The following is a 113,871-nucleotide window of genomic DNA, read 5'->3' as shown; positions in this document are numbered from 1 at the left end:
GTGGCGTCTGCTTACCAAGCCTGGCTGGTAAGCAGAACAGGCATCATGGTTTGGCTGTGCTTACTTTAGCAGGTTCTTGCGACTTCTGAACCGGCAAGCCTTTTAACAAGTTCATGGCTTGCGTGAACTGGAAGTCATCTTTGCTGGCTGGTTCAATCGGGCCGCGTGTTTCAGCATGCTTCTCTTCTTTCAGCTTTTCAGCGGCTGCACGAGATTTTGCTTCATCTGCTGCTTTGCTGTCCACATTGCCTTTGGCATCGGTCGGGTTAGACAGGTGACGTTTCAGGTCGGCTTCATGCAAGCTCAGGCTTGGATCAGAACCGTCATCTACCGTGATATCCGGCACAATGCCCTTGGCCTGAATCGAACGGCCGTTAGGGGTAAAGTAACGTGCTGTCGTCAGTTTGATGGCGCTGCCGTTATTCATCGGCAGAATGGTTTGTACTGAACCCTTACCAAAGCTCTGGATACCCATGATGGTGGCGCGCTTATGGTCTTGCAAGGCACCGGCCACAATTTCAGATGCAGAAGCAGAACCAGCGTTAATCAGCACCACGATAGGCACAGACTTGAACTCTTCAGGCAAGTCTTTCAGGTAATCTGATTTGCCGCGACGTGCGTAATCCATCGGCGTTGCATTCAGGCGCATTTTGGAATCGACTACACGTCCTTCTGTGTAAACGACCAGGTCATCTTTAGGTAAAAATGCGGCCGATACACCAACGGCTGCATCCAGCAAACCACCAGGGTTGTTACGCAGGTCGAGTACCAGGCCTTTCAGTGGCGTTTTGTTTTCAGTCTGCAAGCTTTTCAGCGCTTTGGCCAGGTCTTCACCGGTGCGTTCCTGAAACTGTGTGATGCGGACATAGCCATAGCCTTGTTCAATCCATTTGTTTTTCACGCTTTGTGATTTGATAATGGCGCGGGTCAAGGTGAAAGTGAGTGGTTTGTCCTCGCCTTTGCGAATCACCGTCAACACGATTTTAGTGTCTGGCGTACCGCGCATGCGTTTTACAGCATCGTTCAGCGTCAAGCCACGCACCTGGGTGTCATCCAGTTTCATGATCAGGTCACCAGACTTCAGGCCTGCTTTGTAAGCAGGGCTATCTTCAATCGGTGTCACTACTTTGACCAGGCCGTCTTCCATGGCGACTTCAATGCCCAGGCCACCAAACTCACCTTGTGTGCCTGCCTGCAGTTCTTTGTAAGCATCGGCATCCATAAACGTAGAGTGCGGGTCCAGGCCTTGCAGCATGCCGGACAATGCCTCGTTGATCAGTTTTTTGTCTTCTACCGGTTCAACGTAGTCAGATTTAACTTTAGCGAACACTTCGGCAAATACACGCAACTCATCGATAGGCAGTTGCGACACGGAGGTTCTGTCTGCCCAGGCGGAAATGTTGATACTCACCAGGATACCTACAAACACGCCTGCACCCAGCAAGCTGAATTTTTCTAATTTGGAACGCATACCATGCCTTGTGTGATCAATTAAGCGAAGAATATTACTTTAATAAGAGTCAAGTTGCATCTGTTGATGACAGCCTGTTTGCAGAGAGTGGACAGAACGCTGTTAAGTTCATTTTCCGCTATTTCAATAAAATTGACTATACTCTTCACGCAAATAAATGTTTAGAGTGAAATATGCAAAAGCCTATCGTAGAAATTGAGTTTTGTACACAGTGCCGTTGGTTGTTACGCGCCGCCTGGCTGGCGCAGGAGTTGTTGACGACGTTTGATACCGATTTAAAGTCAGTGAGCCTGGTGCCGGGGACCGGCGGTATTCTTGAAGTGCGCTGTGATGGCGCTGTGATTTTTTCCCGCAAAGAAGTCGGGCGTTTTCCCGAGGCTAAAGAATTGAAGCAATTAATCCGCGACCTCATCGATCCGGAGCGCTCGCTGGGGCATAGTGATACGCCAGTGAAGGGCGCAGGCGAGTAAAAACAGGGGATAAACGCGTGCTGTGCAAAGAAGCGTTATTTTGACGCTTCTACTTCCATGCGCTTGGCGCCGTTATAGCGTGTGCTCCAGTAGCGTTCGTCCATGTTTTCGATACGCACCTTGGCACCTGCTCTCGGGGCGTGAATAAACTGATTATTGCCGACGTAGATGCCGACATGCGAAAACGCCGATTTCAAAGTGTTGAAAAATACCAGGTCGCCGGGCTGTAACTCTTCGCGTTTGACGGTATTGCCCATTTCGCTAATGGTGCGTGCCGAGGGTGGCAGGGAAATCTGGGCAGCATGTTTAAATACATATTGTACAAAACCACTGCAATCAAAGCCGGTTTCCGGGCTGCGGCCGCCATATTTATAGTCAACGCCCGTCAGGCTCAGCGCGCGAATCATGATTTCTTCCACTTTTTCTGACCAGGAGCCAGCAATGCCGGACTGGCTTTCCATCACTTGCTCTTGCGAGTAGCTGTAAGCGTTTTGCCAGCGCTTATCATCGCCGGGCGCGGCGACACTTTTGCATTGGCATAACAGCACGCTGACCAGTAAAGCAGCCAGCCGAATAAATGATTTATTCATCACAATCAAGGGCTTGGAATAAGAGGGTTTTTGGCGACACAGAAGTGACTACGGCCTAAACCTTGCCATACTTTAACAGCATGCGCAAGTTTTTTAGCCTTTTTACTGTTGTTGTGACTGCTTTTAACCGATGTATTTCTTGAAAAATGCTTGTCTGATTTATTCTGGCTCGTGGGATAATTAGCGTATGTCTTTACAGCAACAGGTCAGTTCCGCGTTTTTAGAGAATGGGTGTTTGGCGCAAGCCATGCCTGATTTCCGCAGCCGTCCGCAACAGCAGGAAATGGCACAAGCAATTGCTGAAGCCATTGAACAACAACAGCAATTAGTGGCCGAAGCGGGTACAGGTACCGGTAAAACGTATGCTTACCTGGTACCTGCCTTATTGTCTGGTGGTAAGGTGATTATTTCTACCGGCACCAAAACCTTGCAAGACCAGTTGTATCAACGCGACCTGCCCGCAGTGCGCGAAGCACTGAAAGTGCCAGTGACGGTGGCCATGCTTAAAGGCCGCGCCAACTATATCTGCCATTATCACTTGCAACGCGCCAGCCAGGAAGGCCGCTTTCAATCGCGCGAAGATGCGCAATACATTCCCATCCTGCAAAGCTTTGCCGAGAACAGTACAAGTGGCGATAAAGCCGAACTGGTTGAAGTGCCCGAGCAAGCCACGGTGTGGCAACAAGTCACCTCGACACGTGATAACTGCGTCGGCCAGGATTGCCAGTTTTACAAACAATGTTTTGTGATGGAGGCGCGCAAGCAAGCCCTCGCTGCCGATGTGGTGGTAGTCAATCACCACCTGTTTTTTGCTGATGTCATGCTGCGTGATGAAGGTGTCGCCGAGTTGCTGCCCAGCGCCAATACTGTGGTGTTTGACGAAGCGCACCAATTGCCAGAAGTCGCCGGCCTGTTTTTTGGCGAAGATATTTCCACCTCACAATTGATGGACCTGGCGCGTGATAGCCAGATGGCTTACCTGACGCTGGCCAAAGACTGCGTGCCGCTGAGTGAGGCGGTGCCGCCACTGGAAAAAGCCTGCCGTGATTTCAGGTTGGTATTCCAGTTTGAAGGTGCGCGCATGCCGGTGCAGAAAGCGCAATCATTAAAGAACTTTGACGCCGCCTACCAGCGCTTACTGGAGACGTTGAGTGCCTTGACTGCTGTGCTTGAAACGCAGGCAGGCCGCGATCCTTTGCTCGAGAAATGCTGGCAGCGTGGTGAAGCCTTGCTGGCCTTGCTTGAGGCTTGGTTAAAAGGTAATCATGCTAACCTGGTGCGCTGGGTCGAGGTATTTAGCCAAAGTGTGCAATTACACGCGACGCCATTGAGTGTGGCCGATGGTTTTGGCAAACAACTCAACGCGCAGCCGCGCGCCTGGATTTTTACTTCTGCGACGCTGGCGGTGAAAAGTGATTTTACCCACTACCAAGGCCAGATGGGCTTGCTGGCGGCACAGACCAAACATTGGCAAAGCCCGTTTGATTATGGCCAGCAGGCCTTGCTCTACGTGCCCTCCGGCATGCCTGAGCCCAACAGCAGCGCGTACACGGCGGCAGTAGCGGCCATGAGTTTGCCAGTATTGCAAGCCAGCCGCGGTCGTGCCTTTGTGTTATGCACCTCGCTCAAAGCCATGCGCGAAGTGCATGCGCTGCTTAAACAGGCATTTGAAGAGCATGGCCTGGATTATCCTTTGCTCATGCAAGGCGAGAGTAACCGTACCGAGTTGCTGGATAGGTTCCGTGCCCACGGCAACGCCGTGCTGGTCGGCTCGCAAAGCTTCTGGGAAGGCGTCGATGTGCGCGGTGAAGCGCTGTCATGCGTCATCATCGACAAATTGCCGTTTGCACCACCGGATGACCCGGTACTCTCGGCGCGTATCGAAAAAATGAACGCCGAAGGCAAAAATGCCTTTATGGAGTATCAGCTACCTTATGCCGTGATCACGCTCAAGCAAGGTGCCGGGCGCCTGATTCGCGATGAGCAGGATTTCGGTGTGCTGATGATTTGCGATCCGCGCCTGGTCGATAAACCTTACGGGCGCCGTATCTGGCAAAGCCTGCCACCCTTCAGGCGCACACGCGTGCAGCAAGAAGTGGATGACTTTTTTACTTACATCAACAACGCCCTGCAAGCATGATCACGATCGCCGCCCACGAGTACACACTCAGCGCCATACGTGCACAAGGGGCGGGTGGTCAAAACGTCAATAAAGTCTCTTCAGCCATCCATCTGCGCTTTGATATTCACAGCTCTAGCCTGAGTGAAGTGATTAAAGCACGGTTGTTGCATAGCACAGACCAACGCATCACGGCGGAAGGTGTGCTGGTGATCAAAGCCCAGCAATACCGTACGCAAGAGGCCAATAAACGGGATGCGATTGCACGGTTGCATGAGGTTGTACGTGCGGCTAGCCATGTGCATGCGGTGCGCTATGCGACACGGCCGACGCTGGCATCTAAAAAACGGCGGGTAGCGGGCAAGATCCAACGTGGGGTGGTGAAGCAGGGGCGGGGTAGGGTTGTTGGGGATGATTGATAATAAGGTCATTCTTTCTACGCTTATTGGTAAGGCTGCTTTTCGCCTTCTCGGCGAGTTACTTTTCTTTGCTTGCACAAAGAACAAGTAACCAAAAGAAAGTGCACCCCAGCTTCCGCTGTTTCCTTGCGCTACTCGGATTGCCGGGCGTCCATCGAAGCTCGCCCTGACAAGCCACACAGAACGTGGCTTGTTGCGGAGCTCGGGCAGCCGATGGCCGAAGACTCCCGCCAACCCTGCGTTGCTCGGCGCGGCAGATGGGGACCCCGAACACCAAATGAGCGCCATCGTTTAGAAGGTTTAACAAAAGAATCTGGTTTTTGAATCGTCCGAACTAAACCAATGCAAGTTAGATGAGACAAATCCCATCCCATCACGCTGAGTAGCGGAGACAAAATAAGAGTAGAGGGAGCGACTGTTTGAGCACCGCGGCAGCTTGCGTCGTGTGCAAGCTGCTAGGGCGAGTTTCGTTACCGCTTGTTTTGTCGAGCAACGCAAGGAAGCCGGAGGCCGTGATGGCTGGGTGCCCTCTTTTTGGTTACTTTTTTGGGGCAAGCAAAAAAAGTAACTCGCCATCAAGGCGAAATAAAAAAGCCACCAAAACTGGCTAAGCGTTAAGGTGGCTTCTTCGTACATTTGATGAACTCAAAACATGTTCATCCCTGCGTATTACGATCTGTAATCCGCATTAATCTTCACATAATCATAAGAAAAGTCGCAGGTCCACACCGTGGCATCTGCATCGCCACGATTCAACACCACGCGTACCAGAATATCACTTTCCTTCATCACGGCTGCGCCTTGTTCTTCAGCATAGCTCGCTGCACGACCGCCTTTTTCGGCGACCAATACATCACCCAGATATAGCTGCATGGTGTTCACGTCCAGGTCATCAATGCCCGCGTAGCCAATTGCGGCCAAGATGCGGCCCAGATTTGGATCTGAGGCGAAAAAGGCGGTTTTAATCAGCGGCGAGTGGGCGATGGCGTAAGCGACTTTGCGGCATTCTTCTTCATTTTTACCCGCTTCAACCTGGATAGTCATAAACTTGGTGGCGCCTTCACCGTCGCGCACAATGGCTTGTGCCAGTTCTGTTGCGACTTCGGTCAGCGCATCACGCAAGGCTACAAAATCAGCGCTTTGCTCGCTGATGACTGCGTTGCCTGCCTGGCCGGTGGCCATCAGGATCAGGCTGTCGTTGGTGCTGGTGTCGCCATCCACTGTGATGCAGTTAAATGATTTATTCACAGCGTGCTGGATGATGCTGTCGAGTGCGGGCTGGCTAATGGCGGCATCGGTGGCGATATACCCCAGCATGGTGGCCATATTGGGGTGGATCATGCCGGAACCTTTGCTGATGCCGGTAATTGTGACTGCTTTGCCGTCAATGACTAATTGACGTGAAGTACCTTTGGCCACAATGTCGGTGGTCATAATCGCTTCTGCGGCATTTAACCAGTTGTTTTCTTGCAAGTTGTCGACAGCCGGGGCGATGCCTGCCAGCAGTCTTTCCATTGGCAGGGTTTCCAGAATCACGCCGGTGGAGAAGGGCAATACTTGTTCTGGGCTGATGTTGAGTGCCTGTGCGACGCCGATACAGCTGGCGCGTGCGTCATCCAGGCCTTGCTGGCCGGTGCCCGCGTTTGCGCAGCCGGTGTTCACCAGCAGGGCGCGGATGCCTTTGTTATGCTGCAAATGCTGTTTGCAGACCGTCACGGGTGCCGCACAAAAGCGGTTAAGCGTAAACACGCCAGAGACACTACTGCCCTCAGGCACGGTGATGATCAGCACATCTTTGCGGTTGGGTTTGCGAATATGCGCCTGGGCAAAACCCAGTTGTACGCCTTTGACAGGCAGTAATGTTCCGGCAGCAGGGGCAGATAGTTTGACGGGCATCCGTGTTCCTTCAATGTTTCAAAAGAATAATGTTTTTACGCAATTAGGCGCGACGCCAGGTCGTGCCTTGTGGGGTATCTTCCAGAATAATACCGGCATCGGCCAGCTCTTTGCGGATACGGTCAGCTTCAGCGTAGTTTTTTGCTGTTTTGGCAGCAATGCGCGCTGCGATCAGGCTTTCGACGTCGAGCGTGCCGTCGCTTTCGCCTTGCATAAAGCTTTCCGGGTCACGTTGCAACAGGCCGATAATCGCAGCTAATTGTTTCAATAATGCGGCAGTGGCGGCGGATTTGTCTTTGTTTAAGTCGTTGGCGAGTTCAAATAAGACTGCGATGGCTTCTGGTGTATTGAAGTCGTCGTCCATGGCGGCTTTGAATTTGGCGGCCTGTGGCTGATCCCAGTCTATGGCGCTGTCAGCAGCGTCTATGCCACGCAATGCGGTATACAGGCGGGTCAAAGAGGCTTTGGCGTCGTCCAGGTGTTTGTCGGAGTAGTTGAGCGGGCTGCGGTAATGTGCGCGCAGAATGAAGAAGCGCACGACTTCCGGGTCGTATTTTTCCAGTACTTCACGGATGGTGAAGAAGTTGCCCAGTGACTTGGACATTTTTTCGTCATCGACGCGGATAAAACCGTTGTGCATCCAGTAGTTGGCCATGGTGCAGTCATGGGTGGCTTCGGATTGGGCGATTTCGTTTTCGTGGTGCGGGAACTGCAAGTCCTGGCCGCCGCCATGGATATCAAAGTGTGCGCCAAGGTGCGCCGCGCTCATGACTGAGCATTCAATATGCCAGCCTGGGCGGCCATTGCCCCATGGCGATTCCCAGTAAGGTTCGCCCGGTTTCACCGATTTCCATAGTACAAAGTCCAGCGGGTCTTGCTTGAAGGTGTCGACATCGACACGCTCACCTGCACGCAGGTCTTCGAGTGACTTGCCAGAGAGTTTGCCGTAGTCGTTAAAGCTACGCACTTTATAAAACACATCGCCATTGCTGGCCTGGTAGGCAAAGCCTTTTTCTATGAGCTGGCTGATCATGTCCAGCATGCCTTGCACGTGCTCGGTGGCGCGTGGCTCAATGTCGGGGCGGATAATGCCGAGTTTGGCCGAGTCTTCATCCATTGCGGTAATAAAACGCTGCGTCAGGCTTTGGATGCTTTCGTTGTTTTCATTGGCACGTTTGATGATTTTGTCGTCAATATCGGTGATGTTGCGCACGTAAGTCACTTTATAGCCGCTGGTGCGAAACCAGCGTGCCACCATGTCAAACACCACCATGACGCGTGCGTGGCCCAGATGGCAAAAGTCATATACGGTCATGCCGCAAACGTACATGCTGACGGTTTTTTCTGTGATGGGCTGGAAGACTTGTTTGCTGCGGGAGAGGGTGTTGTGTAGTTTTAACATGCTAACGAAATGTAAAAAGGATGAAGGCGTGATAAAATTAGCAGAAATATTGTAGTGTTTAATTTATGTTAACACGTGTGGTGCTTGTTGTTTTTGCGTCGGCGAGGGTTGCCATTGCTTGATTGTTTGTTGTCAGGTAAACCACGCAGGACACAAATTGGTGCTGAATCATCGTGTAATAATCACCTAAATACGCACTGTCTCTTGTACAATCCAAGTATAACATACTGCTAAAAATCAACGATTGCTCAGGTAATAAACTCATGAACGCAACATTAAAAAAATCTTTGCTGGTATTGGCTGTCCTTTTAAGTCAGGTCGCCTTGTCTCATTCTGTTTTGGCGGGCCAAACCAATGTGGAACTGCGTGAAATTAACCAGCTGTCCGAGCAGGGCAACCAGGCGGCCGCTTTGGAGCGTGTGAATAATTATCTGTCTGCCAACCCTAAAAACGCTGAAGCCATGTTTATGCGTGGCGTGATTCTGGTAGAACTGGGTAAGCGCGATGAGGCGATCAAGTCATTTACCGAACTCACTGAAAAATACCCTAACTTGCCTGAGCCTTATAACAATCTGGCCGTGCTGTATGCGGATCAAGGTCAGTATGATAAAGCCAGAAAAGCGCTGGAATCTGCGATCAAAACGCATCCTAGCTACGCCACTGCGCATGAGAATCTGGGCGATATTTATGCGCGCCTGGCCTCAGAAGCTTACGACAAGGCGTTGAAGCTAGATACCTCCAATAGTCGTGCGCAAAGCAAGCTGGCCATGATTACCGATTTGTTTGGTGGCAAGCGTACTGTGGCGCGTACTACAGCGACTGTACCGCCAGCAGCAGCACCTGTAGTCACGCCGCCCGCCAATACAGCGTCAGTGAATCCGCCTGCTGCGCCACCTTCAGCAGCGCAGCCATCGACACCGCCAACGGTTACGCCACCTGTGGTCGCTGAGGCCAAAAAACCAGCGGTGGTTGAATCCAAGCCTGTGGAAGCAAAGCCAGCCACTGATCACCAGGAGCGTGTTGTGCTGGATGCTGTGAATGCCTGGGCAGATGCGTGGGCAGCACAAAATGTAGACAAGTATCTGGATAGCTACGCCAAAGACTTTAAAACACCAGCAGGTGAATCACGCAAGCAGTGGGAGTCTACCCGTCGTGATCGCGTCAGCCGCCCAAGCAAGATTTCAGTCAAGCTGAGTAATCTGGCAGTCAAAATCGAGAGTGATAGTGCAGCCAAAGTGACCTTCCGTCAGGCCTATAAAGCCACTGGTCTGGATGCAAACTCGAACAAAACACTGAATCTAGTGAAAGAGGGCGGTCGCTGGTTAATTCAGCAAGAGCGCGTCGGTAAGTTCTAAAGTTGTTCTAAGCTAAATAAGCATGCGCTGTTCGACGGCGCGCCTTTAAAATCGCTAAATAAGGGGCGAATTTGGCTGGTTAAGCGCGCAAGATTTTAATTAAACAAATGTATAATATCGGTATGAGGAGTTTAAGAAAGTACTGCTATATTGCGTTTGTCAGTGCTGCGTTATTGCCTTGGAATGCAACCGCGGTTAACCATGAAGCGTTAACTGCGCGTTTGTTCGTCCAAAATAAAAACACCAATGCGGTTGAGCGCATGTTGGTGCAAACTCTGCAATCGATTAAAGAAGGCCGTTTGCAACAGGCGCTGGATTATGTTGACCAGTTGCTGACGATCTCTCCCAACTTTGCCCTTGCCCATCTGATTCATGGCGATTTGCTTTCTGCCAAAGCCAGGATTTTAAATAATTTTGGTGATGCTAATACGGCAGATGTCACCCGCATTCAGGATTTCAAAGAAGAAGCTGAAATCCGTATCCGCAATTATTTTGACCGTAACCGTGGCTTGACCCAGCCCAATATGCTGGTGGAGTTGTCAGAAAAGCAAAGCCACGTCCTGTTTGTCGATACCGCGCGCTCACGCCTGTATGTCTATGAAAAGGGGCAGGGCGATGTGTTGCGCTATGTCGCTGATTATTATGTCACTATCGGTAAAAACGGTATCGGCAAAAAAGACCAGGGTGACAAGCGTACGCCAATAGGCGTTTATTTTGCCTCGCGTAAACTTAATCGCCCCTTGCCGGACTTGTATGGCGATGCAGCGTATCCGCTCAATTATCCAAACGAGATTGACAGTTACGAGCGCAAAACCGGTTCCGGTATCTGGATACATGGCACGCCCAGGGATACTTACAGCCGTCCGCCACGCGCCAGTGATGGTTGTGTGGTGTTGTCTAACCCGGACATGAAAGCGTTGCAAGAAGTGTTGCAGGCAGGCAATACGCCGGTCGTGATTGGTGTCAATTTTCAGTGGGTGAATCCAGATTCTGTGCGTCATCAGGACCGTCACAAAGCAGATCTTAAATCTGCGATCGAACAGTGGCGTAAAGACTGGGCTTCGCAAAATACCGATGCTTACCTGTCTCATTACACCAGCGACTTCTTCTATTCTGAAGGTGATTTGTCCAGATGGACGAGTTACAAGCGCCAGATTCAGGCGGCTAAGCCCAAGGTGAGCGTCAACTTGTCTGAGGTGAGCATGTTCACTTATCCGAACTCCAAGCGCAACATGGTGGTCGTAGATTTTGAGCAGGAATATGTGAGCGCTGCATTACGTAATGTCATGAAAAAACGACAATACTGGGTGCAGGAGAATGGTGAATGGAAAATTTTGTACGAAGGATCAGCGTGATGCGTGTGTTGTCTTGGATATTAGGGTGTTGCTTGTTGGCCGCAGTGGGTGTGGCAAATGCGGCAACGCAAGTACTGTTTGAAACCAATCAGGGTAATTTTGCGGTTGAGGTGTATGCGGACAAAGCGCCTAAAACGGTGGAAAACTTTTTGCAATATGTGAAAGACGGTTTTTATACCAATACCATTTTTCACCGTGTGATTGGCCGTTTCATGATCCAGGGCGGTGGCTTTGATCGCGAGCTGACAGAAAAACCAACCCGCGCACCGGTTATCAATGAAGCCGGTAATGGCCTGGTCAATCAGACCGGCACCATCGCCATGGCGCGTACGCAAGATCCTAACTCAGCCACTGCGCAATTTTTTGTCAATGTCGCTGACAACCAGTTTCTGGATTACAGCAGTCCAGAACCAGACAGAATCGGTTACTGTGTGTTTGGTAAAGTGGTGTCTGGTATGGACGTGGTGTTTAAAATCAGCAATTTGCCTACTGGCAACCAACGCGGCTTTTCCGATGTGCCGATTCGGTCGGTCATCATTAAACGTGCAACGATAGTGACTAGCAAGTAACGGTTAGTAAATAACTATCATCATCCTCAATAAACGGAGAATATTTTGGTCAAACTGACTACCAATTTTGGCGATATTACGATTGAACTCAACGCAGAAAAAGCCCCGATTACCGTGGCTAACTTTTTGAGCTACGTTGAAAAAGGGTTTTATGATGGCGTGATTTTTCATCGCGTGATTAACGACTTCATGATCCAGGGTGGCGGTTTTGACACCAACATGAAGCAAAAAGCGACCGACGCAACCATCAAAAACGAGGCTGACAATGGCTTGTCTAACGACAAATACACCTTGGCCATGGCGCGTACCATGGTGCCGGACTCAGCGTCTGCACAATTCTTTATCAACGTGAAAGATAACGACTTCCTCAACTTTACTGCACCGACCAGCCAGGGTTGGGGTTACTGTGTCTTCGGTAAAGTGGTTGAAGGCATGGACGTGATCGACAAGATCAAAGCCGTACCAACGACCAATCGCGCTGGCCACCAGGATGTGCCAGTGGAACCAGTGATCATTGAAAAAGCCGTTGTGGTTGCCTAAGGCATGACCACATGGATCATTTCTGATCTGCACTTATGTGCGCAAAGGCCTGCGGTAACGCAGGCTTTTTTGCATTGGCTGCGGACGGAAGTTACGACGGCTGAAGCGCTGTATATCCTCGGTGATTTTGTTGAAGTGTGGGTGGGCGATGATATTCTCGCTGACCCGCAGCACGGCGCGGAGTTTGCGCCAATTGTGCAAGCGTTACGTGCGATCTCGGACCAGGGCGTGAAGTTATACTTTATGCATGGCAACCGTGATTTCTTAATTGGCCAAGGTTTTGCGCAAGCCAGTGGCTTGCAATTGTTGCCTGATCCAACCTTGCTGACATTAGGCGAAACACGCATTCTTTTGAGCCATGGTGATGCCTTGTGTACCGACGATGTGGCTTACCAGCAGTTCCGCAGCCAGGTACGCACACCGCAATGGCAGCAGGCTTTTCTCGCACAGCCGCTCCCCGCCCGACTGGCCTTTGCCGAACAGGCACGTCAGCAAAGTACACAAAATAAAAGCAAGTATGGCATGGATATCATGGATGTGAATCCAGAAGCGGTGGCCGCCTTGCTGCGTGAATATGATTACCCGGACGTGTTATTACATGGTCATACGCATAGACCTGGCCGCCATCGGCTGGAGATTGATGGCCATGCCTGCGAACGTATGGTGCTGGGTGACTGGCATGATCACGCCGTGTGCGCATGTTGGGATCAGCATGGCTTACAGTCATATACCTTGCTGCTGACTTAGTTTTTGCCATTGATTTAGCCGAGCTCAAATGGCTTGTGTGGCAATAGGGCAGAAAAAGCGCAATTTAGGGATTTAATTCCTGTTATGACGGGTCGAACCGGGGTGTTAAGCTTGTCACTGGATGGCAGATATTGCTTTTCAATGATCAATTTATGCCACTGGTTTTGTACTGTAAGTGTTAGCCGTTTTTAGATTCTGCCTCATGTTTGAAAATCGTTTTTGGTTTGGAAATTGTTTTTAATGCTGCCAGGACTTTCCACTCACCGCGAACGCATTCTTTTTAGTCTGGCCTTGGTGTTGATCTACATCATCACCGGCAAGCTGGGCTTGATGCTGGCCGTCCCCCCAGGGTATGCCTCCGCCATGTTTCCGCCCGCTGGTATCGCGATTGCGGTGACCTTTATTGTTGGGCAGCGCGTACTGCCTGCGATTTTTTGCGGATCGTTGATACTCAACTTGTGGGTCGGTTACAGCGCCAGCCATCATTTCAGCCGGATCGGGCTGACAGTCGCACTGTTGATTGCAGTCGCTTCCACACTACAAGCATTATGCGGCGGCACATGGCTGCGGCGTAAGATTTCCTATCCCACCACACTGGATGCGCCCAGAGAAGTCATTTACTTTTTGCTCTATGCGCCACTGATTTGCCTGGTTAGTGCCAGCCTGTCAGTTGCCGGTTTATTCACGCTAGGCTTGGTCGATCAGCATAGCGTTTTAACCAGTTGGCTGTCGTGGTGGGTGGGCGATTTTCTGGGGCTGATGGTGATGTTGCCATTGACGCTGGTGGCTCTTGGTCAACCGCGGCGATTGTGGCGAAAACGCCTGCACACGGTAGCAGTACCCATGCTGATATTGTTTGCCTTGCTGGTGTTGGCTTTTATTACGGCCAGTAAATGGGAACGCAAGGAGTCGCTGATCGAGTTTGAGAGCCTCGCCAGCCAATTATCCGAGCAACTGCGTGTGCGGCTGGAGTCGCAAGAGGCCGTGTTGGCGCAAATTAGTGCCTTGTTTACCTATCAGCAGTCCGATGTGAGTCAGCAGGATTTTCACAATTTTGTCAAAGTGACGCTGGACAAATACCCGATGATTTATGCGCTAGAGTGGGTGCCTAGGGTGAGTCACGCCAAGCGTGATAGTTTTATCGCTGAGATGCAATTAGAGTTCCCTGGGTTTGAGATCAAGCAACCAGACGCAGGCAACCGATGGCAGAGTGCCAAGGCACGCTCCTATTATTTTCCATTGACCTACATTGAGCCAGCCACTGTGCAGTCGCAGCGCGTGATCGGTTTTGATTTGGCTTCGCTGGATAATCGTAAAATCACCATCTTGCAAGCATTTAAACAAAACCGGGCAGTGGTGACTTCGCCAATCAAACTCTACCTCAGCTCTGGCCGCGAGGATGGTCTGCTGTTGATGTATCCCGTGCACGGACACCGCTATGATGGTGTCGTGCAAACGGTACTGGTTTCCAAAGACTTTTTTGGCGCATTATTCTCCCAGTCGCAATCACTGCTGAATGTACGTTTGGTTGAAAAAGAAAGCCAGGCGGTGGTCTATGGCACGACAACAGGTCAATCGTCTGATATTGTCTTTAGTCGTGACTTCAGGTTTGGCGACAAGCATTACCGGCTAGACCTCTCACCCTCTGCCCGTTATTACGCCGAGCATCGAGGCTGGCAAAGCTGGAGCATGCTGGCGGTGGGTATCTTCTGTACCGGGTTGGTCGGGGCCATTTTGTTGATGGGTACTGGCTATACGGCCAGGGTGGTCGCGCAGGTGAATGAAAAAACCCTGGCGCTTAAGGAGAGTGCCGCCAGGTTCCAGGAGATCACCGATACTTTGGGTGAGGGTATCTATGTGACGGATATGTCTGGCTTGATCACGTTTATCAATCCAGAGGCATTACGCCTGTTGAATTGGCGCAAGCGCGATTTGATGGGGAAAAGCGCGCATGCCCTGTTCCATTATAAAAAGGCAGATCACTCGCATTATGCCGAGCACGAGTGCTTGCTATGTAATGTCATGAGTAGTGTGCAATCGGTGAAAACTTCGGACGAAGTGCTCTGGCGACGGGACGGTCAGCCTATTCATATTGATGTGACCTCGGTGCCGATTATTCGCGATCAACAAGTCTGCGGTGCTGTGGTTGTGTTTGATGATATCAGTAGCCGCAAAAAGACAGAGTCAGCGTTACGCGCCAGTGAAAAAAGCTTCCGCGAGATTATGGAGTTTGCGCCGATTGGTATGGCAATTGTGTCGCTGAACGGCCGCTTCACCAAGGTCAATCAGGCCTTGTGCAATATTGTAGGTTATACCAACGAGGCCCTCGTGGCGACGACATTCCAGGAAATCACCCATGCCGATGATCTGGCTAAGGATCTGGAATATGTGCAGCAACTGCTAGATGGCAAAATAAACGCCTATCAGATGGAAAAACGTTATATCCGTCGCGATCAAGCCGTGGTGTGGGTGCAATTGTCGGTGTCTATTTTTCGCGATGATGAGGATGCGCCGCAATATTTTATTGCCCAGATCGAAGATATTACGGCACGTAAGCATCAGTATGACGAAGTTACACAAGAAGCTTATTTTGATGCACTGACTGGCCTGCCCAATCGTCGGATGTTACTCAGCAGGTTGCATCAGGTGCATGCACGCTTGCCGCATGCGAAACAGGCTGCGGCCTTGCTGTTCCTGGATATTGACCATTTCAAGCAGATTAACGATACGCTCGGCCATGATGTAGGCGATGTGATTTTAAAAGAGGTCTCCACGCGACTGCAGGGCTGTTTGCGGCAAAGTGATACGGTGTCCAGGCTGGGCGGGGACGAGTTCGTGATGCTGCTGCCAGAACTCACGCAGCGTGACGATGCAGAGCATGTAGCGCAAAAGATCCTGAATAGCTTTGTATTGCCGGTGCAAGTGAATGAACGCAGTATTCATATTGGCGTGAGTGTTGGGGTGGCTGTTTGTGCCGCAGGGGCGCAGGTCACGGTGACTGAGTGGATGAAGCAGGCCGATATCGCCATGTATGAAGCCAAAGGCGCCGGGCGCAATGGCTACCACGTCTATTCTGAATAACAGCCCGTGCTCATACGCTGCGCAATAAAAAAGCCCTGTATGCAGGGCTTTTTTATTGCTGGTTAAATAGGGTTAGGCGTTTAGCGCTTAAACTCGTGCGGTCTGACTTGCGCAGCAATTTTATCCAGTACACCATTGATGTACTTATGGCCATCAATGCCGCCGTAGGCTTTGGCCAACTCCACACCTTCGTTAATGGCAACGCGGTAGGGGATGCTGATATCAAACATCAACTCATAGCCGGAGATGCGCAAAATGGCATGCTCGATCGGGCTCAGTTCTTCCAGCTGGCGGTCAATAAACTGGCTGATCATGGCATCAATGTCGGTCGTGTGATCGAGCACGCCAGTGAGCAATTGCTTGAAATACGTTTCGTCGGCTTTGAAGTAATCAGGGTCATCCAGGCTGTCCAGGCGCAGTTGCTTCACATCACCGGCATTCATGCGGTTGCGGTAGAGCGCTTTCAGTGCCAGTTCGCGTGATTTGCGGCGGTTTTTGCTGCCTTTGCTTTTGGCTGGCGCAGCTTTTTCCTGGCTCACCGCTGCTTTATCTTCACTCATAGTGCGCTCACTAAGTTCGCCATTTCAATGGCAGCTTGGGCGGCTTCGGCGCCTTTTACCACTACGCGCACTTCAGCTTGCTCATCGTTCTCTGTGGTGAGGATTGCATTGGCAACTGGCACGCCTGTATCGCGTTGTACTTCTGAAATACCACGTGCAGACTCATTGGAAACCACTTCGAAGTGGTAAGTCTCACCACGGATAATGGCACCCAGCGCGATCAAGGCATCATATTTTTCAGTCATGGCCATGTGCAATAGCACCAGAGGGGTTTCCAGCGCACCTGGTACGGTGGCGAGGGTGATGTCTTCAGCGTTGACGCCCAGTTTGAGCAGTTCCTGTTCGCAGGCTTGCAACAAGCCTGCGCCAATGTTTTCATTAAAACGGGAGAGAACGATACCGATTTTCTTACCGTTACCGTCCAGGTTTTGAGCAATTTTGTTCACTTGTGCGTCCGTGGGTTAAAACATAAAGCGCTATTTTAACCCAAACGGCTACGTTACGGATTATGCGAATAGTGACCAGGCTTTTTGTACCGTCATCCAGATGCCATAACTGATGGGAATCAGGACAGCCAGCCACGCCAGTTTGACCAGAATGGCAGGTGTTTTCTGGTCGTCCTGCTTGATGTTCACAGCCTGCTGGGTGGTGTTTTTGCCACCACTTTGCTCTGCTGCCAATTCGCTGTCTGACATGAAGTATTTGTCAGCCACTGGTCTGACCAGCAAGTTGGCAATAAAGCCCACACCGAGCAAGGCCGCCAGCGTCATAAATATCGGCGCATAAATATCGGCATAGGGGACGTTGGCCTCCAGTCGCACGTCGTGCAGGTAGTTGACAATGACCGGACCCAGAATACCTGCCGTTGACCAGGCGGTGAGCAGGCGGCCGTGAATGGCGCCTACAAACTGCGTACCGAACAAATCAGCCAGATAGGCCGGAATGGTGGCAAAGCCGCCGCCATACATGGAGGCGATGATGCAGAATACCAGCAGGAACAAGGCCAGTTGATGATGATTGGCTGCGTAAGTGCCGCAGACATACATCATGATGCCGAGTACAAAAAAGATGAAATAGGTCGTTTGGCGACCCAGTTTGTCTGACGAGGTGGCCCAGCCGATACGGCCGAAAATGTTAAACAGTGAAATCAGTCCGACAAAACCTGCGCCTACCGCTGCCGCTGCGGCAGTCAGCGCTTCATCTGCCTTGATCTCGGCAAACCCAAGTGCAGGCTGGCCGATCAGCACCCCGCCAAACGTTTCCTGCAACATGGGCGCTGCGGCACCGATAATGCCGATGGCAGCAGACACATTCATGCACAGGATCAGCCACAGCAACCAGAATTGCGGCGTTTTGTGCGCATTTTTCAGGTGCACATGGCGCGTGGCGACCAGACGGTTGTGCTGGGTGTCTGGCGGTGTCCAACCAGCAGGCTTCCAATTGGCGGCCGGTACGCGGTAACCCAGTGAGCCACAGGTCATAAAGACGGCGTAAATCAGGGCCAGCACGACGAAGGTTTGCCACACACCGGGTGCCGTGGGTGTTGCAAATATACTCATCAGTTTGGTGGCTAGCGGTGAGCCTATCATGGCGCCGCCGCCAAAGCCCATGATCGCCAGGCCTGTGGCCATGCCGCGGCGATCAGGAAACCATTTGATCAGGGTGGATACGGGGGAAATATAGCCCAGTCCGAGGCCTATGCCACCAATGACACCGCTGCCCAGCCACATCATCCATAGCTGGTGTTGATAAACACCGAGGGCGGAAATGAGCAAGCCACCACACCAGCAAAGCATGGCAACCAGGCCTGCCTTGCGCGGACCTGCCCGCTCTAGCCAGCCACCCCAGACGGCAGCAGAGCAGCCCAGCAGGACGAAAAACAAGGTATACATCCAGCCTAGGTCAAACTGGGTCCAGTTGCAGTCAGTAGCGGTCAGCGCTTTGGCGGTGCCTGCCAGTTTATCGGCAAAGGTGCTTGCCCCTGCGGCGCAGGCGGCCACTGGTTTGCCATCTGGCCCAGTGAGCGCGTTGCCCAGCGGTTTCCAGAATACGCTAAAGCCATAAGCCATGCCGATTGAGAGATGTACTGCCAGTGCTGCCGGTGGTACCAGCCAGCGATTGAAATGGCTGCCAGCGGTGATGTGTTCTTTGGAAAGATTAAGCAAGATTAAAAACCCCTTTATTTTTTGCCGTTACATCTTGTTACAATTTGTCCTAAAAGGCAATAACAGCAAAATTAAATTTATGTGATGTTGTCATTAAAATGTCATAATTCATTCATAAACTGGCGAGCATTCAATCAATACTTTGATCTCATATTGCTTAAAGGGAGTGTCATGGCAGCAGCGAATATTTTGGTGGTAGAAGACGAACCGGCGATTCAGGAATTGCTGGCGTTAAATATCAAACAGGCGGGGCATCACGCTATCCGTGCCACCAGCGTCGAACATGCACAAATGTTGTTGCGTGAAACCATGCCAGACCTGATTTTGCTGGACTGGATGCTGCCTGGCATGAGCGGCATTGAGTTTGCCCGCCGCCTGAAATCTGACAGCCTGACTAAAGAAGTACCGATTATCATGCTGACTGCACGTGGCGATGAGTTTGATAAAGTACGCGGCCTGGAAGTAGGCGCAGATGATTATGTGACCAAGCCATTCAGCCCGCGTGAGTTGAATGCGCGTATCAAAGCCGTGTTGCGCAGACGCGCACCGCAAATGACTGATGATCCGATTGAAATCGCCGGTTTGCACCTGGACCCGACCACACACCGCGTGACTGGCCATAATGTGCATATCCCGCTGGGCCCGACCGAGTTTAAATTGTTGCACTTCTTTATGACCAATCCTGAGCGCGTACATAGTCGCACACAGCTGTTGGATAAGGTATGGGGTGATCGCGTGTTTGTCGAAGACCGTACGGTCGATGTGCATATTCGCCGCCTGCGCAATGCACTGGTAGCTTCCAAGCATGAGGAAATGATCCAGACCGTGCGTGGTTCCGGTTATCGCTTCTCAGTGCATACTGATCCTGGCAATTAAGCCGCTTTCGCCTGGCCAAGATTTATTTGAGCGTGACAGGGGTCGCGCTCTATCCTCAGACAGGGTGTCGTGATACGCTTGCGCGTGTTGATTTTTCACGATTAAATAGCCCATGAAACACCTTTTTACCCAAGCTTGCTCAGCTGCTACGTATCGCTGCTTGATACGTTTCTTTTGGCTGGCATTAATTATTTGGGTAGCCCTCACTTTCCGCCAGCACGGCATCAGCAACGACGAGTATGTACAACATACTTACGGTCAAATGCTACTCGACTGGTATCAGTCCGGTTTTAAAGACCAGGACGCTTTTCACTACCGAAATCTATACCTGTATGGCGGCTTGTTTGACATTATTGCCGCTGCGCTGGACCCGTATATCCCGATCATGATCTGGGATATACGTCACTTGCTCTCGGCCTTGTTTGGTTTGCTGGGCTTTTACGGCGTGTCCAGATTCGCGCATTTGCTGGGCGGCGAGCGCCTGGCATTGCTAGCCATGACCCTGCTGTTCCTCACGGTATCGTGGTCTGGCACCATGTTTACCCATACCAAAGATGTGCCGTTCGCCACGTGCATGTTGTGGGCGCTCTATGCCACAGCACTGGTTATACGTGATATGGAAAATGTCAGTGGCAAAGCGATTGTATTGCTTGGGTTCGCAGTCGGCGGCGCATTAGGCTTGCGCGTTGGCGGCGCTTTTGCCGTGATCTATCTGGTGTTGCTGGTGCTTGTGCGTGTATTGCTCGACCACAAATATGAACGCACGCCGATATGGTCGCGCCTGCTGCGCATGGTGGTTGTTTTGCTGCCGGCTGCCGTGCTGGCATTTGTATTCATGGCCATGTGCTGGCCGTGGAGTGTGATTGAGCCGGACAATTTGCTGGAAGCCGCCAAGTCCTTCTCGCACTTTGACTTTAATATGCAGACCATTGCCAATGGCGTGGTCTACAACATCAGCGAAGTGCCGCGCAGCTACCTGTTTCAGTATCTGGCGGTTAAATTACCTGAGGCGGCTTTGTTAGGCATCTTCAGCCTGCCTTTGCTGTGGTTCGCTGGCCGCCAGGCCTTGCGGCTGGCTGACCAGCGCACGCGTATGGTCATGTATACCCTGTTGGTGGGTATCTTGTTTCCACTCGTCTTTGTGATGGATGACCGGCCTGCTTTGTATAACGGCGTGCGTCACTTTACCTTTTTATTGCCTTTGTTAGCGATCTTCTCCGCCTGGGCGATCGTGGCTGTCTGGCAGGCATTGGCGCACAGTCATCTGAACGCAAGAGTCGCGTACCAGGCCATTTGGGCTGGCGTGATTGGCGGCCTGATGCTGGTGACCTTGGTCGATATTGTGCAATTGCATCCATACCAATACGCCAGACTTAACCGACTGGCAGGCGATCAAACCCAGGCCCAATTTAAGTGGGAGGGCGATTACTGGTCCAGTGCTTTACGTGTGGCGACTGATCAGCTCACCGAGATGCATTTGCCTGCGCGCAACAAACCTTACTGGGTGGCGGCCTGTGTCGATACGCCACAAATAGAACCCTACCTCGATGGCCGCTTTAGTGTGACCCGTCGTTGGGAAGAGGCCGACTTTTTCTTGTCTACCACCAATATGCATTGCCACGAAGTCATGAAGGGCAAGCTGATTGGCGGCGTACAGCGGCAGGGCATGTGGCTGGCGGTGATTAAAGACCGTCGCCATTTACAAGGCGCTGACCGCCTGGCTACTCCGGCCAAAAACTAGTAGCAATCCGCTACAATAACCGTATCGAACCTGCTAATCTGATTGCCATGACGACAGTTGACTCTCACCGCCTCACCGCCCAACCGCATATCACGGTGATGGTGCCTGCTTACAATGAAGAAAAAAACATTGCGCATACACTGCAAAATATCCGCGGCGTGCTACAGCAGATGTCACCGCATTGGGATATGGTGGTGGTCGATGATGGCAGCCGTGACCAAACCGCACAGGTGGTGCAGTCTCTGGTCGAGGATTGCCATGTGACCCTGGTCAGGTTTTCGCGAAACTTTGGCAAAGAAAATGCCATTAGCGCCGGCCTGAGTTATGCCAAAGGCGATGCGGTGATTTGCATGGATGCCGATGGCCAGCATGCCTCTGAGCTTATGTTGACCATGCTGGAAAAGTGGCGTGAAGGCTACGACATGGTGTATGCCGTGCGCCAGGACCGTGCGCAGGAGTCCTCCTTCAAGCTATGGGGTTCTCGCCTGTTTTACCGCATGATGAGCGCCAGTACTCATGTAGAAATCCCGCGTGATGCCGGGGATTTCCGCCTCATGAACCGTAAAGTGGTTGATGCCTTGTGCGCCTTGCCCGAGCGTAACCGCTTTATGAAAGGGATTTACGCCTGGGTGGGTTATAAGTCTATCGGTATTCCTTACACACCCTTGCCGCGCTTGCACGGGGAGAGTGCTTATTCAAAACTCAAATTGATTGCGCTGGCCTGGACAGGTATTACCAGTTTCTCCGTCCTGCCATTGCGCCTGGCCAGTTTAACCGGTGCGACATTGGCTTTGCTGGCATTTGCCTATGGTGCCGTGGTGGTGATTGATGCCCTGTTTTTCCATGAGTCTGTGCCTGGTTGGCCGACCGTGGTGGCCAGCATGATGTTTTTCGCTGGGGTGCAGTTGTTATTTATTGGCGTGCTGGGCGAATACCTTGCCCGTGTCTATGACGAAGTCAAAGGTCGTCCGCCATACATTGTGGCTGAAGTCGTTGCACCGGCTGCGTCCGGTCACCAGCCCTGAGGTTAAGATGCGTGCCTCGGTATTAGGGTTTGTCAGTGTGGGTGCGTTGGCTGCAGGCGTGCATTACATCGTGGCATTGCTGACGCACGCCTGGGGCTGGCAGCCTGCTGAGGCCAACTGGCTAGGTTTTCTATGCGCCTTCCCTGTGAGTTATATCGGGCATCGCCGCTGGTCGTTTCGTGGCACACAGGCAAGTCATCTTGCCGCATTTTTCAAGTTTCTGGCAGTGGCTTTGCTCGGTTTTTTTGGCAACCAGGCCTTGTTGTGGCTGGCATTGACTTACACGCCGCTGCCTTTCTGGTTTGCGCTTGGCGTGGTGATGGTGTTGATCGCAATCAGCACCTGGCTGCTGAGCCGCTTCTGGGCTTTTCAGCATGATTAAGGTGTTACATGGCTAAGGTTATTATTTGTGCCGATGACTATGCACAATCGGCCGCGATTGATGCTGCCATTTTGACGCTGATTGAGCGTGGCATATTGACTGCCACCTCTTGCATGACGCTCAGCCCGCGCTGGCCGGAGAGTGCCCGGCAGCTCACCCCGCAACTGCGCACCAAGGCGGACCTTGGCCTGCACCTCGACTTTACCCAGTTTTCGCGCAGCATGCGAGTCTCTCACCCAGTGCTGGTGTTACGTAGCTTGACTGGCTTGCTTAGCACGCAAAAGGTGATGGCCAATATCAAGCAACAGCTGGATGCTTTTGAGGATGCGTTGCATACGCCGCCGGATTATATTGATGGCCATTTACACGTCCATCAGCTGCCCATCATCCGCGAGGCACTGCTCACCATTTTGCAACATCGATACAGCCACTTGCCGCTTAGCGAGCGGCCGTGGTTGCGTATTTCCAGCCCTCCCGTGGGCAGTGGCCTCAAAGCCCGTATTATCCATTGGCTAGGCGCAGAAAAATTAAAACAGCTTGCCAAGGCCGCCGGGTTCCGCGTTTCGCCTGTATTGCTGGGCGTCTACGATTTTCAGGGCGATGCGGCGGCCTATCAGGCACGTTGGCTATATTGGGCCAGGCAGCTCAAACAACTGCTCATCTCTGAAAAAGACCTGCCACCCGTGCTCATGTGTCATCCGGCGCGTCCCACGCAAGTCATTGATCCGCATGACCCGATTGCCATCGCCAGAATGATTGAATGGCAAGTCATGCAGTCGGCTGACTTCTCTGCCTGGCTGTCCATGGCGGATATCCAGCCAGTGAAAGGCCTGCATTGAGTTCTGTTCAAGCCTGGGTAAGCCATGCCCCGTTGTGGCAACGTGCCTCGCTGGCGCTTTTGATCGGTGCACTCACGGTGCTGGGTTTTGCACCTTATGGCCTGTTCTGGTTGCCCTGGTTAACCCTGGCCGCTTTGCTGTGCTTATGGCAGCAAGCCGCAACGCCTGCACACGTATTTAAACTGGGCCTGGCTTTTGGTCTTGGCCTGTATGGTGTTGGTATCTACTGGATTTATATCAGCCTGCATACCTTTGGCGGCATGCCCTGGTGGTTTGCCGGGTTCTGCACTTTCTGCCTGTGTGCGTTTATGGCCCTGTTCCCGGCAGTTGCGGGTTATCTGGCCAAGCGGCTGGGCCATTTGTTATGGGCTGCGCCGTTATTATGGGCCTTGTCAGACTGGGTGCGCAGCTGGATTTTTACCGGTTTCCCCTGGTTAACGCTGGGCTATAGTCAAGCACCAGACAGTCCATTGGCAGGTTTTCTACCTGTGCTGGGTGTCTATGGACTCTCGGCATTGGTGATGCTGTTGGCCGCATGTGTACTTGCCTTGGCCACCACTCAGCAGCGTCTACGCTCAGCGGGTATCCTTGTTGCGTTGCTCGTAGGCGGCAGCGCACTCACGCAAGTGCCGTGGAGCCAAGCTGTGGGTCAGCCGGTCAGCGTCGCTTTATTGCAAGGCAATATCAGCCAAACCATCAAATGGTCGCCCGAGCATGCTGAGCAGACCTTGCGCCAATATTTCGACATGGTGCAGCAAGCCAAAGCGCAATTGATTGTCTTGCCGGAAACCGCTTTACCGGTGTTGCTCGAACAGCTGGCGCCAGTGTATCTGGATGCACTTAAACAACATGCGCTCGACCAGCAAGGCGACTTACTGGTAGGCGTCGTTGAGTCTAGACAAGGTGAATATTTTAATAGCGCAATCAGCCTCGGTACGTCACCAACGCAAGCCTATTCCAAAAGCCATCTGGTGCCCTTCGGCGAATTTATTCCGCTCAAAAGCGTCTTCGGCTGGATTTACCGTGACTGGTTGCATATGCCGCTGAGTGATTTATCACGCGGCACTTCAAAGCAGCCATTGCTGATTGCCGGGCAAAAAGTTGGCGTCAATATTTGCTACGAAGACGTGTTTGGTGAAGAGATTGCCCAGCAACTGCCGCAAGCCGAGTTACTGGTGAATATCAGCAACGATGCCTGGTACGGACAATCGTTTGCGGCGGACCAGCATATGCAATTTAGCCAGGTGCGTGCACTGGAAACCGGGCGTATGGTATTGCGTAGCACCAATACTGGGGCGACGGCGATTATCGATAAAAATGGCCAGGTACTGCAGCATGCCGCACATGATCAGGCGGTGATTTTGACCGGTGAAGCGCAGAGCTATCGGGGGCAGACGCCTTATGTTTTTTGGGGGAACTGGGCGTTTCTGGTGTTGAGTATTGGTGGCTTGTTGTTGATTGAGTTTAGAAGGTAATTCTTAGGTTTGTGCGTTTAAGTGGCATTTTGTTTCGCCTCTAGGCGAGTTACTTTTCTTTGCTTGCACAAAGAACAAGTAACCAAAAGAAAGTGCACCCCAACTTCCGCTTGTTTCCTGTGCTACTCGGATTGTCGGGCGGCAATCAAAAACTCGCTCCTACGGAGCTCAGACAGTTGCTTGCCGACTACCCCCGCCAATCCTGCGTTGCTCGGCGCGGCAGATGGGGGCCCCCAACACCAGGTGAGCGCCATCGTTTAGAGGGCTTAATAAAAGAATCCGGTTTTTGAGTCGTTCAGATTTCGACAATGTCAGTTTGGTGAGATAAATCCCATTCCATCACGCTGAGTAGCGGAGACAAAGTGGGGGATGTCGGCCATCGGCTGTTCGAGTTCCGCGGTGGCTTGCGGGGTGTGCAAGCCGCTAGGGCGAGTTTCGATGGACGCCCACTTTGTTGAGCAACGCAAGGAAGCCGTAAGGCCGTGATGGTTGGGTGCCCTCTTCTTTGGTTACTTTCTGAGGGGCAAGCATCAGAAAGTGACTCGCCTAGAGGCGAAATAAGCTGTTACTTAAACGCACAATACCCAAAAAGAAGAATTACCTTCAGCAATCAATCCATACTTTTTGAACCAAAAAAGTGCTGATACAAAATCGGCAATACAAACAACGTCAAGAACGTTGCTGTAATCAATCCCCCAATCACCACAATCGCCAATGGCCGTTGAATCTCCGCCCCCGGCCCCGTGGCAAACAGTAACGGAATCAGACCAAACGCGGTAATGCTGGCGGTCATGAGTACTGGCCGCAATCGGCGTTTGGCGCCTTCATAGGCAATCTTGCTGGCATCCATGCCTTGTTCGGCTAATTGCTGAAAATGGCTGACCATCACTACACCATTGAGCACAGCAATGCCTAGCAAAGCAATAAAGCCAACGGAGGCGGGCACTGAGAGGTATTCACCCGATAACCACAGCGCAAACACGCCACCTATCATGGCGAACGGGATATTCGCGAGTACCAGCAGCGCTTTGGGGAATGAGCCAAAGGTCATGAATAGCAGCAGGGCAATCAGCACAATCGCGATCGGGATAACGATGCTGAGGCGCGCCGCAGCCCGTTGCTGGTTCTCGAACTGGCCGCCCCACACCAGCCAGTAGCCTTCGGGGAGTTTGACTTGTTGTGTGACTTTCTGTTTGGCTTCTTCGACAAAGCTCACCAGGTCGCGGTCTTTGACGTTGGCGGTGACGACGACCATGCGGTTGCCACGTTCACGGTCGATTTTGACAGGGCCTTCTTCGCGCACAACATTCGCGACGCTGGAAAGTGGCACGGTGCCGCCTTGTGGCAGTGCGAGCATGAGTTGGCTGAAGTCTGAAGCGGATTCACGCACGACCTGGCTGCCACGCAGCAGTATCGGCGTGCGGCGGTTGCCTTCGAGCACGATGCCCAGCAGTTTGCCTTCGAGCTGGCTTTGCAGCAGGGTGTTGATGTCGGCGATACTGAGTCCCAGCCTGCCAGCCGCGACGCGGTCTATCTTGATTTGCAAATACTGCACGCCACTGTTCTGTGGCGTATACACATCCTGGTTGCCGGGGATGGATTCCAGCACCTTGATGATTGCCTGCGCCTTTTGGTCAAGCACTTTGAGGTCGGTGCCAAAAATCTTCAGGGCTAAATCTCCGCGTACGCCGAGGATCATTTCATTGACGCGCATTTCAATCGGTTGCGTGAAGTTGTAATCCAGACCGGGGATGCCGTGCATGACACGACGCAGTTTTTCGATCAGTGCTGCTTTATCGGCAACTTGCCATTGCGCGCGCGGTTTAAGTAGCAGGAAGTTGTCGGTCTGGTTAATGCCCATGGGGTCTAGGCCGAGTTCATCCGAGCCGGCTCTGGAATAAACGCCCTGGATTTCCGGCACTTGTTGCAGCAGAGTTTGTTGCAGGTGGCTATCGGTGGCAACACTTTGTGCTAATGAAATCGAAGGCAGTTTTTCGGTGCCGATAATCACATCGCCTTCGTCCATGGTCGGCATAAAGGTTTTGCCTATTAATGGATATACCACCGCTGTCAGTACCAGTAGGATGACCGCCACCAGCAACACAGGGCGTTTATGCTGCATGGCGGTAGCCAGGGTGCGGGCGTACCAGCGGTTGAGATGGCGGATCAGCCATGGCTCTGTAGTGGCCTGATTCTTAATCAGAAACGACGCCAGCACCGGGATGATGGTGAGTGAGAGCAGCAGTGATGAGCCCAGGGCGAACATGATGCTGAGGGCGACAGGGGCAAATAGTTTGCCCTCCAGCCCTTGCAAGGTGAGCAGAGGGACAAACACCGTGATGATAATCACAATGCCGGCACTGACCGGGATGCTGACTTCACGCATGGCGGCGAGGATGGTGTCGAGTTTGCTATGCTTTTTTGTGGCTGGCGTGTGTGCCAAATGTTCGACGATATTTTCGACCACGACCACGGCAGAATCGACCAGCATGCCGATGGCAATCGCCAGCCCGCCCAGGGACATCAGGTTGGCCGACAGGCCATAGCGCTGCATGAGCCCGAAGGTGGCCAATATGGCCAGTGGCAGCGCGCAGGCGACCGTCAGCGCGGCACGGAGATTACCCAGGAACAAGACCAGTAGTACGAACACCAGTATCACGGCTTCCAGCAGCGCTTTGTTGACTGTATGCACCGCCCGGTCGACCAGGTTGCCGCGGTCGTAAAACACTTCTATCTTCACGTCTTTGGGTAAGCTGGGCGAGATTTCTGCCAGCTTGGTGCGTACGCCTTCTACCACCTGCCGCGCATTGGCACCACGTAAGCCCAGCACCAGGCCTTCCACCGCTTCGCCTTTGCCGTTACGGCTCACAGCACCATATCGTGTCAATTCGCCGATACGTACGTCGGCGACATCGGCAATGCGTATCGGGCTGCCCTGATGACCTTTGATCACGGTGTTGCGCACATCGTCCAGTGTTTTAAATGCGCCTTCGGCGCGCACCAGTAATGACTCTTCGCCATCTTTGAGGCGACCGGCGCCATCGTTGTGATTGTTGTCGCTAATGGCGGTTTGTACATCGTTCAAGGCAATGCCGCGTGCCTGCAATTGGGCGTTGTCGGGTACGATTTCAAAACTGCGTACCAGCCCGCCCAGCGCATTCACGTCGGCGACGCCGGGCACCGTGCGCAGGCGTGGGCGAATAACCCAGTCCAGTAGTGTGCGTTTTTCCTGCAGGCTGAGCGTGTTTGACTCAATGGTGAACATGAACATCTCGCCCAATGGCGTGGTCATTGGCGCGATGCCGCCGGAAATCTCTGCTGGCAGGTTCGCCCAGGCGTTATTCAGCCGCTCGGTGACTTGTTGGCGCGCCCAGTAAATATCCGTGCCATCCTCAAAATCGATCGTGATGTCGGTCAGTGCGTATTTGGCCACTGCGCGTAAACCGATCTGCTTGGGGATGCCCAGCATTTCCACTTCAATCGGTGCCGTGATACGGGCTTCGACTTCTTCCGGGGTCATGCCTGGCGACTTGATGATGATTTTCACTTGCGTGGCAGACACATCCGGGAAGGCATCAATCGGGATGGTTTGATAAGCAGTCCAGCCAGCAAACAGCAGGCCAATGGCAAACACGCAAATGAGCAAGCGTTGCTTGAGTGAGGTTTCGATGAGCCAATCCAGCATGGTTTACTCCCCACCCAATCCAAGCCAGTGGCCTTTTAAGGCGGCCACGCCTTGCACGGCAATGGTTTCATTACCACGCAAGCTGGCGCGTACGGTTAATTGCTGATCCTGCTCCAGGATGACTTTGACCGGGATCACAGCGATGCCTTTGGGCTGCTGTACAAAAATGACTGCCTGCTCGCCTTGCCTGGCCACCGCACTTCTCGGCACGGCAAAGCTGCCTTGCGTGGTTTGTTCAACCAGCGCCACATCGACGATCTGCCCGACGGAGAGCCGTTCAGCGCCCTGGCTAATTGACGCCCGTACTTGCGTGGTTTGGTTATTTTTATTGAGTTGACGTAACACCGTGTCGACCTTGGCAGTCAGGTTTTGCTTGGGTAAGCGTACCGTTGTCCCTGCACTCAATTGCTGCGCTTGCGCAATCGGCACCTGTATCATCAGCCACAAAGGTTTTGGGTTGCTGATGGTGAAGATCGGCATCGCCATATCCACGCGCGCGCCCACCTGCTGTTGCTGCTCCATGATCTGTCCGCTGATCGGCGCGACGATGGCCATGCCGTTTTGCATGCTGCGCTTTTGCGCCAGTTGCTGGACTTGGCTCTCGCTCATGCCTGCCAGTTTTAAGGTCTGTTTGCGTTCGTGCATCAATGCCTGGCTGGTTTCATAGGCGCTTTGTGTTTCCTGCATACGGCGCTGGGCAATAATGCCATCCTTGAACAATTCCTGGTCGCGTTTGAGGGCTTGTTCGTGCAACCTGGCCTGGGTGTCGCTCTGCAAATAGTTGCTTTGCAAGGCCACCAGGTCCGGGCTACTGAGTTGGCCGATGACCTGGCCTTGTTTGACCGTATCACCCACGCTGACATCCAGCCTGGTAATCAAGCCACCTTGCGGGGCAGTGACCACGCGTGTTTGCGTTGGTGGCAACATCACTTCGGCCGGGTAGCTGGCGGATAATCCACTTTGTTGGGTTTGCAAATGTCCCCATTGCACTTGCATCTGCGTCAATTGTGCTGGTGAGAGCGGTAACAGCGTTTCTGCTAATGTGTGAAACGACAGGCAGGCTGAGAGTGTTAAAAAAAACATTTTTTTCATGGCAGGACTCCTACGGCCTGGTTGTATTTGGCAATGTTCCATTGCACTTGTAGCTGCTGGCTGCTCAAGCTGCGTTCAGCTTCAAAGGCCAGTAATTGCAGGCGTAATAATTGGTTGAGATCGAGTTCGCCTAAACGGTAGGCTTTGCGTGCCAGGGCTGCGTTTTCGCTGGCGATGGCTTGTTGCTGTTGAATCAGGGTAAGTTCCTGGCGGCTGACATGCAGGTTATGCTCGGCTTCGTGCAGGTTGTTTTCCAGCTGGCGGCGCAAGGTCTCCAGTTGGCTGCGGGCATCGCCTATGTTTTGCTCGGCGTTAGCCAGCAAGGGTGCACGGTGCACTTCGCTTTGCAGCGGAATATTAATGGCCACACCCATGCTGGAGTTATAGGCATAATCAAAGCCGCCCTGGATGGTACGTGTGCTGAGCGTGAGTTGCGGGTTTTGCCGTTGTTCAATTGCTGTTAAGTCACGCTGGCCTTCAGCCAGTTTGAGCCTGGCTTGTGCGGCTTGCCAGTAAGGCGAGTCTGCGTAGTCTTCACGCGTAGACAACGGTTCTTCCAGTCTGGCAGGCATTTCACTCAGTTCGGTGAGTTGCTGGTAGCGGAACTGCGCATGCATGAGCTCAGCGTGCGCTGTCACGCGCTGGCGTTCGGCTTGCAGGGTTTCCTGTTCCGCCTGCATCACGTCCAGCCTGGCTACTTCACCGGCCTTAAAGCGTTTTTGTACATCTTCGGCAATACTACGCATGGTGTCGCGGCGGTTTTCCACCAGGCTGACGTCATTGCGGCGCAAAGCGATATCCCACACAGCATTGCGTAGCAGATCTGCGGCTAGTTGCTGTAAGCCAGCCCGGTCTTGTGACAGGCTGTCGTCAGCCAGGCTGGCGACCTGGCTGCGCGCCTGACGCTGGCCAGGTAACCAGATTGGGATCTGCATTTGCGCCTGCCACTCACGCTCGTCGCGATTGCTCATTAAAGCGTCGTTTTGATGTGAAAAGCCGACAGAAGGGGCTTGTGGCAGCCAGCTATTGGCCATGGTTCTGCGTGCCTGCACCATTTGCTGGTGGGCGGCCAGCAAGGACTGTTGCGGATGGATAGCGACGACCTGCTGCAATACTTCATGCAGGCTTAAACGCGGGTTGGTTGAAACGGTGTCCTCGTGATCGCTGGCCAGGTTGGCCATGCTTTCGGCCATGGCAGGCATGGCATGGCTCATCATCAGCCATATGCCGCATGCGATTAACCGGGAGTGAAGCACTCCCCGAGATAGATGAAACATAGATTCTCCTGAACAAAACAGGCAAATGGATGGCGATTGCCAACCGATGCGTTAGGTGTTTGTTCAGGCGTGAGGCGGCGCGCGAGGGTTATGGCGGCTAAGCGGGGACGGATGAAGGGCACTGTCGTGTTGCTGTCGCTGGTATTGATGACGTGGTACCAGCAGGCATAACGATAGCAAAAATAGGGCAGGCAGCAGGGCGGCTAGCCAGAGGCTGGCGTAAGCATCGATCAAGGATAACAGTGTATTGCTTTCACTGATGGCTTGGCCCAGGCCTATGATTTGCCCATGCGATTTGCTGGAATGCATATGCCAGTGAAACGGATGCTTGGCATCCTGTGCTTCGGCATGCAGTGCCGGAATATCCACCATATGCATATGCGGACCATCATCGGCCGCGGTGTCGCCTGCGGCATGGGCGTGCAACAGCGGCGCAATGGTTTGCAGCAAGGCAAACCATAACGTCAGCAACAATACCCATGTGCGGTAGGATTTCATGTACATAATCTATCAAACTTTGCGTGATGCCACAATCGCAAAAAACCGTAAAAAAACCATTCAACTCTTTCAACGGCGCTGCAATGCGATTTCTTAACCCTGTCTGAATCAGGTAAAATATTCGTTTTACAATCAACCGGATCAGGCGCGATGGTGCTGACCTTTCAACAAATTATTTTAAAGCTTCAGGAATACTGGGACAAACAAGGCTGCACTTTGTTGCAACCTTACGATATGGAAGTGGGCGCAGGCACCAGCCACACCGCAACTTTCTTACGCGCATTGGGCCCTGAGCCCTGGAAAGCTGCCTATGTGCAGCCCAGCCGCCGCCCGAAAGATGGCCGTTATGGTGAGAACCCTAACCGTCTGCAACATTACTACCAATACCAGGTGGTGTTGAAACCTGCGCCGGCGAATATCCTCGAACTCTATCTGGGTTCACTGGAAGCACTGGGTTTTAACCTGCAGGAAAACGATATTCGCTTTGTCGAAGATGACTGGGAAAACCCGACGTTGGGCGCCTGGGGCCTGGGCTGGGAAGTCTGGCTCAATGGCATGGAAGTGACGCAGTTTACCTACTTCCAGCAAGTCGGCGGCATTAACTGTAAGCCGATTACCGGCGAGATTACTTATGGCCTGGAGCGTTTGGCCATGTATCTGCAAGGCGTAGAAAATGTTTATGACCTTGAGTATTCGCCTGGCGTCAAATACGGTGACGTGTTCCACCAAAATGAGGTTGAGCAATCGACCTATAACTTTGAGCACTCGGATGCTGACTTCCTGTTTACGGCATTTAATGCTTATGAAAAACAGGCCAAGCACCTGATGGAAGTAAAGCTCGCTTTGCCTGCTTACGAGCAAGTGTTGAAAGCGGCGCATACCTTTAACCTGCTGGATGCGCGTGGTGCCATTTCCGTTACCGAACGTGCGGCTTATATTGGCCGTATCCGTAACCTGGCCCGCGCTGTGGCCGCCAGTTACCTCGATAGCCGCGCCCGACTGGGCTTCCCGATGGCGCCTAAAGCCTGGGCTGATGAAGTCATCGCCAAGATTGAGAGCGAACAAGCAGAACAAAACAAGAAAGCCGCCGCATGAGTACCCGCAACCTGTTAGTTGAATTATTTGTAGAAGAGCTGCCACCAAAAGTATTGAAAAAACTGGGCGAGTCTTTCAGTGGCGTGTTGGCTGAAAGCTTAACGGCCTCTGGTTTGCTGGTGGATGGTACGGTTACAACGTTTGCCTCTCCGCGTCGTTTAGCGGCGCATATCACCCATGTGTCTGCCAAAGCAGCAGACAAGCAAGTCGCGCAAAAACTGATGCCCGCCACCGTGGGCCTGGGTGCCAATGGCAACGCGACGCCTGCTTTGCTGAAGAAATTGCAGGCATTGGGTGAGGATGAAAGCGCAGTTGCCAAGCTGCGCAAAGAGCACGACGGCAAGGCCGATATCCTGTTCCTGGATGCTACGCAAGCTGGGGCAACATTGTCCGAGGGTTTGCAAAAGGCCATTGATGAGGCGTTGGCAAAATTGCCTATTCCTAAAGTCATGACCTATCAAATCAACGATGGCTGGCAGAGCGTGAATTTTGTGCGTCCGGCACATGGCCTGGTGGCCTTGCATGGCAACGAGGTCGTGCCGATCTCAGTATTAGGCTTATCTGCGGGCAACACCACACAAGGGCATCGCTTCGAGGCGAAGCAGCCTGTGGTCACGCTCACCTCTGCCGATACCTATGCCCAGCAATTGGCGGACGAAGGGGCGGTGATTGCCAGTTTTGATGCGCGTCGTGCCGAAATTGTAAAGCAGCTGCAAGCTGCGGCTGATAAACAGGGCCTGAAGCCGATTGAAGACGATGCCTTATTGGATGAAGTCACTGCGCTGGTGGAACGTCCTAACGTATTGCTCGGCCAGTTTGAAGAAGAGTTCCTGGCAGTGCCGCAAGAGTGCCTGATCCTGACCATGAAGGCCAACCAGAAATACTTTCCGTTGCTGGATGCGAGCGGCAAGCTGACGAATAAGTTTTTAATCGTCTCTAACATCAATCCCGCTGATGCCAGCAAGGTCATCGGCGGTAATGAGCGTGTGGTGCGTCCACGCTTGGCCGATGCTAAATTCTTCTTCGACCAGGACCGTAAGAAGACGCTGGAAAGCCGTTTGCCAGGCCTGGGTAAGGTGGTTTACCACAACAAGCTGGGTTCACAAGGTGAGCGCAATGAGCGCGTGGTGGCGATTGCGTCTGCCATTGCCCAGCAGATTGGCGGTGACGGTTTTGTCGCCAAAGTGGCGCAAGCCGCACGTTTGTCCAAGATTGACCTGCTGACCGATATGGTCGGTGAGTTCCCCGAGTTGCAGGGCATTATGGGCCGTTACTACGCCCAGCATGAAGGTTTGGCCGATGATGTGGCCTATGCGATTGAAGACCATTACCGTCCACGCTTTGCCGGTGACGAATTGCCGCGTAGCCAGGTCGGTGTGGTGGTGGCTTTGGCAGATAAACTGGAAACGCTGGTTGGCCTGTTCAGCATCGGTGAAAAACCGACGGGTGACAAGGATCCGTTTGCCTTGCGTAGGCAGGCACTGGGCATTTTGCGCATGCTGATGGAAACCGATTTGCCATTGGCGTTTGACCAGTTGATTGCACAAACCCTGAGTGTGTTCAATGGCGGCCAAGAAGTGGCTGAAGCCATCAAGGCATTCTGTTTTGACCGTTTGGCGGTGAATCTGCGTGACCAGGGCGCGAGTGCGCAAGAAGTCGATGCGGTATTGTCATTGTCACCGAATCAGTTGGCTGAAGTGCCTCGTCGTTTGAGTGCGGTACAGGTGTTTGCCAACCTGGCCGAAGCACCAGCATTGGCGGCTGCCAACAAGCGCGTGTCTAATATCCTGAAAAAGGTGGAAGGCGACGTGAAAGCTGAAGTGAAGGCAGAATTGTTGCAAGAGCCAGCTGAACAAGCCTTGCATCAGGCGCTGGCTGCCACCAAGCCTAAAGCGGATCAGCTGTTTGAAACCGGCGATTACACGGGTTCTTTGCAAGCGCTGGCGGTGTTGAAGGCCCCTGTTGATACGTTTTTTGATGCTGTGATGGTGAATGCAGATGATCCGGCATTAAAAGCCAATCGTCTGGGCTTGCTAGCGACCTTGCATCAGGCCATGAATCGTGTCGCTGACTTGTCCAAGTTGGCCAGTTAATCTCTTGCCGTCAGGAGTTTATGCATGAAATTAGTCATTCTTGACCGTGACGGCGTGATTAACCGCGACAGCGCGACCTTTATCAAGAATCCCAACGAGTGGATTCCGATTCCTGGCAGCCTGGAAGCGATTGCGCGGCTCAACCAGCATGGTTATCGCGTAGCCGTGGCGACCAATCAATCCGGCATTGCGCGTGGCTATTTCGATATGGCCACGCTGAATGCCATTCACGACAAAATGCATAAAGCGCTGGCGCAGGTGGGCGGCCGCATTGATGCCGTGTTTTACTGCCCGCATGCCGCCGACGATCATTGCGATTGCCGCAAGCCCAATACCGGTATGCTGGAGGAGATCAGCCGCCGTTTTAATGTCGAGCTGACCAAGGTGCCTGGCGTGGGCGATGCGTTGCGTGATTTGCAGGCGTTTGCCAAAGCCGGTTGCCAGCCCTATCTGGTGCGCACGGGTAAAGGCGAAGAAACCTATAACCTGGCTGACGTCCCCGAAAGCACCATCGTCGTTGCCGATCTGGCCGCTGCTGTTCAAGACATTATTGCAGGTGACAAATAATGCAAAAAGCCGTGTTGTATGTGCGCGCCTTGCTGTTTTATGCGGGGTTGTTTGCACTGACGATTCCATTTTCATTACTGGCGATTTTGCTGATTCCGCTACCGGCAGTGACGCGTTCGCGTTGGGTCAGTGGCTGGGCGTATAGCGTGTTGTGGTGGCTCAAGGTGACCTGCAATTTGCATTATGCAGTGACCGGGCATGAGCATATTCCTGCCAGCGCGCATATTATTCTGGCTAAACATCAGTCCGCCTGGGAGACCATAGGCTTGCAGTGTATTTTTCCGCCGCAAATCTGGGTGATGAAAAAAGAGTTGCTGATGATCCCTTTTCTGGGCTGGGCATTCTGGGCGCTGGATGCGATCCCCATTGACCGCAGTGCTGGCCGCGAGGCATTGAAAAAACTGGTCAACAATGGCAAAGACCGTTTGCGGCAAGGGTTAAGCGTGGTGATTTTTCCGGAAGGTACGCGTACAGCACCTGGTCATCGTGGTAAATATCATATCGGTGGCGCCTGGCTGGCATCGCATAGCGAAACCACCGTGGTGCCGGTCGCACATAATGCCGGGCGCTTCTGGCGCAAAAACTCCATCCTTAAATATCCAGGTGTGATCCAGGTGGTCATTGGCCAACCCATTGATACCAAAGGCCTCAAGCCAGATGCGGTCAATAAACAGGTTGAAGACTGGATTGAAGCCGAGATGCTGAACCTGTGATTGAGCAACGCTTGCAATTGCCTAATGGGCAAAGCATCCAATACCTGCTCGACCTGCGCGCACGCAGAACCATCGGCCTTAAAATTACCGCCAATGGCCTAGTGGTACACGCCCCAAAACGTATTTCAGCCACGCAGCTGCAGCAAGTTCTATTAGAAAAATCCGGCTGGATACAGCAAAAACTGGCTTTGCGTGAAGCCAATCAGGTCGCGCCCATGCAATGGCAGGATGGCGAGCCGCTGTTGTTTATGGGACAGGATATTGTGTTGACGCTACAACATCATGCCACCAATAAAGCGGTGACACTGCAAGGCAATCAATTGCTGGTCAGATCGCCGCAGATCAACCAGCCAGCCTTTGTCGCACGCAAAGTATTGCAATGGTACGCGCAACAAGCGCTACCGGATTTTACGCGTAGGGTGGAACTTATCGCCGCGCAAATGGGCGAGAAAGTCAGCGCTGTCGGGCTTTCCAATGCCAGGTCGCGCTGGGGCAGTTGTAATAGCCGCAAGCAAATCCGCTTGAACTGGCGCTTGATTCAAGCGCCGCCCCATGTCATTCAATATGTCGTTTGCCACGAAATGGCACATTTGAAAGAAATGAACCATTCGGCCAGGTTTTATGCCGTACAGGCCAGCCTGTTCCCACGCTATGTGCAGGCCGAGAAGGATTTAAAAGCGCTGTCGCCAATATTGCATCGCATGGCCTGAGTGTATTGCCGTTTACCTGGCTTTTTTGATTTCGGCCACTAGCTGGTCGAGTACGATTCCCCAACCCTCCTGAAATCCCATGGCTTCGTGACGTTGTTTAGACGTGGCATCTGCATGCAAGGCGTATGCTGTATATAACGTCCCGCGAGCTGTAGGCGTCAATACAATGCTGGCCGTCATCATCAGTTCAGCACACTCATGTCCAGGCGTTTGCTCGGGAATTTTTACCGGCCTGAAGTCGGCTTCAAGGGCATTGGTCCAAGTCAGTTTCTGGTTGGGGATGACCTCCAGATAGCAGCCGCTGTTAGGGAAACTCTGCCCTTCCGGAGATTGCATCGTGGTGCGGAAGACTCCGCCTGGCCGCAGGTCGATTTCGCAGTCTACCGTTTTCCAGGGGCGTGGACAGAACCAGGTTTTAAGATGCTCAGGCGTTGTCCATGCCTGCCAGATTTCCGCTGGGGATACATCGACTTCTCTTTCCAAAGCCAGGTCGAGTGCCGGATTAAGCGTGATCGACATTTCATTTCTCCTCATGGGTAAATAGGCTGTCAAAGCTGGTCTATAAAAACAGACCTTTTTAAATGTTTAAAGTTTGGTGGGGGATGTGTTTGCCTGTCTGTTTGCTAGCCAGATACCGCAAAAGATGGTCAGCATGCCCAGCAGTTGATAGCCATGAAAGGGTTCTTTTAACAGCAGGCTGGAAAGCAGCGAGCCAAAAATCGGCATGGCATGAATAAAGACACTGGCACGTACCGAGCCCACCAGACTGACCGCCTTTGCATAGGCCAGAAAGGCAATCACCGACGGGAAAATACCGATATATAGCAGCGTCCATATTGTCTGCGCGTGCTCGATATGGGTAGTGGTGGTTTGGCTTTCCCAAGCATAGAGCGGTAGCAGCAATGCTAAAGCGATGAGCACCTGGCAGAGCATCAGTCCGCTGCGGTCTATCGTGGCAGGAATCTGTTTCAGCCACACAGTGAATAGTGCCCAGCAAATCATGGCTAAAAAGATAATTATGTCGCCGGGTGCAAAGGCCAGTGTGAGTAGTACCTGCAAATCGCCGTGAGAGACAACGGTGAGTACACCAGCGAGTGAGACCAGTAGCCCGAGTAATTGATTGCCCGGCAAATGTTGCCGATAAAGCAGAAAGCCAAAAATTGCCACCAGGAATGGAATAAATGAATTGAGGATAATGCCGTTGGTGGCGCTGGTCGTATGCAAGCCCCAATATACCAGCAAATTAAAGGTGGCAACGCCAGTAACAGCTGTGCCCAGCACATGCCAGCGATAAGCCAGGTAGTGGGCGCGATCGCGTAAAAAAGGCTTGAGTGCAAACGGTAGCAGGCAGAGTGTGGCAAGCCCCCAGCGAATCAGTGATAAAGCGACGGGCGGCACATCGGCGCTGACAGCGCGTCCAGCGATAAAGTTACCGGCCCAGAACAGCGGCGGTAGCAATAATAAAACTAATGTGCGCCAGTCTAATTTGGTGCTTGAGGGGTTTGCCATGCCTATGAGGAAATGATGGACAAGCGCAGATTGTAGTAGGCAATGCGGCTAGCAGCAAAGCATGTTTGGTGAAATAAAAAGGGGCCGAAGCCCCTTTTTTTGAAACTGGATGAATCAGGCAGCGCCCAATTGTACGGGTGTTAACTGAATCAGTTTTTTAACCAGGCCAGGATGCTGTTCTGCGTGCGCTTCTTTCAGGCAGGCCTTCGCGCAGCTGGCACATTTGCCGCATTCCGCTCCAACGCCTAATTGTTCTTTCAAATGCTTCACGGTTTTTGCACCATTTCTCACCGCCTGGTGAACTTGACGCTCAGTGACTGCATTACACACGCAAACGTACATATTGCCTCTCTAGGATTACTAATGATAATTATTATCATTTATTGAGAGTTTGTCAAGGTCAAATTGGTTCCTGACAGCCAAGAAAAAAGCCGCTTTCGCGGCTTAATTCAAAGGCTTAGCAACGCAGCGGGCGTTACTCGGATTCAATCTGTGATTGCAGATAGTTTGGTAAGGTCACGTCTGTGATCAGGCGTTGCTGGGTTTCCAGCCAGTCGACGGCTTCTTCGCAGGCTTCCAGCAACTCGGTCAGCAAGTCGCGCGTCACGTAGTCTTGCAGTTTTTCTGCTTCAGCAATGGCTTCTACCAGTTGCGGGTGTTGCACTTCTTTTTCGAAGCTGAGGTCGCCTTGCAGGCATTCCACCACGTCTTCACCAATCAGCAACTTGCCCAAATTTTGCAGGTTGGGCAGACCATCCAGAAACAAAATGCGCTCAATCACTTCATCAGCTTCTTTCATCACGCGGATGGATTGCTTGTATTGGTAATCGTTGAGTTTTTCAAGACCCCATTTTTTAAACATGCGTGCATGTAAAAAATACTGGTTAATTGAGGTCAGTTGATTTTTAAGCACCTTATTTAAGGTGACGATGATTTGTTTATCGCCTTTCATGCGAACTCCTTATCCTGCCGCCGGGCTGTTATTCATTTGGCTTTGGCAATAGTTTTCCATGCCGACCAGTTTGATCAGGCTCAGTTGTTTTTCCAGCCAGTAAGCATGATCCATTTCGGTGTCATCCAGCTGAACCAGCAGCATTTCGCGGCTGACGAAGTCTTGTGCCTGTTCACAAGCCTCAATGGCTTTTTTCAAATGTTTGACCACGGTATATTCCAGCGCCAGGTCAGACTCCAGCATGGACTTCACATCTTTGCCGATAGTGAGTGCATCACGTTTGGCCAGGTTGGGTTTGCCTTCGAGGAATAAAATGCGCTGAATCAGTGCACGGGCATGTTCGCGCTCATGCAGGGACTCATGCAAAATGCGCTCCGAGATCACGCTGAGCCCCATGTCAGCATACATTTCACCGTGAGTGAGGTATTGGTCGGTGGCGGATAATTCGCCCGCCAGCAAGTCATTCAAAATGTCTATAATTTTTTTATCGCCTTTCATTGTCGGCTCCTGTTTGCATTTTTGATGCAGCCATCATACAGGAAAGCAGAAATGATGCAATTAAAATATTAACGTAACTGTTTGATTTTAAATATTATTTTAAATAAAAATCTAAATGAAAATCGTTCTTGATGTGGTTGGCGGGAGAGATTCCTGACAGCATTCAAGACTTACAGCAACAACTGTAAATCATGCGCAATATTTTCCGGTTTTTCTCCGTAGCCAAGGTAAATGCGCGGCGCGCCGGTTTTATCAAAGACATACAGGCCTGCGCTGTGGTCCATGGTGTAGCCGGATTTGCCCGGCTCGCTGACTTTGGCGGCATACACTTTGTATTCACTTAGGTTGGCGGCGACTTCGGCTTCTGTGCCGCGCAAGCCGATAAATCGCGGGTCAAAGCCCGGCACAAACTGCGCCAGCACTTCCTGTGTGTCACGTGCCGGGTCGACTGTGACAAACAGCACCTGCACGTCGTTGGACTTTTCTCCCAGTAATTGCATGGTTTTTTTCAGGTCAGACATGGTGGTCGGACAGACGTCAGGACAATGCGTGTAACCAAAGAACAGCACTACCACCTTGCCTTTAAAGTCATTCATGCTGCGCAACGTGCCGGTATGGTCGGTCAGGGACAGCGGCTTGCCAAACTGGGTGCCGGTCAAATCGGTGCCGATAAAACTGGCAGAACCGCCTTGCTGGCAGGCGGTCAATAGTGTGGCCAGCAGTACGAAGGCCAGGTAAACCCACTTAAAACGCAGTTGCATGCAAAAAATCCTTGTAAATCATCATTGAAATGGATTCTAGCATAGGCGAAAAGGGCACAGATTAGTTTACAATACTGGTTTTTGATGACTGACGGATTAAGGGCGAGTTTAAATGGCAATACCGAGTTCGATGGCAGACCGTGACGGCGTTATCTGGTACGACGGCAAAATGGTCAACTGGCGTGATGCCACTACCCACGTGTTAACCCACACTTTGCACTATGGCATGGGCGTGTTTGAAGGCGTGCGCGCCTACAAAACTGACAAAGGCACCGCTATTTTCCGCCTGAAAGAGCATACCGACCGCTTGTTCCGCAGTGCGCATATCCTGGGTATGAAAATGCCGTTTGATAAAGAGACGATTTCTGAAGCGCAAAAAGCCGCTGTGCGTGAAAACAAGCTCGAATCTGCTTACCTGCGCCCGATGGCGTTCTACGGTGCAGAGGCCATGGGTATCTCCGCCAAAACCCTGTCCACGCACGTGATTGTCGGCGCCTGGAGCTGGGGTGCATACATGGGTGAAGAAGCCATCACCAAAGGTATCCGCGTGAAGACGTCTTCATTTGCACGTCACCACGTGAACATCACCATGTGTAAGGCCAAGGCCAACGGCAACTACATGAACAGCATCCTGGCCCACCAGGAAGCCGCACAAGATGGTTACCAGGAAGCATTGTTGCTGGACGTAGACGGTTTCGTCGCTGAAGGTTCCGGTGAAAACATTTTCATCATCCGTAACGGCAAGTTGTATACGCCAGACCTGACCTCAGCGCTGGAAGGCATCACCCGCGACACGATCATTCACCTGGCAAAAGTCGAGCTGGGCCTGGAAGTGATCGAAAAACGCATTACGCGTGACGAAGTCTACAGTGCTGACGAGGCCTTCTTCACCGGCACCGCTGCTGAAGTCACACCTATCCGTGAACTGGATAACCGTGCGATTGGCGAAGGCACTCGTGGCCCGATCACCGAAAAACTGCAAAGCCTGTATTTCGATGTGGTGAAAGGCAAAAATGCCAAGTACGCACATTGGCTGACATTGGTTTAATTTATCAGGTTTAATCAATTACGCGCCTGTTTGCTGGAGAGTTTGAATGTCTGATGTCAAAGAGTTTGAAGTAGACGGCAAAGACTTGCCATTGCATTGCCCAACCAAAGATACGCCTTTGTGGGATGCACATCCACGGGTATTTCTGGATGTGGCGAAAACGGGGCAAGTGTCTTGTCCGTATTGCGGGGCTAAATATAAGTTGAAGCCGGGGACGCAGGTGCATCACCATTAAGTAGAAAAACCCACGCATTGCGTGGGTTTTTTGTTTGTGGGTTTTGCACGTGAATTGGGCAAGTTTGAAAAAATGATTCTTTGGATGGTTGAATAGCCTGTGCTTGTTGGATTGATTGTGGTGTAGGGCAGCGTTTAGGCTTTATTTGGATGTGTTGTAAAAGTTGTGCTTTGGTGAGGCGTATTGTTTCGCCTTCTTGGCGAGTTTCTTTGCTGCTCAAAGTGAAGGTTGTTTGATGAACTATCTATTTCGCCTTTTCGGCGACCATTCTTTCTTATGCTTGTCCATAAGAAAGAAGGCAAAGAACAAGACACCCCAGCTTCCGCTTCTTCCTTGCGCTACTCGGTTTGCCGGGCGTCCATCGAAACTCGCCCTGACAAGCCACACACTTCGTGGCTTGTTGCGGAGCTCAGACAGCCGATGGTCGAAGACTCCCGTCAACCCTGCGTTGCTCGGCGCGGCAGATGGGGACCCCGAACACCAGGTGAGCGCAATGGTTGGTAGTTTTAATAAACGAATTTGGTTTTTGAACCGTCCAAACTTCGCCAATGTGAGTTTGGCGAGATAAATCCCATTCATCACGCTGAGTAGCGGAGACAAAATAAGAGTAGAGGGAGCGACTGTCCGAGTCCCGCGGTGGGCTGCGTAGTGTGCAGCCCGCTAGGATGAGTTTCGTGACCGCTTATTTTGTTGAGCAACGCAAGGGGGCCGTTAGGCCGTGATGGCTGGGTGCCCTCTTCTTTGGTTACTTTCTGAGGGGCAAGCATCAGAAAGTGACTCGCCTAGAGGCGAAATAAAATGTTTCAGAGATTTGCCAAGGCATCCAAACTCAGCAGAGTTACTTTCTACTACATTTCAAACTGAACTAGGCAGTTTGCCTCCACAGTTGTTGCATTACCCGCTGCGTTTCTTTCGTCCCACTCGTTAAAAACACATAATCGCCAGCTTCCGTTGCTGCATTAAGCATTTGCCTTTGCTCTAACACCTGTTGCAAACGCTTCGCCACTGCAGAGCCGGTATCGATCAAGGTGACATCCGGCCCAACAATCTCTTGAATATATTGACGTACAAACGGGTAGTGCGTGCAGCCCAGCACAATGGTATCCGCCCCTGCGGCCATGAGTGGTTGGCAGTATTGCTGCAGTAGCGCCAGCGTCTGTGGGGTGTTGAGCTGGCCTTGTTCTATGCATTCCACCAGGCCAACGCAGGCTTGTGTGACAACTTGCACGTTTTGGCCGTAATGTTCGAGCAGTGCGGCGAATTGTGCGCTTTGCAGAGTGCCGGTGGTGGCGAGTACGCCGATGATGCCGTTTTTGCTGGCGGCTGCCGCGGGTTTAACGGCGGGCTCCATGCCGATAATCGGCAGGGTGTAATGTTGGCGCATGCTACTAATGGCGGCGGCGGTGGCGGTGTTGCAGGCGACGACTAGGGCTTTGGCGCCGTGAGCAATCAGCGTGTCGGCAATAATGGTGCAGCGCTGTTGGATCTCGCTGGCTGATTTGTTGCCGTAAGGGGCGTGAGCGCTGTCAGCAAAGTAGATGAAATGCTCGTGTGGCAGTTGGCGGGTGAGGTGTTTTAGCACACTGAGGCCGCCGACCCCGGAATCCATCACCCCAATGGGGGCATTGACTGCAATCGCTGGGCACATCGAAATGGCACGGTATGATTTATAATGGGGGGATTATATCGGATTTTAGACAGGTGTCAGGCATGGCCAACCGGCTGAGCAAGATTTACACGCGTACTGGCGATAGCGGCACAACCGGGCTGGGCGATGGCTCGCGCGTGGCAAAATCTGATTTGCGCGTGGAGGCCATGGGCGATGTCGATGAGCTGAATGCCGTGCTCGGTATGTTGCTGGTAGAAGACCTGGCGGACGATGTGCGTGACAGCTTGCTGGCGATTCAGCATGATTTGTTCGACCTGGGTGGTGAATTATGTATGCCAGGGCATCACTTTATACAGGCGGGTCGGGTCACGTTTTTAGAACTGACGCTGGATGCCTGGAACGAAGCGCTTAGCCCGTTAAAAGAATTTATTTTGCCGGGTGGCAGCCGTGCAGCCGCGGTGTGTCATTTGGCACGTACGGTTTGTCGGCGTGCCGAGCGCGTGTTGCATGCACTGCATGCGCAATCGCCGGTCACCGCTGTGGCCTTGCAATACCTGAACCGATTGTCTGATTTACTGTTTGTCCTCTGTCGCACGCTTAACCGGCAGGCAGGTGTGCCGGACGTATTGTGGAATAACCAACATAAACTATAGCGTGGCCCTGGCCGGCGCTTGAAATGCAAAAAACGAATGATTAAACAATTACTGCAAAAAGTATTCCGTCGTCGTGCCAGCGCGAATACCCACACCCAACTTCCTGCGGCGCAAGTCATCCAGGTAGGCAAGCATAAGATCAACCAGAAGCATATTAGCCAGGCCGCACTGAAGACCTGCGACCAATTGCAGAAGGCCGGTTTCCAGGCCTATATCGTCGGTGGTGCCGTGCGCGACTTGCTGCTCAATCATCCGCCTAAAGACTTTGACGTGGCAACCAATGCGACGCCTGAGCAGGTGCATAAGGTGTTTCGACGCTCGCGCATTATCGGTCGTCGTTTCCGGCTGGTACATGTGTTATGGGGGCATGAGACGATAGAAGTCTCTACTTTCCGTGGTCATCACTTAAGCGATGGTGACGCTGAAACCAACGATAGCGGCCGCATCATCCGTGACAACGTGTTTGGTAGTATTGAGGAAGATTCTGTGCGCCGTGACTTCACCGCCAATGCCTTGTATTACGACCCCAAGCGTCAGGAAGTGCTGGATTTTCATCATGGTGTGGCTGATGTGCGCGCCAAAACCCTGCGCATGATTGGCGATCCTGTCACGCGCTATCAGGAAGACCCGGTACGCATGTTGCGCGCGGTGCGCTTGTCGGCCAAGTTGGGCTTGAAGCTGGAGCGTTCTACAGAAGCGCCAATACGCAAATTGGCTGATCTGCTGGAGGATGTGCCACCCAGCCGCTTATTTGACGAGATGTTAAAACTGTTCTTGTCCGGCCATGCCATCGAGAGCATTAACGCTTTACGTGCGCAGCAGTTGCACCACGGTTTGTTGCCTTTACTGGATGTGGTGCTCGAGCAGCCACTTGGCGAAAAATTTGTCATGCTGGCGCTTAAAAATACCGATGAGCGCATTTTGTCTGGCAAGTCCTCTAACCCTAGCTTTTTGTTCGCTACCTTGCTGTGGCACGAGGTGCTGCAAGCATGGCAAGAAAACCAGAAGCGCGGCGAGCATATGATTCCTGCCTTGCATGAGGCGATGAATGAAGTGATCGACAAGCAGGCCGAGAAAATGGCGATTCATAATCGCTATACTGCGACTATGAAAGAAATCTGGGTGATGCAGCCGCGCTTTGAGCAGCGCTCTGGCAAGCGCCCTTATGCCTTGTTAACTAACCCCAAATACCGCGCGGGGTATGACTTCTTGCTGTTACGCTGTGCTTCCGGAGAGTTACCACAGGAGTTGGGCGACTGGTGGACGCGCTTTGCCGATGCTGGTACCGATGAACGTACCGAGATGTTATTACCGGAAAGCGGCCCGAAAAAGCGCCGTCGCAAACCACGCAAGAAAAAGTCTGTGGGCGGAGACTTGGCTTAATGGCCATTGCGTTGATTGCGCTGGGCAGTAATTTGCAGCAGCCAGAAACACAGGTCAGCAAAGCGATTGCGGTGTTGGCCAGTACGCCAGGGTTGACCTTGATGTGTGCTTCCAGCCTGTATGCTACGGCACCGGTAGGCTATGATAACCAGCCTGACTTTATCAATGCGGTGGTGCAGGTGGCGACCGAGATGCCGGCGCCGCAGTTGATGCAGTTATTGCTGGATATTGAGCAGACGTTTGGCCGTGAGCGTCCATTCCTTAATGCGCCTCGCATTTTGGACCTCGACTTGCTGGATTATGACGGCATGCAACTGGATACCGAGTTATTGAAATTACCGCATCCGCGCATGCATGAACGTGGCTTTGTCATTTTGCCGCTGGCTGAAATTGTGCCCGACTTTATGCTGCCACAAGGAAAGACTGTTGTAGAATGGACAGCAAAACACAAGCACGATGACGTGCGCAAACTGAATCCGAATTGAATCCGCTGAACGAGCAATCACCATGTTTACCCGCTTTCCTTATGTCGTTATTGAAGGTCCGATAGGCAGTGGCAAAACCACATTGGCCCGGATGCTGGCCGATCAGTTTTCAGTCGAGCTACTGTCTGAAAAGGCTGAGGCCAATCCGTTTTTGACCCGTTTTTATCAGGATGCCCAGCGTTACGCTTTACCAACGCAGTTATTCTTCCTGTTTCAGCGTTCGCGCCAGATTGAAGATATGGCGCAGCGTGATATGTTTGGCCAGCCTACGGTGTCTGATTTCTTTCTCGAAAAAGACCCGCTGTTTGCACGCCTGAACCTGGATGATGAAGAGTATTCTCTGTATCACCAGATCTATCAGCACCTGCAACTCAAAGCACCCAAGCCAGATCTGGTGGTGTATCTGCAAACGCCGGTGGACGCCTTAATGGATCGCATTGAGGAGCGCAATATCAGCTACGAGCAAGATATGCCGCGTGAGTATATTGCCCGCCTGGCTGAGGCTTATAGTGAATTTTTTCACGGCTACGATGCCTCACCTTTGCTGATTGTGAATAACGAAAAGCTCAATATTATTAAAGACCCGGAAGCGTTTAACTTGCTGATCGAGCGTATTGGCCAGATTAAGAGCAGCCGCGAATACTTTAACCCCAACTTTTAATTCAACCTGGCGGTATGGGTCACTATCATCGGCCCGTGTTGGCAGGTTGATGGCGGAAACAGATGCTGAATACCCTTCTCACAAAAGCAGGTGCGGGCGAAAAAATTGCCATGCTCACTTGCTATGACGCCACCTTTGCCAAATTGCTGGCATTGGCTGGTGTGGATGTCTTGCTGGTGGGGGACTCCCTGGGCATGGTCGTGCAAGGCGCGACCAATACGCTGGAAGTGACCATGCAAGACATGATTTATCACACCCGCCTGGTGGCCAGAGGCGCACCCGCCACTGTGATCATGAGCGACATGCCAGCGGGCAGTTATGAGCATGATCAGGCGACAGCACTCACCAATGCACAGACACTGATCGCGGCAGGTGCGCATATCGTCAAGATCGAAGGTGGCGGCAACATGGTTGAGACCGCACGTTACCTGGTCGACAATGGCGTGCCAGTATGTGCGCATCTGGGCTTTACGCCGCAGTCAGTCGAAAAGCTGGGCGGCTATAAAATTCAGGGTAAGACTGAAGAAAGCGCGCAAATCATGCTGGATGATGCCCAAGCCATGGTGCGTGCCGGGGTGGATATGGTGCTATTCGAGATGGTGCCTGCGGCGGTGGCTGCGCATATCACACAGCACATTGGTGTGCCAACGATAGGCATAGGCGCAGGCGCAGGCTGTAGTGGCCAGGTGCTGGTGTTGCAGGATTTATTAGGGATATATACTGGTCCGGCAGATAAAGCCCCACAAGACTACAAAGCACCAAGGTTCGCGCAAAATTTCTTGCAGCAGGCGGGGAGTGTGCAGCAGGCGGTGGTGGATTATGTGCAGGCGGTGAAGGCGGGGAGCTTTCCTGAGGGTAGGCATAGTTACTAGCTTGGTGTGGATGGGCTAAGAAGGTCATTCTTAGGTTTGTGTTTTGGTTAGTGTTTTGTTTCGCCTTTTCGGCGAGTTACTTTTCTTTGCTTGCCCAAAGCGAAGACTATTCTATGATTGATCTATTTCGCCCTTTCGGCGACCGTTCTTTCTTATGCTTGTCCATAAGAAAGAAGGCAAAGAACAAGACACCCCAGCTTCCGCTTTTATCCTGCGCTACTCGGCTTACCGGGCGTCCATCGAAACTCGCCCTGACAAGCCACACAAGACGTGGCTTGTTGCGGAGCTCAAACAGCCGATGGCCGAAGACTCCCGTCAACCCTGCGTTGCTCGGCGCGGCAGATGGGGACCCCGAACACCCGCGAGCGCCACCGTTTAGCAGGTTTAACAAAAGAATCCGGTTTTTAAACCGTCCAAACTAAATCCATGCAAGTTAGATGAGATAAGTCCCATCCCATCACGCTGAGTAGCGGAAACAAAATAAGAGAAGAGGGAGCGACTGTTCGAATCCCGCAGCAGCTCACGTTTTGTGTGAGCTGCCAGGTTGAGTTTCGTGACCGACTTATTTTGTTGAGCAACGCAAGGGAGCCGTAGGCCGTGATGGCTGGGTGCCCTCCTCTTTGGTTACTTTCTGAGGGGCAAGCATCAGAAAGTGACTCGCCGACAAGGCGAAAGAAACCGTACATAACTCAGCCAACATTACAGCCAAATCATTCACATATCAAACAACAAAAAAGGCGTCACCCCTCAGCATATTCGCTGGAGATAACGCCTTTTTCAGATCACACCAGTTATTGTTTGCGCTGGCGACGGCTAGCAGCACCCATCAACAATAAACCAGCGCCTATCAGCGCGTAGGTTTCCGGTTCTGGTACCGTAGAAATGCTCACGGCGTCCAGGTCAAAACGCAGGTTACTGCCACTGAACCCTGCTGGCAGGCTGATGCCAAGCTGAACGCGACCTACCTCATCAAATACCGCATCAAATGATTGGCCTGAGAAGCTGGTGAATGCCGGGTTGGATGGGTCAATGACCAGGTCAATGCGCGTCCAGGTGTTAGGCTCTACCCAGGTGGAAACAATCGCGCTGGCGCCAGGGTTGTTGGACGGGGCGGCAATACGGGCATAGGCTTGCAGGGCGATATCGGCATCGTGGCGGAAGTACCAGCTAAATACCAGGTCGTCACGCCAGTCACCTTGGAAAGCGCCATCGCTACAAGCTGCGCTCTCGCAGCGGAATAACACGGCTACCGAGCCAAAGGCGCTGGCCGTCGGGCTGGCAGTTGTGCTGAGGTAGGCACCACCATCCGCGCCACCGTTGGCAACAATCTGGTTAGGGTTGCTGCCGGTCGTCCAGCCGGAAAGACCGTCTGTGAAGGTTTCGGTGTATGGGGTGGTTAACGCGGCTGCCTGCCCGGCAAAACTCATGGTGGCGATCAACGCCAGGCTGGTAAATAAATGACGATACATGTGTTGTCCTCTTCGTGAAAATTATAATTAGTAATCAACTTGATAATGAGATTGATTATTATTTATTTTAACATGCGGTTTAACGTTAGCTCAAGGGAGTACTATCTGCAGTAATCGCTGCCTGAGCGGCCTTGCTTGTGGCAAAATAACGCCTTGGTTGCCGCTATGATGAATTTACTCTCACTCGAATCCTCCACCGAAACACTGTCACTGGCCTTGCAAACGGGGGCCGGCTTACACACATTTGATGAAGTCACCGGCCCTGCGGCATCGCAACGTATCCTGCCTGAAATTCAGCGTTTGTTGACGCAGGCAAATATCCAGCTGAGCGCTTTGGATGGCATTGTGTATGGCACTGGCCCTGGTGCTTTTACCGGCGTGCGTGTGGCTGTAGGTGTGACGCAGGGGCTGGCATTTGGCGCTGATCTGCCAGTAGTCGGCATCAGTTCTGTGCTGGCGGTGGCGGAGACTGCCTGGCAAGAGGCGCAGGCTGAAAAGGTGCTGGTATGCCTGGATGCGCGCATGGGTGAGGTCTATCATGCGGCATTTGTGCGGCAAGCCGATGGCTGGCAAGAGGTTTTGCCGCCTGTGGTGTGCAAGCCGCAAGATGTGCCTGCTGTGGAAGGTGCGAACTGGCTGGGCGCAGGGTCTGGCTGGCGTGTGTTTGAGCAAGTGTTGTCAGAAAAATATAGCGGCCAACTGGTGAGTGTGTGTCCGGAATTGATGCCTAAGGCTAGCGCGCTGCTGACGTTGGCGCAGCCATTGTTTGCAGCGGGCGATACCCAGGCTGCGCATGAGGCCGCACCATTGTATATACGTAACCGTGTCGCCTTGACGGCCGCTGAGCGTGCGCAAGGGCAAACGCTGTAACTGATATGAGCGCCTTGCCCCAACAGCACGTCACGTTCCGCCCGATGTCTTATGACGACCTGGCTGCGATTAGCCGGATTGAGCCGACGATTTATAGTCATCCATGGACATTGGGAAACTTCAACGATTCACTCAATGCCGGGTATAGTGCCTGGGTGATGGAGATTGCCGAGGATATTGTTGGCTATGCCTTGGTGATGATGGTGCTGGACGAAGCGCATTTGCTCAATCTCAGCATTGCCAAGCCATTTCAGGGCCAGGGCCTTGGACGTACTTTGTTGGCGCATATGGTCGATGTTTCGCAGCGTCATCAAGCGGCTAATATGTTTCTTGAGGTGCGCGTCAGCAATACCAAGGCGATTGCCTTGTATGAATCTATGGGATTTTGTGAGATGGGCGTGCGCCGCAATTACTATCCCACCAAAACTGGCCGCGAAGATGCTGTATTAATGGGGTTGGCATTATGAACAGGAGTGCCTGGTGAGTTTAAGCCGTGAAGACATGTTGCGGGAACTGGAGTTGTTGCCAGTCTGGCGTGCACGCTTGCCTGCGCCTGCAAGCTTGTCGCCAGTGACGATTGCAGAACCCGTTGTCACGCTGGAAGCTGCTATAGCGGCCACCGCCGCGCCAGTCTCTGCGCCTGTTGTCGAAGATGAAACAGAAGGGCTGAATATTGAAGCATCCCTCGCGGAGAGGCTTCAAGCGCCACTGGATGCATCGCCTGAATTGAGCGAGCCCAATTTGCCGGAAGCGGCTGCTGAGCCGTTGGTGCAAACGCCGTGGCTGCTTTATTGCCCGCACGCCAGTGATGCGCCGAGTCAGCAGTTGTTGCAAAATATTTTGCGTGCCTTGCAACTGCCGCTTGAGGAGGTATCGCTGTACCAACAGCCGTTACAGTTGACACAAGTGAACACCCGCTTTTGTGTATTGTTTGGTCTGGAACAGGCAAATCAGTTTTTAGCGACAAATCATGCGGAAATAGCTGCTGTTCGTGGTCAGATATTGACTTATGGCGACATGCTGGTGGTGATTACTCATCACCCACAGGCCATGCTGGAAAATTCCTTGTTAAAGCGTGAAGTCTGGCAGGATGTGTGTTTGTTGCTGGCCAGGCATGCAGCAGTGACTGCTTGAAGAAATGCCTTTTAGCCCGCATCTATAAAGTAGATGTGGTTTTATGATGAATTTATGTTTTTTGACTGGAGTCTGACATGCGTCGATTATTAAATATGCTATTGCTGGTAGCTACCCTAAGCCTGTCTGGCTGTGGTTATAACCAGTTTCAAAGTCTGGATGAAGAAACCAAGGCCAATTGGTCTGAGGTATTGAACCAGTATCAGCGCCGTGCGGATTTGGTGCCTAACCTAGTGTCTACCGTGAAAGGCTACGCCAGCCATGAAGAAAAAGTGCTGACTGAAGTGACCGAGGCACGTGCCAAAGTGGGTAGTATGCAGGTCACGCCTGAGTTGCTGAATGACCCGGATGCGTTTGCCAAATTCCAGGCGGCACAAGGCCAGCTGACCAGTGCCTTGTCGCGTCTGATGGTGGTGTCTGAAAACTATCCTAACCTGAAAGCGGATGCCAGCTTCCGCGATTTGCAGGCTCAGCTCGAGGGTACTGAAAACCGTGTAACAGTCGCCCGTAACCGTTATATTGAGTCTGTGAAGCAGTACAACGTGTCCGTACGTAGTTTCCCTAATAATTTAACTGCCATGATGTTTGGTTATCAGCCTAAGCCATCATTTACAGTTGAAAATGAAAAAGCGATTTCAACGGCGCCTAAAGTTGACTTTGGTGATGGTAAGTAATCGCTAACATGACCGCTTGCTGGAAATCACTCCTGCTTGTCTGCTGCGTGCTGTTTGGCATCGCAAGCAGCCAGGCAGCCGATGGCCTGGTCGATATTCCGCCACTGCAAAGCGCAGTGACGGATTTGACACAGACCTTGTCCGCTGAGGAGCAAGCCGCCCTGAGTCAGAAGCTTAGCCAGTTCTCACAGCAGTCTGGCTCCCAAGTGGCTGTGCTGTTATTGCCTAGCACGCAGCCAGAAGAAATTTCGCAGTTTGGCATCCGCCTGGCTGATGCCTGGAAAGTGGGCCGCGAAAAGCAGGATGACGGCGTGATTATTATTGTCGCCAAAAACGATAGGAAAATGCGTATTGAGGTCGGTTATGGCCTCGAGGGCGCGATTCCAGATGCGATTGCCAAGCGTATCATCAGCGAGCAAATTACACCTGCGTTCAAGCAAGGCCAGTTTTACCAGGGTTTGAATCTGGCGACGGATACCTTGATCAAGCTGATTCAGGGCGAGCAGTTACCTGCGCCCACCAAACAAGCGCGTCAGGCACATGCAGATGACTGGATGAGTATGCTGCCTATCCTGATGTTTGCTGCGATTATCGGCGGCGCCATCTTCAAGGGCATGCTGGGTGATTTTCCTGGTAGCCTGGTGACCGGCGGTTTGCTGGGTGGCTTGGCGGGTTGGTTAGGCGCGACAGCCTTGATTATGGGGCTGATCGGTTTGGCAGCATTTGTGTTCACGCTGGCCATGGGCGGGCGTGGTGGCGGATCCTATGGCGCGTATCCTGGTGGCTTTGGCGGTTACTCCGGTGGTAGCCGTGGCCCGGACATTTTCAGTGGCGGCGGCGGTGGCTTTGGTGGCGGTGGTGCCTCCGGTGACTGGTAATCAATATTGAGAGTCGTATGAAACCTGTACACCCGTTCAAACGCTGGTTCAAACATGCCTGGAGTCATCCTAGGCATGTGAAAGCCTTGTTTCCGCAGCATTCACTCAAGCAGATTGAATTGGCCATTGCACAAAGCGAGCATCATCATGCGGGTGAAATCCGGGTGGTGATCGAGTCTGGTTTACCCACCTATGCTATTCTGCGGAGATTGGCGCCAAGGCAACGTGCGATCAATTTATTCGGCCATTTCAATATTTGGGATACCGAGCATAACAATGGCGTGTTAATTTACCTGCTGCTGGCTGACCATGATGTTGAAATTGTGGCCGACCGCGGCATACACCGGCATGTAGGAGAGGCTGGGTGGCAGCACATTTGCCAGCACATGGAAGGGATGTTCAGAAGTGGGCAGTTTGAAGCAGGTGTGGTGTATGGCATACAAACGATTGGCGAGCAGCTGGCAACACATTTTCCGCCAGAAGCTGTTCCGCGTAATGAGTTACCTAATCGCGTGCTTATTCTTTAGTTTTACTCTGTCGGCCTACGCAGACCTTAACGATATCAACCGTATTTACCATAGCACTCCCTCGCTAGGATCGTTTGAAATCTGCCAGGGCGGGGGATGCACGCATTCTGATGTGCTTAGGCTGACGCCAGCCGAATGGGACAACGTCACCAGGCTATTTATCCCATCCCCGCAAACAGCCGAAATTGAGCGCGCAGCCATCGCGCAAGCCATCGGTGTGCTGGAGGATATTGTCGGCACCAAGACAGGCACTGCCGCTGATCGCGCCGGCACGTTCAATAACAGCGGCTACCTGCATCAGCAGGACTGTAACGACGAAGCGATCAACAGCACTACCTATATGCGGTTGATTCAGCAGGCTGGCCTGATGCAATTTCACCAGATTTTAGACACACGTACACGCAAGTTCTTTTTGACCGGCTGGCCGCATAGCGCTGCTGTGATTAAAGAGGTCGACAGCAAAGCTGAATATGCCGTCGACAGCTGGTTTTACGATAATGGTTACCCGGCAACGATAGTGCCCATGGCGCAGTGGAAGGAGGGCTATATTCCTACTGATAGCCCCATCTTGCATCGAGAAGCACCAAACGACCATTCCACCGAATAAGCGCGAGTGACTAAGCCCTGGTTTAAGGCTAAAATCGCGCTTTCAGATTCTAATTAAAAGTTATTTTATGCGCGCCTCACAATTTTTCATTGCTACCCAAAAAGAAGCCCCTTCCGACGCCGAGCTGATCAGCCACAAACTCATGGTGCGTGCCGGGCTGATCAAAAAGCTGGGCAGCGGTTTGTATAGCTGGATGCCGCTGGGTTTGCGTGTACTGCGCAAGGTAGAAAACATCGTGCGTGATGAGATGAACAAGGCTGGCGCGCTGGAGTTGCTGATGCCTGCCGTGCAGCCAAAAGAGTTGTGGGAGGAAACCGGCCGCTGGGCGGTGTTTGGTCCACAAATGCTGAAAATCCAGGACCGTCATGAGCGTGATTTCTGCTTTGGCCCAACGCATGAGGAAGTGATTACTGACATCGCGCGCAAGGAAATCAGCAGCTACAAGCAGTTGCCGCTGAATTTCTACCAGATCCAGACCAAGTTCCGTGACGAGATCCGCCCACGTTTTGGTGTGATGCGCGCGCGCGAGTTTTTGATGAAAGATGCCTACTCTTTCCATACCAGCGCAGACTGTCTGGTGAATACCTACAACAGCATGCACACGGCTTACAGCAATGTGTTCACGCGCCTGGGCTTGAAGTTCCGTGCAGTGAAGGCCGACTCTGGCGCCATTGGCGGTGATGGCTCACAAGAGTTTCACGTGCTGGCAGATAGCGGCGAAGATGCACTGGCCTATTGCGAGCAGTCTGACTACGCCGCCAACGTCGAGTTGGCCGAGGCGGTTGCTACCGGTAGCCGTGCGGCCGCCAGCGAAAGCATGCGCGAGGTCGATACGCCTAAGCAAACAAGCTGCGAAGACGTCGCCAAGTTGCTGGATGTGCCAGTGAGCAAAACCGTTAAATCTGTTGCGCTGATGGTGGATGACGTATTTACCCTGGCCTTGTTGCGTGGCGACCACCAGCTTAACGAAGTGAAGTTTGGCAAGATAGATGGCGTGAAGGACTTCCGCCTGGCGACCGAAGAAGAAATCCGTGCCAACTTGAGTTGCCCGCCTGGCTTTATCGGCCCGGTTGGCGTTAACGCCAATGTGCGCGTAGTGGCCGATAGAACCGTGACACTCATGAGTGATTTCGTTTGTGGCGCCAATAAACCTAAGTTTCACCTGGCAGGTGTGAATTTTGGCCGCGATTTGCCAGAGCCAGCCATCGTGGCAGATATCCGTAACGTGGTGACTGGCGATGCCAGCCCGGATGGCAAGGGTACTTTGGATTTGTGTCGCGGGATTGAAGTCGGCCATATTTTCCAGTTGCGTACCAAATATTCCGAAGCCATGCAGGCGACTTACCTGGACGAAAATGGTCAGACGCAAGTGATGGAAATGGGCTGTTATGGCATCGGCGTGTCACGTATCGTCGGTGCTGCGATTGAGCAGGGCAACGACGAAAAAGGTATTGTTTTCCCGCTGAGTATGGCGCCGTTTGCCGTGGTGATTTGCCCGATTGGCCTCGACAAGAGCGACGCAGTAAAACAGGCCGCGTTTGACCTCTATGCCCAGTTGCAACAAGCGGGTGTGGATGTGTTGCTGGATGACCGTGGTGAGCGCCCGGGTGTCATGTTTGCCGAAAGCGACCTCATGGGTATTCCGCATCGCGTGGTGATTGGTGACCGTGGTTTGGCTGAAGGCAAAGTCGAATATAAGGGCCGTACCGATGCTGAGGCACAAAACTTGCAAGTGACTGATTGTGTGACCTTTTTGCGTGACAAACTTGGTCAGTAATTAGAGGGATTTCATCCCTCTGTTTGGCGCCTGTGGCGGGATGAATTTGATTACAATAGACGCAATGAAAAAAGCATTCTTCTTTTTGTTTGCCTTTTTGCTGGCCGGCCTGTGTGCATGGTCAGCGCCGACTATGGCTGGCAACCAAAAAGAGGAGCCGCTTGCCAATAGCGTCAAGGCGTTGATGCAAAAGTCAGTCAGCGACCTAGCTGCGCCGCGATTGTTATTTGATAACGAGCTGTCGGCACAACAATGGTTGCAGGACATGTCCGCCCGCCTAGCCAAGCGTATGCCTGATGCGCAATATCGTGAAGATTTCCTTAAGTCTGTACACTACGAAGCCACACGTGCAGGGCTGGATCCGCAAATGGTGTTGGGCCTGATTCACGTTGAAAGTGGGTTTAAAAAGTATGCGGTATCCAGCGTAGGTGCCCGTGGGTATATGCAGGTGATGCCATTCTGGGTGAAGTCGATTGGTGTCAACGAGCACAATCTGTTTGATATGCGTTTAAACCTGCGTTACGGCTGTACTATTTTGCGCCATTACCTGGATATTGAACGCGGCGATTATTATCGTGCGCTGGGTCGTTATAACGGTAGCCTGGGCAAGCCTGATTACCCGAACCTGGTAGTGGGTGCCTGGCGTAATCACTGGCATTATGCGCCTGCTTTAGATACACCCAAGCTGAATGTTGCCAGTCAATAACCGAATAAAACAGATAATAAAAAACCGCGCTTATGCGCGGTTTTTTATTATTGGCGTTCAAACTTATTTGACGATTTTAAAGCCATAGTAGGTACCAAACTCACCTTCTGGTTCGTGGTAGACAAACATCATGCCGTTGGTATATCCGAGACCATTAAAGTGGTTTTGTGAGCGTAGCTTCATCGTTGCAGGCAGCGCACTTCTGCCGACAAACTGACCATTCAAGTCAAAAATCAATACGGCTTTATGATCGATATCCAGCAAGGCTAGCTCATTGCCAGCCACGCCTGTAAAGGCAATGTAATGATCACTGACATCGTCGTGCATCACTTGTGCTTTGGCAAAGTCGAGTTTGATTTCCTGCAGTTTTTCGCGTTGCTTGGAGTCGACGACAAATACCAGGTTGCCTCTATCCTGTTTGGCATAATAGTGTTTGCTCACTGGGTCGTAGCTGGGCATGGTGCCCGCATCGCCAAAGGCCGGGTTGAACTGGGCGACGTCGCCCGAAGTCCCTAACAGCTCGCCTTTATCACCGACATCCAGGCTGTAAATGCCGGTATTAGGTGAAAAGCCTACTGCGCTGGAAATATTATAGGTAATGGTTTCCAGCTTACCGGAGTTCGGGTTGTAATAGAGTGAACGATTGTCATAGCCAGGTTTGGCCGAGTTGACATAGCTGCCATCCGCCGTAAACGCATGCACCTCAGATTTTGAAATCGGCGCTTCAAATTCGCTGCCCATCGGCGCCAATCCACCATCAGCAATGTAGTAGTGTTGATTGCTGGGTAAATAAGCCACGGCCATCGGGCGCGTAGTCGGCTTTTTAGTCAGTGGGATTTTTACGCCGACTTCTGCCTCGGGCAAAATCTCAGCATGGGCGATGAGCGTCAGGCAAGAGAGTGCCAGTGCGCTCAACGTTTTTGGGGTGAATTGCATATCTCCGTCATCCTGTTTTTATTGGTGATTGATAGACTCTATTTTAACGTGTAAGTTTAAGATTTTGCTGACGGCGCGCGCGTAATCAGCATGGCATCGCCATAACTGAAAAAACGGTAAGACTGATCAATCGCATGTGCATAAGCCTTGCGCATCAAATCATAGCCGCCAAATGCGGATACCAGCATCATCAAAGTGCTTTTCGGCAGATGGAAGTTGGTGATTAATCTATCCACTAGCTTGAACTCAAACCCAGGCGTAATGAAAATATTGGTGTCACCATGATGCGCAAATAGCTTACCCACATGCGCCGCACTCTCCAGTGTGCGCAGCGAGGTTGTGCCTACCGCTGTGACGCGCTTGCCACTGGCGCGCGCGTTGAGAATCGTGCTAATCGTTTCCTCAGGCAAATGATATACCTCACTATGCATATGATGCTCGGCAATATTGTCCACTTTCACCGGCTGGAATGTGCCTGCACCCACATGCAGCGTCACGTATCGCACATGTACGCCTTTGTTGATGAGCGCCTGTAACAAGGCCTCATCAAAATGCAGGCCAGCTGTCGGTGCCGCCACCGCCCCCGCATGCTTGGCAAACACGGTTTGATAGCGCGTATCATCTGCGGCATCCGCCTTGTGCTCAATGTAAGGCGGCAGCGGCAACTGGCCATATTGCTCCAAAAAGTCATACCAGGACTCATTACCCAGCAGGCGGATATGAAACATATCGGCCTGCCTGCCTAACACCTCAGCCTGATAGTCGCCCGACAAATGCAACAAACTGCCCGCTTTGGGCGAGCGCGAAGACTTGATTTGCGCATAAGCCTCTTGTTCAGACAGTACGCGGTCTATCATCACCTCAATCTGGCCGCCGGTGGCTTTTTGCCCAAACAGCCTGGCTTTGATCACCTTGGTGTCATTGAGGACCAGCACATCGCCAGCTTCAAAATGGTCGGCAATCTGGCGGAAATAACTGTCCTGTATAGTCTGTTGTATGGCATTGACTTCCAGCAGGCGGCTTTCTGAACGGTTGGGTAGAGGATGTTGTGCAATTAAGTGTGCGGGAAGATAAAAATCGAAATCTAGAGTTTTCATAAATCAAAATTATGGTTATAATAGCTGTCTTTGAGATGTCCAACATTATATCCCATGCCGGGATGGCGGAACTGGTAGACGCACTGGACTCAAAATCCAGCGCCGCAAGGCGTGCCGGTTCGATTCCGGCTCCCGGCACCAAGAAGTTGTACAAAGTGATTCAATTTAGCCCGTAAATCAATGACTTACGGGCTTTTTTGTGCCCAGAGCAGTCCAAAGTCGTCGTTTGACATCCAGTATTAAGCAGGGGTAGCTTGTGAGGTAATAAAACTTACCTCATTTGGAGTTACCCCGAAATGGCACTCTCAGATACAGCATTACGCAATGCAAAACCCGCCGATAGCCTACCTTAATGAAATTGCATCAAAGGTTGGCTCATAAATATCCAGCGGCTTACCTAACCGTAGAAGAAAGCTATGGTAGGTGCGGGTACCAGTCCTCAACTTGTTTTGTCTAGACCGAGGGCTTAACAAAATTTTTTCGTGCGGGAGTTACAGGGGGAGGGGGGGTATAACCCCTGGGGCTTTATAGTCAAGGTGTTTGTGACTTAAATCAGCAACAATGTTTTTGGGTCCTTCCTAGGGTTTCATCTACTGCGGGTAATTCGAACCGTGATATCAAGCTAGATACTCTTAGTGCTGTGGGGTGGTCATTCAGGTGGTCGATGGGTGGTCACCACCATATATAGTAGTAAAAGGTATTTGGGGTGAGCATATTTTGATTTTGGGAATACGAGCCTACATAAAAGCCTATTTTTACCGTTAATCATGTTAATAGCGACGGACTTTTAAAATGCTGCAAGGTATGTAAATCATTGAACTGACTTATAAATTAGTCTGTCTGTACTATTGCTAATTCAAGGATATATGCTTAGCATGCTAGACTGCTTAAATTAGTACACAAAAAAATTAATTCAGAACATGGTAGCTACTGCACCACAGACTATTGATAAAGATTTAACAGACAAAATCAGAAATCTGATTTTTCAATTTGAGCATATACCTGCCGATTCTTTTGTTATAAGGCAATTGAATGCAGATGTTGATAAGCTAATGAAAGTAGATGCTAGTCGAGCGCATCTACATAAAGCTAGCTTAAATTTCTTAATTGGTGATTTTGAAAATGTTAAATATCACGTTCGTGTGATGAACGGCATTCCGCCAGAAAGCTACCAAAGCCTTTATTACAATTCAGCAATCGTTTTATCAAACAGTTACTTATATAGTGAAGCGATTGGCTACTACGAATCTATTATTGCTAAAAACGAATTAGAACCATATGAAATAATTCTTGGTGGGTATAACTGCCTAGCTTTCATCAAATTAAACAAGCTAATCAAGGAATCATTGAAGCTTAAATTAGAATTCGCAGACAAAGATATTTCCTTGGCCGAAAGAGCTAGTGCGATATTGGAGTCGGCAAACATTACTGACGCTGAAGTTGCCAAATATGCAGATGTATTTGGTGAGGTATTGCGTGAGCGTAGATTGATGATTGGTGAATATAATCCAACAGTTTTAATCGGAGATAATCAAAACAATTGGCATCCGCATACTGTTTTTATAATTTTTAGAGTTAAAACTGATCCTAATGTTGCAGCTGATATTTATGCTGAATCGGTTTCAAGATCGATACAAAAATATGGGGCATTCCCAGACGCTTTGCATATGAGTGTTGAGGCGATCTAATGCCAGTTTGTGCTAATGATTTGCTGGCATCAGCAAATGATATTAAAAACAAATGCAATGCAACAGAAGCTGATTTCAGGAGCGCCATTTCTCGTGCTTATTATGCCTGTTATCATGGGGCTGTTGAATTTCATTCAAAATTGGCCAAGCCAGGCATTACAAAAGAGAAATGTGGCGTGCATGAAAATCTTCAACATATGCTCAACCACCCTAACATTCCGAAAACAGATGACAATCATTCAAAATCTTTACTGATTGCACATTTTTTAAAGGGCCAACTTTTTAACCGTCGAAATGTGGATTATGATCTACAGATGGAAATCACTGACAAACACGTGAATGTAGTATTTGCAAATACAAATAAGATTTTCCAGAATATATAAGTAATAAACTTAGTACTTACTTTGATCAAACCCGCGAGAGGCGGGTTTTTTATGGCCTGTCATGTTCCATTTTCATTTTGAAAATAGGCCGTGAGTTGGATCTAAAGAAAGTGTGACTTTTATTCAATTGGGGTAACAAATATTTATAAATTCCTTAGAGTGGCTTAAATATTAGTGTTTGGTGCAACATTCGGTTCAGGCTCCCGCACCATGTATTACTCTCAAGTAGCACGAAGAGGACTCAAAAAGTACAAAAAATTAAAAGGCTTAGATGATGATCGTCTAGGCCTTTTTTATATGGTGCTTCAGTTGGCTGCTCCACCAACTGATTACGAGGTCGGGATTAATTTCTTATTGCGATGAGGTCGCGATAAACGTGCCAGCTAGCATGCCCAACCACTGGCATAGTTAAAATCAATCCCAAAAAGTTGGTCGCCAGGCCAAATCCCACGAGGACGACAATACAGAATGCCCATAGCAGCATGGGCACCGGATTATGTGCACAGGTGCGCAGGCTGGTGATGGCTGCGGTCCAGGCGCTGGCGTTACGGTCTAGCATGAGGGGCATGGCGATGACGCTGATGCTGAAAATAAAAGCGGCAAACACGGCACCGGCAGAAAAATAAACGAACAGGAACGTGGGTTGCTTGAAGGTGAATACGTTGATGACTACATCTGCAAAAGTGGGTAGTGCATCATGAAAGTAATGCGCGAATATACTCATTGAAAGACGCACCCAGCTGAGAAAAACAAAAATCAGTAGTCCTGTGAACAGGGTGATATTGAGCAGGTTGGGTAGCCATGCGGTGAGGGTGGGGCGAAGTGAAGGTCGTTCGCCGGATTCTATGCGTCTGCTTAAGTCATATAGCCCGACCGCCAGGAATGGGCCTAGCAAAAAGAAGCCGGTTGATACCCCGGCCAGTAGCCAGTAATTGTCAGCAAAAACGGTGTGTATGATGACGCCGATGGCGGCGAAAATGATACCGTAAAAAAGACTGGCGCGGCCGCCGAGGTGGATGTCGGTTACGCCTGCATGCAGCCAGTCTAGAATGATGTTGGTGCCAACTTGGCGGATGGAAATACCGTCGTCAGCACGGACTTTTGTGGCGGGTATATGGTTAATGTTCATGTGTTTAGCCCCTTTTAAAATGATGGCTGCCATCAATCAGTGCTTGCAGATTGCATGACCGATCTTTAAAGCTGAAAAGCTCTTGATGATGGCTTGCCACAACTACTTGCATTGCTAATTCATTCACACAAAAAACGGTCCCAATGGCTTGCTGCGCCTCATCTGTCGCTAATCTGGTGTAGGCAAGATTGCGCGATGACATCGGGATACGATTAAGAATCTACCACAAAAAACTTTTGCATGCAGTCGTCATATTTTTTGATTCAAACATGCTTGATTGGTGATGGCGTGCAAAATCTCCCCCCGAAAAAGTAGTTGCTTGGGTGATACGCAACAACATTTTTTCACTACTCATCCACATCGCTTCTTCGTTGTTCCGGCAGTATTCAGAATGCTCGTTGGACTAGTCTGGTCCAGTATTTTATGCGCTTTTTTGACCGCGTCGCTTTAACCCCAACTCACCATAAATTTACATTGATGACAGGGGTAATCCCGATTTTTTGTCTTGTCACTAGGTTGGTCTTGTGCTAATTTACAACATGTAACAAATTTGTAACTAAACGTAATTTAGTTGCTACAAGCTAAATTTGGGTTGGCAAGCATGTTATCTATTTGCGAAACACAATGCATCACAAGGCCGAATGCATCCGCTTCTACAGAAAGTGTATGCAAGTTGTTGTTGAGTCTGGTGGTGTTTTCGGGGCTGATTGCTTTAGCTTTTTTGCATGTAGGTGCTTGGATGGTGTTGCCGTTTGCTGGCTTGGAATTAGTGTTGGTGGTTCTGGCGTTTGTGGTGGTATTGCGTCACAGCAGTGATTACGAAAAAATTACTTTCGTTCAGGATCAGGTTGAAATCGAGCAAAGTGTGTTGGGAGAAATAAAACACGTTCGCTTTCAATCCTATTGGACCCGGATAACGCTCAGGGAAGGTGAGAACGGTAAAACGTCACTGTGGATTGGGTCCCATCATCAAGAGGTTGAGTTTGGTCGAGATACCATGGACAACGCGCAACGCGAACAAGTGGCGTCTCATCTCAAGCGGGTACTTCTGAAAACTAAATAACTGGATTTTGGAGCGATTAGATGCAAGGGATGAAGAAACTCGGGGTTGGTGCGTTTGCATTGTTCTTGTCTTTAAGTGCACGTGCTGACTTCACCTGGAATTTTCCAGAGCCGGTCACGCCGATGGCTTTGGATACCTTACACGTACACAACAAATTTATGCTGATTACTGCCGTCATCTTTGTGGCAGTGCTGGCTATCATGATTTATTCCATTGTGACTCACCGTCACAGCAAGGGCTACAAACCTGTGGCCGATAAGGCGCCTTCGACTGCGGTTGAAATTTTCTGGACGCTGATTCCATTTGCGATTTTGCTGCTGATTGACTTTGTCATCATGGGGATTCCGGCTTACCACAGCGTGGTGATGATGGAAGATACACGTGACCAGTCGACCATGGTGATCAAGATCACTGGTTCACAGTGGCGCTGGCAATATGAATACCTGGATGGCGACGCCAAAGGCATCAAGTTCGTCAGCAACCTGGCCACCAGCAATGACCAAATGCATAACGAAGCCGATAAAGGCGAGCATTACCTGTTAGAGGTTGATAACCCGCTGGTGCTGCCGGTTGGCGAGAAGGTGCGCATTCTGATGACGGCTTCTGACGTGTTACACAACTGGTGGGTACCGCAGTTTGGTTCTTCACGTGTGGCTGTGCCCGGCTTTATCCGTGAAACCTGGGTGCAGGTTGAAAAGGCGGGCGTGTATCGTGGCCAATGTAAAGAGCTGTGCGGTAAAGGCCATGGCTATATGCCAGTGGTGGTGAATGCGGTGTCTAAAGAAGAGTTCGCACAATGGGCGAACAAAAAACAGGATGAGCAAAAAGCTGCGAATGATGTCAAAGAGATGACCAAAGACGAACTGGTCGCTCAGGGTAAAGTGGTCTACGAGAAAAACTGTGCGGTATGCCATCAGGTGACAGGTGCAGGTTTGCCTCCGGCTTTCCCGGCACTCACCGGCAGCAAAATCGCCACCGGCCCGATTTTTGGCGCAGATGGCAAATATCAAAAAGACAGTCATCTGGATCGTGTGCTCAATGGTAAAGGCGTGATGCCTGCCTGGAAAGCCACATTGAACGATACGGAAATTGCTGCGGTGATTACCTACGAGCGCAATGCGCTGGGTAATACGGCGGCTGTGGATGCACTGGTGCAGCCAGCGCAAGTTAAAGCTGCACGCGAATAATATTTGAGCGATTTTAGGAGAGCACTATGAGTACTACAACCGTAGCACATCATGATGAGCATCACGACGACCATCCGACCGGGATTATGCGTTGGTTAACGACGACCAACCATAAAGATATCGGCACCATGTATTTAACCTTTTCACTGGTGATGTTTCTGGTCGGCGGTTCGATGATTTTGGGCATTCGTGCCGAGCTGTTCAAGCCGGGTTTGCAATTAATGAACCCTGAGTTTTTTAACCAGCTGATTGGCGTGCATGCGCTGATCATGATTTTTGCGGCATTGATGCCAGCCGCTACTGGTTTTGCCAACTGGATGTTGCCTTTGCAAATCGGTGCACCTGATATGGCCTTGCCGCGCTTGAATAACTGGGGCTTCTGGATTCTGCCACCGTCAGCTATTTTGCTCACACTGCCATTCACGCTGGCGTTGTTTGGCGTTGGTGACGGCGCATTAGCGACTGGCTGGACCTTTTATCCGCCGCTGTCTGTGCAAGGCGGGATTGGCGTCGACTTCGCTATTTTTGCCGTGCACTTGCTGGGTATTTCGTCAGTATTAGGCTCTATTAATATTATTGTGACGATTTACAATATGCGTGCACCTGGCATGACCTTGATGAAAATGCCGATGTTCGCCTGGGGTTGGTTAATTACGGCCTTCTTGCTGATTGCGACGATTCCAGTGTTGGCCGGCGCGGTGACCATGTTGCTGACCGACCGTCACTTTGGTACCCACTTCTTTGATGCTGCCGGTGGCGGTGACCCAATCATGTTCCAGCATTTGTTCTGGTTCTTTGGTCACCCTGAAGTCTATATTCTGTTGCTGCCGGTGTGGGGTTTCATTCCTCAGATTCTGCAAACCTTCAGCCGCAAACCAATGTATGGCTATAAAGCACAAGTGTATTCATTGTGGTCTATTGGTGCTTTGGCTGTCGTTGTATGGGCGCACCACTTCTTTACTGCCGGTATGCCAGTGCCAGCTTTGCTGTACTTTATGTATAGCACCATGGCGATTTCATTGCCGCTGGCCGTGTTGTTCTACTGCTGGATCCGCACCATGTGGAAAGGCTCCATGAGCTTTGAAACACCGATGTTGTTTACTGTCGGCTGGATCATTTTATTCGGTATTGGCGGCTTGACTGGCCTGGTGCTGGCTGACGTGGCTGCGGATGCGCAATACCACAACAGCTACTTCGTCGTGGCGCACTTCCACTACACCCTGTTCGCTGGTGGCATCATGGGCATTATGGCCGGTGTGTACTACTGGCTGCCAAAAATGACCGGCCATATGTATAACGAGAAGTTAGGTAAAACACACTTCTGGTTAACCGCTATTTCATTCAACGTGACGTTTATTCCGCAATTCTTTGTTGGCCTGGCCGGTATGCCGCGTCGTATTCCTGACTACGCATTGCAGTTTGCCGAGTTCAACATGATTTCTACGGTAGGCGCGTTTGTGTTGGGCCTGTCACAACTGCTGTTTGTGTACATTATTCTCAGCTGTGTCAAAGGTGGTAAGAAAGCCACTGACAACGTTTGGGAGGGTGCACAAGGGCTGGAGTGGACATTGCCTTCACCACCGCCATACCACAGCTTTACTGAGCAGCCTGTTGTTAAGTAAGGACAAAGCTGAAGTAAATTTGAAGCAAAAGCCAATCCGTCTGTGATTGATTGGCTTGTTTAAAGGTTGATGTATTTTGAGTGATCCCAAGCAGTCAAATAATCGGAAAATTGCCTGGCTGTTAGCCGCAGTGGCCATTATCTGGTACCTGATTTCGATGTTTACGATTTGGAAGTAAGCGGCGCTTGCAACGGTTATGGCATTAGAGCAAGCGCAGGTAGCAGCCAATAAAAAATTGGCGTTGAAATTAGTCTGGATTATTGCTGGTGCATTGTTGTTTGCTTTTGCACTCGTGCCGCTATATGACGTGATTTGCTCAGTCACAGGCTTGAATGGCAAAACAAACAATACGGCTGAGAGCGCAAGCAAAGCGGTTGTTGATTTGAAGCGTGAAGTCACGGTGCAATTTGTGTCATCGGTGATGCCCGGCCTGGGGTGGAATTTTTACCCCAAGCAAAGCAGTGTGGTCGTGCATCCGGGCCAAGTGACCACGGTGATGTTTGAAGCAAAGAATATTACCAGTGAGGAAGTGGCCGGACAGGCGATTCCAAGCGTGACGCCAGGCAAAGCATCGGCACATTTGAAGAAGATTGAGTGTTTTTGTTTTGTCAGGCAGACACTCAAACCTGGGGAAGTAAAGGCGTTGCCACTGCGGTTTTTTGTCAGTGCCGATTTGCCAAAAGATGTACAAGAAATGACCTTGTCGTATTCGTTTTTTCCGGCAAGTCAGTAAACACAATAATTATGAGCAATAAGTTAAAGGATAGGGAGTTAATGCATGGCTAGTCATTCAGAAAATCACTATTTTGTCCCGCATGGCAGCATATATCCGGCACTGATTTCTGTCGGGTTGCTGTCTATGGCCAGTGGTTTTGTTTTTAATGTTACCGGTTCGGATACGCGCCTGGATGGCTCCATCAAGAATCCGGCGCTGTCTTACCTCGCAACCCCGGGCAAATACATGATGTATCTGGGTCTGGCGATTATCCTGACCATGATGTTCAAGTGGCTGAGCACGGTGGTTACTGAGAGTATCACCGGGCAATATAAAAAGTGGGAAGATAAATCTTTCCGCATCGGCATGATCGTCTTTATCTGTTCAGAGGTTGCCTTTTTTGCGGCTTTCTTTGGTGCATTATTTTATATGCGGGTGCTGTCGGTGCCTGATCTGGCCTCCTATGCGCCGGATATTACACCGTATAAAGACTTTTTGAGTGCGTGGCCGTCACAAGGGCCTGGCGGTACGGTGCTTGGTGAGGCTTATAAGCCCAACCCTGAATTCCATCCGATGTCATGGAGTGGCTTGCCGCTGATTAACACCTTGCTGCTGCTCAGTTCTGGCGCAACCATTACCTGGGCGCATTGGGGCTTGATCAAGAATAACCGCAAACAATTGATTATTGGTCTGTTTTTGACCATTGCGCTCGGTGTGACTTTCCTGTGCTGTCAGGCGGCTGAATACCATCATGCCTACACGGAAATGGGCTTGACGCTGAAATCAGGCGCCTACGGTGCGACATTTTTCATGTTGACAGGGTTTCACGGCTTTCATGTGACGATTGGTACCCTGATGCTGATCGTGATTTGGCTGCGTAGTATTAAAGGTCACTTTACGCCTGAGCATCACTTTGGCTTTGAAGGTGTGGCCTGGTACTGGCACTTTGTGGATGTGGTGTGGTTGGGCCTGTATATCTTTGTTTACATGCTCTGATGAATGAAAAAAGGGCGCATTGAGCGCCCTTTTTTAGCAAGCGTAATATTGTTAAAGTGTATGGCCTATGTAGCCGAAATGTGCTGCGAGAATCAAAGCCAGAAACAGGAAGATGGATAAGCCGATACGCATGGTCAGGGCTTTCACGGTGCGATCGGAACCACTCTTGTCTTTGAGCAAAAACAGCAAGGCGGAAAACAGGCTGCCCACAATGACAATCAGTATCAAAATGGTGACAATTTTAATGAGCATGATGTGATCTCGCGTTAAGTTGATCACATTATGGGCTGTAAGCTGGAAAATGCAAATACCCTTGGGAAATTATGTCGTTCGTGTACGCTGGCTGGTGGTGTGTGTCATGGTAGTCGCAATCTGGGGTTGTGTCCGGCTTGGCTTGTGGCAATGGCACAAGGCAGAACAAAAGCAGGAAATTACCCGCGCATTGACGCATCATGGCGATGCGGTTTGGCCGCAAGCGCAAGACTTGGACTCCCCGGCTAAAGTCGAAACTTTGCATTTGCAGACCGTTGAATTCAAAGGGCATTACCTGCCTCAATATGCATTTTTTCTTGATAATCAGGTGGAGCAAGGCCAAGCCGGATTTCATGTCATTACGCCTTTCTTGCTCAATGACCAACAACATGTGATCTGGGTAAACCGTGGCTGGATAGCCGGGTTTACTGATCATCAACAAACGCCAAAAATTTCCACTACGCAGGCTGAGCAAGTGATTAAGGGCTTGTTCTGGCAGCAAACCAAAGTCGGTTTCAGGCTGGATAAACCTGGCCAGGCCTGGCAATCCGTGCAACCTGTGCTCGACTTTGCTTATTTACGCCAGCATGTGCCTTATATTTTCCCGGATGTGATCCTCAAACTCGCCCCAGCGGTTGGTGAGGGGTATGTGCGGCATTGGGATGTGCCTGCCGGGCAAGTGGAAAAGCACCTGAGTTATGCTTACCAGTGGTTTGGTTTTGCTGTAGCTAGCCTGGTGATTGGATTGACTCAAATGTTGGAGAGACGGGCTTGAATATGACCCATGAAGAAACGAATCCTTTAGTGGTGCTGGATCCTGTGCAGCAGCGCAAAGGGCGCATGATTTTTTTGTTGTTGGCGATCTTTTTTACCGTGCCGCTATTGGTGGTGGTGGCGATGATCAAGTTTGACTGGCGTCCTACTGGCAAGAGCTATGGTCAATTAATTCAACCGCCCGTTTCCATCGCCCATACAACCCATTGGGTGAGTGACCAGCAGCAGGCATTGCCGGCATTCTGGCAGGATAAATGGAATATCGCCCTGATCGCACGCGAGTGTGATGCGCCTTGCATGCAGCGTTTGTACGACATGCGGCAGATTTATGTCTCGTTATACAAAGACATGATACGTGTGCAGCGCGTGCTGATTACACAGCAGGCTGACACCAGCGCCATTCGTGCCCGTTATCCTGATTTACTGATTATTAATGGTGCGCCTGAGCAAGTGACTGCGTTGGGCAGTATGCTGAGTGGTGGTGGCCAGAATACACTGGATGCACAACGCGTTTATTTTATCGATCCGCTGGGTAATATCATGATGCAATATGGCCCCGAGATGGAGGCCAAGTGGATACGCAAGGATCTGGTGAAATTGTTAAAGGCTTCATGGGCAGGCTAGTACATGTTTAAAGCGTTGAGTGTATTGGCTGCTATTGTGGCTTTTTGTGTGGTGGTGCTGGGGTCGTATGTACGGCTTTCAGATGCCGGTTTGGGCTGTCCGGATTGGCCGGGCTGCTATGGTGCGTTGACCGTGCCGCAGAGTGAATCTGCAATCCAGTCGGCACAGCAGGCGTATCCCGACAAGCCCGTTGTGCATGCCAAAGCCTGGAAGGAAATGGCACATCGTTACCTGGCTGGCAGCCTGGGCTTGCTGGTGGTGGCTCTGGCCGTGTTGGCATATCGTCAACGTCATACGCTTAAAACTGCCTGGCAGTTGTCGGCAGGCTTGGTGGTGTTGATCGTTCTGCAAGCCTTGCTGGGGATGTGGACGGTGACCTTGTTATTGAAGCCGGTGATCGTGACCTTGCATTTGCTTGGCGGCATGACGACGTTGGCTTTGCTGAGCTGGATTGCCTTTCGTCATGGCAGCAAGCAGGACATTGCATTGCCTGGCAGTCAGCAATGGTGGTTGCGTGTTGCGTTGCTGATCTGGATCGCGCAAGTGCTGTTGGGAGGGTGGACCAGCAGTAATTATGCTGCCTTGGCCTGTACGGATTTTCCGACCTGCCATGGCTTGTGGTGGCCGGATATGGATGTCGGCGAGGCATTTCACCTCACGCGTGCTTTGGGTGAAAGTCGCGATGGCGGACAGTTGCACCTTAATGTGCTGACAGCCATTCAATGGATACATCGTTTGGGTGCATTCGTTGTGCTGGGCTGGATGCTGGTGAGCGTGAGATTTTTGCTGCAACGACCTGTTTCACGTGGCCTGGCCTGGGGGCTGCTGGCGATTGTACTGTGCCAGGTGGCGATTGGGGTTGGTAACCTGTTGTTGCAACTGCCGTTGGTGCTGGCGGTGCTGCATAACGCAGGGGCAGCGTTATTGGGCGTATGGCTGGTAGCTATCAATGCCAGATTGTTGAATACATCATCAAATGTCATATAAAAAATAGGGGAACAGTATGCAAGCAGCATGGATGACACAGTTGGCCTCAGCCAGCATGGGGATGCGCAGTTTTTATGCGCTATGCAAGCCGCGCGTGACGGCATTGATCGTGTTTACCGCCATTATCGGTATGCTGATGGCGACGCCAGGCATGGTGCCGCTCTCGGTATTGCTGGCCGCCACGGTGGGGATTGCCTTTGCATCGGGGGCGGCGGCGGCGTTTAACTGTCTCATTGAGCATAAGATTGATGCCATGATGGCGCGTACCCGTGCACGGCCTTTGCCAACTGGTCAACTGTCGCAGATGGAAACACTGCTGTTTGCCAGTGTGCTCGGCGGCATAGGCTTAAGCATTTTGTATTACTGGGTCAACCCGCTGACCATGTGGTTAACGTTAGGGACTTTTGTCGGCTATGCGGTGATTTATACCGTATTCCTCAAGCCTGCCACGCCGATGAATATCGTCATTGGTGGGGCTTCTGGCGCCATGCCACCCATTCTGGGCTGGGCTGCAGTGAACAATACCGTGTCTCCAGAATCCCTGGTGATGTTTCTGATTATTTTTGCCTGGACGCCGCCGCATTTCTGGGCGCTGGCCTTATACCGTCGTGAAGAGTATGCCAAAGTCGGCATGCCCATGTTGCCGGTGACACACGGCGAGCAGTTCACCTTGCTGCATATCGTGCTGTATACCGTCATTCTGGTCGTCGTTTCTATGATGCCTTATGGCCTGGGCATGAGTGGCTGGTTGTATCTGGCATCTGCTGCCGTGTTGAATCTTATTTTTATGTATTATGTGGTTAGCTTGTATCGTCATTATTCAGATGCACTGGCTAAAACAACCTTTAAATATTCGATTCTTTATCTCAGCCTGATGTTTGCGGCATTATTGCTGGATCACTATCTGGTCTAACCTGATCGTGAATGTAGCCAGGGTGCGCATATGCGCACCCTTTTTTCTGCCCTAATGTTTGGTTTCATTATTCATCAGGCTATGCACACGCTGGTGCGCAGTCTGCTGGTAGACCTGCTCCAGCAGCGAGCTGAACATGGTGGGTCTGCCATGCAAAAAGCCCTGGATAAAGTCGCAGTTAATCACTTTGAGAATGCTCTCCTGGCGGGCATTCTCCACGCCTTCCGCAATCAGTTTGATATTCAGTTCATGTGCCATCTGAATGATGGATCGGCACAGAATGAAATCATAATTGTCGACCTCCAGATTCTTAATAAATGACTTATCAATTTTGACGTAGTCGATCTGGTATTTTTTGAGGTAACCGAGCGCAGAGTAGCCGGTGCCAAAGTCGTCTATCGAGAGTTTGATGCCTGCGTGCTTGACGTTCTTTAAAGTGTCTTGCGTTACTTTGGATGGTTCCAGTAACAAGCCTTCAGTAATCTCGAAACAAAAGCGTTCGCATGGGATGTTGGAACGTTGCAGGCGCTTGATAAAGGCCATCAGGTGTTGTGGATGCGCAAATTGCACGGGCGAAATATTAAGGCTGATTTGTGTTCCTTGCAGGCGTAACAGGTCAATGGCTGATAAGTCATGGAGCACCTCATCAAAAATCCATTTGCCAATTTCGATAATCACACCTGATTCTTCTGCCAAGGGAATAAACACATCAGGCGGGATGGCGCCACGTGTCGGGTGTTGCCAACGGATTAACGCTTCCGCTTTAATCAGGCATAAGTCACTCAGGCGATAAATGGGTTGGTAAACCAAATGTAGCTCACCATTGGCGACAGCTGAGCGCAAGTCATGCGTGAGCGAAATACGGTCGCGTATTTCCCGCTGCATGGTTTGCGTAAAGAACTGATATTGATTTTTGCCAGCACGTTTGGCGGCGTAAAGTGCCTGATCGGCGAACATCATTAATTCTTCGCCGGATCTGCTGTGGTCGGGGAACACGGCAATGCCGATGCTGGCGGTGACAAAGTATTGGTTATCTTCAATGTAAAACGGTGAGCGTATGGTTTCTACAATCTTGGCGCCAATCTCGTGTAACACCTGAATATCCCGAAGCTTGGGGATGACCACCACAAACTCGTCCCCGCCCAGCTTGGCTGTGGTGTTGCCACTGCGCGCGCAAGACTGTATGCGCAACGCTGCGTTTTGCAGCAAACGATCCCCCACCGCATGACCGGCAATATCATTCACATCCTTAAAGCCATCCAGGTCAATCAGTAATAAGCCCAATTGTTGCTGCGATTGCTGGCAATCAATAATCGCTTCTTCCAGGCATTTTTGCAGCAGGTAGCGGTTAGGCAGTTGCGTCAGGTAATCGTAATTGGCCTGCCGCCAGAGTTGCTGGCGAATGTCAGCTTCCCGGCGCTGCGCGCGCTGGTAGAAGCGCCAAAATTGATACAGCAATAATACGCAGACGATCGTGACGGCTGTGATGCTGGTAGTCACCATCATGTGGTTAAACGAGGTGCTGGTATGTGTGGTTGCCAGAGGGGCTGGTACGGCCGCCGCTGTTTGGTGCGTCAGCGCAGCAACGGCGGGGATCAGTTTGCCAGCCAGTCTTTTAATAGTGGTATTCATACCATTCTGTCCCAGTATTGGAGCACAATTGAGGCCTTGTATTTGCACGCCAGTTTTAGCGGCTACAACAAGGGCTAACTCAATTAACGGCTGAATATAAAGAAACTTTAGAACGGATTTGAAAAAATAATAAAAAATCGCCTGTTGCAGGACAACAGGCGATGGTTGGGTGTATTGCTGAAATTATTTGGCTGACAAGCAAGATTTCATAAACGCTTTACGTTCATCACCAGCGAGTGCTTTGGTTTTGGCGTCGGCATTACAGGTTTTCATTTTGTTTTGCTGTGCAGTCAGGCCAGCACTGGCGCCATCTGCAGATAAACATTCTTTCATAAAGGCTTTGCGCTCATCGCCTGCAAGTGCTTTGGTTTTGGCGTCGGCATTACAGGTTTTCATTTTTTCCTGCTGCGGGCCTGCATTGGCAGAGATACAGACGCAAGACAACAACAAGGCAATCACCAGTTTATTCATGAAAGTCTCCAAACAAAAAAAGATAAGTATTTTTCGAGTTCAGGCCGCTGGTTAGCAGGCCCGTGCCTGGCATTGTGACATAGAGATTAACGGTTGGGGGAATAAAAAAGCCCGGTGAAACACCGGGCTTTGACTAGCAATTAATGAATCGGCACGGTGTGTAAAGTGCCCGCTTTCATGTCAGGAATCAACAGTGATTTGCCATCTGCCGACAGGCTGATATCTGCTGCGGACTGATACCCCTGAATAATGCGTTGTGGCGTTGCTTTGGGTTCAGTCAGTTGCCAGACATTACCACCTGCCCAGTCGCTCACATACAGCAGGCCGTTGGCATCTCTGACCAGGCCATCTGCACCGCCAAAGCCTTGATTCAACAAGGTGACGCTGGTTTTTTTGCTACCGATTTGCACGCTGAATAGTTTGCCAGTGCCAAAATCAGCCACCAGTAAACGATCCGGGCCATCCATCAGTAAACCATTCGGGCGCTTGATGCCTGCTTTGGCTTTAAGCACCTGCGTCAGTTTGCCATCTGGCGCAATCTTAAAGATGCCTGCACCGTTGCCGTGGTCATCGCCACTGTCTGACACATATACATTGCCCAGGCCGTCGATTTCAATGTCATTTAAAAACACTGGCTTTTGCGGGAAAGCACTGGCCGCAGCAATCACGGTTTGGGTGCCGCTAGCTGCGTCAATGCGTACCACACGATCCATGTCGGCCACATACAACTGGCCATTAAACAGATCCAGCCCTTTCGGGTCGTTTAAGCCATCCGCCAGGATAGTACGTGTACCGTCAGCGGCAATACGTGTGATTTTGCCATCGCCCAATTTGCCAAATTCACCAATTTCAGAGACGTAAGTCACGCCTTCCGGGGTGGCAAATACAGACTCCGGCATGACAAAACCGCTCAAGGTGTTGGCTTCGCTGGCAGTAGATGCTGCACCGTGTGCTGCTGCGCTATGTGTTTTACCATCATAGCTGACACGGTAAATCACGCCATTGTAGTCATCCGATACCAGTAAAGAGCCATCCGGTAGTTGCAGCACATCATTCGGGCGGCCCCATACTTCGCCTTCAGCACTCAGCCAGCCGTCGATAAATGGCTTGGTTTCCTTGACCTGCTGCTGGGCGTCAAATGTCACGCGTACCAACTGGTAGCCGACGGGTACTTTACGGTTCCAGGAACCATGCTGCGCAATCACGGCATTGCCCTGATATTCGGCTGGAAACTGTTTGCCGGTATAAAACTTAAAGCCCAGGTTGGCGGTGTGTGCCTGGAATTCGGCTACTGGTTTGGTCACGTCAGCTGGCGGCGTTTTGTTTTTCCAGTTCGGGTCACGCGCATCGCCACCGGCGTAGTAAGGAAAGCCAAAATGCAAACCGGCTTTAGGGGCCGCGTTAAGTTCGTCGTGTGGCACATCGGCACCTAACAGGTCGACACCATTGTCGGTGAAAAACAGGGTGTTGGTGCCTGGCTGAAAGTCCATGCCTACCGAGTTACGCACACCTTTGGCAAAGGTTTCTACCTGGCTGCCATCCGGATTCATGCGAATAATCGAGGCTTCAATGCCGACCGGGTCACAAATATTGCATGGTGCACCCAAGGTGACATATAACTTGTTGTCCGGGCCTGCCGCCAGGTAGCGCCAGCCGTGGTGTGCCTTGTCTGGCAACTTGTCGTAAATGACTTCACGCATGGCCTTGAATGGCAGGGTTAAATCGAAATCGGGTGCGGCATAACGCGTGATGCGATGTTGCTCAGCGACATATAAATGGCCATCAACCATGGCCACGCCATTGCCTACACTCAGGTCATCCAGAATAGTGACGACCTGGTCGGCTTTATGGTCCTTGTTTTTATCGACCACGGCGTATACTTTGCTGCCGCGTGTGCCGACGTAGACATTGCCGTTGGTGCCCAGCGCCATTTGGCGCGCACCGGGTACTTCTGCGTAGACTTCAACATGAAAGCCTTCCGGCACATGCAGTTTGCTCAAATTTGCGCGCACATCGTTAATATCTGCCCAGGCAGAGGTGGCCAGTGTGGCGAACATGGCGCTGACCAGGCCTGTGATCAGTGGATTCTTTTTCATTTGTATCCCTTTCTCCAAAAGTATTGCAATCAATCCAACTGCAATAGGGCCAGTGTAAGCAGTTGTATCTGCCGTGAAAAGTTAAAAGATATGAAATGATTGCCTAATTCTATGTCAGTAGTGATGGTTATTGCTAATTAGGAGTAATATGAATGCCTATTTATTTTAATCGCACTTATATTATGAATGGTAACGAATGCTGGCATGCGCACGACAAAGACCGCACGATTACGCTGCTTTCGGCACTGACACCGACAGAGGGATTTACCCTGACTGCGCTGGATGGCGTCAAGCTCATGCGCTGGAACCGGGCGATTCCGCGTAGCCCGGTATTTTATGAGCCGAGTATTGTGTTTGTCTGCCAAGGGCGCAAAGTGGGCTACCTGGGCGGTGAGGTTTATCAATATAATCCGCAACAGTTCCTGATCCTGTCGGTGCCGTTGCCATTTGAAAGTGAAACCATCGCCTCCGCCGAGGAGCCATTACTCGCTATTTCCATCCGCATCAATCTGTCTATGGTTTCCGAGCTGTTGTTGAGTGTAGAGCATGCGACGCCAATGAATATTAACGGCAGAAGTGGCATCAGTTCGACACCGCTGGATAAGCAACTGTCGAATGCCGTGGTGCGATTGCTTGAGTGCTTGCAATCTAAAAATGAAGCCGCCGTACTCGGACAGGCGATTATCCGCGAGATTCATTATCGTATCCTGCAGTCTTCGCAAGCGTCGGCCATTTTGGCAGCGCATAGCACCCACAACAATATGGGCAAAATCAGCAAGGCGCTTAGGTTGATTCACGCCGAGTATGCCAATGAACTCAATGTCGATACGCTGGCGGCGGTGTCTGCCATGAGCGTGCCGTCTTTTCATGCCGCATTCAGGGATGTGACGGCTACCTCGCCGATTCAATATTTGAAAAAGACACGCTTGCATAAAGCCCGTTTGCTGATGGTGCAGGACGGTATTAATGCAACCTTGGCTGCGACTAAAGTCGGCTACGAGAGTGCCTCACAGTTCAGCCGCGAGTTCAAGCGCATGTTTGGCAAAAGCCCGATGGAGGAGGTGAGTGCCGTACGCAGCGCATTGATCACATCGCCCGGCGAATTTGTGGCCAATCAGATGGTCGACCAATATGTGACTGTTCAACAGTAAAACGATCATTGTGACAATGAAGCCACGGTTTCTTGAGTCAAATATGCCAACATCGCAGAGGATTAGGCAAGTATTTGATAAGAGCAGGCAAGCACTTTTAGGCTACCTTGTTTAGACTGTTTAGCGATACAGTGGTGATGCTTTGCCATTGGTTAACACGTAACAATAGATGATGGAGATGCTATGAAAACAGCCGCCTATGGTGTACAAAATGCGACCTCACCGGTCGCACCCATGAATATTGATCGCCGCGAGACGGGCCCGCACGACGTCCTGATCGACATCGAGTACTGTGGCATTTGCCACTCGGATATCCACCAAGCCAGGAATGAATGGGGTGGTGGTTCTTTGTATCCCATGGTGCCCGGCCACGAAATTGTCGGCCGTGTGAAAAGTATCGGCAGTCATGTTACCAAATTCAAGCTGGGGCAACTGGTTGGGGTCGGCTGTATGGTCGACTCCTGCCGCCACTGCGAAGACTGTGACGCTGGTGAAGAACAATATTGCAATGGCTCTGTGTTTACCTACAATGCCAAAGACACCAAGCATGGTGGCCTGACCTTTGGTGGCTATGCCGAGCGTATTACCGTTGATGAAAATTTCGTCGTCAGCGTGCCGGAAAACCTGGACACCAAGGCTGTTGCACCGCTGTTGTGTGCCGGTATTACCTTGTATTCACCACTCAAACACTGGGATGTACAGCCCGGCCAGAAAGTGGGCATTATCGGCCTCGGTGGCCTGGGTCATATGGGCGTGAAATTGGCCGCCGCCATGGGCGCGCACGTGGTCATGATTACCACCTCAGCCAGTAAAGCCGGGGATGCCACAAAGTTGGGCGCACATGAAGTGCTGATCTCTAAAAATGCGGATGACATGGCCAAACATGCGGCCAGTTTTGATCTGATTATTGATACTGTGCCAGTCGCACATGACCTCAATCCTTATATCGGCCTGCTCAAGCGCGATAAGACCATCGTGCTGGTCGGACCGCTGGATCCGGTCGAAGTGCATGGCGCCAACCTGATTACCAAGCGCCGCCATGTCGCCGGTTCACTGATTGGTGGCATCGCCGAGACCCAGGAAATGCTCGATTTCTGTGGCAAGCATAATATTGTCAGCGATGTAGAGATGATTGATGCCAACTACATTAATGATGCTTACGAGCGCATGCTCAAGAGTGATGTGAAATACCGCTTTGTGATTGATATCAACTCAATGAAAGCTTAAGCAAACGCGTACCAAAAGCCCTGTTCGGTTGAGCAGGGCTTTTTTATGGATGCAACAGCTTACTTTCAACTAGGATCCGTGGTTGCCAATTTATCGGTTGCCTGCGGGTCAAGACTGTTAGCCTGTAGTTGCCATGCCTCAGCAAATGGGCCGCCATTCGCGCGCAACACGTCTGGCGGGCCATCTTCAATAATCACCCCATTTTTCAACACGATGATTCTATCGAATGAGGCCAGTGTAGAAAGCCGGTGTGCGATGGCTAACACGGTCCGCCCTTGCATCAGCGAGACTAACGCTGACTGGATTTCTTTTTCAGACTGGGAGTCCAGCGCAGAAGTCGCTTCATCCAATATCAAAATTGGGGCGTCTTTCACAAAAGCCCTGGCGATGCCCAGACGTTGCCTTTGTCCCCCCGACAGGCGGATGCCTTTTTCACCCACAATCGTGCGATAGCCTTTGGGCAAGCGGCGAATGAAGGCGTCACAATAGGCATTGCGTGCCGCGCTATATACTTCTTCGTTTGAGGCTTCTGGGCGGCCATAGCGGATATTCTCGAACACCGAGCGGTGGAACAGGGCAATGTCTTGCGGGACGACGGAGATGTTTGCCCGTAAACTGTCTTGTGAGACTTGGTCGATACGCTGGCCGTCAATCAGGATCTGACCGTCCTGAATATCATCCAGGCGCTGAATCAGGCTGATCAAGGTCGATTTCCCGGCACCGGAAGCCCCCACCAGGCCGACTCTCTCACCAGCTTTGATCTCAAATGACAGGTTATCAAATACCTTGTGACCATCTGGATAGGTATAAGACACGTTGTCAAACAGGATATTACCGCTTTCGACTTTAAGTGGTGAGGGTTCATCCGGGTCTTTGACCGAGTGTGGCAGCGCAATCACTTTGAGTGTTTCATTGATGATGCCGAATTGTTGGGCAGTGCCCACCAAGGCAAGGGCAAGGTCTCGCGAACCATGCAATATCCTGAAGGTGAGGGTGCTGACGATGACCACGTCGCCGGTACTGATGCTACCGGCGCGCCAGAGTAATATGGACCAGACTAGCATGCCTGCGCCGGTCACGACCAGGCACATGTCATGCATCACACGGGCCAGTTCTACATACATCCAGCTGCGCCGGTGCGCTTTGGCTTCTCGGTTCAATTCGCGTGACAGCCTGTGTTTTTCGCGATAGCGGGCGGAAAACGCTTTCACTGTCCACACATTGCTCACTACATCGATCATCTTGCCGCTGGCATCGGAGGATCGCCTGGCGTAATTGTCATGTATCCTGCGACCGCGGATGCCGAAGAGGATGAGCAGGCCGGCGACAAATAACACTGAGAACAGCAAGCCCAAACTCATTTGCCAGCGTATGGTCGTTAGTACGAGAATGGCGCCGAGGAAGTCGGTGATCGGCGGCAGGATACGCCAGAACATCGTGGCAAATATCTCACCGGTAGCCGCAGCGGTAGACGTGATGCGGTTGCCCAGTGCGCCTGAAAAGTGCTGGTTGAAGTAGCGCATCGAATGGCCGGTCAGATGCTCGAACAGGTCTAGCCGGATATCGACCCCGCTGGCGACGATGGCGCGGGAGCCTTGCCAGCCACCCAACCGCCACAACAGATTCTCGACGGTGATCAATACCAGGAAAAGGAATAAAGGTGCCCAGACATGGGCGGTGGATCGTACCGAGCTGTCCATGGCATCCACCAGCAGCTTCATGGCATATTGCACACCAACCGCTGAACTGGCGGCGCCGATGATGATGAGGAACACTGAGCCAAACAACCAGGGGCGGCGCGTGATATACAAAAACAGAAAAGGAACCGCTCTATGCGGGAGAGGATGATTTGTCAGGTTCACGGATGAATAGGATGCCAAGTATTGAAGAAGCTGAAGATACGTTTAATTAAACCAGAAAAATCATAACAATGACCTGATCATTTTCTTGGCAAAGTATATTTTTTAGTTGCAATTAGTTTGATTCCATACTATATTGATCCGTATTATGTTGCTGCTTAAAGAATTACCTACCTCCAAAAGCCTGGAAAAGTTTGTGACACGTTATCCCGGCACAGACATTTCGGCCATTTCTGATTTCGTCAGTATCTTGCGTGCAGCGTCGGATATTTCGTCTGCACTGGATGCGTTGTTGGCTCAACATGGGCTGTTGCAAGGTCGCTGGTGGGTGCTGGTATTGCTTATGCGCCAGGACGACCTGACCTCTTCCCCTTCAGAGCTGGCTGACAAGGCCGGTGTGACCAAGGCGACAATGACGGGCTTTATTGACGGCCTGGAGCGCGAAGGGCTGGTGTCCCGTTTTATGGATACCAATGACAGACGCAAATTCCTTATCCGCTTATCGGTGGCCGGGCAGCAAAAACTGGACGAAGTGATGCCGGTGTATGTGCAATGCGTCACGCAGTTTATGAATGTGTTGGGTAAGCCGGAAAGAAATGCCTTGACTACTGACCTCGCCACCTTGGCCAGCCGGGTCGATTTAATCAAGTAAATTGATTGAGTAAAATTTTTTAGTTATTTAGTTTGATTCCATACTATCAATAACCATACTTTATGTTTATGCCATTGACTATCATTGCCATATTGCCGCGCCAACCCCTGAGAGTGTTTCGCTGGGGTGTCTGGTTATTGGCCCTGTTATTAAATGGATGCATCAGCTCCAAAGGCATCATCCCCGCGTCGCAGCCGCTGGCGCAAGATAAACTGGCACTGGGCAAAACGATAGAGGATGCCTCCGCCATTGCCTGGCCGACCGAGCATTGGTGGCAGGCGTATCAGGATGCGCAGTTGGACCGCCTGGTAGAGAAAAGCCTGCGCGATCATCCTGACCTGAAAAAAGCCACGGCGCGCATTGCCTTGACGACGGCGATGGCCGAGCAGGCGCATGCGGCGACCTTGCCGAATGTTGGCGGTAAAGTGAGCTCGTCACGCGAACGTTTTACCGAGTTGAGTTTTATCCCCAAGCCGTGGGCGGGCCGCTTTAACTGGAACAACCAGGCGACGGTAGACATGTCTTACAACCTGGACTTATGGAAACAGCAGAAGTCAGCCTGGCTGGCGGCGCTGGATGAGACCCATGTCAGTGAAGCTGAAATGCAGCAAGTGAAGATTGAGTTGACGGCGGCCATGGTGAAAAGCTACATCCGGCTGGCGGCAGAGTATCAGTGGCGCGACCTGGCAGAAGAGGAACTGGATGATGTGCGCCATGAGATTGCCATTGCTAAAAAAGCGCTGGCTGCCGGGCTGAATACGCAATTAAACCTGAGCCGCCTGGAGGCGAAATTGCCTGCGGCACAAAACAAGCTGGTGCAAATTGAGTTGCACCTGACATTATTAAAAAATCAGATTGCAGCACTCAGTGGTGAAGGGCCGGGTGCGGGTGACAGTCTACAGCGCCCAACATTGCGTTTGTCCGCCAGTATCGGTTTGCCTGATCATTTGCCTGCCAACCTGGTTGGCCGCCGCCCGGATATTGTCGCTGCCAGATGGCGGGTTGAAGCGTCGCAAAAACATATTCAAAGTGCCAAGGCAGCGTTTTACCCAAATATCAATTTGTTGGGCTATATCGGCTTTCAGGCACTGGCGTTTTCCGGCCTGTTTTCCAGTGCCGGTTTAGTCGGCAATTTAGGCCCGGCCATGTCCTTGCCTATTTTTGATGGCGGTAAGCGCCGGGCTAACCTGTCGGCAGAAACGGCGCTGTATGACATGGCGGTAGAGGATTACAACGCCACCATACTCAAGGCACTGGAAAGCATTTCAAATCAGCTTTCCATCTTGAATACGGTGGCGACCGAAACTGACAATACGCAGCAGGCGCTGGCAAAAACCGAGCAGGCGCACAGGTTGGCGATGAAGAATTACCGCGCCGGGTTAAGCAACCTAGTAGAGAGCCTGCAAACCAACGCACTGGTATTGCAACAAAAAGGCATTCTGGTGGAGCAGGAGGCGGTGCGACTGGAAACGTATGCGGCATTGATGCTGGCGCTGGGTGGAGGGGTGATTGATGCTGAGCACGCAGCACATTAATCATTGCATACAGCGGTTACTCGCTGGTATGGCTTTGCTCAGGCAGGGAGCGCGACTGGTGGCCGTGTGCCTGCAACAGGCAGGCACAGACTGGTACCGGCAGGATTTCCCCCTGATTGGCTATTTGTTCAAATACCTGTTGGCCGCTTTTCTGGCGCTCTGGGTAGCCTTGAAAATGGAGATGGATCAACCGGCAACTGCCTTGCTGACGGTGGTGATTGTCATGCATTTCCGCTCCGGCATGGTGATCACCAAAAGCTATTACCGCCTGATCGGTACCGTGATTGGTATTTTGTTTTCCATGTTGCTGGTGGCCTGGTTTGCGCAAGACCGCTTTCCATTTTTTATTGCGGCAGCGCTCTGGATAGGCATGTGTACGGCAGGCTCGCTGGTGTATCGTAACTTCCAGTCTTATGGATTTGTCTTGGCTGGCTATACTTTGTGTATTGTCGGCTTGCCTGCGACGCTGACACCTTGGCATACCTTCCAAATCGCCTCAACCCGCATGTCTGAAATTGGCGTTGGTTTATTAAGTGCGACCTTGGTCAGTGAGCTGGTGCTGCCGCAACGCCTGTGGGAGAACATTCAGGCAGTCGTACGCAGCAAGTTTCGCGATTTCAGCGTATTACTGGGCACCGGCGCACCTGCTGGGCTCAATCAGCCGTTTTTAAAGTTCATGCAAGATATTTATCAGTTGGAGGCATTTCGTTCGTCTGCGCAGTTTGAAACGGATGATGCGCGGGTACACAGTGCAACCATCAACCGGCTCAATGTGCAGTTTATGGCAGTTTCTACGACCTATGTCGTCTTGCAGAGGCTGATCCAGCGTTTACAAACCCGTGTGGCGTCAAAGGAAGCAGACGCTTTGCAGGTCTTGATGCAGCCCTTATCTGCCGCGGTGCTCATAGACGGGCAGCCTGCTAGTCATGCTGAAGCCATCACCCGGGTGCAGCAAGCTGTCGCAGCGTTTCAACATGATTTTGATACGCGCCTGGCGGTGCAGTTACAACACTTGCTGATGCATCCGGAGGTCAATCAGCTGGAGGTGGAAACCGGTGGAGAATTGCTGTCGCGCCTGGCAAAAGAGTTGACTGCCTACCTGGACACCTATGCATTGTTAGTGGCACAGCCACGTGCGCGCAAAGTGGCGAGCCGTGAATTCACCGCTGACCAGTTGCATATGCACATTGACTGGTTGCCGGTGTCGATTGCGGCGACCCGTGGCGCACTCACCTTGCTGATCCTGGCGGCCATCTGGATGACCATAGACTGGCCCTCCGGGATCCTGGCCATGACGCTGGGGGTGATTACAAGTACCTTGTTTGCGGCTAGTCCGGCGCCAATGGCCACTATCCGTCAATTCTCAGTAGGGGTGTTGCTGGGCATCGTGCTGGTGTACATCAGCAATGTATTCTGGCTCACCGCGGTACATGATTATGTCATGCTCTGTATCGCGATTACGCCTGCAGTTTTGCTCACCGCCTGGCTAAGTGCACGACCAGCCACCACCTTGGTGGGCGCAGGATTGGGCATTGCTTACTTTTTGATGGTGGGATTCAACCAGGCGCTGGGCGATAACCCAGTCAAATATTTTAACGACTCTATTGCACTCATGGTGGCACTGGTGGTGTCCGGCATCATGTTCAGCCTGACGGATTATGCGGCGAGTCCCTGGGCCAAGGCTCGTGTGTTTACCCAATTACGCAAATTAGTGGTCGATGCCTGTCTGCATGCGAGCATGACTGCGCCCATTTTTGAAATGCGGACGCGCGATTTGATCCAGCGTTCCGGCAGTGTGCACCGCCCACAAGAGGCTGAAAGTGTGCGTGTGGTAGAAGCCTTGTGTGCTGCGCTAGAGGTGGGGCATGCCGTGTTGGCGTTACGTGCGGTTGCCAGGGGGGTATTGGCGCAGCCTTATCAATTGGTGCAACGCACACTGACGTTGGTCGCCAGTTATTACAAACAGCCAGGGTTGGCGCAGCAGCAAGCAGTGTTGCAATGGTTGGATCATTTTCTGGCATGGTTGCAAGGCGGGGAGTATGCCGATGCACTCCTGCCTTCACAAGTGCGAAAGCTCACCACGCAATTGCATTTTATCAGGTTGGTCATCGCGGCAGAAATGCCGCAGGACCAGGCTTCAACGTCAACCGGAGCTGACTCATGATGCATGAATGGATTCCGCGTGAGTTTGCTTTTCTGGATGCACATGTGCCCACCTTGTTTGTGGCGTTTTTGCTCGCCGCTGCGGCGATCTGGCTGATTGATAAAGTATTGGCCGCCTGGGGGATTTACGACCTGGTGTGGTATCCGGCCTTGTTAAGGGTTTCCTTGTTTTTTGGCTTGTTTTCCGTGTTTGGTTTAATGGTGTATTGAAAGGCTCGTCTATGCAGTCACAGCGTTTCTGGTTTCAGGCAACAAAAGGCATTTTTCGTATAGGTATCACGCTAGCGATTGCTATTGCCGCGGGGCTGTTAGCCTATAAGTTGTGGGTGTGTTATACCGATTACCCGTGGACGCGCGATGGCCGTGTGCGCGCCGATGTGGTGAATATTGCGCCGGATGTGGCCGGGCTGGTGACCGCCGTGCCGGTGCGTGATAACCAGTATGTACACAAAGGCGACGTGCTGTTCCGCATAGACACCATGCATTATCAGCATGCATTGGCGGAGGCGACTGCATTGACCCAGCAGAGAAAGTCCCTGTGGGAGATGAAGAAACAGCAATCTGCCCGCCGTGCGCATCTGGATGATGAAGTGATTTCACGCGAAAACCGTGAGGATACCGATCTGGGAGCACTCGCTGCCAAAGCCGAATATGAGGCCGCCGTGGCCCAGGTGGAAAAAATTAAACTCGATCTCGAGCGTAGCGTGGTGCGTTCGCCGGTCGATGGCTGGGTGTCTAACCTGCTGGTACGCCCGGGTGATTTTGCCCAGGTAGGCGCGGCCAAGCTGGCGGTGATTGACCAGCACTCATTCTGGGTCTATGGCTATTTTGAAGAGCATAAATTAAATATGATCCAGGTGGGGGACGCGGCCGAAGTGCAGCTGCTGGGTAGCCATGCCACGCTCAAAGGCCATGTCGAAAGCATCGCCCATGGCATTACCGACCGCGATAACCCGACCGATATCCGTTTGCTGGCCAATGTGAACCCGACCTTTAACTGGGTGCGACTGGCACAGCGCATCCCGGTGCGTATCCATCTCGACCAGATTCCAGCCGCGATGCCACTGGTCGCCGGGATGACATGTTCGGTGGTAATCAGGCATGGATAAGCGGGGCCACATGCAACAGAACCCGACAGTCTCTGTTAAGATGGACATTCATTGATCACAATCTAAGCGCATGCTTACCGAAAAACCGCCCGCGGGGCTGCTGTCCCTGATTATTTCCATCGTCGCCTACCTGGCATTGGCGCAAGCTGACAAAGTCATGCATATCGGCCAGCCCGAGTCGCTGACCATTTCCATCCTGTTTGTGCTGCTGATTATCAACCTGGCTTTCCAGCTGTCGTTCCAGGTGGAATATGTGGCCGAACGGCTCAAAGAGCCTTATGGCACCATGATCCTGACCATCAGCGCGGTCATCATTGAAGTGGTGATTATTGTCATGATGCTCAGCCATACCTCGTCAACCACGCTGGCCAGGGATGCGATTTATTCTGCGGTGATGCTCGATATCAACGGTATTTTGGGTTTGTGTGCGATTGTTGGTGGTATTAAATACGGCGAGGTGGAGTACAACGTCAACTCCGGCAACACCTACATCGTCATGATCATGACGGCACTGGGCATCTCCATGGCACTGCCAGCTTTTTTGCCGCCCGAACACTGGCGTTTGTATTCGATGTTTACCATCGTCACCATGAGCGTGTTTTATGCATTGTTCCTGAAAATGCAAACCGGGCGCCATCGTAACTATTTCAGTTACCGCGACCAACATCAGGCACAAACCGGGCAGTCGGCTGGCGCGATGAGCGCGGATGTCAGATTTTCCATTCTTTACATGTTGGCTGGCATCATTACCATCGGTTTCCTGTCTGAGGAAATGAGCATGCATATGGATGCCGGTTTAACCGGCAGTGGCGTGCCACCTATTGTGGCTGCGATTGTGGTCGCCATCATCGCGGCCAGCCCGGAAGTACTGACGGCGTTGAAGGCTGCGGTCAATGATCGCATGCAAACGGTGGTGAATATTTCACTGGGTGCCACCTTGTCGACGGTGATTCTGACTGTGCCGGTGATTGAGGCCATTGCCCTGATCGAAGACAGACCGCTGATTGTCGGTTTGTCGCCGACGCAGATGGTGATGACGTTCCTGACCCTGATTGTCGCGACCATCAATTTGCATGATGGTGAAACCAATGCGATTGAAGGCATGACGCATTTTGTATTATTTATGGCCTTTGCCATGCTGGCCGCTTTGGGTATGTAGTGTTGTTTTTATAATGTTTGTCGCGAATTAATCATCCTTTATGAATACCGTTCTTGAGTTGATACAGCAATATGGCTTGCTGATCGTGTTTGCCAGCGTCTTTCTTGAGCAAATGGGCCTGCCTTTACCAGCCTACCCGACCTTGTTGCTGGCAGGCGTGCTGATTGGCAATGGGCAATATTCGTTTGCGGCAATGTTGTTGGTGGCAGTGGTTGCCGCGCTGATGGCCGACTCCATCTGGTATCGCGCGGGCCGCAAATATGGCAAACGCGTGATGGGCAAGCTGTGCAAAATCTCTTTATCGCCGGATACCTGTGTCCGGCAAACTGAAGCGCTTTACCTGAAATTCGGTCCGCCTGCCTTGCTGGTCTGCAAGTTCGTGCCCGGCTTTGCGTCTATCTCCAGTGCACTGGCAGGCTCCTCCGGCACACGCTACTGGTTATTCGTATTGATGGACGGCCTGGGTGCCGTGCTATGGGCGGGCTCCGCATTGTGGTTGGGGCATTTGTTCAGCTCTGCCATTGATGAGCTGATGCTCACGCTGGTCGAGATGGGTAAGTGGGGCACCTTGCTGGTGCTGGTGCTGATTACGGCTTTTATCGCCGCCAAATGGTGGGACAGGCAACGGTTTATCAAGAGTTTGCGCATGGCGCGTATCAGCGTCGACGAATTAAATACGCTGTTGAATAGCGGCGCGGCGCCGGTGATTCTCGATACGCGGGCCAAACACCTGGTAGAGGACGGCTGGATTTCAGGCGCGCAGTTTGTGACGCTAGAAGACGTAGATCAACTGGTGCTGGAGATTGATGAAGATGCGCCAGTCGTGCTTTATTGCTCTTGCCCCAATGAGGTGACGGCGGCCAAGGTGGCCAAAAAACTCATCGGCAGAGGTTACCGCAATATTCGCCCACTTACGGGTGGCATAGATGCCTGGCGCGATGCTGGTTTTGAGATCACCACGCCAGAAAAAGAAGCCATGATGAAGGACATGCATGTTTAACGTAGTGGGGATTGCGCTCAAGCGCCCGTATACTTTTGTGGTCATGGCGCTGCTGATTTTGATTTTTGGCACGCTGTCTGCCATGCGTAGCCCGGTCGATATTTTTCCTGAAATCCGCATCCCGGTGGTGGCAGTTGCCTGGCAATATACCGGCTTACCGCCCGATGATATGGCTGGCCGAATTACCACGCTTTACCAGCGCACGCTGACGACGACCGTCAATGATATTGAACATATCGAGGCCAACTCCTATAACGGCTTCGCCATCGTTAAAATCTTTTTCCATGCCGGGGTGAATATCGCCACGGCCAATGCGCAGGTATCGGCGATTTCGCAAACGGTGACGCGGCAAATGCCGACTGGCACCACACCGCCGCTGATCCTGAATTACAACGCATCTACGGTGCCAATTTTGCAGATTGCCTTGTCTGGCAAAGGCCTGACCGAGCAAAACCTGGCTGACCTCGGCTTGAACGCCGTGCGTATCCGCCTGGTGACTGTGCCCGGCGCGGGCGTGCCTTTCCCTTATGGCGGCAAGAGCCGACAAATCCAGATCGACCTTAATCCGGCTGCATTGCAGGCCCGCGGCCTGTCGGCGCAGGATATTTCCAATGCACTGGCTGCCCATAATATGGTGGTACCGATCGGTACGCAGAAAATCGGCAGCATTGAATACACCTTAAACCTCAATAATGCCGCCGCGGCGATTGAAGACCTGGCCAATATCCCGGTGAAAGTAGTCAATGGTGCCACCGTGTATATGCGTGATATCGGCCAGGTGCGTGACGGTAACCCGCCGCAAACCAATATCGTGCATGTGGATGGTAACCGCTCGGTGCTGATGACCATCCTCAAGAATGGTGCAATTTCGACGCTGGCCATTGTCGATGGCATTAAAGCCAAACTGGAGGAAATCAAACCGGGCTTGCCAGAGACGCTGATCGCGACGCCGATCAATGACCAGTCTATTTTTGTGCGTGCCGCGATTGATGGCGTGGTATTTGAAGGCGTGCTGGCGGCGATTTTAACCAGCCTCATGATTCTGCTGTTTTTGGGCAGCTGGCGTTCGTCGCTGATTATCGCCACCTCCATTCCGCTGTCTATCCTGGGGGCGATTATTGGCTTGTCCGCCATCGGCGAAACGCTGAATATCATGACCCTGGGTGGCCTGGCACTGGCGGTAGGTTTACTGGTGGATGAGGCGACAGTCACCATCGAAAACATCAACTGGCACCTGGAGCAGGGCAAGCCGGTCGAGCAGTCTATCCTCGATGGCGCAGCACAAATCGTCACGCCAGCCTTTGTGTCGCTGCTGTGTATCTGTATCGTATTTGTGCCTATGTTTTTCCTCGAGGGCGTGTCGCGCTACCTGTTTGTGCCCATGGCTGAAGCGGTGATGTTTGCCATGGTCAGCTCATTTATTTTGTCGCGGACGCTGGTGCCGACCATGGCGAATTACCTGCTTAAGCCACATCTGCATGAAGAGCAGAGACCAGTCAGCCGTAACCCGCTGGTGCGTTTTCAACAATGGTTTGAAGCCCGGTTTGAGCGCATCCGTCATGGCTATAAAGCCATCCTGATATTGGCTGTCGACCATAGTCGTTTGTTTATGGCTGGCTTTATGGCGGTGGTCATGCTGTCGTTTTTATTGCTCCCCATGCTGGGCAGCAATTTCTTCCCCAGTGTCGATAGCGGGCAAATTCTCATGCATGCGCGCGTGCCGGTCGGGACGCGGATTGAAGACACCGCCAACCGCTTTGCCAATATTCAGGCGGCGATTAAAAAGGTCATTCCTGCAGATGAAATCCTGACCATTGTTGACAACATTGGCATGCCGATCAGTAGTATCAACATGACCTATAACAATACCGGCCTGACCGGCGCGCATGATGGCGATATTCAGATTGCGCTCAAGGAACATCATGCACCGACGGCCGACTATATCCGCACCTTGCGCGAAGTGTTACCCAAGCAGTTTCCGGATACCACTTTTTCGTTTCCGCCTGCCGATATTGTCAGCCAGATCCTGAACTTCGGTTCGCCTGCGCCAATTGATATCCAGATACGCGGTGGCAAACTGGCCGACGATTTTACTTATGCCAACCAGTTATTGGCCAAGGTGCGTCAGGTGCCTGGCGTGGTCGATGCACGTATCCAGCAATCACGCAGCCGGCCTTCATTTGATATCACCATTGATAAAACCCGCGCGCAGGAAATCGGCATCAGTACGCGCGATGTGACCAATAGCATGGTGATCAATATGGCGGGCAGTTCGCAAGTCTCACCTACTTACTGGCTCAACCCGGCCAATGGCGTGACCTATCCTATTGTGTTGCAAACACCGCAATATCAACTGGATAGCCTGAATGCGCTGGCTAATTTGCCGATTAGCGGTAGCGATGGCCCGTTGCAGACTTTGGGCGGCCTGGCGACCTTTAAACGTAGTGTCGGCAATGCCGTGGTAAGCCAGTACGATATCCAGCCTATGGTGCAAGTGCATGCCAGCACGCAAGATCGCGATCTCGGTGCCGTGGCGGCCGATATCCGCAAGATTCTGGATGAGACCAAAGACCAGGTGCCCAAGGCAGCCAGTGTGGTCATGCTGGGGCAGGCCTATACCATGGACCATGCCTTCACCGGCCTGTTTTTTGGCCTGCTGGGGGCGATTGTGCTGATTTACCTGCTGATTGTGGTTAACCTGCAATCCTGGAGTGACCCGTTTGTCATTATTTCTGCCTTGCCGGCGGCATTGGCGGGTATTGTCTGGATGCTGTTTGTGACCTACACCCCCTTATCGGTGCCCGCCCTGACTGGCGCCATTATGTGTATGGGCGTGGCGACGGCCAACAGTGTGCTGGTGATCAGCTTTGCCCGCGAGCGCCTGGCTGAGCTGCAAGATGCCACTGCGGCGGCGATTGATGCAGGGTTTGTGCGCTTCCGTCCGGTGTTAATGACAGCACTCGCAATGGTGATCGGCATGACGCCGATGGCCCTGGGCCTGGGCGAAGGCGGCGAGCAGAATGCCCCATTGGGCCGTGCCGTGATTGGCGGCTTGTTATTTGCGACGGTGGCCACGCTGCTGTTTGTGCCGGTGGTGTTTAACGCCATCCACAAAAAGCACTACCCGCGCCCTGTCAGTGTTTCTACCGGAGATGTACATGCGTAATGCGACGACGGGGACTTCCCGTGGACTTAAACTGGGTGGCCTGCTGTTGGCCCTGGCTGCGATTGGGATTGTGGTGATTGGTGTGACCAGTCGCGCGGGTAACCACGAAAAACTCAAGGCCTGGACAGACAAACAGGCCGTGGCGACCGTGAGTGTCAGCCAGCCTGATCATGGTGCAGAAGCGGGCAGCCTGAACCTGCCTGGCCGCTTTGAGGCCTATGCCCGTGCGCCTATTTATGCGCGTGTGAGCGGGTATCTGAAAAACTGGAAGGTCGATATCGGCGGCAGTGTCAAAAGTGGACAACTGTTGGCCGAAATCGAAACCCCGGACCTAGATCAGGAGCTATTACAGGCCAAAGCTGACCTGGCTAGTGCCCAGGCCAATGTTGCGCTGGCGGAAACCACGGCCAAACGCTGGCAGGATATGCTGAAAACGCAGTCGATCGCGCGGCAGGAAGTCGATGAAAAGCTGGGTGACTATCAAAGCAAGCAGGCAATTGTGAAAGCGGCTGAAGCCAATGTGAACCGCCTGCTTGCGCTCAAGAGCTTTGCGAAAATTCTGGCGCCTTTTGACGGTTCGGTCACGGCGCGTAATACCGATACCGGGGCCCTGATTAATGCGGGCAATAGCGGTACGACGGCACAGCCATTGTTTGAAGTGTCCAATACCCGCAAGTTGCGTTTATACATCAATGTGCCGCAAAACTATGTCAGCCAGATCAAGCCAGGCGGCAAAGCGCAGTTTACGGTGCCAGATTCGCCGGACGCCGTGTTTGAGGCGACCATACAGTCGACTTCGGGTGCTATTAATGCGTCGTCTGGAACGACATTGGTACAGTTGCTGGTGGATAATGCGGCGGGCCGTTTCCTGCCAGGCGGCTTTGCTAACGTGAACCTGGCATTGAATGATGCCGCTGGCCGCTTAAGTATTCCGGCCAGTGCCCTGATTTTTGATCAGAACGGGCTTAAAGTAGCGACGGTGGGCCAAGATCACAAAGTGATATTAAAGACGATTACGATTGCACGTGACCTTGGCAAAACCCTGGAAGTGCAGTCTGGCCTGACCAGCCAGGATCAGGTGATTGAAAACCCGCCAGATGGTGTCACTGATGGTGTGCTGGTGAATATTGCTGCAGGCACAGACGTACCCAAATAAGGGAGCGGCTGAAGCTGCAGGCCTTGTTAGCGCGTGAGTATCAGCCAGCCGCTTAAGGCGATCGCTGTCGCCGCCAAAAACAGATTCACTGCAGGCGGTAACCACAGCACATGGCCGCGCGGTTTTTCCTGGATATTTAGCGACTGGCAAAATACCAGGAACTGTACAGCAGACAATAAGGCCGTACAGGCACCGATGAGAATAAATCCCACCCCGATATACAGTGACAACGCGCTTTGTGCATGTGGCAGCGGGTGATCGTGAGCCACTAGTTGCATAAACAGGCCAAAACGCTCAATCACAAAGCCTAGCCCCATCAGGGCAATCGCCGAGCGTTGCCAGGCCAGCAAGGTGCGTTCGGCGGCAAAATATACACGTGGGTCGTCAAGGTAAGACATAGGGCCTCTTTCAGGTTTTTCGTTGTGCCGAGATCACACCTGGCACCTGTTGCAAGCGCAGCAGCAAGTGCTGTAACTGGTCAATATCAGTGAGTTCTACCGTAAATTGCATCAATGCCACATGATTGCGACTCAGCGTGTTGGCCTTGGTGGTGTTGATCTTTTCACGTGCAAACAGTTCGCTGATATCGCGCAGCAAGCCCTGCCTGTCATTGGCTTCCAGCACAATATCCACCTCTGATAATCCTGGTTGACGGTCGCCCCATTGCGCCGCCAGCAGGCGGTTCTGGCGTACATCTGCCAAGCGTGTGATAAAGGTGCAAGCCTGGCGATGGATGGTGACGCTATGGTTGCGCGTCAGGTAGCCGACAATAGGCTCGGGCGATACGGGTTTGCAGCACCTAGCCATGGTGGTTTGCACATTGCCTATGCCTTCAATGGTGACCCCGGCATGGTTGACCTGCGAGGCGGTCGGGCGCTTGACCAGTGGCGGTGCTGGCGTTGTTTCGGCAGGCGCTATTTCACCCTGGATGGTAATCGCAATCTGGTGCTCGCTAATGTCACCGCGACCAATCGCGGCCAGGCAGTCTTCCAGTTTCTGAAATTGCAGTTTTTGTGCGATACGTTCAAGTGGCAGGCTGCCTGCCCCGGCCCTATGCAGTTCTTTATCCAGCTTGGCGCGGCCCTGGGCGACATTCTCTTCAAAGTGCTGGTACTTGAACCAGTGCCTGACCTTGGCACGTGCGCTCGGGCTTTGTAAAAAGCCCAGCGACGCATTCAGCCAGTCGCGGCTGGGCGCACCTTGTTTGGCGGTGAGGATTTCTACGCGCTGCCCATTCTCCAGCCGCGTGTGCAGTGGCACAATCTGGCCATTGATTTTTGCGCCTTTGGTTCTATGCCCGAGGTCGGTGTGCAAGGCATAAGCAAAATCGATCGGCGTGGCGCCGTGCGGCAAATCAATGACCTTGCCTTGCGGTGTCAGCACATATACCTTGTCCTGAAACAGTTCACTATTAAATTGTTCCAGCAAGTCGCCATGGTCGGCCACCTCATCTTTCCATGAAAGAATCTGGCGTAACCAGGCAATTTTTTCGTCGAATTTGGCATCAGATTTGGCACCTTCTTTATAACGCCAGTGCGCCGCCACGCCTAACTCTGAATGCTGGTGCATTTCAAAGGTACGGATTTGTACTTCCAGCGCGAGGCCGCGCGGGCCACTCACCGCCGTGTGCAGCGAGCGATAATTGTTGCTTTTCGGGCGCGCGATATAGTCGTCAAACTCGCCAGGAATCGGCTGCCATAGATGATGCACCAGGCCCAGCGCGGTATAGCAGTCCTTGATGTCATCGACCATGATGCGCACGGCACGCACGTCATACAGCTGGTTAAACTGCAAATGCTTGCTCTTCATTTTTTTGACGATGCTGGAGATATGTTTGGGTCGCCCGCTGACATCGGCCTTCACGCCAGCTTGAGTCAGCTCGTGCTGTAACTGTGCGACAACATCCGTGATGTATTGCTCGCGATCCACACGCCGCTCGTCGAGCATCTTCGCCACTTCTTTGTAAAGCTGCGGCTCCAGGTAACGCAACGATAAATCTTCTAGCTCCCATTTTAACTGCCACACGCCCAGCCGATTGGCCAGTGGGGCAAAGATGCTCTGGTTTTCGCGCGCAACCTGCGCCTGGCACGCCGGGCTAGCGCCCGAGAGGTGCCGCAGCAATTGCGTGCGCTCCGCCAGTTTGATCAGTACCACGCGGATATCCTGCACCATGGCCAGCAGCATTTTACGTAATGCTTCCAACTGCTGCGCCCTGTCATTGTGTTTGTTGTCCTCAGGCTGCGCCCCGTCGACTTCACTTAAGGCCTGGATATGTGACATACGTGCGATGCCCTCTATCAAGCTCACCACCGTTTGCCCGAACTGGCTGGATAGGTTATCAGACCAGTCGCTTAACAAGTCAGGCGCGGCCTGTAAGATGGCGGCTATCAGGCTATCTGCATCCATATTCATTTCAGCCACAATGGCGGCAGTCCCCAGGGCGTGTTGCAGTAAGGGGCTGTCGTTGATAGCATATTTTCCGCTATACAGGGTGGTTGCCAGTTCGCCAGCCTGGCGAATCTGCGCTAATTCATGCGTGGTGAAACGTTGTGGTAAAGACGTAATCCATCCAGCGAGCGCTTGAGGATCGTTAGACGTTGGTGTGTGTGCAGGGCGACGTGCTGAAACCATAAAGTATTATCGCCGCGATTGCGCATGAGCGTAAAGCTAAAACGCGCCCGGACAATTTGTCAGGGCGCGCGATGAGGGGGATTCTTGCTGCTTTTATGCGAACAGGCTGATCCCCAGCACCGCCGCCAGGGCAATCCCAATCGCCAGCAGCAGGAAGATAAAGAAGAACACTTTGGAGATCGTTGCGGCACCAGACTCGATGCCTCTGAAGCCCAGTAAACCGGCAATAAAAGAGATCACAAGAAACAGTAATGCATAATAAAGCATAGGTCTGGCCTTTCATTTTAGGCAGTGAAGATGATGGCATCTTAAAAGACCGGGCCAGCTTGCTCTATCGGTAATTTGCTAAATAATTGGTCAGAATCAGCCTACGTGGTGATGGTTTACAAGCGTTAATCAGCTTCGCTTACTCATCAAATGCGCTATATTATGTGGGACTTGATGTTGTGGCCTGCAACAGCTTTGTGCGCATAAGTGAGTGTTGACTCACTATGACAATAAGCAATGAATACGCGCCATCGTGAGTCTGCCCATTTAAATAAAAAAATCCTTATGAAGGGAGCGCGCCATGCGTTCGATTCACACCATACCAGCGACCGCTCGCCTCGCATGTTTGCTCATGATCGTGCAATGCCTGCTGCCCGCTTTCGCCTTTGCCGCCAGTGATAGCGCCAAAGTGATTCTTGGGCCGTCGCATAAAACCGGCAGTAAAGCCGAGGCAAGGCCAGCAGTGATTGCGCTCGTCAGCATGGATGAAGTGTTGCCTGATTGCCAGCAGCAAGTCACGGTGACAAAAGTCAAAACAGTCGCTTATAGCGAGAGTGGTATCACGCCGGAGAAAATTGGCGTTGACTGGCTGGGGAGCAAACTGGATATTGCGACCAATGTCGGTGAAAACCCGGTGCTATCGCTGGAAGAAATCCAGGCGGCTAACCAGTTTATCAAGGTCGGCAAGCGTTACCTGATTCATTTTCAGCTCTGCGGTGATGGCGGCGTTCAGCGTAGCCTGATTAATATGTACGCCGAACAAATGACGCCTGCGCGCCCTGTGCGCAAAATTAAAACCTAGAGGCATAGTCAGAGGTGTTGCCTAGCCAACATTTTGGCGACGTTTGTTGTTGAATTGGCAGCATCTGTTTTTCAAGTGATTGATTATGAAGGGTTTAAATCTGGCATTTTATTTGCTGTTAAATCAAGACATTGTTTAATCAGGAAAATCGAAATGCCACGAATTATTGGAGTCTCCGGAAATATTACTGCACCCTCAAGAACCTTGTCGCTGGTGGAGTCTGTGGTGACCAAGGCCAGCCAGAAGTTTCATAGTCCGGGTGAGGTGATCGATATTTCCAAACTGACGGCAGATCTGGGGCCTACTGTGTCCTTTAACCAGTTTCCACCGGCATTAACACAAGCCTACGATAAGCTGCACCAGGCCGATATTATCGTCATTGGCACGCCGGTGTATAAAGCTTCTTATACCGGCTTGCTCAAGCACTTTTTTGATCTGGTCGACCCGAAGAAACTCACTGGTAAAGTTGCTATTTTGGTGGCAACAGGAGGCAGCGATCATCATGCGCTGGTGCTGGAGTCGCACTTAAGAAGTCTGGCCAGCTTTTTTGGTATTTACACCATCCCGACCACCATTTATGCCCGGGATGCAGAGTTCACGAATTACCAATTGGACAGTGCCGTGATTGAACAGCGTATCGACCAGGCGCTAGAACAGGCCGCGGTGTTGATTAAGCAGAATTTGCCGGAAACGCTGGTTGCCTAGCAGGTTGTTTGCAAGATTCGGCATAAAAAAAGAGGGGATATATTCCCCTCTTTTTTTATGCGATCAGGTTGAGTTCTTTTAACCTGGCGCGCAGGATATTGCGGCTGATGCCCAGCAGTTTGGCGGTATGCACCTGATTGTTTTTACTGTGCTCATAAGCCTTGCTGACCGTGGTGCCATTGATCAGCTCATACAGGTTTTCCGGGGCTTGTTCAAACAGCTCTTCGAGAATATTTTCCAATTTATAGAGCGCACTTTGGCGCTCATAGCTGACCCGGCTTGGCAGTGGTGCCGTGATGCCGCTGTCTTCATCAGACGTAAACTCTGGCCGGTTAAAGCTGATTTTGGGTAAATTCAGATCTTTTGGATAAAGCGTATCGGAGGTACTCACCAGTACCGCACGGTGAATGACGTTTTCCAGTTCACGAATATTGCCCGGCCACGGATATTCCATCAGTAGCGAAGTGGTTTCGGGGGCCAGTTTGTGGTCCGAAGTGTTCAGCTTATTGCGATATACGGCCAGGAAATGCTCAACCAGCGGCAGGATATCGCCACGGCGCTCGCGCAATGGCAGTAATTCAACTGGCACCACTTTAATCCGGTAATACAAGTCTTCGCGGAAACGTCCCGCTTTGACGGCTTCTTCCAGGTTCACATTGGTCGCCGCAATCAGGCGCACATCAATCGGGATGGGCTTTCTTGAGCCTACGCGCACGACTTCACGCTCTTGCAGCACGCGCAATAATTTGACCTGTGTCGACTGTGGCAAGTCACCGATTTCATCCAGGAACAGTGTGCCGCCATTGGCGGTTTCAAACCAGCCAACTTTGGAGGTGTTGGCGCCGGTAAACGCGCCTTTTTCGTAGCCAAACAACTCGCTCTCAACCAGGGTTTCTGAGAAAGCGCCGCAATTAATGGCCTGGAACGGGCCGTTTCTGCGGTTGCTCAGTGAGTGGATATGGCGGGCAATGAGTTCTTTACCCGTTCCTGTTTCGCCAATGATCAGCGCGGTCGCATTGCTGGAAGCGATTCTTTCGATCAAAGACAGCAGATTTTGCGATTTGGGATCGCTGAATACCAGTGCACTTGCCCGCACGGACAAGCTGACGGCAGACGGATTGGGGTGTGTGATCACATGGTCAGTACGTTCGGTGTACGAATCACGGATATCCCATCGTTGTGCGCTCATCATTGACTCCTTATTTAACAGGCGAGTCACTATATTACATTGATCATTAATAAGTCAAAGTTCTATAAATTATAACAATATTCATATTGGTTATATTGAAGGTAAGCCAGATCATGGGCGGGAATTCAACATTTTGCTGTGTTAATCGCAACACTTGTTGCCGGGGCAACAGGTGCTCGGCATCGGTGTTTTTTCTAAGTGTCTAATTATTATAGATAAATTTTACCTGTTGCAAGTGGCACAGTCTTTGCCAAGTAGTCCGTGTTGTTTTCGCATGAATTTTGAAAGGACTGACAATGACTGTCGTGACTGTTAATACTGAACTGGATCTGGATCATTACGTAAACGAAACTGTGGCGGAAGCCAAACTGGCTTTTGAGGTCTTTCGCGAGACGGATAGCATTACTGCCAATGGCACCGTGGGCTTTGTGCATCGCGTGCCAGGCCAGGACAAATTGATCATCGTGAATGACCCGGGCCCGTTTAACAAGGGCAAGCCAATTGAGGCAACCGTGGTTGGCTTTGATGGTACGGTCTATGCCGGCAAAGGCAGTGGCGCAGGCGCTGGCCGTTATACCAAATTGTTCCAGGTGCGCCCGGAAGTCACCACGATTTCGCATATACATTCCACCTACCTGGGTGCCTGGGCACAAACACACCGCACATTGCCTATCCGTTATGTGCCGGTGCAGCGCTTTAACCTGATTAAAGAGTTACCGATTTATATTGACCGCCGCCAGCAGGAAGTCGATTTTATCCTCGACCAGATTGCGATTAATCCACATCACACGGCGATTCTTGAAGCCAATGGTGGTGCCACGGTATGGGGTAAACAAGGTCTGCGCAAACTGGCAGAGTTTATTCTGTTGCTGGAGGAAGGCGCCAAGTTGCAAACCCTGGCAGAGGCCCTGGGTGGCTCCCGTGAGTATGGCCCAGGCGTGTTGAAGCAACAATGGAAAATGTCCAAGCTTTACGACCAGGCTAAAGAAGAAGGCTTGTTGCGTCCTTCCGACTTGTAATCACAGGAGCTACCAAGTGACCACAGCACAACATATCGATCAAATCTGGTTTACCCGTTGCCCGGTGCCGACTGCCACGGGCCTGGCTTATAAATTAGGCTGGCTTAATGAAGAGTTTGCGCGTGACAACATTAACATTGCCACGTTGCAAGAAGCGCCCAAAGAGTTATCCAAGCATCATTACGATCATGAGTTACCTTCGTTGATTCGTGAGGGTGGCAACTTGCTGGCGCTGGCTGCCAAGGCACAAGGTGCACCGACCAAGCTGATTGGCTTGACCTGGATTGATGAATGGCAAGCGATCCTGGTGAGGCCGGATAGTGGCATTACCACGCCTGAACAATTGAAGGGATTGCGCCTGGCTTTGCCGGCGTTTATCGAGCATCCGATTGCCAGCCATGTACGCGGCAGCAGTATTGCTCGTGGCATGAGCCTGCATGGTTATAAAGGCGCCTTGAATATCGCTGGCTTGACGCTGGATGATGTGACTTTGGTAGAGGTGCCTTCTGGTCGTGGTAATCGTAATGGCCGTGATAACCCCAATGGTCTAGGTGAGTTGTGGTCTGGCCTTGATGCACTTATCGAAGGCAAGGTCGATGCGGTATATGTAAAAGGCGCATCTGCGGTGGATGCCGCTAAGCGTGTGGGGGCTGTGGTGGGGATCGATCTTGATAGCTATCCTGAGCTGTCCAGCCGCGTCAATAACGGCACACCGCGTCCGATCACCGTACATCAGTCATTGTTGGACAATCATTATGACCTGGTGGTGCGTTTCCTCTACCAGACCTTGCGTGCGGCAGATTGGGCCAAAAGCAACCTCAAAGGCGTACGCGAAATCCTCGAATCCGAAACCCGCTCGGGCGAAGACGGCGTGGCGACGGCTTATGGTGAGAACTTCCATTTGCAACTGGCGCCTGATTTGTCCCCGGAGCGCGTAGAGCTGTTCCGCCAGCAAAAGAACTTTATGCTGGTGCATGGCCTGTTGGACAAGGATTTTGACCTGGATGCGTGGATTGATTTCAGGCCGTTGCGTGATGCAGAACAGCAGTTGCATCAATATGCGGCGGTTGCCTGAAGCAAGTAAGTAAGCCTCGCGGCTTAAGCGTAAATAAGGAGTAAGTGTGAGCAGATTTTTAAACTATGTATTTTCGGCATTGGCGGTGACTGCATTCACTATGTCAGGCGCCCACAGTGCTGAAACTGACCCGAAAGTGGTGAGAATTGCCACTGTGGCTTATAACCTCAATGGCAAGACGCACTATCTGGGTAGCACCGAGTTGGCCAGTGAAACCGGCTTGGATGAAACCTTGGCTAAGCGCGGCGTCAAGCTGGAGTGGGTGCCTGCTGCCACGGCGATGGTCGGCCCCATCGTCAACGAAGCCTTTGCCAACAAGAGCATAGACTTCGCGGCCTATGGCGATTTACCACCGATTATTTTGAACGGCTCCAAGCCACGCGTGCAATTAGTCGCGCCGTGGGGACGTAGCGGTAACTCTTATTTGGTGGTGCCCGCCAATTCAACAGCAAAAACGATTGCTGACCTCAAAGGCAAGCGCATTGCCTTGCACCGTGGCCGTCCGTGGGAGATTCCGTTTGCCAACCTGGTGCAGAAAAATGGCTTCAAGCTGACCGACTTCAAGATTGTGAACGTGAATCCGCAAGTCGGTGCTGCGGCATTGGCCAGTGGCTCGGTAGATGCGTTCTTCTCTTTAAGTGATGCCTATAACCTGGTGGATAAAGGCGTGGGTAAAATCATCTGGTCGACCAAAAATGCCCCACCGGACTGGAAACTGATGGGTGGCTTGTGGGCGCGTAATGACTTTGTCAAAGAGCATCCAGAGCTCACTCAAGCCATCGTCACCTCATTCATTAAAGCCAACCATTGGGCAGCGCAAGAGGCGCACAAGGAAACCTACCTCAAGGATTATGCTAGCCTGGTGCAGCCTGAGAGTGTGGTCAGGCGCGACTATGAAGATGATAGCGTGAGCTGGCGTGACCGCTGGTCACCGCTTTATGACCAGGCGCTGGTGGATCATTACAAACGTGCAGCCTCTTATGCGCGTGAGTCTGGCCTGATTCGAAACGATATTGATATTCAGCAACTGCTTAACGCAAGCTTTGTCGACAAAGCTTTAAAGGAGTTGAACCTGGAGACTTTCTGGGCACCGTCCCGGATTGCATCACAACAATAACCTTTATTGCTTCCCGGCAATCCCTTCCAACAGATGGTCTCCCGCCATCTGTTTTTTTATGTCTGTTGCTATACCAGCACATGCCTGCCGTCAGATGATGGATATACAACATTGCCCAATACAGGGTATTCGCTGGAATGTATATAACCTTATGATTATTAAGTAATAAATATTAATTTTTAACTTGGCACAGGGATTGCGTATAGCACTCTAGTTATTTTGCACAGGAAGAAACATGAGTCGCCCTAAAACCGCTTTAAGTGTGATCAATGAAGCGCACGTAGATAGCCTCGGCGAAGACAATGCGTCGGTGAGACCGTTAGGCCTGCGTGGTTCGCAACATCTGTCACTGGCGAGCTCGGCGGCCGTGCTGGCGGTAGAGGGCGTTTCCAAGACTTTCCAGCTCAACGGTAAAGCGTTGACCGTGCTGTCAGACTTTTCACTGGCAGTGACTAAAGGCGAATTTATTTCCATTGTCGGTAGTAGTGGCTGCGGCAAGTCGACCTTACTCAGGCTGATTGCAGGACTGGATAGCGCTTACGACGGCAGCATTGTCTGGCTGGGTGACAAAGTCTCAGGGACCTCACTGGACCGGGGCCTGGTGTTTCAGGAGCATCGTTTGTTCCCGTGGCTGACCGTTGAGCAGAATGTGGCGTTGGCACTGGAATCTTCTGGCCTGACACAGCAGGAGGTGGATGCGCGCGTGAAACACCAAATTGAGCTGGTTGGCCTGTCTGGATTTGCCCAGGCGTTCCCTCATCAGATTTCAGGCGGTATGTCGCAGCGTGTCGCGATTGCCAGGGCCTTGGTGCTAAAACCAAGATTGTTATTACTGGATGAACCGTTTGGCGCACTGGATGCATTGACTCGCCTCAAGATGCAGCAAGAATTGCAACGTCTTTGGGAAACCGAAGGCACGACTTCCATCCTGGTTACGCATGACGTCGAAGAAGCAGTGTTCCTGGGAGATCGCGTGGTGGTCATGGAAGCCAATCCAGGGCGTATCAAACGCGTGGTGGCTGTGGATTTACCCAGACCGCGCCATCGTACTTCACCGGAGTTTCAGCGCATTAAAGATGATGTGTTAAGCGACTTCATCGAGATTAGTTAGATTTATTAGGAGTTTGTATGTCAACAACGGCACTGAAAACGCCCGCTGAGCATTCTACGATTTGGGATTCACTCACAGATAAAAGCAAAGCCAGAAAGAACCTGGTCGCCACTGGCGAAGATTTTGGCAAGTTATCCGAGCGTCTGGTCAGCAAGTTTAATCGCGTAGAGCAGATTATTCCGCGTAATAAATTGCTGGCGCTGATCGGTGTGGTCATTCTGGCCCATATTCTGGGCGTGACTGGGTTTATTAATGCCTTGCATCAACCCAGCATCGTCAAGCCAAAGAAAAACGAAGTGATTGTGGAGTTTGTGAAGCCAGAGGTGATTCCGCCACCCGTCATTGAGCCGCCAAAACCACCTCCGCCACCACCACCGCAGGTCAAGCGCGCTGACCCACCGCCACAGGCCGCCAAGCCAACGGCATTAAGGACCGCCCCCGCTGACCAGCATATTGCGCCGAACGACATTGTGGTACAGGAAAACACCACCGCGGCAAAAACCAGCGGCCCGGTGGTCGCTGACCCGGCGCCAGAACCAGCGCCACCTCCGCCGGTGGTGGTGAAAGAGGAGCCACTGGTAGAAGCCAAAGGTGGTGTCGGTCATTTGAATAATCCTGATCCTGAATATCCCGATTTTGCTGCGGACCAGGGCTGGGAAGGCACGGTGGTATTGCGGGTGAAAGTGTTGCCTAACGGCAAGCCTGCCGATGTGAAGGTTAAGAAGTCCAGTGGACACGGTGTACTGGATGATGCTGCGGTTGCTGCAGCGAAGCGCTGGGCATTTACCCCGGCAAAACGAGGGAATACCCCGGTCGAAGGTTGGGCAACATTCCCAGTTGAGTTCAAGCTGCAGTAATTTTTTTAATTTGAAAAGGAAATATTATGTTTAGTTTAGAAACCTATCAAAGCGCATCCCCAGTGGTGCTTGGTGTATTGATTACCTTGCTGGTGGCCTCTGGCGTGACCTGGACCATTATCCTGGCCAAGTCTTTCCAGGTGTGGCTGATCCGCAAGCAAAACGTTAAATTCAGGGCCGCCTTCTGGGGTGCAAAAAGCCTGCAGGAAGCTGCTACGCTGGAAGGCCATAACGGCCCCGCCTATCGTGTCGCCCAAGTGGGTTTTGAAACCCTGAAAGACCTGGATGTGGAGTCTGCCGATGATCTGCGTCATAGCGGTGACCGCCAGGAAGTACTTGAGCGCGCACTGCGCCAGCAGATTCAAAAAGAGCGCGTATTACGTGAAGCAGGCCTGGTTGTATTGGCCAGTATCGGTAGTACCGCGCCGTTTGTTGGTTTGCTGGGTACGGTCTGGGGCATCATGCACGCGCTGACCGACATCAGCAAGCTGGGCACCGCCAGCCTGGAAGTGGTCGCGGGCCCGATTGGTGAAGCGCTGGTGGCGACAGCCATTGGTATTGCCGTGGCGGTGCCTGCGGTGCTGGCTTATAACTTTTTCCTGCGTCGCTTAAAAACCAGCAGCACCAATCTGGATGATTTTGCTGAAGATTTAATCAAAGTATCGCGTCGCGTCACCTTTAAAAAGGCAGATGGCTCCAAGGCCGGTGAGTTTGTTGCATCCTCTTCAGCAGCTTCTGCGGTGGTGCGTAACCTTAAAGGAGCAACTGCATAATGGCTATTTCCACAAATGCTGATGATGACGTATTGAGTGAAATCAACGTCACGCCATTGGTCGATGTCATGCTGGTATTGCTGGTGGCTTTTATTGTGACCGCGCCCTTGATGAACAACGCGATCCAGGTCAACCTGCCGAAAACAGCAGCCACCAAAGCGCCTGAGCAGAAAAAGCCAGTGACGGTATCGGTGGATGCCGCTGGCAAGCTGTTTATCGATCGCCAGGAGTATCCGCTGGAAACGATAGAGCCTGAGCTGAAAAAATTGCATGATAACAACCCGGATGTGACCTTGCATTTGAGTTCTGACGAGGCCGTGAATTACGGCAAAGTCGCCAAAGTGATGGCGGCGATTGAGCGTGCTGGTATCACGCGCGTGGCCGTATTGACGCAAGGCGAGTAGCGAAACAAGGCGAATAGTGAAACAAAGTGACTAGAGTGAAACTGGATGAGGTAGCAAGTTGATGACACGTGATTGGAAACAATTCTTCCCTTTCCTGATTTCGCCCATCCTGCTGCTGCTTGTATGGTGGTGGGTGGCAGCGGCGGGCTGGTACGCTGACGATGTGCTGGTTTCGCCCGGTGCGGTGGTGGCCACGCTGGAAGAGCTCACGGCTAACGGCGAACTGGCCTTGCACCTCAAAGCCAGCTTCTTCCGCCTGCTTACCGGCTTTGGCCTCGGTGCACTCACTGGTGTGCTGTTCGGTATCTGGATGGCGATTTCACCGCGGGTAGAAGCGTTTGCGTTGCCCTTGTTTCAAGGCTTGCGTCAGGTGCCTACGATCGCCTTGATTCCCATCCTGATCCTGTTACTGGGAGTGGATGAGATTTTCAAGGTCATTATTGTGACCAAGGCCGCTTTTTTGACCGTTGCATTGGCAGCCTATGATGCGACCAAAGGGGTGTCCAAAAACTATTTTGAAGTGGCGCGCATTTATCAGCTACCCAAAACCACGCTGTATCGCAAACTGATTATTCCGGCCATTACACCGCCTGTATTCACTGGGCTCAGGATCGCTTTTTCACGCTCCTGGACCATCCTAGTCGCGGCGGAACTTCTCGCAGCGGATAGCGGTATCGGCCAAATGATGCAATTAGGGCGCGAAATGTTTCGCCTTGATGTTGTCATGGTCGGCGTCGTCATCACCGGCCTGGTCGGCTTTAGCATAGACAAACTCTTTAAGTGGGCCGAGATTCGCCTGATTCCCTGGCAACCCGCGGTCAAAGCATAAGTCATTCATCAACAGCAAATAAGTAGATAGACATCCGCATGCAAAATTCTTTTTATAAATGGATTCCCGACTGGCGTGGCTGGATATTGCCGATAGTGGTCATTCTGGCCTGGGATGCGATGTCGCGCCTGGATGCCAATCATGCTTATGCCTTTGCTTCATTGGGCCAGATTTGGGCGGGTGTGGTCGAGCTCAGCCGCAGTGGCGAGTTGCTGGTGAATGTGCAGGCCAGTGTACAGCGTGCACTTACCGGCCTGTTACTGGGCGCCAGTGCCGGTTTCCTGGTCGGCTCATTGGTGGCCGTGTCGCGTACAGCCAACATCCTGATTACGCCGATTTACCATGCGATCCGCCAAGTGCCTTTGCTGGGCCTGGTGCCATTGTTCGCATTATGGTTTGGCAATGGCGATACCTCAAAGCTGATCGTCGTCAGCCTGTCGGCGTTTTACCCGGTGGTGTTATCCACCTTTGAAGGCATGTTGCAGGTGGACCACAAATTTCAGGAGGTCGGCCAGGTGTATCGCTTGAGCCGCTGGCAGATCTATCGCCGCATCACCTTGCCCGCTGCCTTGCCGCAGATATTCACTGGCTTTTCACTGGCACTGGCGTTTGCCTGGTTATCCACCATCGGTAGCGAGCTATTGTTCACTGCCGGTGCTGGCCTGGGTAATTTAATGATGAATGCACAGGAAGCTTCCAGGATGGATGTCCTGATTATTGTGACTTTTGTGATTGGCGTACTCGGTTATGGGATGTCTCTGCTGATTAAGCTGGCGAGTAATCACCTGTTCAAATGGCGTCAGGTCGGCTAGCGCCGTCCGCAACCGCCAACCATCACCATAAGCCATCGCCGCACTCAATATATAGATCTTGGCGCAGACATCGCAACGCGATGCTGTGCGCCAAGATCAAGATTTAGATAGAAGTTGAATCCTTTGACTGAACACTCTCTTGAAAACAAACCTGTATTACCGCAGTCAGGCCAGCAACCATGGCCTGCATTTTTTGCCTTTAACCTCCATCATTACCCGCTGATCCGCTGTCTGCTGCTGTATAGCCGAACCCCGGTCCGGTTCTGGCTCTGTACCGGGTTGTTTGCGGCGGCCAATGTGCTGCTGGCATTGCAGCAAGGCCTGATTGCGCGTGCCATTGATGAGGTGCAGCATGGCAAAGCCATTGTGCGCACGGTTACTGGCGCTTTGAATAGCGAGGTGGCCTGGCACTGGTTACTGATCATTGTCGGCATTGCGCTGGCACGTGCCGCGATCTTGTATTTTGTCGGCTGGTTATCATTGATAATCCAGCAGAACCTGATTGGACATTTGCGTGAGCGCATTTTGATTCAGGTACAGCGACTGGATCAGAGCTATCACTGGCAACATGGCGCAGGCGAACTGGTGACGCGCACCACGCGCGACTCTGACAAGTTGCGAGATGCGTTGATCAGCTTCTGGCGCCAGGTGGTAGATACGGCATTGGTGGTCAGCGCCGCCATGGGATTTTTATTCTGGTATGACTTCTGGCTGGGCCTGGTGCCGCTGCTGTTGTGCCTGATTGGGTTTGGTATTTTACTGTTGCAAACCGAACACCTGGTTAAACTCGATCGGGCAGTGAGCGAAGCTTACGATGCCGTGAACCAGGACCTGACCGAAGGCGTCAATGGCGTACGCGTGATCAAGGCCTTTGCGCTGGAAGCCAGCCGTATCAAACGTTTTGAGCAACAGGTGCAGGGCTTTATGACACAGGCGTTTGCCGCCCTGTCGTTTTATACCTCACGTATTCCCTTGCCGCAATTTGTGGTCGCGCTGGGGCAAGTCTGGGTGCTGGGGTTTGGCTGCCACCTGGTTTATACGCACGCGCTCAATCTTGGTCAGTTGATTGCTGCTTTACTCATGGTGAATACCCTGGTGTTTAGGGTAGAGGGCGTGGGGCGGGTCATGCAGGTGTTCGCTGATGCACGCTCTTCGGCGGCTCGCATCTGGGACCTGCTGGATGCCGAGCCAGAGATCACATCTGGCACGCAGGCCTTACCGGCCGGGCCATTATCACTACGCTTTGAACAGGTGTCGGTGTTACCGCCAGAAGGGGGTAATCCGGTACTCAGTGATTGCACATTTGATATCGAGGCCGGTGAAATTGTGGCGCTGGTGGGTACCACCGGATCGGGAAAAAGTACACTGGCAGGCCTGGTGCCCAGACTGGCAGAAGTCAGCCATGGCCGGGTCGGAATTGCGGGAAGTGATGGCCAATGGCTGGACGTCAAAGACCTGCAACTGGCCGAATTGCGCAAACAGGTACATACCGTACCGCAGGAGGCTTTTTTGTTCTCCGATACGCTAGCGGCCAATATGCGGCTGGCGGCGCCTGAAGCCACTGACGACGACCTGGAATGGGCGCTGCAAATGGCGAGTGCATCAGAGCTGCTGGTGAGTCTGAGTGACGGCCTGGAAACCCGCATTGGTGACCGTGGCGTGACTTTGTCTGGTGGCCAGCGGCAACGTGTCTGTCTGGCGCGCGCCTTGCTCGGACAGCCGCGTATCCTGGTGCTGGATGACGCCACCAGTGCGCTGGATGCGGTGACTGAACGCAATGTATTAAACAATATCCGCGCCCTGAAAACACAAGGGCGTGCAACGACGGTACTGGTGATTGCCAGCAAGTTATCTACCATTTTGCTGGCAGATAAGGTGCTATTCCTGGCAGGTGGCAGCATTATCGCTGCTGATACACATCAGGCGCTGGTGAAGAATAATGCACGTTATCGTGCACTGATGGGGTTGGATGATGGCCGCTGAACGTAACCCGAATATTAAGGCCTTGTCTGATATCGAGCTCGAAGAAACCCTGGCCAAGCAGCAACTGAACCGCAATATGTTCTGGCGCCTGCTGCCACTGTTGAAACCCGTTCGCAAGTATATTGTGAGTGCCATGCTGCTCGAACTGGCCCTGGTTTGCTTTGTATTCTTGCGCCCTTATTTTATTCAGCAGGCCATTGATTTCGGTTTGCTGTATGAGTCACAGGTTGCGGCTGACCGTGGCACCGTGGTTGGCTTGAACTGGCATGTGATTAATGTCGCCATGCTTGGCCTTGCCGGTATGTGGGCCGCGCGTTTTGTGCTGGCTGGCTTGTCGCAATATTTTTCCGGTACGGCGGCTATCCGCATTTTGAACCAGTTGCGCATAGACCTGTTTAGCCACGTACAGCAACTAAGCGTGGCTTACTTTGACCGCACCAAATCTGGCCGCATCATTTCCAGGGTCGATCGGGATATTGATGCCCTGGAACCCCTGCTGATTCAAGGGCCGCCGGAGATATTTTCTGCCTTGCTCAGGTTCGTCATGGCCGCTGGCATATTGTTGTGGGTGTCGCCGACGCTGTTTTATCACCTGGCGCTGGTGATTCCCTTGCTTATCCTTTCCAGCACGCTATTCCGGAAATTATCCAGCCAGCATTTTGCGCGTGTGGCTGAAAACCGTACCCGTTTTACCGCGCATCTGGTCGAGACCGTGGCAGGCGTGCGCATTATCAAACAAACCGTGCAGGAAGACAGCAACTTGCAGCGCTACCGTGCGCTGGTCAATGCCTTTATTCATTCACTGGTCCGTAGCAATATTGCCTCCGGCTGGTTCACGCACTTCACGGGCGTGCTGACGATACTGGGCCTGATGTTGCTTTTAGTGGCAGGCGGTGAGGAAGTCACTCTGGGCCATTTAACCCTGGGGCAATTTGCGGCCAGCCTGTTTTATGTCTATATGTTTCTGGGGCCGCTACAGGAGCTTGGTGACCTTGTAGAGCGTTATACCAATGGTGTGGCTTCGGCCCAGCGTGTGTTTTTATTACTGGATACCAGGCCGGAAATTGTGGATGCTCCTAACGCGCAGACACTTGCCTCGATTAAAGGCGAAGTGAGCTTTAAAAATGTCGGTTTTTCCTATGTGCCAGATCAGTCCAAGCCTGTTATTCGAAACCTGGATTTAACGGTTCCGGCCGGGCAGGTATTGGCGATTGTCGGCCCAACCGGCCACGGTAAAAGTACCTTAATTCAATTGCTGACGCGTTTTTATGATGTACAGCAAGGGCAAGTGCTTATTGACCAGGTCGATATCCGCCAGCTGAGCCAGCGTAATTTGCGTCAGCATGTAGGGGTCGTGTTGCAAGACAACGTGCTGTTTAGCGGCAGCATTATTGATAACCTGCACCTCGCAAAACCTGAAGCTACCTTGGCTGACTTTGAACAAGCCGCGGCCGAGTTAGGCATTGATGACCTGATTAGCCGTCTGCCACATGGATACTATACCGAAGTGGGTGCCATGGGCTCACACCTCAGCCACGGCCAGCGCCAACTGGTGTGTTTGCTGCGCGCTTATCTGGCCAACCCCACTATTCTCATTCTCGATGAAGCCACGTCGGCCGTCGACATACAAACCGAACGCCGTATCCAGCACGCGTTACGGCGTTTATGCGAAGGCCGCACTGCCATTATTATTGCGCACCGCCTGGCCACCATCCGCGATGCTGACCTGATTGCCGTGATACATCACGGTGAATTGGCTGAACTTGGTCCGCATGCGCAACTGATCCAGCAGCAGGGTAAATATGCCGAGTTGTATCACGCCTATGAGGCAGGCGAGCAGCTTTAATAAGAAGCAATCAACTGTTGAAATTACATCACCCGGCTGTTTAATAGCGTACACACGCATTTGGGATGCTGTTGTTGATTACTCGCAACTCATTGAATTATATTGGATATTTAAGTTTCTTTGCATTTGGCATATTTTGTGCAGATAACTGCATGAACTGTTAAACAAACGCAACGTTTGATGGTGAATCCCTCGGGAACCGTGCTTCTGGAGGTGGCTTGCGTACGTTAGCAGTGGCAATCACATGGACCAACAGACATGGCGAATACAACGCGTTTGAGCCGCCATGAAAACAATTTAATTCACTAAAGGAATGTATTTATGAGTAATCAACAACAACTTCCTGACAATACGCTTTGGTTTACGCGTTGCGCGGGTAATGGTCAAGGTGGTGTACCGACGGCTTCCGGTATTGCGTTTAAGCTGGGCTGGCTGCAAGAAGAGTTTGCTGCGGACAATATTCGCCTGCGTGCCTTGCAGGATGATGACAGTGCTGATTTCAGGCATCACCATTACGACCACGGTCTGCAAACATTGATTCGCGAAGGCGGTAACCTGTTTGCGATCCCGGCCAAAGCGCAGGGCGCAGAAACCCGTTTGATCGGCCTGACCTGGATCGAAGAATCACAATCCATTATTGTGCGCCCGGATTCCAATATCCGCCGCCCGGAAGACCTCAAGGGCAAGCGCCTGGGGTTGCCTGCGTATAACCCCAAAGATGTGATTGAGAACAAGCGTGGCCGGACCATCACGCGTCATAGCAGCCTGCATGGTTATAAAGGCGCACTGGATTCCGTTGGCCTGACACTGGATGACATCCAGCTGGTCGAGGTCGGTCAAAACGAAGTGACCGCGTCTGGTCGTCGTTATGGTGGCTGGCAATCCAGTTTCAACGCCCTGCTCGAAGGTAAAGTCGATGCTGTGTATGTTAAAGGTGCGGCAGCACAAGACGGTGCCCGTGACCAAGGTTTGGTAGTGGGGATTGACCTCGATGCGCTGCCGGAAAAACGTTTCCGTGTGAATAACGGTACGCCACGCCCGATCACCGTCCATCGTTACCTGTTAGAAAATCACTACGATTACGTGGTTCGCTTTTTAACCCAAACCTTGCGCGCCGCAGAATGGGCCAAAACCAATCTGGCCGGCGTGCATGAAATCCTGCAAAGTGAAACTGGCGGCACGGCAGAAGGGGTGGCTGCGGCTTATCGCAATGGCTTCCACCTGTCACTGGCACCTGATTTGTCTGCAGAGCGCATTGAGTTGTTCCGTCAGCAGAAAAACTTCCTGCTCACCTACGGCATTCTGGACCGCGACTTTGACTTTGATGCCTGGATTGATACCAGACCATTGGCCGATGCACAGCAGGCATTAGAACAACTGTTGGCTAACGAACAGGGCGGCAAACTGGCTGCTTAACACCATGGTGGCGCGTGTCTTGCACGTGCCATCTTTTTTTTTCAGGAGCAAGCATGGCTTTTACAATTGATTCGGTCGCGCAGCAGGTACGCACCTTTTTGCTGGAGGACAAAGGTCCGGCTGGTCGTGAGCGTGTACGCGTGTATCTGCAAGATGTGGTATCCGATCAGGCATTCGCACAGCAATACCTGGATGACGCCCAACCACAACGTCGCGTACTGTACGAAGATACCGATTTAGGCTTTGCCATTCTGGGCCACGTGTTTAAAGAAGCCAGAAAAACACAACCGCATGATCACGGTGTCTCCTGGGCCATTTATGGCCAGGTCGCCGGCGTGACGACCATGGATGGCTGGGATGTGATCGACCCGGCTGAACCAGGCGGCAAGCCCGGTACGGTCAAATTACGTGATTCGATTGAATTGAGGCCAGGCAATGTCCGCGTCTATAACGAAAATGAGATTCACTCGCCACGCCGCGATGGCCCGGCCAAGCTGATCCGCATTGAGGGAAATCCTAACCAGAATGCGCCTGGACGTGTCTGGCAGCCAGTATAATCAACTGGCAGTCAAACAAATCCTTCAACCATATCAAGGATAGAACCATGTCAGAGCATATTTATAAAGTTGTTGAGCTGGTCGGGTCTTCCCCCATCAGCAGTGATGATGCCATTAAGAATGCCATTGAACGTGCGGCAAAAACCTTACATCACCTTAACTGGTTTGAGGTCGTGGAAACGCGCGGGCATATTGCGGATGGCAAAGTCGCACATTTTCAGGTCACGATTAAAGTCGGCTTCAGAATCGAAGAATAATAATACCCAGTGTAGTGTCTTGATCACGGCCCGGGTTTGATCCTCGGGCCGTTTTTTGTGGGGTATTTGAAAGTGTAGACCTTGTTTAAGACGTTGGGTCTGATAAGTTGTTTTTAATATGGCCTAAAAGCTTGAGCAGTACTTTGCGTTCTTCCTGCGTGAGACCTTGCACTGCCAGATCAGATAGTTCTCTTTCGGCTTTTTTCAGGCTTTCAAATATATCCTTGCCTGCTTGAGTCAGGTTCAGCCTCGTCACCCTTTTGTCTGTGCTGTCGGGTTTAGCATCCAATAAACCCTTCGCGCGCACCTCGGTAATCAGCCGTGCAAGCTGCGCTTTATCTTTACCAGAATCCGCTACCAAATCACTCAGCGTCGCGTCTGGGTGCCGTGCAAAGTAACCTAATACTTTATGCTGCATATGGGTCAGGTCGACACCACTGTCTTGTATCAGGCGGTACTGGCGCGCGCGGAATATGTGCATCAGCCGGTGGATGGTTTCAAAAACCTGATGCGTATCATCCGGATTATGGTTGACAATGTCTACTTTATTGATCATCATGGTTGATATTATCAACTAAATAAGGTGTGGTGGAAATGTTTATCAAAGAGCATCAGTTTGAGAGAGTCCGCTTTGAATTGCAACAAAGACCTGTTGAAGTGTTGAAAGTAGATCATACAAGCGAAGGGTTTGTCACGGTGACTTTTACCGGGTCATTGCTGGCGCAATTCAACAGCCTGTCGTTTGATGACCATATCAAGTTTATTTTTACCAATAGCCAAGGCGAAACGGTCAGGCGCGATTACACGCCACGTAGTTTTGACACCGCCTCGCGAGAGTTAGCCATTGAGTTTGCGCTGCATGCACATGGTGATGCTTCGGACTGGGCCAGGAATGCTAAGCCGGGAGACCAGGCCATCATTGCCGGGCCTAAAGGCTCCAGAATTATTCCCAAGGACTTTGATTGGCATTTATTGATTGCAGATTCTTCAAGTTTGCCTGCAGTGGCTCGCCGCTTGGAAGAGTTGCCCGCAGATACCCGGGTGATTGCGTTGATTCAGGTGGAACACGACAGTGACCGCCGTGACTTCGGCCATGTGTCCACAAGAGACATAGGCTGGGCTAATTCTCACCAAGCGTTGATCGATATGGTCAGTGCCATACCATTACCCGATGGAGATGGCTTCAGTTGGGTCGCCGGAGAGCATGGTTTTGCTTTGCAGGTGAGGGAGTTGCTGATTGAACGCGGCCAAGCAACAGAACTGATGAAAGCGGCTGCTTATTGGAAAAAAGGAACGACTAATTTCCACGAGAAAATCTAGTTAATTTGTAGTTAGACAGTTTCACTATTTGACGACGGCCGCCACAAAGTCAGCTGACAACTCTGCCGACAGGTGGCTGGTCAGCTCTGTTGCCAGACCATGATCGCCAATCACAATCGCTGCCCTGGCAGGGCCTCCGGCGCGCGAGAGAAAGCTATAAAGTGTTTTCGGGTTGCATGCGGAATCTGCATCGCCAGCGATCCAAAGCGAGGGTCTGCGCTCGTTGGCAATGTCTGGGTATAGTTGGTCGGCGGTAAAGCCTTCTTTGCTGCAAACTGGTGTCAGTTGCAAGATGCCTTTAAGCGTTGGGTCGTTGCGCAGAACCTGCCAGGCGACGACCGTTCCACGGGATTTCCCGCCGACAATGATGGCGTTGGGATCCACGCGTTTGTCGGCTTTGGCGAGCGCGACGACGGTCGTAAAGTCTTCAATCTCTGGTGAGCGGTCAGTATCTGGCGGTTTGCCGTTTTTGTCTTTCACATAGAATGCCCACTCGAAACGGAACACGGCAATGTTGTGCTTTAGCAGTTCGCGTTCCACCACTTCATTGATTTTTTGCTTCATGGTGCCGGTGCCTGGCCCCAGAATCACCGTTTGAAAAGGCCCTTTACCTTCAGGGAAATTCGCAACCACACTGATTGGTGAGCCACGCGGGGTATCGACGTTCACTGCATCGACTGCTTGCACCGGTAGGCTGAGTAAGCATAAAGCGGTCATCAATAATTGTGTTAATCGTGTCATGAATAGGTTCTCGGCAATACGTGCGGGTGGGGCGGACCGGAGGTAACACCGGCCCGTTGTATCCACCGCTTATTTATTCGGTTGTGGTGTCAGGCGCAGGTAGGGCTTGACGGTTTTGTAGCCTTTGGGGAATTTGGTTTCAAGCACCACCGGGTCGGTGATTGACGGCAAAATCACGACATCCTGGCCGTCTTCCCAGTTGGCCGGGGTGGCGACGCTGTGGTATTCAGTCAGTTGCAATGAGTCGATGACGCGTAATAGCTCATTAAAATTACGCCCGGTGCTGGCCGGGTAAGTCAGCGTCAGGCGGATTTTTTTGTGCGGGTCGATGATAAATACTGAGCGCACGGTGGCCGTGGTGCTGGCATTGGGGTGGATCAGGTCATACAAGGTCGACACCTTGCGGTCAGCATCGGCAATGATGGGGAACTGCACATCCGTGGATTGTGTTTCATTGATGTCCTTGATCCAGCCATGATGTGACTCTACTGGGTCTACCGACAGTGCAATGGCTTTGACATTGCGCTGTTTGAATGCCTGCGCCAGTTTAGCGGTGGCACCGAGCTCGGTGGTGCACACTGGCGTGTAGTCAGCCGGATGTGAAAACAGGATGGCCCAGCTGTCGCCCAGCCATTCGTGGAAAGAAATCGGGCCTTGGCTGGATTGCTGTGTAAAGTCCGGGGCGATGTCACCTAGTCTGAGGGTCATGATAAAACTCCTTTTGCTTGATATGGTTGTTCGGTTGTGAGGGCTGGTGTTGGCATCAACGCACAGCCCTAATGACAGTGCGCACGGTGCAGTGCCATGCCTGCTTTCTCCAGAATCAGTTCTATATGGTTAAAGCCAGCTTCTGCCAAAGATGATTGTTGCTCCAAGATGGACATGTATAGCTCGGTGTTGTGCATGCCGCCTGTATCCGTGTGATGGTCACAAACCAGGTAGTGGCCGTGACTATTGAGCAGGCCTCTCACTTGGGTGTGCAGGGTACTGGTGCGTGATTTGTGGCGTAGTTCATGCACAGCTTGCATGGTGACTACCAAGTCAAACTGGCCTAGGCCTTGCACCCAGTTCGGGTCAAGAAAGTCTCGCTCTAAAAACTGAATCGGTTTCTTTGTTGGGTCCAGAGACACACCCAGCCGTTGCTTGGCTAACGTGTGCATGGCTGGTGAAAAGTCCAGCGCAATATATTGGCACTGGGGAAATGTACGTAGCAGGTGTTCGGCCAGGAAACCAGGGCCGGAGCCTAGCTCCAGGATACGTATGCTTTTCTGTGATGCATGTTGTCGTGCGATGTCGGCAAACG

The 113,871-nt window shown here is 51.9% G+C and carries 110 protein-coding genes and 1 tRNA gene (1 of these 111 cut by a window edge); 76 read left to right on the top strand and 35 right to left on the bottom strand.

The genetic code is table 11. From position 1 onward, the window contains the following. Positions 1–43: 43 nt before the first annotated feature. The gene (locus MET42_RS0112450; RefSeq protein ID WP_019883378.1) at positions 44–1,471 is read right to left on the bottom strand and encodes a S41 family peptidase; all 1,428 of its coding nucleotides are present in this window, start codon (positions 1,469–1,471) and stop codon (positions 44–46) included. 173 nt (positions 1,472–1,644) lie between these two features. On the opposite strand from MET42_RS0112450, the gene MET42_RS0112445 reads away from it, so the two are divergent. Then, positions 1,645–1,941 carry a SelT/SelW/SelH family protein gene (locus MET42_RS0112445; RefSeq protein ID WP_019883376.1) on the top strand — a complete coding sequence of 99 codons (297 nt, stop codon included), beginning with the start codon at positions 1,645–1,647 and terminating at the stop codon, positions 1,939–1,941. Between the two features lie 35 nt (positions 1,942–1,976). Here MET42_RS0112445 and MET42_RS0112440 read toward each other — a convergent pair whose 3' ends face one another. After that, the gene (locus tag MET42_RS0112440) at positions 1,977–2,531 is read right to left on the bottom strand and encodes a C40 family peptidase (protein WP_019883375.1); all 555 of its coding nucleotides are present in this window, start codon (positions 2,529–2,531) and stop codon (positions 1,977–1,979) included. A 187-nt stretch (positions 2,532–2,718) separates the two neighbouring features. Between MET42_RS0112440 and MET42_RS0112435 the strand changes: the two genes are divergently transcribed. Beyond that, the gene (locus MET42_RS0112435) at positions 2,719–4,671 is read left to right on the top strand and encodes an ATP-dependent DNA helicase (RefSeq protein WP_019883374.1); all 1,953 of its coding nucleotides are present in this window, start codon (positions 2,719–2,721) and stop codon (positions 4,669–4,671) included. Next, positions 4,668–5,069, top strand: a complete 402-nt coding sequence (gene arfB, locus MET42_RS0112430; RefSeq protein ID WP_019883373.1) for an alternative ribosome rescue aminoacyl-tRNA hydrolase ArfB — start codon at positions 4,668–4,670, stop codon at positions 5,067–5,069. The genes MET42_RS0112435 and arfB overlap by 4 nt, the downstream gene beginning before the upstream one ends. A 669-nt stretch (positions 5,070–5,738) precedes the next feature. Here arfB and argJ read toward each other — a convergent pair. After that, on the bottom strand, positions 5,739–6,965 hold the full coding sequence (gene argJ / locus MET42_RS0112420; protein WP_019883371.1) for a bifunctional glutamate N-acetyltransferase/amino-acid acetyltransferase ArgJ: 1,227 nt from the start codon (positions 6,963–6,965) through the stop codon (positions 5,739–5,741). A 43-nt stretch (positions 6,966–7,008) separates the two neighbouring features. After that, complete coding sequence (cysS, locus tag MET42_RS0112415) at positions 7,009–8,367, bottom strand: cysteine--tRNA ligase (RefSeq protein WP_029512439.1); 1,359 nt, start codon at positions 8,365–8,367, stop codon at positions 7,009–7,011. 263 nt (positions 8,368–8,630) lie between these two features. Here cysS and MET42_RS0112410 point away from each other — a divergent pair, with 263 nt between their 5' ends. The 6 genes from MET42_RS0112410 (at position 8,631) to MET42_RS0112385 (ending at position 16,014) form a co-directional block, all read left to right on the top strand. Beyond that, the gene (locus MET42_RS0112410) at positions 8,631–9,722 is read left to right on the top strand and encodes a tetratricopeptide repeat protein (RefSeq protein WP_019883368.1); all 1,092 of its coding nucleotides are present in this window, start codon (positions 8,631–8,633) and stop codon (positions 9,720–9,722) included. A 107-nt stretch (positions 9,723–9,829) separates the two neighbouring features. Next, the gene (locus tag MET42_RS0112405) at positions 9,830–11,077 is read left to right on the top strand and encodes a L,D-transpeptidase family protein (protein WP_019883367.1); all 1,248 of its coding nucleotides are present in this window, start codon (positions 9,830–9,832) and stop codon (positions 11,075–11,077) included. Then, positions 11,077–11,646: a peptidylprolyl isomerase gene (locus tag MET42_RS0112400; RefSeq protein ID WP_019883365.1), complete on the top strand. Its 570-nt coding sequence runs from the start codon at positions 11,077–11,079 to the stop codon at positions 11,644–11,646. The genes MET42_RS0112405 and MET42_RS0112400 overlap by 1 nt, the downstream gene beginning before the upstream one ends. Before the next feature lie 45 nt (positions 11,647–11,691). Beyond that, the gene (locus MET42_RS0112395) at positions 11,692–12,186 is read left to right on the top strand and encodes a peptidylprolyl isomerase (protein WP_019883364.1); all 495 of its coding nucleotides are present in this window, start codon (positions 11,692–11,694) and stop codon (positions 12,184–12,186) included. A 3-nt stretch (positions 12,187–12,189) separates the two neighbouring features. Beyond that, the gene (locus tag MET42_RS0112390; RefSeq protein ID WP_019883363.1) at positions 12,190–12,933 is read left to right on the top strand and encodes a UDP-2,3-diacylglucosamine diphosphatase; all 744 of its coding nucleotides are present in this window, start codon (positions 12,190–12,192) and stop codon (positions 12,931–12,933) included. 240 nt (positions 12,934–13,173) lie between these two features. Continuing rightward, complete coding sequence (locus MET42_RS0112385; RefSeq protein ID WP_019883362.1) at positions 13,174–16,014, top strand: diguanylate cyclase domain-containing protein; 2,841 nt, start codon at positions 13,174–13,176, stop codon at positions 16,012–16,014. A gap of 80 nt (positions 16,015–16,094) precedes the next feature. Here the strand turns inward: MET42_RS0112385 and nusB are convergent, their stop codons facing one another. The 3 genes from nusB to MET42_RS0112370 are packed head-to-tail and all read right to left on the bottom strand — an operon-like array spanning position 16,095 to position 18,643. Beyond that, a complete protein-coding gene (nusB, locus tag MET42_RS0112380; RefSeq protein ID WP_019883361.1) occupies positions 16,095–16,574 on the bottom strand; it encodes a transcription antitermination factor NusB in 480 nt (159 codons plus the stop codon). Beyond that, positions 16,571–17,020, bottom strand: coding sequence for a 6,7-dimethyl-8-ribityllumazine synthase (ribH, locus tag MET42_RS0112375; RefSeq protein WP_019883360.1), 450 nt, complete (start codon positions 17,018–17,020; stop codon positions 16,571–16,573). Before ribH ends, nusB begins: the two co-directional genes overlap by 4 nt. Positions 17,021–17,080: 60 nt before the next feature. Next, the gene (locus tag MET42_RS0112370) at positions 17,081–18,643 is read right to left on the bottom strand and encodes an OFA family MFS transporter (protein ID WP_019883358.1); all 1,563 of its coding nucleotides are present in this window, start codon (positions 18,641–18,643) and stop codon (positions 17,081–17,083) included. Positions 18,644–18,910: 267 nt separating this feature from the next. On the opposite strand from MET42_RS0112370, the gene phoB reads away from it, so the two are divergent. The 6 genes from phoB (at position 18,911) to lnt (ending at position 25,077) form a co-directional block, all read left to right on the top strand. After that, the gene (gene phoB, locus MET42_RS0112365) at positions 18,911–19,615 is read left to right on the top strand and encodes a phosphate regulon transcriptional regulator PhoB (protein WP_019883356.1); all 705 of its coding nucleotides are present in this window, start codon (positions 18,911–18,913) and stop codon (positions 19,613–19,615) included. Between the two features lie 112 nt (positions 19,616–19,727). After that, positions 19,728–21,356, top strand: coding sequence for a hypothetical protein (locus MET42_RS0112360; RefSeq protein WP_019883355.1), 1,629 nt, complete (start codon positions 19,728–19,730; stop codon positions 21,354–21,356). A gap of 47 nt (positions 21,357–21,403) precedes the next feature. Next, positions 21,404–22,381, top strand: a complete 978-nt coding sequence (locus MET42_RS0112355; protein ID WP_019883354.1) for a glycosyltransferase family 2 protein — start codon at positions 21,404–21,406, stop codon at positions 22,379–22,381. A 7-nt stretch (positions 22,382–22,388) separates the two neighbouring features. Further along, entirely contained in the window at positions 22,389–22,763 is a 375-nt protein-coding gene (locus MET42_RS0112350; RefSeq protein ID WP_019883353.1) for a GtrA family protein, read from the top strand. Positions 22,764–22,771: 8 nt separating this feature from the next. Further along, a complete protein-coding gene (locus MET42_RS0112345; protein ID WP_019883352.1) occupies positions 22,772–23,602 on the top strand; it encodes a ChbG/HpnK family deacetylase in 831 nt (276 codons plus the stop codon). Beyond that, entirely contained in the window at positions 23,599–25,077 is a 1,479-nt protein-coding gene (gene lnt, locus MET42_RS0112340; RefSeq protein WP_019883351.1) for an apolipoprotein N-acyltransferase, read from the top strand. Before MET42_RS0112345 ends, lnt begins: the two co-directional genes overlap by 4 nt. 610 nt (positions 25,078–25,687) lie before the next feature. Here lnt and MET42_RS0112335 read toward each other — a convergent pair. The 4 genes from MET42_RS0112335 to MET42_RS0112320 form a co-directional block, all read right to left on the bottom strand. Further along, positions 25,688–28,762, bottom strand: a complete 3,075-nt coding sequence (locus tag MET42_RS0112335; protein WP_019883350.1) for an efflux RND transporter permease subunit — start codon at positions 28,760–28,762, stop codon at positions 25,688–25,690. A 3-nt stretch (positions 28,763–28,765) separates the two neighbouring features. After that, positions 28,766–29,854 carry an efflux RND transporter periplasmic adaptor subunit gene (locus MET42_RS0112330; RefSeq protein WP_019883349.1) on the bottom strand — a complete coding sequence of 363 codons (1,089 nt, stop codon included), beginning with the start codon at positions 29,852–29,854 and terminating at the stop codon, positions 28,766–28,768. Next, complete coding sequence (locus MET42_RS0112325) at positions 29,851–31,071, bottom strand: TolC family protein (protein ID WP_019915184.1); 1,221 nt, start codon at positions 31,069–31,071, stop codon at positions 29,851–29,853. Before MET42_RS0112325 ends, MET42_RS0112330 begins: the two co-directional genes overlap by 4 nt. Positions 31,072–31,194: 123 nt before the next feature. Further along, a complete protein-coding gene (locus MET42_RS0112320) occupies positions 31,195–31,629 on the bottom strand; it encodes a hypothetical protein (RefSeq protein ID WP_019883346.1) in 435 nt (144 codons plus the stop codon). 153 nt (positions 31,630–31,782) lie between these two features. Between MET42_RS0112320 and glyQ the strand changes: the two genes are divergently transcribed. Genes glyQ through MET42_RS0112295 form a run of 5 tightly spaced genes read left to right on the top strand, consistent with a single transcriptional unit; the run spans position 31,783 to position 36,807 of the window. After that, positions 31,783–32,724, top strand: coding sequence for a glycine--tRNA ligase subunit alpha (gene glyQ, locus MET42_RS0112315; RefSeq protein ID WP_024930667.1), 942 nt, complete (start codon positions 31,783–31,785; stop codon positions 32,722–32,724). Next, entirely contained in the window at positions 32,721–34,817 is a 2,097-nt protein-coding gene (glyS, locus tag MET42_RS0112310) for a glycine--tRNA ligase subunit beta (protein WP_019883342.1), read from the top strand. Before glyQ ends, glyS begins: the two co-directional genes overlap by 4 nt. Before the next feature lie 24 nt (positions 34,818–34,841). After that, positions 34,842–35,384 carry a D-glycero-beta-D-manno-heptose 1,7-bisphosphate 7-phosphatase gene (gene gmhB, locus MET42_RS0112305; protein ID WP_019883341.1) on the top strand — a complete coding sequence of 181 codons (543 nt, stop codon included), beginning with the start codon at positions 34,842–34,844 and terminating at the stop codon, positions 35,382–35,384. After that, a complete protein-coding gene (locus MET42_RS0112300; RefSeq protein WP_019883340.1) occupies positions 35,384–36,097 on the top strand; it encodes a 1-acyl-sn-glycerol-3-phosphate acyltransferase in 714 nt (237 codons plus the stop codon). The genes gmhB and MET42_RS0112300 overlap by 1 nt, the downstream gene beginning before the upstream one ends. Beyond that, complete coding sequence (locus MET42_RS0112295) at positions 36,094–36,807, top strand: M48 family metallopeptidase (protein WP_019883339.1); 714 nt, start codon at positions 36,094–36,096, stop codon at positions 36,805–36,807. The genes MET42_RS0112300 and MET42_RS0112295 overlap by 4 nt, the downstream gene beginning before the upstream one ends. 12 nt (positions 36,808–36,819) lie before the next feature. On the opposite strand, the gene MET42_RS0112290 is transcribed toward MET42_RS0112295, so the two are convergent. The 6 genes from MET42_RS0112290 to MET42_RS0112265 all read right to left on the bottom strand — a co-directional run bounded on the left by MET42_RS0112290 (position 36,820) and on the right by MET42_RS0112265 (position 40,527). Next, positions 36,820–37,326 (bottom strand): SRPBCC family protein, encoded by a 507-nt coding sequence (locus MET42_RS0112290; protein ID WP_019883338.1) that lies wholly within the window; start codon positions 37,324–37,326, stop codon positions 36,820–36,822. 66 nt (positions 37,327–37,392) lie between these two features. After that, a complete protein-coding gene (locus MET42_RS0112285) occupies positions 37,393–38,316 on the bottom strand; it encodes a DMT family transporter (protein WP_019883337.1) in 924 nt (307 codons plus the stop codon). 114 nt (positions 38,317–38,430) lie between these two features. Then, positions 38,431–38,658 (bottom strand): bacterioferritin-associated ferredoxin, encoded by a 228-nt coding sequence (locus MET42_RS0112280; RefSeq protein WP_019883336.1) that lies wholly within the window; start codon positions 38,656–38,658, stop codon positions 38,431–38,433. Between the two features lie 133 nt (positions 38,659–38,791). Further along, complete coding sequence (gene bfr, locus MET42_RS0112275; RefSeq protein ID WP_019883335.1) at positions 38,792–39,268, bottom strand: bacterioferritin; 477 nt, start codon at positions 39,266–39,268, stop codon at positions 38,792–38,794. A gap of 9 nt (positions 39,269–39,277) precedes the next feature. Next, the gene (gene bfr / locus MET42_RS0112270) at positions 39,278–39,766 is read right to left on the bottom strand and encodes a bacterioferritin (protein WP_019883333.1); all 489 of its coding nucleotides are present in this window, start codon (positions 39,764–39,766) and stop codon (positions 39,278–39,280) included. A gap of 170 nt (positions 39,767–39,936) precedes the next feature. Next, the gene (locus MET42_RS0112265) at positions 39,937–40,527 is read right to left on the bottom strand and encodes an SCO family protein (protein ID WP_019883332.1); all 591 of its coding nucleotides are present in this window, start codon (positions 40,525–40,527) and stop codon (positions 39,937–39,939) included. Positions 40,528–40,657: 130 nt separating this feature from the next. On the opposite strand from MET42_RS0112265, the gene MET42_RS0112260 reads away from it, so the two are divergent. Together MET42_RS0112260 and MET42_RS0112255 are read left to right on the top strand one after the other, a co-directional pair. Next, the gene (locus MET42_RS0112260; protein WP_019883331.1) at positions 40,658–41,575 is read left to right on the top strand and encodes a branched-chain amino acid transaminase; all 918 of its coding nucleotides are present in this window, start codon (positions 40,658–40,660) and stop codon (positions 41,573–41,575) included. Positions 41,576–41,621: 46 nt separating this feature from the next. After that, a complete protein-coding gene (locus tag MET42_RS0112255) occupies positions 41,622–41,810 on the top strand; it encodes a zinc-finger domain-containing protein (protein WP_019883330.1) in 189 nt (62 codons plus the stop codon). An 865-nt stretch (positions 41,811–42,675) separates the two neighbouring features. On the opposite strand, the gene murI is transcribed toward MET42_RS0112255, so the two are convergent. After that, positions 42,676–43,458, bottom strand: a complete 783-nt coding sequence (murI, locus tag MET42_RS0112250) for a glutamate racemase (RefSeq protein ID WP_019883329.1) — start codon at positions 43,456–43,458, stop codon at positions 42,676–42,678. Positions 43,459–43,520: 62 nt separating this feature from the next. On the opposite strand from murI, the gene MET42_RS0112245 reads away from it, so the two are divergent. The 5 genes from MET42_RS0112245 (at position 43,521) to panB (ending at position 47,473) form a co-directional block, all read left to right on the top strand. Then, positions 43,521–44,072, top strand: a complete 552-nt coding sequence (locus MET42_RS0112245; protein WP_024930678.1) for a cob(I)yrinic acid a,c-diamide adenosyltransferase — start codon at positions 43,521–43,523, stop codon at positions 44,070–44,072. 36 nt (positions 44,073–44,108) lie between these two features. Beyond that, positions 44,109–45,455 carry a polynucleotide adenylyltransferase PcnB gene (gene pcnB, locus MET42_RS0112240; protein WP_019883327.1) on the top strand — a complete coding sequence of 449 codons (1,347 nt, stop codon included), beginning with the start codon at positions 44,109–44,111 and terminating at the stop codon, positions 45,453–45,455. Further along, entirely contained in the window at positions 45,455–45,940 is a 486-nt protein-coding gene (gene folK / locus MET42_RS0112235) for a 2-amino-4-hydroxy-6-hydroxymethyldihydropteridine diphosphokinase (RefSeq protein ID WP_019883326.1), read from the top strand. Before pcnB ends, folK begins: the two co-directional genes overlap by 1 nt. A 22-nt stretch (positions 45,941–45,962) precedes the next feature. Further along, positions 45,963–46,601: a deoxynucleoside kinase gene (locus tag MET42_RS0112230; protein WP_019883325.1), complete on the top strand. Its 639-nt coding sequence runs from the start codon at positions 45,963–45,965 to the stop codon at positions 46,599–46,601. Positions 46,602–46,663: 62 nt separating this feature from the next. Continuing rightward, positions 46,664–47,473, top strand: coding sequence for a 3-methyl-2-oxobutanoate hydroxymethyltransferase (gene panB, locus MET42_RS0112225; protein WP_019883323.1), 810 nt, complete (start codon positions 46,664–46,666; stop codon positions 47,471–47,473). A 791-nt stretch (positions 47,474–48,264) separates the two neighbouring features. Here the strand turns inward: panB and MET42_RS0112215 are convergent. Then, entirely contained in the window at positions 48,265–48,942 is a 678-nt protein-coding gene (locus MET42_RS0112215; protein WP_019883321.1) for a PEP-CTERM sorting domain-containing protein, read from the bottom strand. Positions 48,943–49,110: 168 nt separating this feature from the next. Between MET42_RS0112215 and tsaB the strand changes: the two genes are divergently transcribed. From tsaB to MET42_RS0112170, 9 genes are all read left to right on the top strand, one after another. Beyond that, on the top strand, positions 49,111–49,812 hold the full coding sequence (gene tsaB, locus MET42_RS0112210; RefSeq protein WP_029512435.1) for a tRNA (adenosine(37)-N6)-threonylcarbamoyltransferase complex dimerization subunit type 1 TsaB: 702 nt from the start codon (positions 49,111–49,113) through the stop codon (positions 49,810–49,812). Between the two features lie 5 nt (positions 49,813–49,817). Then, the gene (rimI, locus tag MET42_RS0112205) at positions 49,818–50,279 is read left to right on the top strand and encodes a ribosomal protein S18-alanine N-acetyltransferase (protein ID WP_024930685.1); all 462 of its coding nucleotides are present in this window, start codon (positions 49,818–49,820) and stop codon (positions 50,277–50,279) included. Positions 50,280–50,292: 13 nt separating this feature from the next. Further along, on the top strand, positions 50,293–50,946 hold the full coding sequence (locus MET42_RS0112200; RefSeq protein WP_232411560.1) for a hypothetical protein: 654 nt from the start codon (positions 50,293–50,295) through the stop codon (positions 50,944–50,946). 77 nt (positions 50,947–51,023) lie between these two features. Next, the gene (locus MET42_RS0112195) at positions 51,024–51,620 is read left to right on the top strand and encodes a LemA family protein (protein ID WP_024930687.1); all 597 of its coding nucleotides are present in this window, start codon (positions 51,024–51,026) and stop codon (positions 51,618–51,620) included. 8 nt (positions 51,621–51,628) lie between these two features. Next, positions 51,629–52,498 carry a YgcG family protein gene (locus MET42_RS0112190; RefSeq protein WP_029512434.1) on the top strand — a complete coding sequence of 290 codons (870 nt, stop codon included), beginning with the start codon at positions 51,629–51,631 and terminating at the stop codon, positions 52,496–52,498. Between the two features lie 17 nt (positions 52,499–52,515). Then, a complete protein-coding gene (locus tag MET42_RS0112185; RefSeq protein ID WP_019883315.1) occupies positions 52,516–53,025 on the top strand; it encodes a TPM domain-containing protein in 510 nt (169 codons plus the stop codon). Continuing rightward, complete coding sequence (locus tag MET42_RS0112180) at positions 52,994–53,632, top strand: hypothetical protein (RefSeq protein ID WP_232411557.1); 639 nt, start codon at positions 52,994–52,996, stop codon at positions 53,630–53,632. The genes MET42_RS0112185 and MET42_RS0112180 overlap by 32 nt, the downstream gene beginning before the upstream one ends. Before the next feature lie 67 nt (positions 53,633–53,699). Continuing rightward, complete coding sequence (locus tag MET42_RS0112175) at positions 53,700–55,409, top strand: proline--tRNA ligase (RefSeq protein ID WP_019883313.1); 1,710 nt, start codon at positions 53,700–53,702, stop codon at positions 55,407–55,409. A 64-nt stretch (positions 55,410–55,473) separates the two neighbouring features. Further along, positions 55,474–56,115, top strand: a complete 642-nt coding sequence (locus MET42_RS0112170; protein WP_019883312.1) for a lytic transglycosylase domain-containing protein — start codon at positions 55,474–55,476, stop codon at positions 56,113–56,115. A gap of 63 nt (positions 56,116–56,178) precedes the next feature. Here MET42_RS0112170 and MET42_RS0112165 read toward each other — a convergent pair whose 3' ends face one another. Both MET42_RS0112165 and queA read right to left on the bottom strand, forming a co-directional pair. Further along, positions 56,179–57,051, bottom strand: coding sequence for a hypothetical protein (locus MET42_RS0112165; protein ID WP_019883311.1), 873 nt, complete (start codon positions 57,049–57,051; stop codon positions 56,179–56,181). 56 nt (positions 57,052–57,107) lie between these two features. Continuing rightward, positions 57,108–58,148, bottom strand: coding sequence for a tRNA preQ1(34) S-adenosylmethionine ribosyltransferase-isomerase QueA (gene queA, locus MET42_RS0112160; protein WP_019883310.1), 1,041 nt, complete (start codon positions 58,146–58,148; stop codon positions 57,108–57,110). A gap of 56 nt (positions 58,149–58,204) precedes the next feature. Here queA and MET42_RS0112155 point away from each other — a divergent pair. The 3 genes from MET42_RS0112155 to MET42_RS0112145 all read left to right on the top strand — a co-directional run bounded on the left by MET42_RS0112155 (position 58,205) and on the right by MET42_RS0112145 (position 60,219). After that, positions 58,205–58,289: transfer RNA gene (locus MET42_RS0112155), tRNA-Leu, on the top strand. Positions 58,290–59,068: 779 nt separating this feature from the next. Then, complete coding sequence (locus MET42_RS0112150; RefSeq protein WP_019883309.1) at positions 59,069–59,836, top strand: hypothetical protein; 768 nt, start codon at positions 59,069–59,071, stop codon at positions 59,834–59,836. Beyond that, positions 59,836–60,219, top strand: a complete 384-nt coding sequence (locus MET42_RS0112145) for a hypothetical protein (protein WP_019883308.1) — start codon at positions 59,836–59,838, stop codon at positions 60,217–60,219. The genes MET42_RS0112150 and MET42_RS0112145 overlap by 1 nt, the downstream gene beginning before the upstream one ends. A 343-nt stretch (positions 60,220–60,562) precedes the next feature. Here the strand turns inward: MET42_RS0112145 and MET42_RS0112140 are convergent, their stop codons facing one another. After that, positions 60,563–61,381, bottom strand: coding sequence for a DUF2189 domain-containing protein (locus tag MET42_RS0112140; protein ID WP_232411555.1), 819 nt, complete (start codon positions 61,379–61,381; stop codon positions 60,563–60,565). A 568-nt stretch (positions 61,382–61,949) separates the two neighbouring features. On the opposite strand from MET42_RS0112140, the gene MET42_RS0112130 reads away from it, so the two are divergent. The 5 genes from MET42_RS0112130 (at position 61,950) to MET42_RS0112110 (ending at position 66,931) form a co-directional block, all read left to right on the top strand. After that, a complete protein-coding gene (locus MET42_RS0112130) occupies positions 61,950–62,411 on the top strand; it encodes a DUF2244 domain-containing protein (protein WP_024930702.1) in 462 nt (153 codons plus the stop codon). 20 nt (positions 62,412–62,431) lie between these two features. Then, positions 62,432–63,598 (top strand): cytochrome c oxidase subunit II, encoded by a 1,167-nt coding sequence (gene coxB, locus MET42_RS0112125; protein ID WP_019883304.1) that lies wholly within the window; start codon positions 62,432–62,434, stop codon positions 63,596–63,598. A 26-nt stretch (positions 63,599–63,624) separates the two neighbouring features. After that, on the top strand, positions 63,625–65,220 hold the full coding sequence (gene ctaD / locus MET42_RS0112120; protein WP_019883303.1) for a cytochrome c oxidase subunit I: 1,596 nt from the start codon (positions 63,625–63,627) through the stop codon (positions 65,218–65,220). Between the two features lie 196 nt (positions 65,221–65,416). Next, positions 65,417–65,953: a cytochrome c oxidase assembly protein gene (locus tag MET42_RS0112115; RefSeq protein ID WP_019883302.1), complete on the top strand. Its 537-nt coding sequence runs from the start codon at positions 65,417–65,419 to the stop codon at positions 65,951–65,953. Positions 65,954–65,998: 45 nt separating this feature from the next. Next, positions 65,999–66,931, top strand: a complete 933-nt coding sequence (locus MET42_RS0112110; RefSeq protein ID WP_019883300.1) for a cytochrome c oxidase subunit 3 — start codon at positions 65,999–66,001, stop codon at positions 66,929–66,931. A 51-nt stretch (positions 66,932–66,982) separates the two neighbouring features. Here the strand turns inward: MET42_RS0112110 and MET42_RS0112105 are convergent, their stop codons facing one another. Then, complete coding sequence (locus tag MET42_RS0112105; protein WP_019883298.1) at positions 66,983–67,183, bottom strand: twin transmembrane helix small protein; 201 nt, start codon at positions 67,181–67,183, stop codon at positions 66,983–66,985. Positions 67,184–67,232: 49 nt separating this feature from the next. Between MET42_RS0112105 and MET42_RS0112100 the strand changes: the two genes are divergently transcribed. From MET42_RS0112100 to cyoE, 4 genes are read left to right on the top strand one after another with little or no spacing between them, the layout of a single operon-like run. Next, positions 67,233–67,958 carry an SURF1 family protein gene (locus tag MET42_RS0112100; protein ID WP_019883297.1) on the top strand — a complete coding sequence of 242 codons (726 nt, stop codon included), beginning with the start codon at positions 67,233–67,235 and terminating at the stop codon, positions 67,956–67,958. Between the two features lie 2 nt (positions 67,959–67,960). Next, positions 67,961–68,581, top strand: a complete 621-nt coding sequence (locus MET42_RS0112095) for a hypothetical protein (RefSeq protein WP_019883296.1) — start codon at positions 67,961–67,963, stop codon at positions 68,579–68,581. Between the two features lie 3 nt (positions 68,582–68,584). Then, a complete protein-coding gene (locus MET42_RS0112090; protein ID WP_019883295.1) occupies positions 68,585–69,568 on the top strand; it encodes a heme A synthase in 984 nt (327 codons plus the stop codon). A 16-nt stretch (positions 69,569–69,584) separates the two neighbouring features. Then, the gene (cyoE, locus tag MET42_RS0112085) at positions 69,585–70,481 is read left to right on the top strand and encodes a heme o synthase (RefSeq protein WP_024930708.1); all 897 of its coding nucleotides are present in this window, start codon (positions 69,585–69,587) and stop codon (positions 70,479–70,481) included. A 51-nt stretch (positions 70,482–70,532) separates the two neighbouring features. Here cyoE and MET42_RS0112080 read toward each other — a convergent pair whose 3' ends face one another. The 3 genes from MET42_RS0112080 to MET42_RS0112070 form a co-directional block, all read right to left on the bottom strand. Beyond that, positions 70,533–72,113 carry a bifunctional diguanylate cyclase/phosphodiesterase gene (locus MET42_RS0112080; protein WP_019883292.1) on the bottom strand — a complete coding sequence of 527 codons (1,581 nt, stop codon included), beginning with the start codon at positions 72,111–72,113 and terminating at the stop codon, positions 70,533–70,535. Positions 72,114–72,296: 183 nt separating this feature from the next. Further along, positions 72,297–72,584, bottom strand: coding sequence for a PsiF family protein (locus MET42_RS0112075; RefSeq protein ID WP_019883291.1), 288 nt, complete (start codon positions 72,582–72,584; stop codon positions 72,297–72,299). A gap of 140 nt (positions 72,585–72,724) precedes the next feature. Further along, positions 72,725–74,680: an SMP-30/gluconolactonase/LRE family protein gene (locus MET42_RS0112070; RefSeq protein WP_019883290.1), complete on the bottom strand. Its 1,956-nt coding sequence runs from the start codon at positions 74,678–74,680 to the stop codon at positions 72,725–72,727. Positions 74,681–74,832: 152 nt separating this feature from the next. Here MET42_RS0112070 and MET42_RS0112065 point away from each other — a divergent pair, with 152 nt between their 5' ends. Both MET42_RS0112065 and MET42_RS0112060 read left to right on the top strand, forming a co-directional pair. Next, positions 74,833–75,831 (top strand): AraC family transcriptional regulator, encoded by a 999-nt coding sequence (locus MET42_RS0112065; RefSeq protein WP_019883289.1) that lies wholly within the window; start codon positions 74,833–74,835, stop codon positions 75,829–75,831. A 183-nt stretch (positions 75,832–76,014) separates the two neighbouring features. Further along, the gene (locus MET42_RS0112060; RefSeq protein WP_019883288.1) at positions 76,015–77,058 is read left to right on the top strand and encodes an NAD(P)-dependent alcohol dehydrogenase; all 1,044 of its coding nucleotides are present in this window, start codon (positions 76,015–76,017) and stop codon (positions 77,056–77,058) included. A gap of 65 nt (positions 77,059–77,123) precedes the next feature. On the opposite strand, the gene MET42_RS0112055 is transcribed toward MET42_RS0112060, so the two are convergent. Further along, the gene (locus tag MET42_RS0112055) at positions 77,124–78,869 is read right to left on the bottom strand and encodes an ABC transporter ATP-binding protein (RefSeq protein WP_019883287.1); all 1,746 of its coding nucleotides are present in this window, start codon (positions 78,867–78,869) and stop codon (positions 77,124–77,126) included. A 196-nt stretch (positions 78,870–79,065) separates the two neighbouring features. Here MET42_RS0112055 and MET42_RS0112050 point away from each other — a divergent pair, with 196 nt between their 5' ends. The 9 genes from MET42_RS0112050 (at position 79,066) to MET42_RS0112010 (ending at position 90,857) form a co-directional block, all read left to right on the top strand. Beyond that, positions 79,066–79,569 carry a MarR family winged helix-turn-helix transcriptional regulator gene (locus tag MET42_RS0112050; protein WP_019883286.1) on the top strand — a complete coding sequence of 168 codons (504 nt, stop codon included), beginning with the start codon at positions 79,066–79,068 and terminating at the stop codon, positions 79,567–79,569. Between the two features lie 68 nt (positions 79,570–79,637). Beyond that, positions 79,638–81,104 carry an efflux transporter outer membrane subunit gene (locus MET42_RS0112045; RefSeq protein WP_232411552.1) on the top strand — a complete coding sequence of 489 codons (1,467 nt, stop codon included), beginning with the start codon at positions 79,638–79,640 and terminating at the stop codon, positions 81,102–81,104. Then, positions 81,082–83,268, top strand: coding sequence for an FUSC family protein (locus MET42_RS0112040; RefSeq protein ID WP_019883284.1), 2,187 nt, complete (start codon positions 81,082–81,084; stop codon positions 83,266–83,268). The genes MET42_RS0112045 and MET42_RS0112040 overlap by 23 nt, the downstream gene beginning before the upstream one ends. Continuing rightward, positions 83,265–83,477 (top strand): DUF1656 domain-containing protein, encoded by a 213-nt coding sequence (locus tag MET42_RS0112035; protein WP_019883283.1) that lies wholly within the window; start codon positions 83,265–83,267, stop codon positions 83,475–83,477. The genes MET42_RS0112040 and MET42_RS0112035 overlap by 4 nt, the downstream gene beginning before the upstream one ends. A gap of 11 nt (positions 83,478–83,488) precedes the next feature. Beyond that, on the top strand, positions 83,489–84,376 hold the full coding sequence (locus MET42_RS0112030; RefSeq protein ID WP_019883282.1) for an efflux RND transporter periplasmic adaptor subunit: 888 nt from the start codon (positions 83,489–83,491) through the stop codon (positions 84,374–84,376). 70 nt (positions 84,377–84,446) lie between these two features. Beyond that, on the top strand, positions 84,447–85,535 hold the full coding sequence (locus MET42_RS0112025; protein WP_019883281.1) for a calcium:proton antiporter: 1,089 nt from the start codon (positions 84,447–84,449) through the stop codon (positions 85,533–85,535). A 40-nt stretch (positions 85,536–85,575) separates the two neighbouring features. Further along, positions 85,576–86,535 carry a DedA family protein/thiosulfate sulfurtransferase GlpE gene (locus MET42_RS0112020; RefSeq protein WP_019883280.1) on the top strand — a complete coding sequence of 320 codons (960 nt, stop codon included), beginning with the start codon at positions 85,576–85,578 and terminating at the stop codon, positions 86,533–86,535. Then, entirely contained in the window at positions 86,528–89,701 is a 3,174-nt protein-coding gene (locus tag MET42_RS0112015) for an efflux RND transporter permease subunit (protein ID WP_019883279.1), read from the top strand. Before MET42_RS0112020 ends, MET42_RS0112015 begins: the two co-directional genes overlap by 8 nt. Next, positions 89,694–90,857 carry an efflux RND transporter periplasmic adaptor subunit gene (locus MET42_RS0112010; RefSeq protein WP_019883278.1) on the top strand — a complete coding sequence of 388 codons (1,164 nt, stop codon included), beginning with the start codon at positions 89,694–89,696 and terminating at the stop codon, positions 90,855–90,857. Before MET42_RS0112015 ends, MET42_RS0112010 begins: the two co-directional genes overlap by 8 nt. A gap of 26 nt (positions 90,858–90,883) precedes the next feature. Here MET42_RS0112010 and MET42_RS0112005 read toward each other — a convergent pair whose 3' ends face one another. From MET42_RS0112005 to MET42_RS14660, 3 genes are all read right to left on the bottom strand, one after another. After that, on the bottom strand, positions 90,884–91,255 hold the full coding sequence (locus MET42_RS0112005; RefSeq protein ID WP_019883277.1) for a YidH family protein: 372 nt from the start codon (positions 91,253–91,255) through the stop codon (positions 90,884–90,886). A gap of 10 nt (positions 91,256–91,265) precedes the next feature. Then, entirely contained in the window at positions 91,266–93,488 is a 2,223-nt protein-coding gene (locus tag MET42_RS0112000; protein WP_019883276.1) for a bifunctional (p)ppGpp synthetase/guanosine-3',5'-bis(diphosphate) 3'-pyrophosphohydrolase, read from the bottom strand. 93 nt (positions 93,489–93,581) lie between these two features. Beyond that, positions 93,582–93,755, bottom strand: coding sequence for a DUF1328 domain-containing protein (locus tag MET42_RS14660; RefSeq protein WP_019883275.1), 174 nt, complete (start codon positions 93,753–93,755; stop codon positions 93,582–93,584). 301 nt (positions 93,756–94,056) lie between these two features. On the opposite strand from MET42_RS14660, the gene MET42_RS0111990 reads away from it, so the two are divergent. Together MET42_RS0111990 and MET42_RS0111985 are read left to right on the top strand one after the other, a co-directional pair. After that, entirely contained in the window at positions 94,057–94,557 is a 501-nt protein-coding gene (locus MET42_RS0111990; protein ID WP_019883274.1) for a hypothetical protein, read from the top strand. 153 nt (positions 94,558–94,710) lie between these two features. Beyond that, on the top strand, positions 94,711–95,262 hold the full coding sequence (locus MET42_RS0111985; protein WP_029512430.1) for an NAD(P)H-dependent oxidoreductase: 552 nt from the start codon (positions 94,711–94,713) through the stop codon (positions 95,260–95,262). A gap of 55 nt (positions 95,263–95,317) precedes the next feature. Here MET42_RS0111985 and MET42_RS0111980 read toward each other — a convergent pair whose 3' ends face one another. Then, positions 95,318–96,451 carry a sigma-54-dependent Fis family transcriptional regulator gene (locus tag MET42_RS0111980; protein WP_019883272.1) on the bottom strand — a complete coding sequence of 378 codons (1,134 nt, stop codon included), beginning with the start codon at positions 96,449–96,451 and terminating at the stop codon, positions 95,318–95,320. Positions 96,452–96,747: 296 nt separating this feature from the next. Here MET42_RS0111980 and MET42_RS0111975 point away from each other — a divergent pair, with 296 nt between their 5' ends. The 14 genes from MET42_RS0111975 to MET42_RS0111910 all read left to right on the top strand — a co-directional run bounded on the left by MET42_RS0111975 (position 96,748) and on the right by MET42_RS0111910 (position 110,507). Further along, positions 96,748–97,470 carry a class II aldolase/adducin family protein gene (locus MET42_RS0111975; RefSeq protein WP_019883270.1) on the top strand — a complete coding sequence of 241 codons (723 nt, stop codon included), beginning with the start codon at positions 96,748–96,750 and terminating at the stop codon, positions 97,468–97,470. A 16-nt stretch (positions 97,471–97,486) separates the two neighbouring features. Continuing rightward, positions 97,487–98,545: an ABC transporter substrate-binding protein gene (locus tag MET42_RS0111970; protein ID WP_019883268.1), complete on the top strand. Its 1,059-nt coding sequence runs from the start codon at positions 97,487–97,489 to the stop codon at positions 98,543–98,545. A gap of 46 nt (positions 98,546–98,591) precedes the next feature. Further along, positions 98,592–99,662, top strand: a complete 1,071-nt coding sequence (locus MET42_RS0111965; protein ID WP_019883267.1) for an ABC transporter substrate-binding protein — start codon at positions 98,592–98,594, stop codon at positions 99,660–99,662. Between the two features lie 235 nt (positions 99,663–99,897). Then, complete coding sequence (locus tag MET42_RS0111960; protein ID WP_019883266.1) at positions 99,898–100,773, top strand: ABC transporter ATP-binding protein; 876 nt, start codon at positions 99,898–99,900, stop codon at positions 100,771–100,773. Positions 100,774–100,790: 17 nt separating this feature from the next. Next, the gene (locus MET42_RS0111955; protein ID WP_019883265.1) at positions 100,791–101,630 is read left to right on the top strand and encodes an energy transducer TonB; all 840 of its coding nucleotides are present in this window, start codon (positions 100,791–100,793) and stop codon (positions 101,628–101,630) included. Between the two features lie 26 nt (positions 101,631–101,656). Then, entirely contained in the window at positions 101,657–102,403 is a 747-nt protein-coding gene (locus tag MET42_RS0111950) for a MotA/TolQ/ExbB proton channel family protein (protein WP_019883264.1), read from the top strand. Continuing rightward, positions 102,403–102,807, top strand: coding sequence for a biopolymer transporter ExbD (locus MET42_RS0111945; RefSeq protein ID WP_019883263.1), 405 nt, complete (start codon positions 102,403–102,405; stop codon positions 102,805–102,807). The genes MET42_RS0111950 and MET42_RS0111945 overlap by 1 nt, the downstream gene beginning before the upstream one ends. Positions 102,808–102,868: 61 nt before the next feature. After that, positions 102,869–103,636: an ABC transporter permease gene (locus tag MET42_RS0111940; protein ID WP_019883261.1), complete on the top strand. Its 768-nt coding sequence runs from the start codon at positions 102,869–102,871 to the stop codon at positions 103,634–103,636. A 38-nt stretch (positions 103,637–103,674) separates the two neighbouring features. Then, on the top strand, positions 103,675–104,448 hold the full coding sequence (locus MET42_RS0111935) for an ABC transporter permease (protein ID WP_019883260.1): 774 nt from the start codon (positions 103,675–103,677) through the stop codon (positions 104,446–104,448). Between the two features lie 114 nt (positions 104,449–104,562). Next, a complete protein-coding gene (locus MET42_RS0111930) occupies positions 104,563–106,431 on the top strand; it encodes an ABC transporter ATP-binding protein (protein WP_019883259.1) in 1,869 nt (622 codons plus the stop codon). Continuing rightward, positions 106,418–108,277 (top strand): ABC transporter ATP-binding protein, encoded by a 1,860-nt coding sequence (locus MET42_RS0111925; RefSeq protein ID WP_019883257.1) that lies wholly within the window; start codon positions 106,418–106,420, stop codon positions 108,275–108,277. Before MET42_RS0111930 ends, MET42_RS0111925 begins: the two co-directional genes overlap by 14 nt. Before the next feature lie 321 nt (positions 108,278–108,598). After that, positions 108,599–109,693, top strand: coding sequence for an ABC transporter substrate-binding protein (locus tag MET42_RS0111920; RefSeq protein WP_019883256.1), 1,095 nt, complete (start codon positions 108,599–108,601; stop codon positions 109,691–109,693). Positions 109,694–109,746: 53 nt separating this feature from the next. Continuing rightward, on the top strand, positions 109,747–110,250 hold the full coding sequence (locus MET42_RS0111915; protein WP_019883255.1) for a hypothetical protein: 504 nt from the start codon (positions 109,747–109,749) through the stop codon (positions 110,248–110,250). A gap of 47 nt (positions 110,251–110,297) precedes the next feature. Continuing rightward, entirely contained in the window at positions 110,298–110,507 is a 210-nt protein-coding gene (locus tag MET42_RS0111910) for a dodecin (RefSeq protein ID WP_019883252.1), read from the top strand. Positions 110,508–110,592: 85 nt separating this feature from the next. Here MET42_RS0111910 and MET42_RS0111905 read toward each other — a convergent pair whose 3' ends face one another. After that, complete coding sequence (locus tag MET42_RS0111905; protein ID WP_232411550.1) at positions 110,593–111,066, bottom strand: MarR family winged helix-turn-helix transcriptional regulator; 474 nt, start codon at positions 111,064–111,066, stop codon at positions 110,593–110,595. Positions 111,067–111,101: 35 nt separating this feature from the next. Between MET42_RS0111905 and MET42_RS0111900 the strand changes: the two genes are divergently transcribed. Next, on the top strand, positions 111,102–111,827 hold the full coding sequence (locus tag MET42_RS0111900; RefSeq protein WP_019883250.1) for a siderophore-interacting protein: 726 nt from the start codon (positions 111,102–111,104) through the stop codon (positions 111,825–111,827). 24 nt (positions 111,828–111,851) lie between these two features. On the opposite strand, the gene MET42_RS0111895 is transcribed toward MET42_RS0111900, so the two are convergent. The 3 genes from MET42_RS0111895 to MET42_RS0111885 all read right to left on the bottom strand — a co-directional run. Further along, on the bottom strand, positions 111,852–112,568 hold the full coding sequence (locus tag MET42_RS0111895; protein ID WP_019883249.1) for a S9 family peptidase: 717 nt from the start codon (positions 112,566–112,568) through the stop codon (positions 111,852–111,854). 69 nt (positions 112,569–112,637) lie between these two features. Beyond that, positions 112,638–113,276: a peroxiredoxin gene (locus MET42_RS0111890; RefSeq protein WP_019883248.1), complete on the bottom strand. Its 639-nt coding sequence runs from the start codon at positions 113,274–113,276 to the stop codon at positions 112,638–112,640. A gap of 68 nt (positions 113,277–113,344) precedes the next feature. Then, positions 113,345–113,871: the 3' portion of a trans-aconitate 2-methyltransferase gene (locus MET42_RS0111885; protein ID WP_019883247.1), read on the bottom strand. The gene runs 109 nt beyond the window's last position; 527 of the gene's 636 nt are visible here — the last part of the coding sequence; its start codon lies off the right edge, out of view — the gene reads right to left on this strand; the stop codon is at positions 113,345–113,347.

Source organism: Methylophilus sp. 42 (assembly GCF_000384155.1).
Taxonomy (GTDB): Bacteria; Pseudomonadota; Gammaproteobacteria; order Burkholderiales; family Methylophilaceae; genus Methylophilus.
The sequence above is the reverse complement of the archived record's forward strand: the minus strand, read 5'-3'. Positions and strand labels throughout refer to the sequence as shown.

Bases quoted from the DNA above. Each gene is read 5' to 3' on its own strand.
- MET42_RS0112450 (WP_019883378.1), bottom strand. From the start codon at position 1,471: ATGCGTTCCAAATTAGAAAAATTCAGCTTGCTGGGTGCAGGCGTGTTT.
- MET42_RS0112445 (WP_019883376.1), top strand. From the start codon at position 1,645: ATGCAAAAGCCTATCGTAGAAATTGAGTTTTGTACACAGTGCCGTTGG.
- MET42_RS0112440 (WP_019883375.1), bottom strand. From the start codon at position 2,531: ATGAATAAATCATTTATTCGGCTGGCTGCTTTACTGGTCAGCGTGCTG.
- MET42_RS0112435 (WP_019883374.1), top strand. From the start codon at position 2,719: ATGTCTTTACAGCAACAGGTCAGTTCCGCGTTTTTAGAGAATGGGTGT.
- arfB (WP_019883373.1), top strand. From the start codon at position 4,668: ATGATCACGATCGCCGCCCACGAGTACACACTCAGCGCCATACGTGCA.
- argJ (WP_019883371.1), bottom strand. From the start codon at position 6,965: ATGCCCGTCAAACTATCTGCCCCTGCTGCCGGAACATTACTGCCTGTC.
- cysS (WP_029512439.1), bottom strand. From the start codon at position 8,367: ATGTTAAAACTACACAACACCCTCTCCCGCAGCAAACAAGTCTTCCAG.
- MET42_RS0112410 (WP_019883368.1), top strand. From the start codon at position 8,631: ATGAACGCAACATTAAAAAAATCTTTGCTGGTATTGGCTGTCCTTTTA.
- MET42_RS0112405 (WP_019883367.1), top strand. From the start codon at position 9,830: ATGTATAATATCGGTATGAGGAGTTTAAGAAAGTACTGCTATATTGCG.
- MET42_RS0112400 (WP_019883365.1), top strand. From the start codon at position 11,077: ATGCGTGTGTTGTCTTGGATATTAGGGTGTTGCTTGTTGGCCGCAGTG.
- MET42_RS0112390 (WP_019883363.1), top strand. From the start codon at position 12,190: ATGACCACATGGATCATTTCTGATCTGCACTTATGTGCGCAAAGGCCT.
- MET42_RS0112385 (WP_019883362.1), top strand. From the start codon at position 13,174: ATGCTGCCAGGACTTTCCACTCACCGCGAACGCATTCTTTTTAGTCTG.
- nusB (WP_019883361.1), bottom strand. From the start codon at position 16,574: ATGAGTGAAGATAAAGCAGCGGTGAGCCAGGAAAAAGCTGCGCCAGCC.
- MET42_RS0112370 (WP_019883358.1), bottom strand. From the start codon at position 18,643: ATGGCTTATGGCTTTAGCGTATTCTGGAAACCGCTGGGCAACGCGCTC.
- phoB (WP_019883356.1), top strand. From the start codon at position 18,911: ATGGCAGCAGCGAATATTTTGGTGGTAGAAGACGAACCGGCGATTCAG.
- MET42_RS0112360 (WP_019883355.1), top strand. From the start codon at position 19,728: ATGAAACACCTTTTTACCCAAGCTTGCTCAGCTGCTACGTATCGCTGC.
- MET42_RS0112355 (WP_019883354.1), top strand. From the start codon at position 21,404: ATGACGACAGTTGACTCTCACCGCCTCACCGCCCAACCGCATATCACG.
- MET42_RS0112350 (WP_019883353.1), top strand. From the start codon at position 22,389: ATGCGTGCCTCGGTATTAGGGTTTGTCAGTGTGGGTGCGTTGGCTGCA.
- MET42_RS0112345 (WP_019883352.1), top strand. From the start codon at position 22,772: ATGGCTAAGGTTATTATTTGTGCCGATGACTATGCACAATCGGCCGCG.
- MET42_RS0112335 (WP_019883350.1), bottom strand. From the start codon at position 28,762: ATGCTGGATTGGCTCATCGAAACCTCACTCAAGCAACGCTTGCTCATT.
- MET42_RS0112330 (WP_019883349.1), bottom strand. From the start codon at position 29,854: ATGAAAAAAATGTTTTTTTTAACACTCTCAGCCTGCCTGTCGTTTCAC.
- MET42_RS0112325 (WP_019915184.1), bottom strand. From the start codon at position 31,071: ATGATGAGCCATGCCATGCCTGCCATGGCCGAAAGCATGGCCAACCTG.
- MET42_RS0112320 (WP_019883346.1), bottom strand. From the start codon at position 31,629: ATGAAATCCTACCGCACATGGGTATTGTTGCTGACGTTATGGTTTGCC.
- glyS (WP_019883342.1), top strand. From the start codon at position 32,721: ATGAGTACCCGCAACCTGTTAGTTGAATTATTTGTAGAAGAGCTGCCA.
- gmhB (WP_019883341.1), top strand. From the start codon at position 34,842: ATGAAATTAGTCATTCTTGACCGTGACGGCGTGATTAACCGCGACAGC.
- MET42_RS0112300 (WP_019883340.1), top strand. From the start codon at position 35,384: ATGCAAAAAGCCGTGTTGTATGTGCGCGCCTTGCTGTTTTATGCGGGG.
- MET42_RS0112290 (WP_019883338.1), bottom strand. From the start codon at position 37,326: ATGTCGATCACGCTTAATCCGGCACTCGACCTGGCTTTGGAAAGAGAA.
- MET42_RS0112285 (WP_019883337.1), bottom strand. From the start codon at position 38,316: ATGGCAAACCCCTCAAGCACCAAATTAGACTGGCGCACATTAGTTTTA.
- MET42_RS0112280 (WP_019883336.1), bottom strand. From the start codon at position 38,658: ATGTACGTTTGCGTGTGTAATGCAGTCACTGAGCGTCAAGTTCACCAG.
- bfr (WP_019883335.1), bottom strand. From the start codon at position 39,268: ATGAAAGGCGATAAACAAATCATCGTCACCTTAAATAAGGTGCTTAAA.
- bfr (WP_019883333.1), bottom strand. From the start codon at position 39,766: ATGAAAGGCGATAAAAAAATTATAGACATTTTGAATGACTTGCTGGCG.
- MET42_RS0112265 (WP_019883332.1), bottom strand. From the start codon at position 40,527: ATGCAACTGCGTTTTAAGTGGGTTTACCTGGCCTTCGTACTGCTGGCC.
- MET42_RS0112260 (WP_019883331.1), top strand. From the start codon at position 40,658: ATGGCAGACCGTGACGGCGTTATCTGGTACGACGGCAAAATGGTCAAC.
- MET42_RS0112255 (WP_019883330.1), top strand. From the start codon at position 41,622: ATGTCTGATGTCAAAGAGTTTGAAGTAGACGGCAAAGACTTGCCATTG.
- murI (WP_019883329.1), bottom strand. From the start codon at position 43,458: ATGTGCCCAGCGATTGCAGTCAATGCCCCCATTGGGGTGATGGATTCC.
- MET42_RS0112245 (WP_024930678.1), top strand. From the start codon at position 43,521: ATGGCCAACCGGCTGAGCAAGATTTACACGCGTACTGGCGATAGCGGC.
- pcnB (WP_019883327.1), top strand. From the start codon at position 44,109: ATGATTAAACAATTACTGCAAAAAGTATTCCGTCGTCGTGCCAGCGCG.
- folK (WP_019883326.1), top strand. From the start codon at position 45,455: ATGGCCATTGCGTTGATTGCGCTGGGCAGTAATTTGCAGCAGCCAGAA.
- MET42_RS0112230 (WP_019883325.1), top strand. From the start codon at position 45,963: ATGTTTACCCGCTTTCCTTATGTCGTTATTGAAGGTCCGATAGGCAGT.
- panB (WP_019883323.1), top strand. From the start codon at position 46,664: ATGCTGAATACCCTTCTCACAAAAGCAGGTGCGGGCGAAAAAATTGCC.
- MET42_RS0112215 (WP_019883321.1), bottom strand. From the start codon at position 48,942: ATGTATCGTCATTTATTTACCAGCCTGGCGTTGATCGCCACCATGAGT.
- tsaB (WP_029512435.1), top strand. From the start codon at position 49,111: ATGAATTTACTCTCACTCGAATCCTCCACCGAAACACTGTCACTGGCC.
- rimI (WP_024930685.1), top strand. From the start codon at position 49,818: ATGAGCGCCTTGCCCCAACAGCACGTCACGTTCCGCCCGATGTCTTAT.
- MET42_RS0112195 (WP_024930687.1), top strand. From the start codon at position 51,024: ATGCGTCGATTATTAAATATGCTATTGCTGGTAGCTACCCTAAGCCTG.
- MET42_RS0112190 (WP_029512434.1), top strand. From the start codon at position 51,629: ATGACCGCTTGCTGGAAATCACTCCTGCTTGTCTGCTGCGTGCTGTTT.
- MET42_RS0112185 (WP_019883315.1), top strand. From the start codon at position 52,516: ATGAAACCTGTACACCCGTTCAAACGCTGGTTCAAACATGCCTGGAGT.
- MET42_RS0112180 (WP_232411557.1), top strand. From the start codon at position 52,994: ATGAGTTACCTAATCGCGTGCTTATTCTTTAGTTTTACTCTGTCGGCC.
- MET42_RS0112175 (WP_019883313.1), top strand. From the start codon at position 53,700: ATGCGCGCCTCACAATTTTTCATTGCTACCCAAAAAGAAGCCCCTTCC.
- MET42_RS0112170 (WP_019883312.1), top strand. From the start codon at position 55,474: ATGAAAAAAGCATTCTTCTTTTTGTTTGCCTTTTTGCTGGCCGGCCTG.
- MET42_RS0112165 (WP_019883311.1), bottom strand. From the start codon at position 57,051: ATGCAATTCACCCCAAAAACGTTGAGCGCACTGGCACTCTCTTGCCTG.
- queA (WP_019883310.1), bottom strand. From the start codon at position 58,148: ATGAAAACTCTAGATTTCGATTTTTATCTTCCCGCACACTTAATTGCA.
- MET42_RS0112150 (WP_019883309.1), top strand. From the start codon at position 59,069: ATGGTAGCTACTGCACCACAGACTATTGATAAAGATTTAACAGACAAA.
- MET42_RS0112145 (WP_019883308.1), top strand. From the start codon at position 59,836: ATGCCAGTTTGTGCTAATGATTTGCTGGCATCAGCAAATGATATTAAA.
- MET42_RS0112140 (WP_232411555.1), bottom strand. From the start codon at position 61,381: ATGGCAGCCATCATTTTAAAAGGGGCTAAACACATGAACATTAACCAT.
- MET42_RS0112130 (WP_024930702.1), top strand. From the start codon at position 61,950: ATGTTATCTATTTGCGAAACACAATGCATCACAAGGCCGAATGCATCC.
- coxB (WP_019883304.1), top strand. From the start codon at position 62,432: ATGCAAGGGATGAAGAAACTCGGGGTTGGTGCGTTTGCATTGTTCTTG.
- ctaD (WP_019883303.1), top strand. From the start codon at position 63,625: ATGAGTACTACAACCGTAGCACATCATGATGAGCATCACGACGACCAT.
- MET42_RS0112115 (WP_019883302.1), top strand. From the start codon at position 65,417: ATGGCATTAGAGCAAGCGCAGGTAGCAGCCAATAAAAAATTGGCGTTG.
- MET42_RS0112110 (WP_019883300.1), top strand. From the start codon at position 65,999: ATGGCTAGTCATTCAGAAAATCACTATTTTGTCCCGCATGGCAGCATA.
- MET42_RS0112105 (WP_019883298.1), bottom strand. From the start codon at position 67,183: ATGCTCATTAAAATTGTCACCATTTTGATACTGATTGTCATTGTGGGC.
- MET42_RS0112100 (WP_019883297.1), top strand. From the start codon at position 67,233: ATGCAAATACCCTTGGGAAATTATGTCGTTCGTGTACGCTGGCTGGTG.
- MET42_RS0112095 (WP_019883296.1), top strand. From the start codon at position 67,961: ATGACCCATGAAGAAACGAATCCTTTAGTGGTGCTGGATCCTGTGCAG.
- MET42_RS0112090 (WP_019883295.1), top strand. From the start codon at position 68,585: ATGTTTAAAGCGTTGAGTGTATTGGCTGCTATTGTGGCTTTTTGTGTG.
- cyoE (WP_024930708.1), top strand. From the start codon at position 69,585: ATGCAAGCAGCATGGATGACACAGTTGGCCTCAGCCAGCATGGGGATG.
- MET42_RS0112080 (WP_019883292.1), bottom strand. From the start codon at position 72,113: ATGAATACCACTATTAAAAGACTGGCTGGCAAACTGATCCCCGCCGTT.
- MET42_RS0112075 (WP_019883291.1), bottom strand. From the start codon at position 72,584: ATGAATAAACTGGTGATTGCCTTGTTGTTGTCTTGCGTCTGTATCTCT.
- MET42_RS0112070 (WP_019883290.1), bottom strand. From the start codon at position 74,680: ATGAAAAAGAATCCACTGATCACAGGCCTGGTCAGCGCCATGTTCGCC.
- MET42_RS0112065 (WP_019883289.1), top strand. From the start codon at position 74,833: ATGCCTATTTATTTTAATCGCACTTATATTATGAATGGTAACGAATGC.
- MET42_RS0112060 (WP_019883288.1), top strand. From the start codon at position 76,015: ATGAAAACAGCCGCCTATGGTGTACAAAATGCGACCTCACCGGTCGCA.
- MET42_RS0112050 (WP_019883286.1), top strand. From the start codon at position 79,066: ATGTTGCTGCTTAAAGAATTACCTACCTCCAAAAGCCTGGAAAAGTTT.
- MET42_RS0112045 (WP_232411552.1), top strand. From the start codon at position 79,638: ATGCCATTGACTATCATTGCCATATTGCCGCGCCAACCCCTGAGAGTG.
- MET42_RS0112040 (WP_019883284.1), top strand. From the start codon at position 81,082: ATGCTGAGCACGCAGCACATTAATCATTGCATACAGCGGTTACTCGCT.
- MET42_RS0112035 (WP_019883283.1), top strand. From the start codon at position 83,265: ATGATGCATGAATGGATTCCGCGTGAGTTTGCTTTTCTGGATGCACAT.
- MET42_RS0112030 (WP_019883282.1), top strand. From the start codon at position 83,489: ATGCAGTCACAGCGTTTCTGGTTTCAGGCAACAAAAGGCATTTTTCGT.
- MET42_RS0112025 (WP_019883281.1), top strand. From the start codon at position 84,447: ATGCTTACCGAAAAACCGCCCGCGGGGCTGCTGTCCCTGATTATTTCC.
- MET42_RS0112020 (WP_019883280.1), top strand. From the start codon at position 85,576: ATGAATACCGTTCTTGAGTTGATACAGCAATATGGCTTGCTGATCGTG.
- MET42_RS0112015 (WP_019883279.1), top strand. From the start codon at position 86,528: ATGTTTAACGTAGTGGGGATTGCGCTCAAGCGCCCGTATACTTTTGTG.
- MET42_RS0112010 (WP_019883278.1), top strand. From the start codon at position 89,694: ATGCGTAATGCGACGACGGGGACTTCCCGTGGACTTAAACTGGGTGGC.
- MET42_RS0112005 (WP_019883277.1), bottom strand. From the start codon at position 91,255: ATGTCTTACCTTGACGACCCACGTGTATATTTTGCCGCCGAACGCACC.
- MET42_RS0112000 (WP_019883276.1), bottom strand. From the start codon at position 93,488: ATGGTTTCAGCACGTCGCCCTGCACACACACCAACGTCTAACGATCCT.
- MET42_RS14660 (WP_019883275.1), bottom strand. From the start codon at position 93,755: ATGCTTTATTATGCATTACTGTTTCTTGTGATCTCTTTTATTGCCGGT.
- MET42_RS0111990 (WP_019883274.1), top strand. From the start codon at position 94,057: ATGCGTTCGATTCACACCATACCAGCGACCGCTCGCCTCGCATGTTTG.
- MET42_RS0111985 (WP_029512430.1), top strand. From the start codon at position 94,711: ATGCCACGAATTATTGGAGTCTCCGGAAATATTACTGCACCCTCAAGA.
- MET42_RS0111980 (WP_019883272.1), bottom strand. From the start codon at position 96,451: ATGAGCGCACAACGATGGGATATCCGTGATTCGTACACCGAACGTACT.
- MET42_RS0111975 (WP_019883270.1), top strand. From the start codon at position 96,748: ATGACTGTCGTGACTGTTAATACTGAACTGGATCTGGATCATTACGTA.
- MET42_RS0111960 (WP_019883266.1), top strand. From the start codon at position 99,898: ATGAGTCGCCCTAAAACCGCTTTAAGTGTGATCAATGAAGCGCACGTA.
- MET42_RS0111955 (WP_019883265.1), top strand. From the start codon at position 100,791: ATGTCAACAACGGCACTGAAAACGCCCGCTGAGCATTCTACGATTTGG.
- MET42_RS0111950 (WP_019883264.1), top strand. From the start codon at position 101,657: ATGTTTAGTTTAGAAACCTATCAAAGCGCATCCCCAGTGGTGCTTGGT.
- MET42_RS0111945 (WP_019883263.1), top strand. From the start codon at position 102,403: ATGGCTATTTCCACAAATGCTGATGATGACGTATTGAGTGAAATCAAC.
- MET42_RS0111940 (WP_019883261.1), top strand. From the start codon at position 102,869: ATGACACGTGATTGGAAACAATTCTTCCCTTTCCTGATTTCGCCCATC.
- MET42_RS0111935 (WP_019883260.1), top strand. From the start codon at position 103,675: ATGCAAAATTCTTTTTATAAATGGATTCCCGACTGGCGTGGCTGGATA.
- MET42_RS0111925 (WP_019883257.1), top strand. From the start codon at position 106,418: ATGATGGCCGCTGAACGTAACCCGAATATTAAGGCCTTGTCTGATATC.
- MET42_RS0111920 (WP_019883256.1), top strand. From the start codon at position 108,599: ATGAGTAATCAACAACAACTTCCTGACAATACGCTTTGGTTTACGCGT.
- MET42_RS0111915 (WP_019883255.1), top strand. From the start codon at position 109,747: ATGGCTTTTACAATTGATTCGGTCGCGCAGCAGGTACGCACCTTTTTG.
- MET42_RS0111910 (WP_019883252.1), top strand. From the start codon at position 110,298: ATGTCAGAGCATATTTATAAAGTTGTTGAGCTGGTCGGGTCTTCCCCC.
- MET42_RS0111905 (WP_232411550.1), bottom strand. From the start codon at position 111,066: ATGATGATCAATAAAGTAGACATTGTCAACCATAATCCGGATGATACG.
- MET42_RS0111900 (WP_019883250.1), top strand. From the start codon at position 111,102: ATGTTTATCAAAGAGCATCAGTTTGAGAGAGTCCGCTTTGAATTGCAA.
- MET42_RS0111895 (WP_019883249.1), bottom strand. From the start codon at position 112,568: ATGACACGATTAACACAATTATTGATGACCGCTTTATGCTTACTCAGC.
- MET42_RS0111890 (WP_019883248.1), bottom strand. From the start codon at position 113,276: ATGACCCTCAGACTAGGTGACATCGCCCCGGACTTTACACAGCAATCC.